95 protein-coding genes and 1 pseudogene (1 of these 96 running past the window's edge) are annotated in these 115,343 nt (G+C 37.4%); 26 read left to right on the forward strand and 70 right to left on the reverse strand.

Annotated features, from left to right (window positions below):
- The first annotated feature begins 915 nt into the window (after positions 1 to 915).
- From ACHRV0_RS12260 to ACHRV0_RS12295, 8 genes are all read left to right on the forward strand, one after another.
- The gene (locus ACHRV0_RS12260) at positions 916 to 3,654 is read left to right on the forward strand and encodes a substrate-binding domain-containing protein (RefSeq protein ID WP_395441030.1); all 2,739 of its coding nucleotides are present in this window, start codon (positions 916 to 918) and stop codon (positions 3,652 to 3,654) included.
- Positions 3,655 to 3,884: 230 nt separating this feature from the next.
- Positions 3,885 to 5,243 carry a sugar porter family MFS transporter gene (locus tag ACHRV0_RS12265; RefSeq protein ID WP_343697963.1) on the forward strand — a complete coding sequence of 453 codons (1,359 nt, stop codon included), beginning with the start codon at positions 3,885 to 3,887 and terminating at the stop codon, positions 5,241 to 5,243.
- Entirely contained in the window at positions 5,206 to 6,822 is a 1,617-nt protein-coding gene (locus ACHRV0_RS12270; RefSeq protein ID WP_395441031.1) for a glycoside hydrolase family 32 protein, read from the forward strand. The genes ACHRV0_RS12265 and ACHRV0_RS12270 overlap by 38 nt, the downstream gene beginning before the upstream one ends.
- 168 nt (positions 6,823 to 6,990) lie before the next feature.
- Entirely contained in the window at positions 6,991 to 10,092 is a 3,102-nt protein-coding gene (locus tag ACHRV0_RS12275; protein WP_395441032.1) for a SusC/RagA family TonB-linked outer membrane protein, read from the forward strand.
- A 14-nt stretch (positions 10,093 to 10,106) separates the two neighbouring features.
- Positions 10,107 to 11,798, forward strand: coding sequence for a RagB/SusD family nutrient uptake outer membrane protein (locus ACHRV0_RS12280; protein WP_395441033.1), 1,692 nt, complete (start codon positions 10,107 to 10,109; stop codon positions 11,796 to 11,798).
- A 19-nt stretch (positions 11,799 to 11,817) separates the two neighbouring features.
- On the forward strand, positions 11,818 to 13,215 hold the full coding sequence (locus ACHRV0_RS12285; protein WP_395441034.1) for a DUF4960 domain-containing protein: 1,398 nt from the start codon (positions 11,818 to 11,820) through the stop codon (positions 13,213 to 13,215).
- 21 nt (positions 13,216 to 13,236) lie between these two features.
- Positions 13,237 to 14,793, forward strand: coding sequence for a glycoside hydrolase domain-containing protein (locus tag ACHRV0_RS12290; RefSeq protein ID WP_395441035.1), 1,557 nt, complete (start codon positions 13,237 to 13,239; stop codon positions 14,791 to 14,793).
- Between the two features lie 23 nt (positions 14,794 to 14,816).
- A complete protein-coding gene (locus ACHRV0_RS12295) occupies positions 14,817 to 15,722 on the forward strand; it encodes a carbohydrate kinase (RefSeq protein ID WP_343697969.1) in 906 nt (301 codons plus the stop codon).
- 525 nt (positions 15,723 to 16,247) lie between these two features.
- On the opposite strand, the gene ACHRV0_RS12300 is transcribed toward ACHRV0_RS12295, so the two are convergent.
- The 3 genes from ACHRV0_RS12300 to ACHRV0_RS12310 all read right to left on the reverse strand — a co-directional run bounded on the left by ACHRV0_RS12300 (position 16,248) and on the right by ACHRV0_RS12310 (position 18,839).
- A complete protein-coding gene (locus tag ACHRV0_RS12300; RefSeq protein ID WP_395441036.1) occupies positions 16,248 to 16,709 on the reverse strand; it encodes a transposase in 462 nt (153 codons plus the stop codon).
- Positions 16,710 to 17,385: 676 nt separating this feature from the next.
- On the reverse strand, positions 17,386 to 17,856 hold the full coding sequence (locus ACHRV0_RS12305; RefSeq protein WP_395441037.1) for a cytochrome P460 family protein: 471 nt from the start codon (positions 17,854 to 17,856) through the stop codon (positions 17,386 to 17,388).
- A gap of 2 nt (positions 17,857 to 17,858) precedes the next feature.
- Positions 17,859 to 18,839: a heme-binding domain-containing protein gene (locus ACHRV0_RS12310; RefSeq protein WP_395441038.1), complete on the reverse strand. Its 981-nt coding sequence runs from the start codon at positions 18,837 to 18,839 to the stop codon at positions 17,859 to 17,861.
- A 296-nt stretch (positions 18,840 to 19,135) separates the two neighbouring features.
- Here ACHRV0_RS12310 and ACHRV0_RS12315 point away from each other — a divergent pair, with 296 nt between their 5' ends.
- On the forward strand, positions 19,136 to 20,152 hold the full coding sequence (locus ACHRV0_RS12315; protein ID WP_395441039.1) for a LytTR family transcriptional regulator DNA-binding domain-containing protein: 1,017 nt from the start codon (positions 19,136 to 19,138) through the stop codon (positions 20,150 to 20,152).
- Between the two features lie 916 nt (positions 20,153 to 21,068).
- Here the strand turns inward: ACHRV0_RS12315 and ACHRV0_RS12320 are convergent.
- The 6 genes from ACHRV0_RS12320 to ACHRV0_RS12345 all read right to left on the reverse strand — a co-directional run bounded on the left by ACHRV0_RS12320 (position 21,069) and on the right by ACHRV0_RS12345 (position 27,412).
- A complete protein-coding gene (locus ACHRV0_RS12320; RefSeq protein WP_167443817.1) occupies positions 21,069 to 21,857 on the reverse strand; it encodes a cation transporter in 789 nt (262 codons plus the stop codon).
- A gap of 1 nt (position 21,858) precedes the next feature.
- The gene (locus tag ACHRV0_RS12325; RefSeq protein WP_115887008.1) at positions 21,859 to 24,039 is read right to left on the reverse strand and encodes a TonB-dependent receptor plug domain-containing protein; all 2,181 of its coding nucleotides are present in this window, start codon (positions 24,037 to 24,039) and stop codon (positions 21,859 to 21,861) included.
- A gap of 73 nt (positions 24,040 to 24,112) precedes the next feature.
- Positions 24,113 to 24,436 carry a DUF6660 family protein gene (locus ACHRV0_RS12330; RefSeq protein WP_115887009.1) on the reverse strand — a complete coding sequence of 108 codons (324 nt, stop codon included), beginning with the start codon at positions 24,434 to 24,436 and terminating at the stop codon, positions 24,113 to 24,115.
- 99 nt (positions 24,437 to 24,535) lie between these two features.
- Entirely contained in the window at positions 24,536 to 25,771 is a 1,236-nt protein-coding gene (locus ACHRV0_RS12335) for a hypothetical protein (RefSeq protein WP_115887010.1), read from the reverse strand.
- Positions 25,768 to 26,205: a Rieske (2Fe-2S) protein gene (locus tag ACHRV0_RS12340; RefSeq protein ID WP_115887011.1), complete on the reverse strand. Its 438-nt coding sequence runs from the start codon at positions 26,203 to 26,205 to the stop codon at positions 25,768 to 25,770. Before ACHRV0_RS12340 ends, ACHRV0_RS12335 begins: the two co-directional genes overlap by 4 nt.
- Position 26,206: 1 nt before the next feature.
- Positions 26,207 to 27,412 (reverse strand): di-heme oxidoredictase family protein, encoded by a 1,206-nt coding sequence (locus ACHRV0_RS12345; RefSeq protein WP_115887012.1) that lies wholly within the window; start codon positions 27,410 to 27,412, stop codon positions 26,207 to 26,209.
- A 406-nt stretch (positions 27,413 to 27,818) separates the two neighbouring features.
- On the opposite strand from ACHRV0_RS12345, the gene ACHRV0_RS12350 reads away from it, so the two are divergent.
- The 9 genes from ACHRV0_RS12350 (at position 27,819) to ACHRV0_RS12390 (ending at position 39,125) form a co-directional block, all read left to right on the forward strand.
- A complete protein-coding gene (locus ACHRV0_RS12350) occupies positions 27,819 to 28,142 on the forward strand; it encodes a DUF6660 family protein (protein WP_115887013.1) in 324 nt (107 codons plus the stop codon).
- 174 nt (positions 28,143 to 28,316) lie between these two features.
- The gene (locus tag ACHRV0_RS12355; RefSeq protein ID WP_144213039.1) at positions 28,317 to 32,633 is read left to right on the forward strand and encodes a CusA/CzcA family heavy metal efflux RND transporter; all 4,317 of its coding nucleotides are present in this window, start codon (positions 28,317 to 28,319) and stop codon (positions 32,631 to 32,633) included.
- A gap of 60 nt (positions 32,634 to 32,693) precedes the next feature.
- Complete coding sequence (locus tag ACHRV0_RS12360; RefSeq protein ID WP_115887015.1) at positions 32,694 to 33,983, forward strand: efflux RND transporter periplasmic adaptor subunit; 1,290 nt, start codon at positions 32,694 to 32,696, stop codon at positions 33,981 to 33,983.
- A 261-nt stretch (positions 33,984 to 34,244) separates the two neighbouring features.
- Positions 34,245 to 34,661: a Fur family transcriptional regulator gene (locus ACHRV0_RS12365; protein WP_115887016.1), complete on the forward strand. Its 417-nt coding sequence runs from the start codon at positions 34,245 to 34,247 to the stop codon at positions 34,659 to 34,661.
- A gap of 64 nt (positions 34,662 to 34,725) precedes the next feature.
- Positions 34,726 to 35,607, forward strand: coding sequence for a bestrophin family protein (locus ACHRV0_RS12370; RefSeq protein ID WP_115887017.1), 882 nt, complete (start codon positions 34,726 to 34,728; stop codon positions 35,605 to 35,607).
- Between the two features lie 28 nt (positions 35,608 to 35,635).
- A complete protein-coding gene (locus ACHRV0_RS12375) occupies positions 35,636 to 36,091 on the forward strand; it encodes an MgtC/SapB family protein (RefSeq protein ID WP_115887018.1) in 456 nt (151 codons plus the stop codon).
- A gap of 80 nt (positions 36,092 to 36,171) precedes the next feature.
- Positions 36,172 to 38,235: a heavy metal translocating P-type ATPase gene (locus tag ACHRV0_RS12380; protein WP_395441040.1), complete on the forward strand. Its 2,064-nt coding sequence runs from the start codon at positions 36,172 to 36,174 to the stop codon at positions 38,233 to 38,235.
- Between the two features lie 263 nt (positions 38,236 to 38,498).
- Positions 38,499 to 38,777 carry a hypothetical protein gene (locus tag ACHRV0_RS12385; RefSeq protein WP_115887020.1) on the forward strand — a complete coding sequence of 93 codons (279 nt, stop codon included), beginning with the start codon at positions 38,499 to 38,501 and terminating at the stop codon, positions 38,775 to 38,777.
- Between the two features lie 123 nt (positions 38,778 to 38,900).
- Positions 38,901 to 39,125, forward strand: a complete 225-nt coding sequence (locus ACHRV0_RS12390; protein ID WP_115887021.1) for a hypothetical protein — start codon at positions 38,901 to 38,903, stop codon at positions 39,123 to 39,125.
- Between the two features lie 122 nt (positions 39,126 to 39,247).
- Here the strand turns inward: ACHRV0_RS12390 and ACHRV0_RS12395 are convergent, their stop codons facing one another.
- From ACHRV0_RS12395 to ACHRV0_RS12560, 34 genes are all read right to left on the reverse strand, one after another.
- Positions 39,248 to 40,177: a diacylglycerol kinase family protein gene (locus ACHRV0_RS12395; RefSeq protein WP_115887022.1), complete on the reverse strand. Its 930-nt coding sequence runs from the start codon at positions 40,175 to 40,177 to the stop codon at positions 39,248 to 39,250.
- The gene (locus tag ACHRV0_RS12400) at positions 40,129 to 42,087 is read right to left on the reverse strand and encodes an LTA synthase family protein (RefSeq protein ID WP_115887023.1); all 1,959 of its coding nucleotides are present in this window, start codon (positions 42,085 to 42,087) and stop codon (positions 40,129 to 40,131) included. Before ACHRV0_RS12400 ends, ACHRV0_RS12395 begins: the two co-directional genes overlap by 49 nt.
- A 160-nt stretch (positions 42,088 to 42,247) precedes the next feature.
- The gene (locus ACHRV0_RS12405) at positions 42,248 to 43,513 is read right to left on the reverse strand and encodes a HAMP domain-containing sensor histidine kinase (protein ID WP_223678184.1); all 1,266 of its coding nucleotides are present in this window, start codon (positions 43,511 to 43,513) and stop codon (positions 42,248 to 42,250) included.
- The gene (locus ACHRV0_RS12410; protein WP_115887025.1) at positions 43,510 to 44,184 is read right to left on the reverse strand and encodes a response regulator transcription factor; all 675 of its coding nucleotides are present in this window, start codon (positions 44,182 to 44,184) and stop codon (positions 43,510 to 43,512) included. The genes ACHRV0_RS12405 and ACHRV0_RS12410 overlap by 4 nt, the downstream gene beginning before the upstream one ends.
- Positions 44,185 to 44,576: 392 nt before the next feature.
- Positions 44,577 to 44,783 carry a GDCCVxC domain-containing (seleno)protein gene (locus tag ACHRV0_RS12415; RefSeq protein WP_115887026.1) on the reverse strand — a complete coding sequence of 69 codons (207 nt, stop codon included), beginning with the start codon at positions 44,781 to 44,783 and terminating at the stop codon, positions 44,577 to 44,579.
- A 1-nt stretch (position 44,784) separates the two neighbouring features.
- On the reverse strand, positions 44,785 to 45,378 hold the full coding sequence (gene merTP, locus ACHRV0_RS12420; protein ID WP_115887027.1) for a mercuric transport protein MerTP: 594 nt from the start codon (positions 45,376 to 45,378) through the stop codon (positions 44,785 to 44,787).
- On the reverse strand, positions 45,375 to 45,731 hold the full coding sequence (locus tag ACHRV0_RS12425; RefSeq protein WP_115887028.1) for a metalloregulator ArsR/SmtB family transcription factor: 357 nt from the start codon (positions 45,729 to 45,731) through the stop codon (positions 45,375 to 45,377). Before ACHRV0_RS12425 ends, merTP begins: the two co-directional genes overlap by 4 nt.
- 210 nt (positions 45,732 to 45,941) lie before the next feature.
- On the reverse strand, positions 45,942 to 47,027 hold the full coding sequence (gene arsB, locus ACHRV0_RS12430) for an ACR3 family arsenite efflux transporter (RefSeq protein WP_115887029.1): 1,086 nt from the start codon (positions 47,025 to 47,027) through the stop codon (positions 45,942 to 45,944).
- 1 nt (position 47,028) lies between these two features.
- Positions 47,029 to 47,643, reverse strand: a complete 615-nt coding sequence (locus ACHRV0_RS12435; RefSeq protein WP_115887030.1) for a low molecular weight phosphatase family protein — start codon at positions 47,641 to 47,643, stop codon at positions 47,029 to 47,031.
- 30 nt (positions 47,644 to 47,673) lie between these two features.
- Positions 47,674 to 48,147, reverse strand: a complete 474-nt coding sequence (locus ACHRV0_RS12440) for a DUF6428 family protein (RefSeq protein WP_115887031.1) — start codon at positions 48,145 to 48,147, stop codon at positions 47,674 to 47,676.
- Between the two features lie 32 nt (positions 48,148 to 48,179).
- Positions 48,180 to 48,665, reverse strand: coding sequence for a GNAT family N-acetyltransferase (locus ACHRV0_RS12445; RefSeq protein WP_115887032.1), 486 nt, complete (start codon positions 48,663 to 48,665; stop codon positions 48,180 to 48,182).
- 11 nt (positions 48,666 to 48,676) lie between these two features.
- Positions 48,677 to 49,009 carry a helix-turn-helix transcriptional regulator gene (locus ACHRV0_RS12450; RefSeq protein WP_115887033.1) on the reverse strand — a complete coding sequence of 111 codons (333 nt, stop codon included), beginning with the start codon at positions 49,007 to 49,009 and terminating at the stop codon, positions 48,677 to 48,679.
- A gap of 223 nt (positions 49,010 to 49,232) precedes the next feature.
- On the reverse strand, positions 49,233 to 51,410 hold the full coding sequence (locus tag ACHRV0_RS12455; protein ID WP_115887034.1) for a TonB-dependent receptor plug domain-containing protein: 2,178 nt from the start codon (positions 51,408 to 51,410) through the stop codon (positions 49,233 to 49,235).
- 78 nt (positions 51,411 to 51,488) lie between these two features.
- The gene (locus ACHRV0_RS12460) at positions 51,489 to 51,812 is read right to left on the reverse strand and encodes a DUF6660 family protein (protein ID WP_115887035.1); all 324 of its coding nucleotides are present in this window, start codon (positions 51,810 to 51,812) and stop codon (positions 51,489 to 51,491) included.
- Between the two features lie 81 nt (positions 51,813 to 51,893).
- Positions 51,894 to 53,102, reverse strand: coding sequence for a hypothetical protein (locus ACHRV0_RS12465; protein ID WP_144213033.1), 1,209 nt, complete (start codon positions 53,100 to 53,102; stop codon positions 51,894 to 51,896).
- Between the two features lie 455 nt (positions 53,103 to 53,557).
- A complete protein-coding gene (locus ACHRV0_RS12470) occupies positions 53,558 to 56,344 on the reverse strand; it encodes a multicopper oxidase domain-containing protein (protein ID WP_395441041.1) in 2,787 nt (928 codons plus the stop codon).
- Positions 56,345 to 56,372: 28 nt separating this feature from the next.
- Positions 56,373 to 56,867 carry a DUF305 domain-containing protein gene (locus tag ACHRV0_RS12475; protein WP_395441042.1) on the reverse strand — a complete coding sequence of 165 codons (495 nt, stop codon included), beginning with the start codon at positions 56,865 to 56,867 and terminating at the stop codon, positions 56,373 to 56,375.
- A 141-nt stretch (positions 56,868 to 57,008) separates the two neighbouring features.
- Positions 57,009 to 57,881 carry a DUF2911 domain-containing protein gene (locus tag ACHRV0_RS12480; protein WP_395441043.1) on the reverse strand — a complete coding sequence of 291 codons (873 nt, stop codon included), beginning with the start codon at positions 57,879 to 57,881 and terminating at the stop codon, positions 57,009 to 57,011.
- A gap of 12 nt (positions 57,882 to 57,893) precedes the next feature.
- The gene (locus ACHRV0_RS12485) at positions 57,894 to 59,138 is read right to left on the reverse strand and encodes a hypothetical protein (protein WP_395441044.1); all 1,245 of its coding nucleotides are present in this window, start codon (positions 59,136 to 59,138) and stop codon (positions 57,894 to 57,896) included.
- Positions 59,139 to 59,167: 29 nt separating this feature from the next.
- Positions 59,168 to 61,705: a heavy metal translocating P-type ATPase gene (locus ACHRV0_RS12490; protein WP_041515710.1), complete on the reverse strand. Its 2,538-nt coding sequence runs from the start codon at positions 61,703 to 61,705 to the stop codon at positions 59,168 to 59,170.
- A 178-nt stretch (positions 61,706 to 61,883) separates the two neighbouring features.
- Complete coding sequence (locus tag ACHRV0_RS12495) at positions 61,884 to 62,423, reverse strand: DUF3347 domain-containing protein (RefSeq protein WP_072953512.1); 540 nt, start codon at positions 62,421 to 62,423, stop codon at positions 61,884 to 61,886.
- Between the two features lie 18 nt (positions 62,424 to 62,441).
- Positions 62,442 to 63,614: an efflux RND transporter periplasmic adaptor subunit gene (locus tag ACHRV0_RS12500; RefSeq protein WP_395441045.1), complete on the reverse strand. Its 1,173-nt coding sequence runs from the start codon at positions 63,612 to 63,614 to the stop codon at positions 62,442 to 62,444.
- Between the two features lie 45 nt (positions 63,615 to 63,659).
- On the reverse strand, positions 63,660 to 65,000 hold the full coding sequence (locus ACHRV0_RS12505; protein ID WP_041515713.1) for an efflux RND transporter periplasmic adaptor subunit: 1,341 nt from the start codon (positions 64,998 to 65,000) through the stop codon (positions 63,660 to 63,662).
- Positions 64,978 to 66,261, reverse strand: a complete 1,284-nt coding sequence (locus ACHRV0_RS12510; protein ID WP_205625277.1) for a TolC family protein — start codon at positions 66,259 to 66,261, stop codon at positions 64,978 to 64,980. The genes ACHRV0_RS12505 and ACHRV0_RS12510 overlap by 23 nt, the downstream gene beginning before the upstream one ends.
- Positions 66,212 to 68,146, reverse strand: a complete 1,935-nt coding sequence (locus ACHRV0_RS12515; RefSeq protein ID WP_008463755.1) for an efflux RND transporter permease subunit — start codon at positions 68,144 to 68,146, stop codon at positions 66,212 to 66,214. Before ACHRV0_RS12515 ends, ACHRV0_RS12510 begins: the two co-directional genes overlap by 50 nt.
- Positions 68,133 to 69,443 carry an efflux RND transporter permease subunit gene (locus ACHRV0_RS12520; protein ID WP_008463756.1) on the reverse strand — a complete coding sequence of 437 codons (1,311 nt, stop codon included), beginning with the start codon at positions 69,441 to 69,443 and terminating at the stop codon, positions 68,133 to 68,135. Before ACHRV0_RS12520 ends, ACHRV0_RS12515 begins: the two co-directional genes overlap by 14 nt.
- 4 nt (positions 69,444 to 69,447) lie before the next feature.
- Positions 69,448 to 69,918, reverse strand: coding sequence for a heme-binding domain-containing protein (locus ACHRV0_RS12525; RefSeq protein WP_008463760.1), 471 nt, complete (start codon positions 69,916 to 69,918; stop codon positions 69,448 to 69,450).
- Between the two features lies 1 nt (position 69,919).
- A complete protein-coding gene (locus tag ACHRV0_RS12530) occupies positions 69,920 to 70,432 on the reverse strand; it encodes a DUF3347 domain-containing protein (RefSeq protein ID WP_008463761.1) in 513 nt (170 codons plus the stop codon).
- A gap of 239 nt (positions 70,433 to 70,671) precedes the next feature.
- On the reverse strand, positions 70,672 to 71,364 hold the full coding sequence (locus tag ACHRV0_RS12535; RefSeq protein ID WP_008463762.1) for a DUF3347 domain-containing protein: 693 nt from the start codon (positions 71,362 to 71,364) through the stop codon (positions 70,672 to 70,674).
- A 131-nt stretch (positions 71,365 to 71,495) separates the two neighbouring features.
- Positions 71,496 to 72,566 (reverse strand): hypothetical protein, encoded by a 1,071-nt coding sequence (locus ACHRV0_RS12540; protein ID WP_008463763.1) that lies wholly within the window; start codon positions 72,564 to 72,566, stop codon positions 71,496 to 71,498.
- A gap of 14 nt (positions 72,567 to 72,580) precedes the next feature.
- A complete protein-coding gene (locus ACHRV0_RS12545) occupies positions 72,581 to 73,432 on the reverse strand; it encodes a DUF3347 domain-containing protein (RefSeq protein ID WP_008463764.1) in 852 nt (283 codons plus the stop codon).
- A gap of 149 nt (positions 73,433 to 73,581) precedes the next feature.
- Complete coding sequence (locus ACHRV0_RS12550; protein WP_035690951.1) at positions 73,582 to 73,953, reverse strand: hypothetical protein; 372 nt, start codon at positions 73,951 to 73,953, stop codon at positions 73,582 to 73,584.
- 274 nt (positions 73,954 to 74,227) lie between these two features.
- On the reverse strand, positions 74,228 to 75,160 hold the full coding sequence (locus ACHRV0_RS12555) for a PcfJ domain-containing protein (RefSeq protein WP_395441046.1): 933 nt from the start codon (positions 75,158 to 75,160) through the stop codon (positions 74,228 to 74,230).
- On the reverse strand, positions 75,160 to 77,229 hold the full coding sequence (locus ACHRV0_RS12560; RefSeq protein ID WP_395441047.1) for a heavy metal translocating P-type ATPase: 2,070 nt from the start codon (positions 77,227 to 77,229) through the stop codon (positions 75,160 to 75,162). The genes ACHRV0_RS12555 and ACHRV0_RS12560 overlap by 1 nt, the downstream gene beginning before the upstream one ends.
- Here ACHRV0_RS12560 and ACHRV0_RS12565 point away from each other — a divergent pair.
- Positions 77,203 to 78,009 (forward strand): helix-turn-helix domain-containing protein, encoded by an 807-nt coding sequence (locus ACHRV0_RS12565; protein WP_395441048.1) that lies wholly within the window; start codon positions 77,203 to 77,205, stop codon positions 78,007 to 78,009. The genes ACHRV0_RS12560 and ACHRV0_RS12565 overlap by 27 nt on opposite strands.
- A 90-nt stretch (positions 78,010 to 78,099) precedes the next feature.
- Here the strand turns inward: ACHRV0_RS12565 and ACHRV0_RS12570 are convergent, their stop codons facing one another.
- From ACHRV0_RS12570 to ACHRV0_RS12620, 11 genes are all read right to left on the reverse strand, one after another.
- Positions 78,100 to 78,828 (reverse strand): superoxide dismutase, encoded by a 729-nt coding sequence (locus ACHRV0_RS12570; protein WP_395441049.1) that lies wholly within the window; start codon positions 78,826 to 78,828, stop codon positions 78,100 to 78,102.
- Positions 78,825 to 79,991 carry a chromate transporter gene (locus ACHRV0_RS12575; RefSeq protein ID WP_395441050.1) on the reverse strand — a complete coding sequence of 389 codons (1,167 nt, stop codon included), beginning with the start codon at positions 79,989 to 79,991 and terminating at the stop codon, positions 78,825 to 78,827. The genes ACHRV0_RS12570 and ACHRV0_RS12575 overlap by 4 nt, the downstream gene beginning before the upstream one ends.
- A 3-nt stretch (positions 79,992 to 79,994) precedes the next feature.
- Positions 79,995 to 80,675: a hypothetical protein gene (locus tag ACHRV0_RS12580; RefSeq protein WP_395441051.1), complete on the reverse strand. Its 681-nt coding sequence runs from the start codon at positions 80,673 to 80,675 to the stop codon at positions 79,995 to 79,997.
- Positions 80,676 to 80,777: 102 nt separating this feature from the next.
- Positions 80,778 to 81,911 (reverse strand): efflux RND transporter periplasmic adaptor subunit, encoded by a 1,134-nt coding sequence (locus ACHRV0_RS12585; RefSeq protein WP_395441052.1) that lies wholly within the window; start codon positions 81,909 to 81,911, stop codon positions 80,778 to 80,780.
- A complete protein-coding gene (locus ACHRV0_RS12590) occupies positions 81,895 to 85,041 on the reverse strand; it encodes an efflux RND transporter permease subunit (protein ID WP_395441053.1) in 3,147 nt (1,048 codons plus the stop codon). The genes ACHRV0_RS12585 and ACHRV0_RS12590 overlap by 17 nt, the downstream gene beginning before the upstream one ends.
- A gap of 5 nt (positions 85,042 to 85,046) precedes the next feature.
- Entirely contained in the window at positions 85,047 to 86,534 is a 1,488-nt protein-coding gene (locus ACHRV0_RS12595; protein ID WP_395441054.1) for a TolC family protein, read from the reverse strand.
- Entirely contained in the window at positions 86,534 to 87,796 is a 1,263-nt protein-coding gene (locus tag ACHRV0_RS12600; RefSeq protein WP_395441055.1) for a sensor histidine kinase, read from the reverse strand. Before ACHRV0_RS12600 ends, ACHRV0_RS12595 begins: the two co-directional genes overlap by 1 nt.
- Positions 87,793 to 88,467, reverse strand: a complete 675-nt coding sequence (locus ACHRV0_RS12605; RefSeq protein WP_395441056.1) for a response regulator transcription factor — start codon at positions 88,465 to 88,467, stop codon at positions 87,793 to 87,795. Before ACHRV0_RS12605 ends, ACHRV0_RS12600 begins: the two co-directional genes overlap by 4 nt.
- A 66-nt stretch (positions 88,468 to 88,533) precedes the next feature.
- Positions 88,534 to 89,739 (reverse strand): chromate transporter, encoded by a 1,206-nt coding sequence (locus ACHRV0_RS12610; protein ID WP_395441057.1) that lies wholly within the window; start codon positions 89,737 to 89,739, stop codon positions 88,534 to 88,536.
- Entirely contained in the window at positions 89,708 to 90,160 is a 453-nt protein-coding gene (locus tag ACHRV0_RS12615; protein ID WP_395441058.1) for a chromate resistance protein ChrB domain-containing protein, read from the reverse strand. The genes ACHRV0_RS12610 and ACHRV0_RS12615 overlap by 32 nt, the downstream gene beginning before the upstream one ends.
- A gap of 77 nt (positions 90,161 to 90,237) precedes the next feature.
- Positions 90,238 to 91,077 (reverse strand): chromate resistance protein ChrB domain-containing protein, encoded by an 840-nt coding sequence (locus ACHRV0_RS12620; RefSeq protein ID WP_395441059.1) that lies wholly within the window; start codon positions 91,075 to 91,077, stop codon positions 90,238 to 90,240.
- Between the two features lie 241 nt (positions 91,078 to 91,318).
- On the opposite strand from ACHRV0_RS12620, the pseudogene ACHRV0_RS12625 reads away from it, so the two are divergent.
- From ACHRV0_RS12625 to ACHRV0_RS12640, 4 genes and pseudogenes are all read left to right on the forward strand, one after another.
- Positions 91,319 to 91,984, forward strand: a pseudogene (locus ACHRV0_RS12625) (IS6 family transposase).
- 135 nt (positions 91,985 to 92,119) lie between these two features.
- Positions 92,120 to 92,584, forward strand: coding sequence for a hypothetical protein (locus ACHRV0_RS12630; RefSeq protein ID WP_395441060.1), 465 nt, complete (start codon positions 92,120 to 92,122; stop codon positions 92,582 to 92,584).
- A gap of 72 nt (positions 92,585 to 92,656) precedes the next feature.
- Entirely contained in the window at positions 92,657 to 93,049 is a 393-nt protein-coding gene (locus ACHRV0_RS12635; protein WP_395441061.1) for a hypothetical protein, read from the forward strand.
- 19 nt (positions 93,050 to 93,068) lie between these two features.
- Entirely contained in the window at positions 93,069 to 93,512 is a 444-nt protein-coding gene (locus ACHRV0_RS12640) for a DUF1810 domain-containing protein (RefSeq protein WP_395441062.1), read from the forward strand.
- Between the two features lie 226 nt (positions 93,513 to 93,738).
- Here ACHRV0_RS12640 and ACHRV0_RS12645 read toward each other — a convergent pair whose 3' ends face one another.
- From ACHRV0_RS12645 to dinB, 4 genes are all read right to left on the reverse strand, one after another.
- Complete coding sequence (locus ACHRV0_RS12645) at positions 93,739 to 94,185, reverse strand: hypothetical protein (protein WP_395441063.1); 447 nt, start codon at positions 94,183 to 94,185, stop codon at positions 93,739 to 93,741.
- Positions 94,186 to 94,196: 11 nt separating this feature from the next.
- A complete protein-coding gene (locus tag ACHRV0_RS12650) occupies positions 94,197 to 94,820 on the reverse strand; it encodes an SOS response-associated peptidase (protein ID WP_395441064.1) in 624 nt (207 codons plus the stop codon).
- Positions 94,821 to 94,923: 103 nt separating this feature from the next.
- Complete coding sequence (locus ACHRV0_RS12655) at positions 94,924 to 97,977, reverse strand: DNA polymerase III subunit alpha (protein WP_395441065.1); 3,054 nt, start codon at positions 97,975 to 97,977, stop codon at positions 94,924 to 94,926.
- 3 nt (positions 97,978 to 97,980) lie between these two features.
- Entirely contained in the window at positions 97,981 to 99,162 is a 1,182-nt protein-coding gene (gene dinB, locus ACHRV0_RS12660; protein ID WP_395441273.1) for a DNA polymerase IV, read from the reverse strand.
- A gap of 433 nt (positions 99,163 to 99,595) precedes the next feature.
- On the opposite strand from dinB, the gene ACHRV0_RS12665 reads away from it, so the two are divergent.
- Positions 99,596 to 100,069, forward strand: a complete 474-nt coding sequence (locus tag ACHRV0_RS12665) for a response regulator (RefSeq protein ID WP_276173341.1) — start codon at positions 99,596 to 99,598, stop codon at positions 100,067 to 100,069.
- Positions 100,070 to 100,298: 229 nt separating this feature from the next.
- Positions 100,299 to 100,442, forward strand: coding sequence for a hypothetical protein (locus ACHRV0_RS12670; protein ID WP_395441066.1), 144 nt, complete (start codon positions 100,299 to 100,301; stop codon positions 100,440 to 100,442).
- A 592-nt stretch (positions 100,443 to 101,034) separates the two neighbouring features.
- Here the strand turns inward: ACHRV0_RS12670 and ACHRV0_RS12675 are convergent.
- From ACHRV0_RS12675 to ACHRV0_RS12705, 7 genes are all read right to left on the reverse strand, one after another.
- The gene (locus ACHRV0_RS12675; RefSeq protein WP_276173342.1) at positions 101,035 to 101,286 is read right to left on the reverse strand and encodes a DUF6965 family protein; all 252 of its coding nucleotides are present in this window, start codon (positions 101,284 to 101,286) and stop codon (positions 101,035 to 101,037) included.
- Between the two features lie 451 nt (positions 101,287 to 101,737).
- Entirely contained in the window at positions 101,738 to 102,088 is a 351-nt protein-coding gene (locus ACHRV0_RS12680; protein ID WP_395441067.1) for a hypothetical protein, read from the reverse strand.
- A gap of 301 nt (positions 102,089 to 102,389) precedes the next feature.
- The gene (locus ACHRV0_RS12685) at positions 102,390 to 104,114 is read right to left on the reverse strand and encodes a hypothetical protein (protein ID WP_395441068.1); all 1,725 of its coding nucleotides are present in this window, start codon (positions 104,112 to 104,114) and stop codon (positions 102,390 to 102,392) included.
- Positions 104,115 to 104,286: 172 nt separating this feature from the next.
- Positions 104,287 to 107,772 (reverse strand): cold shock domain-containing protein, encoded by a 3,486-nt coding sequence (locus ACHRV0_RS12690; protein ID WP_395441069.1) that lies wholly within the window; start codon positions 107,770 to 107,772, stop codon positions 104,287 to 104,289.
- A 694-nt stretch (positions 107,773 to 108,466) separates the two neighbouring features.
- On the reverse strand, positions 108,467 to 109,477 hold the full coding sequence (locus ACHRV0_RS12695; protein WP_395441070.1) for a DNA/RNA non-specific endonuclease: 1,011 nt from the start codon (positions 109,475 to 109,477) through the stop codon (positions 108,467 to 108,469).
- Positions 109,478 to 109,480: 3 nt separating this feature from the next.
- Entirely contained in the window at positions 109,481 to 110,329 is an 849-nt protein-coding gene (locus ACHRV0_RS12700) for a hypothetical protein (RefSeq protein WP_395441071.1), read from the reverse strand.
- Positions 110,311 to 110,904 (reverse strand): hypothetical protein, encoded by a 594-nt coding sequence (locus ACHRV0_RS12705; protein WP_395441072.1) that lies wholly within the window; start codon positions 110,902 to 110,904, stop codon positions 110,311 to 110,313. Before ACHRV0_RS12705 ends, ACHRV0_RS12700 begins: the two co-directional genes overlap by 19 nt.
- A gap of 353 nt (positions 110,905 to 111,257) precedes the next feature.
- On the opposite strand from ACHRV0_RS12705, the gene ACHRV0_RS12710 reads away from it, so the two are divergent.
- Entirely contained in the window at positions 111,258 to 111,404 is a 147-nt protein-coding gene (locus ACHRV0_RS12710; protein ID WP_395441073.1) for a hypothetical protein, read from the forward strand.
- A 386-nt stretch (positions 111,405 to 111,790) separates the two neighbouring features.
- Here the strand turns inward: ACHRV0_RS12710 and ACHRV0_RS12715 are convergent, their stop codons facing one another.
- From ACHRV0_RS12715 to ACHRV0_RS12735, 5 genes are all read right to left on the reverse strand, one after another.
- The gene (locus ACHRV0_RS12715; protein ID WP_395441074.1) at positions 111,791 to 111,946 is read right to left on the reverse strand and encodes a hypothetical protein; all 156 of its coding nucleotides are present in this window, start codon (positions 111,944 to 111,946) and stop codon (positions 111,791 to 111,793) included.
- A gap of 324 nt (positions 111,947 to 112,270) precedes the next feature.
- A complete protein-coding gene (locus ACHRV0_RS12720; RefSeq protein WP_395441075.1) occupies positions 112,271 to 112,540 on the reverse strand; it encodes a hypothetical protein in 270 nt (89 codons plus the stop codon).
- Positions 112,541 to 112,650: 110 nt separating this feature from the next.
- Positions 112,651 to 113,352 carry a hypothetical protein gene (locus ACHRV0_RS12725; RefSeq protein ID WP_395441076.1) on the reverse strand — a complete coding sequence of 234 codons (702 nt, stop codon included), beginning with the start codon at positions 113,350 to 113,352 and terminating at the stop codon, positions 112,651 to 112,653.
- Between the two features lie 102 nt (positions 113,353 to 113,454).
- Positions 113,455 to 113,685, reverse strand: coding sequence for a hypothetical protein (locus ACHRV0_RS12730; protein WP_395441077.1), 231 nt, complete (start codon positions 113,683 to 113,685; stop codon positions 113,455 to 113,457).
- Between the two features lie 190 nt (positions 113,686 to 113,875).
- On the reverse strand, positions 113,876 to 115,343 hold the 3' portion of the coding sequence (locus ACHRV0_RS12735; RefSeq protein ID WP_395441078.1) for a DUF262 domain-containing protein. It continues 602 nt past the right edge of the window; the window shows 1,468 of its 2,070 coding nt (coding positions 603-2,070); its start codon lies beyond the right edge, outside the window; it ends in the stop codon at positions 113,876 to 113,878.

The raw sequence follows: 115,343 nt of genomic DNA on the forward strand, positions 1-115,343 counted from the left end.
TAGTTAGTTAGTTAGTTAGTTAGTTAGTTAGTTAGTTAGTTAGTTAGTTAGTTAGTTAGTTAGTTAGTTAGTTAGTTAGTTAGTTAGTTAGTTAGTTAGTTAGTTAGTTAGTTAGTTAGTTAGTTAGTTAGGATTGTCTTCTTTTTCTTAGGCTTCTTTATTTCTGGTTTTCGCGGGTGGGGAGTAGACCATTTTTTTTGCTTCAGTCTAGCAAGAATTACAATTGAAAAAAATGAGAGCGAGAAATTCAAATAATTTTGAAATATTGAGCCATTTTAGAATGAGATTTCATTTTCTGAAATTGAATACATCTAAAAAAAATAAGATATTATTAACTCATATTTTCGCTTCATTCTTGGTGTTGGATCCTGTTAACTTATCGAATGATAAATTAACTATCTGTGCTGTTTTTTATATAAATATATACACTGAAGCAATTTTGCTATTATTTTAAAGAAAGAAAATAAAATCAAAAATGATTAAAATTCAGCCGTGTTTACTAGCATAAATAAAAAAATGGCGCCAATTGTATTCAATTGGCGCCATTTGGCTTTGTGACCTCGACAGGACAAATTACAACATCATTTTTGGATGATTTGAAGAAATTGGCTTACTATATGTAGGATCTGTCTTCCATTGGCTTTGTAAATTTGGTTTAGATGCCCTGTCGAGGATTCAATCGAAAATTTATTTGATTCTAAATTGATTAAATGAATATAAGTATTTTTATTATATCGCATCAGATATATCGTTTGCTCATTTGTGTACATGAAATAAAAGTTTAATTTTACTTTTTAAACTATACACCTTTTCCAGTTTGTCATTTAAAAAATAATCCTTCCTAATTGTTTAGACAAACTAGATTAAAGAATGCATTTTAAATGCCTATTTTTTATTTACAAAACTCAAAATTTCATGTATCAATTTGTAAAATATATTTTGATGCTCTTTTTGGCATCTTTAAGTTTAATCTCCTGTAGACAAAAACAGGGTGACAAAATTAGAGTTGGTTTCTCACAGGCGATGACGACCGATGATTGGCGCAAGCAAATGAATAGTTCAATAAAAATTGAAGCTTCCTTGCATCCTGAAGTAGATTTAACAATCAAAGACGCCCATAATAACGTTGCGAAACAAATCGAAGATATCGAACGTTTTATTTCGAATAAAGTGGATGTTATTATTGTATCGCCAATTCAGTCCAAACCATTAACGGCAGTTGTAGAAAAATCGATGAAAGCGGGAATTCCTGTTCTTATTGTCGATCGCAAAATTGAAGGGGAAAGTTATACGGCTTATCTCGGAGCCGATAATATTGAAATTGGCCGAATCGCTGGTCGTTACATTATCTCGCACAGTAAAGGTTCCGGTAATATTATAGAAATCACTGGTGCCAGCGGATCATCTCCAGCTTATGAAAGAACACTTGGTTTCAATCAGATTATCAACGAGAATAAGCGTTTTAAGATTGTAAACACCATTCAGGGCGACTGGGAAAAAGAATCTGTTAAGGCGCCTTTGAAGGCAATTCTGCTGCAAAATCCAAATATTGAATATATTTTCGCTCATAACGACAGAATGGCTTTAAGCGCCTGGGAAACTGCCAAAACCCTCGGGCTTGAAAAGAAAATCAAGTTTATTGGCGTGGATGCCCTGAACTCCGTAAATGGCGGTATTGAGCTAGTAAAAAACGGTGTGCTTGACGGAACCATTTTATATCCGACAGGAGGAAACGAAGCGCTGAAGCTGGCGCTGAAAATGTACAACAAGGAGTCAATCCCAAGAAACAACATTCTAAATACGATTGTTATTGACAAAAACAATGCTGAAATTATCGAAAACCAAATGGATAAAGTCGATCAGCAACAGTTGGTTATCGAATCGCAGCAAGGAGCAATCAAAGTGCAGGAAAGAGAATATGCTTCGCAGAATAATTTGGTAAGACTGCTTAGTTTTTTTCTTGTAATTATTTTGAGCTTAACGATTTACAGTATTTATTCTACAATTTCGATTTCAAAAAAGAAGAAACAATTAGAAAGAATCAATCAAACGGTAATTGACCAAAACAATGAAATTCAGGAAATGGCTCAGATTGCAACTAAAAGCAACGAAGCAAAACTGAATTTCTTCACTGGACTTTCGCATGAATTTAAAACGCCTATTACACTAATAATGAGTTATGTGGAATCGTTAATCGAAAATGAGAAAATTAAAGGTACCGCATTGATAGATGAAGTAAAACTGATTCACAAGAACTCAAACAGATTGCTTCGATTGATCAATCAATTACTGGATTTTAGGAAAATTGAAGAGCAAAAATTCACGCTGAGAGCTTCCAATACAAAGATTTACGATTTCACAAATGAAGTCATGGCAAACTTTAAAGGCGAAGCGGCCCGAAGAAATATTGATTTTCAATTGGTTTGTAAAAACAAAAATTTGGAACTGTTTATTGATCGCGGTTTAATGGATAAAGTGTATTTCAATTTATTGTCAAATGCCTTTAAATTTACGCCTGACAATGGTAAAATTAGTATTTCAATTGTCGAAAATCAGGATAATACAGTCAAAATACATTTTAAAGATTCCGGAATTGGAATTCCTGATGATGAACTTTCAAATGTGTTTGATCCCTTTTTCAGGGCTTCAAATAACAATAAGAATAGTTCAGGAATTGGGCTTCATCTCTCAAAAGAGTTTGTGCTTTTGCATCAGGGAACGATTGAATTGAAATCAAAACAAGGCAGTGAATTTGTGATTACCTTATTAAAAGGAAGCAGTCATTTGCAACCAGCAGAGATTACTCAGAAAGTGGAAAATCTAACCAGTATTCCAAGTTTAATAACCGATAATTTAAACATAGAACCCGATTTAAAAAATTCAAACCTAATTTCTGATGCTGAAAAACATTCGCTATTAATTATAGAAGACAATGTAGATCTGGTTAACTTTTTGAAAGCCAAACTTTCCAATGAATATGTAGTTTATAATTCGGACGGAAGCGATGCGATTGAAAAGGCTTTAGAAATTATTCCAGACATTATTATCTGTGATATTAATTTAGTAGATAAAGATGGTTACGAAATTAGCAAAGAACTAAAGAAAGATCTCCGTTCTTCACATATTCCTATTATAATTCTAACGGCTCAAAGCAATAAAGAATCGGTTCTAAAAGGGCTGCAGAGTGGAGTAGATCAATATTTGACAAAACCTTTTAGTCTTTCAATTCTAAAACAATCGCTATCGAGTTTGCTTTTCAACAGAGAAAAACTACGTTATTATTACACCAATAATATTTACAGAGTTGAACCTGAATCTAAGTTTGGAAATCAGGAACAGTCATTTATTACCAAAATGAATGACATCATTAAAAAGAATGTCGAAAATCCAAAGTTTTCAGTTGAAGATTTGGCGGACAAATTGGGCGTTTCGAGAGTTCAGCTGTATAGAAAGGTGAAAGCAATTATTGGAATTAATATTAGCGATCATATTAATAATGTCAAATTAGAGAAAGCCGCAGAACTTTTGAAGGCAAATGAGATGAATATTTCTGAAATTGCGTACTCATTAGGTTTCTCTTCTCCAAACTATTTTTCTACAGCCTTTAAGAATAAATTTGGAATTTCTCCTAAAGAATATAAAACGTCAAGCTAATTTGTCTTTAAAATTGTTTCATTTAAAGTATCAATTTTGAAGGTTATGTAACATAATTGAAACTACATGGTTTTCGTAAAAGTTTTTTAATTTACGTAAAATCTTGTAAATAAAGGCTTTGGGTTTAAAATGCTAAACTATCAATATTTATAGAAATAAATTGTAACATCATTAAAAATAAGTTGTTTTTTTTGCAGATATCTTAGCAACAAGTTTTTAATACATGTACAATGAATAAGATATTGATTTGGTCTGTTACTGCTGCACTGGCAGGTTTTCTTTTCGGTTTTGATACCGTAGTTATTTCTGGAGCTGATAAACAATTACAGCTTCTGTGGCACTCGTCAGATGCCTTTCATGGTTCAGTTGTTATGGCAATGGCATTATGGGGAACTGTAGTTGGTGCAATCTTTGGAGGAATCCCAACTAATAAAATAGGACGTAAAAAAACGTTGTTCTGGATTGGAATTTTATATTTCGCTTCAGCAATCGGTGCCGCTTTCGCTAATGACCCGTTTGTTTTTGCTGCCTTTAGATTTATTGGTGGTTTAGGAGTTGGTGCTTCTACTATTGCTGCTCCGGCTTACGTATCAGAAATTGCTCCGGCAGACAAACGCGGAAGATTGGTAGCCTTGTATCAGTTTAATATTGTATTAGGAATTTTAATTGCTTTTATATCTAATTACCTTCTAAAAGATATTGGCGAAAATGCCTGGAGATGGATGATTGGCGTTCAGGCAATTCCTTCTCTAATTTATATTCTTTTTATTTTGACTATTCCCGAAAGTCCAAGATGGCTTTTGTCTAAAAACCGTGACGAAGAAGCTCGTAAAGTTTTATATACGATTGATCCGTCTGCAAATATTACTGACTTAATAGACGATTCCCGTGAAAACGGTGTTGCCAAACACGAAAACATTTTCATGAAGAAATATCGTTTCCCTTTAATTCTGGCTTTTTTAATTGCCTTTTTCAATCAGTTTTCAGGAATTAATGCATTTCTTTATTATGCGCCAAGAATTTTTGAAGAAGCTGGTTTAGGACAAAATACAGCATTGCTAAGCAGTATCGGAATTGGAGTTACAAATCTTATTTTCACCTTAATTGGTGTGGCATTAATCGACAAATTAGGAAGAAAGTTGTTAATGTACATTGGTTCTGTTGGATATATTATCTCACTCGGATTAGTATCGGCTTCTTTTTATTACAATTGGGGAGGTTTATCGGTTCCTATTTTTCTTTTCCTTTTTATTGCTTCACATGCAATTGGTCAGGGCGCTGTAATTTGGGTTTTTATTTCCGAAATATTCCCAAATCATATTCGCGCATCCGGACAAGCGTTTGGAAGTTCCGTACATTGGGTTTTGGCAGCTATTATTCCGTCTTTAATTCCGATGTTGTTCTCAGAAATCGGCCCCGAAGTTGTATTCCTTATTTTTACATTGATGATGGTATTGCAATTATTATTTGTAATGTTTTTAATGCCGGAAACAAAAGGACTCTCTTTAGAAGCTTTAAGCGAAACACTAACTAACAAAAACAACCACAAAAATGAAATCAAAGAAACATCTGCCGTTAGCTCTTTATAGTGCTGCCTTACTGTCGATAATAGGATTAAAACCGTCTTTTGCAATTGCACAAACTGTTGCCACAACTGTATCGAACACAGCGGAAGAACAAATGTATCGCCCACATTTTCATTTTACTCCAAAAAAAGGCTGGATGAACGATCCTAATGGAATGTTCTTTGCCAACGGATATTATCATTTGTTTTACCAGTATTATCCTGATGGAAACACATGGGGACCAATGCATTGGGGACATGCGATTTCTAAAGATTTAATTAAATGGGAAGAACAGCCAATTGCGCTTTACCCAGATAAGGACAAATATATATTTTCAGGAAGTGCTGTTGTCGATACGGAAAACACATCTGGCTTAGGAACAGGAAAAACAGCTCCGATTGTTGCCATTTATACGTTGCATGATATGACAAAGGAAAAAGCAGGCAAAATGGATGTGGAACAGCAGGATATTGCTTTTTCTAACGATAATGGTTTTACATGGCAGAAATTTGAGGAAGGAAATCCTGTCGTGAAAAACCCTGGAATTAGAGATTTTAGAGATCCAAAAGTATCCTGGGACAAGACACACAAACAATGGATCATGGCTTTGGCCGCACAGGATCGAATACAGTTTTACAAATCGTCAAATCTGAAAAATTGGGAATTTGCATCTGAATTCGGAAAAAATATCGGTGCTCATGGCGGCGTTTGGGAATGTCCTGATTTCTTCGAAATAAAAGTGGAAGGAACAAAGGAAACCAAATGGGTTTTAATAGTAAATCTGAATCCCGGCGGGCCAAATGGAGGTTCCGGAGTTCAATATTTTGTTGGCGATTTTAATGGAAAAACATTTACTATGGACGCCGGTTTTGCTGAAAGAGTACAGAACGAAAAAGCAGTTTGGGCAGATTATGGAAAAGATAATTATGCAGGAGTGACATGGAATAATATTCCATCTTCAGACGGAAGAAGATTATTTATCGGATGGATGTCAAACTGGGAATATGCACAGCAGGTTCCAACAACGACTTGGAGAAGCAGCACCACAATTCCGCGCGAACTGCAATTGGTAAAAAAAGGAAACCACTATAACTTGGAGAGTAAACCAGTAAGAGAATTAAATAATTATGTTGCTAAAACTCTTAAAGTGCAAAGTTTGAACGGAAAAGGAACTTTAAAAGTAATCGAAAGCGGAAAAGTTGATTTAACACAGGCAATTGTTAGCTTAGACTTAAAAAACTTAAAACAGGAAGATTATACTTTTACACTTTCAAATGCAAATGGAGAATCTTTAAGTTTTGGTTTAAACAACAAAGAAAATTATTTATTTGTTGATCGTTCTAAAGCCGGAAAAATTGATTTCTCGGATAAGTTTGCGACACCAGTAAGTAAAGCATTTTTGAAAGGAAGCCAAAAAAATGTCGCTTTTAAAATTATTCTGGATAAAACTTCAATTGAAATTTTTTATAACAATGGCGAGAAAGTGATGACGGAAATCTTTTTCCTGAACAAACCATTTTCAGCCCTTACTATTTCTTCAAAGCAGAAAATAGAACTAAAAAATGGGATTATTCAAGTATTGGACATTAATAAAAAGCAATAAGAAAATCGAATAGAATTTTTCTAATTCAATCCAAAAACAAATCGTACAACCGTAAGAAGGATAATCTCTTTCAGGCTCGTTGCATCTATTTGCAAAATAAAAAAACTGCTAGGGAATGGCAGTAAAACATCACTAACTATTAAAATAACCTTAACCAAACCAAAATTTATGAGAAATAAGATTTTTTATTTTCTATTTTTCTTTTTTCCAATGCTCATGATGGCACAGGAAAACGGAATAAAAGGAACGGTAATTTCATCTGATGACGGAATGCCGCTTCCAGGTGCCACAGTAATGATTTCGGGAACCAATACCAGTTCGGTTACCGATTTTGACGGGAATTTTTCTTTTCCCAGCGTTGCTTCAGATGCTGTACTTGTAGTTTCTTTTGTAGGTTACAGTCCGCAATCCATTTCAGTTAAAGGGCAAAAAACAATCAACATAACGCTGAAAGTTGATAACAATCAACTGAATGAAGTTGTGGTAACAGGATATTCTAAACAAAAGAAAACGGATATTACAGGGGCAGTTGCCATCGTGAACATGAAAGAGGTTATGAAACAGCCGGAGCCAAACCCAATCAAAGCTTTGCAGGGAAGAATTGCTGGAGTAAAAGTGTCGTCTGATGGCTCGCCAAGCGGAGGAAATACAAAAGTGGTGATTCGCGGTGTTGGAACTTTGAACAATACAGATCCGCTTTATGTAATTGACGGAATGCCAACCAAATCGGGAATGCACGAATTGAATCCTAATGATATTGAGACTATTCAGGTTCTAAAAGATGCTTCGTCTGCAAGTATTTACGGTTCTAGAGCTTCAAACGGTGTAATTATCATTACAACCAAAAAAGGAAAAGAAGGAAAAATGAGAATCAATTTCAGTACGTATGCCTCATTTTCTGATTATTCAAGAAAGTTGGATGTGCTAAATGCAAACCAGTTTGGACAAGCACTTTGGCAGGCAAATATTAACGACGGATTGAATCCGAATAATAACAATTTGCGTTATCAGTTTGACTGGTCAGTAAACAACAATAAACCGCAATTGAACAAAGTTTTGGTTCCGGAATATTTAGATGCTCAGCAAACGCTAAAATCTTCAAATACCGATTGGTACGATGCGATTTCTCAAACCGGAGTTGCCAATTCTTATGATTTATCGGTTTCAAATGCTTCTGAGAAAGGGAATTATGTTTTCTCTTTAGGATATTACGGAAATGAAGGGGTGGTAAAAACGACTGATTTCGAAAGAATTTCTGCCAGAATCAACAGTTCATACAAGTACTTTGACGGAAAATTAGTTATTGGCGAAAATTTCAGTTTAAACCGTACAAACGAAGTTACAGATCCAGGTGTTTTAGATCCTGCACTTAGAGCTTTACCAATTATTCCAGTACACACTGTAGATGGAATAGGTTGGGGAGGACCTGTTGGGGGAATGAACGACAGACAAAATCCGGTTCGTCTTTTAGAATATAATAAAGACAACAAATACGATTATTTGCGCCTTTTTGGTAACGCTTACGCGGATTTGGAAATCATTAAAAACCTGCACATCAAAACCAGTTTCGGAATGGATTATGGTTTTTATAAAAAACGTACGCTGCAAAGAAGTTACAAATCGGGTTATCTCCAAAATGATCAGACTTCTGTTACAATTGATCAGTCAATCAGTGACAAATGGACTTGGACGAATACAGCAATTTATAGCTTAAATTTTGGAAAAAGCAATCTTAATTTGATGGCGGGAACGGAGATGTACAAAGATACTTATGACACAAACACGTTGCGTAAAAATGACTTTTTGATCGAAACGCCGGATTATATGTATCCAGATGCAGGAACAGGAGAATCTTTTACCAGCGGAACTTCAACCGTATATTCTTTGCTTTCATATTTTGGAAAAGCAGATTATGAGTTTGATAATCGTTATTTGGTTTCGGCTACAATTCGTCGTGATGGTTCTTCTCGTTTTGGTAAAAACAATCAGTTTGGGACATTTCCAGCAGTTTCTGCAGGATGGAGAATCAGTAATGAGAATTTCATAAAAGATAAAATAACTGCTATTTCTGATTTAAAATTAAGAGCAGGATGGGGGCAAACGGGTAATCAGGAAATCAGTAATACAGCGGTTTACTCGTTATATCTGGCAAGTTACGCAGGCGGAAGCCCGACTTGGGCAACTTCTTTTGGAACGGCTTATGATATTGCAGGAAACGGAAACGGATTGCTTCCGTCTGGTTTTATCGCAACGCAGTCAGGAAATGATGATTTAAAATGGGAAACTACGACACAGACCAACGTTGGTTTGGACTTTGGTTTATTCAAGCAAAAACTAAGCGGTTCTGTAGATTATTATATCAAAAAAACAGATGATATTTTGGTATTGCCACCGTATTTAGGAGTTATAGGAGAAGGTGGAAACCGTTGGGTAAACGGAGCTTCTATGGAAAATAAAGGTTGGGAATTTTCTTTGGGGTATCATGACGAAACTTCATTTGGATTGAAATATGATATTTCAGGAAACATTTCAGCAAACAAAAATAAAATCACAAAACTGCCGGATGAAGTAAAAAACAATTATGGAGGAAACGGACTGGATGATAATATTTTAGGACGACCAATTAATTCGATGTACGGATATGTTACTGATGGATTGTTTACAAGTCAGGATCAGGTTGATAATTCGCCAATTCAGGAAGGAAAAGGACTTGGCAGAATTCGCTATAAAGACTTAAATGGAGATGGCGTAATTACAGACAAAGACCGCACATGGATTGGAAACCCAAACCCAGGATTGCTGTACGGCATCAATTTGAATTTGTCTTATAAAAACTTTGATTTCACTACCTTTTGGGAAGGTGCCACAGATGTTGATGTCATCAATAACACAAAGTATCAAACTGATTTCTGGAGTGTCGATGATGTTGGATCAAATAAAGGAACCCGTCTGCTGAATGCTTGGTCTTTGGATAATCCAAATTCAACTATTCCGGCATTGACAACAGTAGATAGAAATGCGGAGTCAAGATTCTCGACTTATTATGTAGAAAACGGAAGTTACCTTAAACTTAGAGTTTTACAGTTTGGCTACAGTCTACCAAAAGATTTACTGAAAAAATTAAGCATGGAAAGTTTCAGGTTTTATATCAGTGGTCAGAATCTATTGATTCTTGATGCGAAAAGCTTCACGGGAGTAGATCCTGAAAATGCAGGTTTTGGATATCCGCAACCAACAACTTTTACTGCTGGTCTTAATTTTACTTTATAATAAAAGATTTAAAAATGAAAAAAATACTATATATAGCAGGATTTGCAGTGTTGGGTTTCTTTGCTTCCTGTTCCGATTTTTTAGAGAATGATCCACGTGGCGTGTTGTCAGAAAAAGATATTGTTACGCCTGAGAATGTTGAAGGATTTATGAACGCAGCTTACGCGCAGTTAGGAAATGACCATTACGATTCTCCATACAGTTTATGGCCGTTTGGGAATGTTCGTTCAGATGATGCCTACAAAGGCGGAAGCGGTACTAATGATATTCAGGATTTTCACTTTTTTGAAGTATCCAATAATATCCGTCCAGATTTTGGCGAATTGGATAGTTTCTGGTACATCAGTTATGTTGGTGTTTCAAGAGCCAATAAAGCATTGAAAGCTTTGGAACAAATCTCAGAAGCCGATTATCCCTTGAAGAAAACACGAATGGCTGAAATGCGTTTTTTGAGAGGACATTTTTACTTCATGCTGAAAATCATGTTCAGAAATGTACCCTATATTACCGAAGATATTCCGGTTGAAGATTATAAAACGATTTCAAACAAAGCGCTTTCAAACGAAGATCTTTGGAGTAAAATTGCTGAAGATTTTCAGGCAGCAGCCGATAACTTGCCAGATACGCAACCAGAAGTTGGACGCGCCAATAAAAAAGCAGCTTATGCATATTTGGCAAAAACAAGATTGTATCAGGCGTATACGCAGGATGAAACATTTAAAGTTACAGGAATCAATCAGCAGCATTTGCAGGAAGTAATTGCAGCAACGGATAAAGTAATTGGAAAAGCGTCTTTAGAACCGGATTTTGCCAACAACTTCTTGCCGGGAACTTATGAAAACGGGCCGGAATCTATTTTCTCGATTCAGTTTTCAGACAACGATGGAACTTTATATGGAAGATTGAATTTTTCTGACGTTCTTTCCACACCACAAGGTTTAGGCTGTTGTGATTTTCATAAACCAAGCCAAAATTTAGTGAATGCTTTTAAAACAGGAGCAAACGGTCTGCCTGAGTTTGATACGTACAACAACGAAGATTTTGATTATAAAAATATAGATGCAAATACAGTTGATCCAAGATTATATCATACCGTTGCAATGCCTGGTTTGCCTTATAAATATGATCCAGAATTTTTATATGTTGAAGCTTGGGTACGATCTCCAGGAACGTATGGTTATTATGCTTCATTAAAAGAAAACGTTGCCCCAAATTGCAGCTGTGTTGTAAATATTGATCCATTTTACGGAAATTCTAAAAACAGAATTCAGATTCGTTATGCCGATGTGATTTTGATGCGTGCCGAAGCTTTGATTGAGTTAGGAAGACAATCTGAAGCTTTGCCGTTGATTAATGAAATCAGAAAAAGAGCGGCGCAGAGTACAGGAAGACTTCCGTATGTAAGCAACTTCAAAATTAGTACTTATGTTGACGGAAGCAATTGCAACTGGACACAGGATTTTGCCCGTAAAGCTTTGCGTTGGGAACGTCGTTTGGAATTGGCCATGGAAGGAAGCCGATTCTTTGACCTTGTTCGTTGGGGAATTACAGATCAGGTCATGAATGATTTTTATGCAAAAGAAAAAACAAAACGTACCTATTATCAGGATGCTTTTTTTGATGCACATAAAGAAGAATATTGTCCAATTCCGTTGAAGCAAATTAATTTCAGTCAGGGATTGTACAAACAAAATCCAGGTTATTAATCTTTAAAGAATCAGCAATATGAAAAAAGCTTTAAATAAATATTGGATCAAAGTGTCTATAGTATTCGCAATGATTTTTATGATTACTGCCTGCGAAAATAGTTTTGAAACTGGCGGATTTGATGTGAGTTCGCCATCAAATGTGCTTTCATTTAAATTAAATGGAGTTTCAGGGAACATTGATCAGGCGACAGGTAAAATTACGGTTATAATGCCTTACGGATCTGATATAACAGCCATAAAACCGGAAGTTGTTTTTGTCGATGGCGCAACTTCAAATCCGGAATTAAATTCGGCTATGAATTTTACAAATCCGGTAAAGTTTAGAGTGGTTAATGGTAATTTATATAAAGATTATACAGTAACGACAACCGTTTTAAGTCCGATTAAGAGTTTTACAATTAATGGCGTTGCAGCAACAGTAAACGACATTAGCAAAACGATTACCATGACGCTTCCAGAAAGTACCGATTTAACAGTGCTAAAACCAGTAATTGAAACAACAGATGGAGTTACGATTTCACCAGCATCAGGAGCAACAATTGATTTTACTAATGCTGTGACTTTTGTAATAACATCAAAGGGGAAAAGCGTTAATTATACGGCAAACGTTGGAGTTCCAGTTACAGGATTAACGGTTGCATTTTTAGGAACTGCGGCTACAAGATCCGGAATTACAAATATGGATGAAGTTACGGCTTCAAACTGGTTGTTTGATAATTTCCCGGGAGCGAAATACATTTCTTTTGAAAGTATTCAAAACGGTGCCGATTTAAGTGATATTGATGTGATTTGGTGGCATTTTGATTCGGCTACAAATTTACCTTCTGTGGCTTATAATCCTAACGTTACTAATGCATTGAAAAATTTCAGAACAAATGGAGGAAACTTGCTTTTGACTTCTTTTGCTTCTCAATATGTTGATGCTTTAGGAATTGTTCCGTCAGGAAAAGGACCGAATAATGTTTTTGGAGATTTTCTTCCAAACGGTTTTGTAGACGGAAATTCATGGGGAATGTCATTCGTTGGTCATGAAGGCCATCCAATATTTCAAGGTTTAATAACTTTTGAAGCGGGAAAAGCCAATTTATTGCAAAGCGGCACTTTCAGATTAAACCATACAGCGTGGTGGTTTTTACCGGAATGGGGCGGATACAATAATGGAGAAGGTTGGAGAAACCAGACCGGAGGAACCAATCTGGCAAGTGAAGCTTGGGATAATGAACTGAACGGAAGAGTTACCATTGCGGAATTTCCAAATACAAGCAACAACAAAAATGTAATAGTTATTTCTATGGGAGCTTACGATTGGTACAATGAAACGAATAGTAGCGGAGTGCCAAGTCAGGCAAACGAGTTTATTACAAATATCAAACTACTGACACAAAACAGTATCAATTACTTAGCAGCAAAATAACCCACTTTGAATTTAATTAAAATGAAATATAGAAATATAATCACAATCGCCTCGGTTTTCTTTTCACTTGTTTCTTGCAGTCAGGATGAAAATTATATTGGAGGTTCTATTTCAGGAGGGAATTCTGAAATTACAAGTGTTTTCCCTGTTCCGCCAGCGCAATGGATGGGTACAACCGATCCCTATTATAGTGCAGGTTATACCGGAGATATTATGCCTTTTTTCGATAACGGAAAATTTCATATTTATTTTTTGCATGACGCACAGAATAAGCCTGCTGGAAAAGGATTTCACGATATTCATGAATACCAGAGCACAGATTTATCGCACTTTACCTATGAAGGTCAAACTATTCCGTATGGTACAGCTCTAGAACCAGATTTTGCAATAGGTACAGGATCGGTTCTCAAAGTGGGTAATGTTTATTACTTTTATTATACAGGGCACAATGAAAATCCGGCTTTTGTCCAGTCGAATGCAAGAGAAAGTGTTTTATGTGCAACCAGCAGCGATTTGAAAAAATGGACAAAAGTGCAGTCTTTTAAGATTACTGCGCCAGCGGGGTATTACAATTATGATTTCAGAGATCCGCATGTGTTTTATAATGATGAATTGAAAAAATATTCAATGCTGGTAAGTACGCAGACAGAACCGGGAAGAAAAGCTGTTTTGTTGCATTTTACAAGCGCAGATCCTGCATCAGGAAAATGGGATGTTCAAGCTCCAATTTATACCACAACGCCTGAAGATAATTATCTGATGATGGAATGTGCGGATATTTTCAAAATGGGAAGCAATTGGTATTTGATTTTTTCTGAGAATTGGAGTGGCAATAAAGGAACGCACTACAGAATTTCATCATCTATAAACGGTCCGTGGACAAAACCGGAAAATGACAGAATTGACGGAGAATATTTTTATGCTGGAAAAACAGCTTCTGACGGAAATAAAAGATATGTTTTTGGTTGGAATGCGAGAAAAACGCCTGAGAATGATTTAGGAAACAAGGATTGGGCAGGAAATATGGTTATTCATGAATTGATTCAAAATTCAGATGGAACTTTGGGAGCGCAATCGCCGAAATCGGTTAAGGATTTATTTTCGAAAAAGAATGCTACTGTAGAGGTAGATGCAATTTCATCAAATGCAACAGCTAATAATGGAACTTATTCTTTATCAGGAGAGGCAGAAAAAGCAATGGTTACTTTTAAAAGCGTTGGAAAGAAAGTCAAAATAAAAGCCGAAGTCACTTTAGCGAAAGCTAGCGGAACAACCGGATTTGTTTTTCATACCAATGATACAGGAAGCTATTATAAAGTAGTTTTAGATATTGCTAATGCTAAAATAAGCGGTTATAATTCGGCTTCACAGGAAATGACACGCTTGCCATTTGCTTTTCAAATCAATACAAAATACACTATTGAAATAATTGCTGAAGGAAGTGTTGTCGTAGTTTATATTGACGGAAAAGTAGCACTCACCAACCGCATTTATGGAAGAGACAAAAACAAATGGGGTTTAATTGCTGAAGGACAAACGAGTACAATCTCAAATCTTCAGATAACCCAGCCTGAATAAGAACAATAATAAAATATTTTAGAATGAATAACGGAAAAAACCTTAAGGCGGTGGCATACGGAGAGGTACTTTGGGATGTTTTTGCCAATGAAAAAAAGATTGGCGGAGCTCCATTGAATGTAGCCTTGCGCATGAAAACGTTAGGTTGCGAAGTGGCCATGATAAGCTGTGTAGGAAATGATGAAGACGGGAGAGCAATAAAAGAGCAAGTGAAACAACTGGGACTTGAAACGGATACAATCGTAGTTTCTGAAGATTTTCCAACTGGTTTGGTTAATGTTACCTTGAATGAGCGTGGATCGGCAACTTATGAAATCAGTTATCCGTCTGCCTGGGATAAAATTGAATTGAATGAATTGGCAAAAGCAACGGTAAAAGCGGCTGATGTTTTGATTTATGGAAGTTTGGTTTGTCGCGACGATGTTTCAAGAAAAGCTTTGGAAGAACTGCTTGACAATGATGTTTATAAGGTGTTTGATGTGAATCTAAGAAAACCTCATTATACCTATGAAATTCTGAACCAGCTTATGCTATCGGCTGATTTTATAAAATTTAATGATGAAGAATTGCTCGAAATTGCAAAAGCCATGAAATCTCCTTTTGAAAGTCTGGAAGAAAACATGACTTTCATTGAAGAAAAAACGAAAGCGACTGCAATGTGTGTAACAAAAGGAAAACATGGAGCATTGTTATTGTGGAAAGGAAAAATTTATGAAAACGGCGGTTACCCAATCGAGGTTGCCGATACGGTAGGTGCCGGTGATTCTTTCTTGGCTGCTTTAATCACTTCATTGTTAACCGAGAAAGATCCTCAGAATTCAATTGATTTTGCCTGCGCTGTAGGTGCGCTTGTTGCTGAAGCGCCTGGCGCAAATCCGGAAGTTCCAAATTCTAAGATTGAAAATTTAATGGCTGCAACTAAAATTTAAGTTATTTACAAAAAGACTCATGGTATTTGATTAATTGCCATACTTGTTTTTTTGAAGTTAAGCCTGATATCAAAATGAACATGCCCCAAAAAGTTAGGCAATATTTGGGGCATTTTTTAGAAAAGAATCCGATTTTCCAAATAGAGAAATTATTTTGGTTAGTGTTTAATAAAACGCTGATTCTAAATTTGCCTAGCTTTTTATATAAACACTTCTTTTATTAATGGGGTATTTAGTGTCTGTCTTTCATTGGCTTTGTTAATTTGGTTTGGATGTCCTTTTGGGGATTGTTACAAAAAAATATAAAAACTCAGTTGGTTTATGGTATTAAAATAATATGCAATTCTAGAGCTATTATCTATGATTTGAAAAGATTGTTATGATTAAGGCAGAATTGTCTTTCTTTAGCTCTATGATTTTACTTTCTGTGATTTATACTTTTTATAAAATATTAGTGTAATGATAAAAAAGGAACCGAAATTGGCATAAAACAAAAGGCAGTGTAAATTTACACTGCCTTTTGTTTTATGCTTTTAAACTGAATAATTTAATGCACAAGGGAATTAATGCGCAGGAAATAACAAGAAATATAATGACCCTGATATAATTGAGCGTCTGCCAAAGGGAAGTTCGTTTTGCAAGATCCTTTGCAAGTGAAGGATTTTCTGCTATTTTTTGAAAATCAATGATATTTGGTGCAAAATAGGAGAGTGTCCATGCTCTAACTGCAAAATGTGCAGCAAATAGAACTAAAAGCCAGTTTCGTACGGGGTCAATTTTCCGGCAGAAAATAATGGCAAGGATAAAGGCGATTTCATGCAGAGAATGAAATATAATACAGAAAACTTTCAGGCTAGCGCCTTTTCCATCCAGTAAAAGCTTAAAATTTTCAGGTGCCGATTCGGTCCATTTAGGCACAAAAACCAGAGTTTCGAAAATCTGTGCGCCATTCATTACAAGTAGATAAGTGTGGTGATGCAGAGCCATATTTCAGCTCTGGTCAGGTAATTTGCAGTAAGACCTTCCATGTTATTTTTTGTTTAAATTATCTTTTGTTTCTTCCATTATGGCTGTGGCGGCGCCTCCTGGAGCAAAACAGGGCGAAAAGTGGTTGATGATGGAGCAGATATATAAACTGCCATAAGTTTTATTTTGTTGATAAAAATTAAAATTGAGGACTTTAAGGCCCTTATAAAACTAAACCATTCTGTATTTCCAATGCAGAGTCGTATACAGCTTCGAACCTAAAGCCAGAAAATATTGATTTTGCTAGATTTATTGTTTTCGAAAATACCATGTGCCTTGATTTTGCCACAAACTTAGGGAGAGAGCTTTCAGAATCTTTTTTTTTTGCCTCAGTTTTGGCTTTTTTGCAGGCATGAAAATTCTGTATTTAATCTATTAGCGGAGAAAGAGGCTCCACTAACCCTATATAGATTCCCGTAATTGCTGGTGTTTTCAGCATTTTTTTAACTTGGTACACCCATAGGTACAGTACAATTTAAACTCTTAGAGTTAGTCTCAGAGATATAAATTTCAGGGATTTTTAATGTGTTTAATAATAATATTTTTATCGTAATTGCTTAATAATTAAAAGACTAAAAATTTTGTACCAAGTTATTTTAGAATGCGAATTATTAATAATTCTTGCAATTGAGTTTTTTTAAGGCATTTCTGCGATGCGTTTAGATAATATTAAATCTATTCTTCGGTTTTCATCATTAGAAGAAACTTTTTTTAGCGGATGTCCAGCATACAATTCGTATTTGGGAACAGCATTTCCGGTAAATTGTACTTTTTCGACACTAATAATCTGATCAGGAATATTAGCGCCATACCATAGCGAATCTGCTTTTTGTTTCCATGTCACCTCATATAAAACGGCTCCTTCAGGATAGGTACCGTCTGCTTTTTCTTTTGCATGCTGAAAAGCAATTTTATTTCCGTATAAGGTGGACATAGCGTTTTGATTCGGATCAATGGAAAATGTGATAGGCGACAATAATAAAGGGTTTTCAGGCAACGCATCTAATGCAGATACAGAAGCTTTTTCATTGAGATTATCTTTATTATTTCCTTTACATCCAGAAAGTATAATGATAAGCGCGATTATGATAGAGTGAAGTGGTTTCATAATTATTTGTTTTTGTTGTAGATGTTAAACTTATTGATATCAAGATGCAGGGGAGTAGTAAAAACGTAATCATTGTTTTTAACAGGATTATGACAGGAAATGCATTCCTGATCAAAGTTGGCGCTATCACCATACGGTTTCAAGTCATTCCCTTTCCATCTTGTCCATCCCCATCCTTTTGTAGCTTCATATTTTTTTGCATCTTTTATCATAAATTCAACCTGAATGAATGCCCCGGCAGGTACAGTTCCATCAGCTTCTGTTTTTTGTTTCCAGGCTGTTTTGGCAAAAATTGCACCATCAGGCCAAGGATTGGTTTGGTGTTCTGCTATAGCCTTTACGGCAATTTCGTTTCCATAAATGATACGCATACTGCCGTTGTCAAAACGGTCTGATGTACTGACAGCTTTCCAGTTTCTAAAATCGGGTATGTATGAAATATTATTTAGTGTTGGTTTAACTTTAGAGTGATTTGTTATTTTTTTATTCAGAATTACTTTTTCAACGTCCTTTAAATCAGCAACAGGCAGTATTTCCAGATTTGGTTTTCGGGCTGCTATCGTTGTTAAATAATTCTTCAAAACTTCAATGGAACTATCGTCTAATTTGGCAGAAGGATGAAGAGCCGTATAACTTTTAAGAGGCATTTCACCTGATAGTATTTTATTGAAAGCGTAATAAAGTGTAGCACTTTGCTTTGGCTTTTCTAATTTATCCCAATCCGAAAAATTCAGCGCTTTTCGACCATCTTCAATATGAGAAGCTACTATAAAATTTGCAGGCGTAATTTTATCAAACCATGCAAGATTTACAGTGTTAGAATGGCAGTCAAAACAAGAGTTTCTTAAAATAGTATTTACTTCTGCAGGAACGTTAGTTAAGTCCTTTGTAGGGGTGCTATATTCAATTTCTTCAGGTTTCCAAAATTGTAAAGCAATAAATACTAGCAGTAAAATTGCGAAGATTTTAAGTCCTTTTTTCATTTGTTTTATTTTTTAGATGAATAGATAATCAATTCAAAATTAGTTCTAATGCATGTGATTAAAAGATTTAATTGGTCCAAAGGGGATTTTTTAGCCTTGAAGCCGAAATATCAAAAGCTAAATAAATTGCTTATTTTAGCCTAAGTAAAATTTTCGAAACAGTTTTCATTTTAAGGACTATAAATTTACATGAAAAAAGCGCGTCTTTACACTTTGACACTTGCAGGCATTAGTATTGTTGTTCTAATTATTACATTAATATCCTCGAGTTATTTGTATCAGTCAGCTAAAGAAAAATGTGCAATAGTAAATTGGAATCGGGAGAGAGGGAAGTTCGGGAAATTTCCAGACTTTTGGAGCAGCAGCTCAGAAGCGGATTGTCAAAAGATCAGGTAATTCGCAATCTTCAGATAAGCATTGAAAATACAGATATAAAAAGTGATTTTATTTGCATGTACAATCAAAAAGGAATTGAACTCTGCCATCCTAATCCAGCGTTAATTGGGGTTAAAATCCAAGAAAATAATTCTCAGGTAAATGGAATAAGCAATCAAGAGTTTAAGCCGTTAAGCACCGTTTTGGAGCAAGGAGAAAAAATAGGAGGGATACGTACATTTCCTAATGATCCAAAAAGAAAATCGGAAATAATAAATATAAATCCCGTTGCAGGAACAGACTGGATGGTGGCTTCGCATGCTAACTTGGCCGTTTTAGAAGAAGAATTATCAGATTTGTATCTTCAGTTTGTGGTGAGTTTGTTTTTAAGTACAGTTTTCATAAGTGTCTGCTGCTACTTAATGATACGGCTTATTTATCGAAAATATGAAAGGGTTTTTGATCTTGAAAAAGAGGATTTAAATTATAAGGTAAATGAGCTTCAGATCTTGAATTTGCAATTGAATTCGAATCAGCAGAAATTACAAAATCTCGCAGATAAAAATATTCAAAATGATACATCAAAAGAGTCAGAAATTCCAAAGAAAAGAATACTTACGTATCATAAAGATGAACTGATAAAATTAGATATTCAAGAGATTGCTTATATTTTACTGGATACCGGAATTACTTATATTTATACTTTTGATCATCGACAATATAACAGCAATAACAGCCTTGATGAGGTTATGAAATGGCTAGATCCTACTATTTTTTACAGAGCAAACAGACAGTTTATTATTAACATAAATTCTATCAGCAGTATATTGCTTTATGGAAAAAAACAGTTGAAACTAATTATAAAACCTGATCCCAAAATCGATATTATTATCAGTAAAAATAAAGTAGCAGAATTTAAGAATTGGCTTGATCAGTAAAAAAAAGAGACAAATAAATTGAAATAAAGGTGTGTGAGGTTCTGTCGCATCTAAAGCTAAGTTTTATCGTTGCCTTTTTAAACTCGTAAACTAATGAATACTAAAGACCATTGCTATCCGAAGTCTATTATTTTGGCAGGCCGTATATTTTATTATGTACATTAAGCTATCGGCATGTTGAAGAGATCATGAATATGCGATGAGTTCTGTTGATCATGACGTTGTTCAGCGTTGGATTTATAAATTTACGCCTTTCATTGAATCAGAAATGAAGAAGAGAAAGATCAAAGGTGGAGCAAGCTGGAGATTGTATGAAACCCATATAAAGTAAAGGACATTTGGTGCGAATACTATTTTTAAGTAATATTATTTCTTAGAAGCTTTTCCTCTATACGTTTCAACCTAGCGCTAGCGAACTGGCGAAGCAATCTTTTGTGCCTAGCCTCAGCGAAAAAGGATTTCCATTGCTATTGGAGTTAGGGTTGCTAAATAGCCTGGCTCTATAGACAAATAAGAAATAAGCAAGATTATAAAAAAATGGCGCCAATTGTCTTCAATTGGCGCCATTTGGCTTTGTGACGTTTAGTTCACAATTTACAAATCATTTTATGAACGATTTAAAGAAATTAGCTTATTTTAAAGTGAATTTGTAAGATAATTATATGAAATATTACTTTTGAGGCGGATTGTATGTATCGTAAGGGTTAAATGTTAAAAAATGTTAATTCATTCCCGTGATTTATAGTAAGAAACAAATTTTGAATCACCTGTTATTTTAAATCTAAAGATTAAAGACTGTCTCACAACATGTGAGGCAGAGCCTCTTTTTCTTTTATTATTTTCGGATTGCTTTATTGGGCAACGATATCAAAAGAACAATTTTGAAAGGCTTGCTATTTTTTTTAAATTACCATTATCATAACTGTAAAATTTTTAATGCTCCTCTTGCGACTATGAAAAATACACAAACTCCAATAATAAGATCGGGTACCATTGAATTAGTAAAGTATACTAATATGCCAGCAATTATGACTCCCATATTAATTACAACATCATTTGAGGTAAAAATCATACTTGCTTCCATATGTGCCTCTTTGCTTTTAGATTTTTGAAGCAGGTAAAGGCATAACGAATTGCCTACAAGGGCAAATAATGAAACTACTATCATAGTTCCGTATGCAGGAATATGGTCAAACTCTACAAATCTTCTTATAACTTCAATAAGTCCTAAAATTGCAAGACCAATCTGAAAATAACCACTTATCTTTGCTACACTTCCTTTTCTTGTTGTTGTACTACCGACAGCGAACAGAGCTAAGCCATATACAATACTATCGGCGAACATATCCAAACTGTCTGCAACCAATCCCATCGAATTGGATATAAAACCTGTAATAACTTCAATTATAAAGAATGAAAAGTTTACAATGAGAACCTGCCATAATAACTTACTTTGCTGAGAGTCATTATTTTGCTCTACATAATCAGATGTATGTTCTGTTGCCATCAGAGTGCTATCCAGATTAAGAGTATTAATTGCATTTGTAATAAGAGTGTTGTCGTCCGTATGATAGACGTTTAGTTTTCTGCCTGCAATGTCAAAATCAAGCTGTTTAATTTGTTCTAAACCTGTGAGTTTCATTCTTATTAATTGTTCCTCACTAGGACAATCCATCTTTTTTATATTATAAATACTTTTTTTCATATCACTGTATTTTAATCTTAAAACCCGCATTTACAACAAATCCATCTAATGGAGCATATATATCTTTGAAAACGGGATTTGAAATAGTTCCTGTGTATATGCTTCCAAATTTTGTCTGTCTGGTATCTGTAAAATTTTCAAAATTAGCGTAAACCGAAAAGTTCTCCCAAAGCCTCTCTACCATAAAACCAAAAATCCAGTAGTCTTTTCCAGTTGTACCATCACTTAATTTTTGCGGACTGTAATAATATGCTTCTAAACCTGCTTTCCATTTTTCTTCAACTTCATACATCAAAACATTGTTTAATCGGTGTTTTGCCGTTAAAGGATTTTCAGATTTTATTCCGTTAGTATCTATGGAAGCATCCGTATAGGTATAACCCAGAAATAACTTAAAATCTTTGTATCCTAATTTCACATTTGTTTCAGTTCCTTTTGTGTCCAAATATCCGTTGACGTTTACAAACTGATAAATATTATCTGGAAGGGAATTTAATATCAGCGGATTATCAATATTGGTATAGAAAAATAACTGATTCCACGATAAAGAAAGATCTTCTGTAATTTTAGTTTTATAATTTAAATCAAAGTTAAAACCGTAACTTTTTTCAAGTTTATTGAAATCGCTGCTAATTGGCAGTACATTTCGATACTGGATACGCTCGCTTTCTTCAGTAAAAATAGTCGGCGTTTTATAGCCAAGACCTCCACCGATTCGGGATGTTAGTTTAGGATTAATTTTAAATAGAGCGGAAACTCTTGGTAGCAGAGAAAAACCATAGTCAACAACATAATCGCCTCTCAGACCAGTTTCTATCTGTAGCCATTCTTTGGCTTTAACTGTGTTTTGAAGAAAAGCTCCATAAGTAATCTGATTATAGTTTCTTAATGGGAAAGATGTATGGCTGTTTTCAGTAAAATTGTCGGTATATAAGTTTGCACCGGCAACCCATTCTGCAATTTCGCCGTTTTTAGAATAGCTTATTTCAGAAAAAGTACTGTTCTGCAAACCGTCAAAAATATAATCAGGAATTGTGATAACACGACTGAAATTATTAAAACTGTTTTTAACCGTTATCGATTCCTGCTCATTAAATTTATGCGTGAGAGCGAATTGAGTATTTATTCTCTGAGTTTTATTTTTTTCGAAATAACTATCAGGATATTTACTTTGATCTTTGATATAATCAATATTTCCACCTAAGCGGTTTTCAAAAACGGTATTGACGCCAAAATTAAGTTTGGTGTTTTCATTAAAATTGACAAAAAGTTTAGGATTAAAATTAAAACGCTCAAATTTTGGTATAGCTGTAAGCTTTATATCTGCTGGATCATAAGGAGCGTTACGATCGTGAGAAGCAAAAACAGTTACACCAATTTTGTTAAACTGTTGGGAATAAAATCCATTTATATCCAATCCAAGAGCCGAAGTTCCATTAATTAAAAATCGCAACTCCTTTTCTTTGGTTGGGATTTTAGAAACAAGATTTACTAATCCGGCTATTGCTCCTCCGCCGTAAAGGGTAGAGGCAGAACCTTTGATTATTTCAACCTGCTTTAAATCTAATGGAGGGGTCTGCAGTAATCCAAGCCCGCTTGACGCGCCAGAATATAAAGGAAAACCGTCTTTTAGAATCTGGGTATATCTTCCGTCCAACCCTTGAATCCTAATAGAAGAATTTCCTGAAGTTGCAGAAGTCTGCTGGGTCTGGATTCCTGTACTTTCGTTAAGCATCATGCGAATGTCACCCGGTTTCATATTAGCTTTTTCTTCAAGTTCTTCTCCGGCAATAAATTCTACCCTGGTTGGAATATTGCTGATCGTTCTGGTGCCTCTGGTGGAAGTAACAATTATTTCTTCCATTTCTTCAGCTTCGTGATCTTCGCTCTGCAATGCAATTTCTATAAAATTTAAGCTGGAAGGCACTTTAAAAACTGTTTTATTTGGAGTGTAGCCTTCATCAGAAATTGATAAGGTATAATTTCCATCTTTTAGATTTTCTACACTGATATTTCCATCATTATCTGATTTGAAAACCGAATTTGTTTCTTCAATTTTTGCAGAAACTCCTTTTACAGGTTCGTTAGTTTCAGCATTCTTGAGACGAAATTTGATAGTATTCTGTGCTTGTGCAGTGCCAATAAATGCCATTGTCACAATCAATAAAATATATTTAAACATTTATGATTTCTTAATATTAATAATAAATAATAGACCCGCATAATGAGATGAATGCAGGGATAAACTTTTTATATTAAGAAATTTTAGGAGGCTGCCAGATTTTGCAGATGAATGAAGAGTTGACAAATTTGTTGTATGATGGTGTTTGTGAGACTTCATCAAGGTTAAATTCTAATTTTTCATTTAGAATTATTGAATCAAAGTTTATCGTAAAGCCTATACAGATTCCACAGGAGTAGAATGGAGAACATTTTCCGTTACATTCATTACCGCAGTCATGTGAATCATTTTCACAATTTTTCTCTACACCGCATTCTGAGTGTTTAGCAAATGCGGAGCATGGAACTGTAGAAAGAAACAGTACGATGAATGAAAGTATAGTTACGAAAGTTTTCACATCGCAAATTTATCCTTTATTTATTAATAAGCCTTATAGGGGTACAAGTTTTATTTTGTAATACTGGTATATGCAGGGTTATTATAGCTGTCAAAATATTTAAAAGTAAGTTGAAATTCCTAAGTTAAACCCGTCAGTAATAGTAGGTGGGTTGGAAAAAATATCCCGTTGTTTCAAATATCGATAATTAAGGCGGATCACTGTTTGGGAGGTCGGCCTAAAACTAACAGCAGGCATTATGCTCCATAAATCTTCCCCAATATTACCACCGGTTTCTTTAAAGCTTCCAACATTCCAATCTACATATTCCAATCTACATGCAACATTTATCGCAGCTTTCTGCCAGCCTAAAATTGTTTTTGTCAATATAGGTTGCACAATATCTATAAATCCCCCTTTCTGTTTTTTGCCAAATTGTTGCGAATAAGTATCAGGTACATCAACATAAACCCATGCAAATTCAGAAGTGATAAAAGTTTTTATTCTTGGAAGCGTTGTATTAAAATCTAAAGCAAAAACAGATACACGTCTCTTCTTATCTATTGTAATGCCATCATCCTCAAATTTATTATAGATACCGCCCATATAAGAAATTCCAAGTTCTCCGACTTTAGTATTCCGCAGAGCAATTTTTCCCGTAAACAAGGGTTCTCCACTATTAATTTCTTCAAATCTTTCAGGGTTTTCTTTTGCCGCGGGTAAGAAAGTTTTGTTTTCTGTATTTTCAATTATTGAGTTATCAAAATTTCCGGAGAGATAGGCCTCATAACCAAACATCCATTTCTCAGAGTATTTTTTTCCAAAAATGCCAACCCCGGCGTTACTGAAAGTTGCTGGCAACATTTGAGTGGAAGAAATAGGTCTATCTGTAAAATCCCATTTTGGGCCATCATGATTTTGATTGAAAGACCCAATAGGATTTAAAATGATACCTGCGCGAAGATTTATCAACGGGTCAAACTCTACATCGACGGAAGCGAATTCAATAGAGATTTCTTTGCCACCGTCTTCAAACTCAATCTCGCTCAAAAATTTAATTTTTCTGCTAATGGAAGATGATATAAAAATAGATAGTCTTCTAGCTTGAAATTGATTGCCTTCGGAAATTCCGTCAGTTGTCATTTTTTGCCAGTTCATTTCAAGATAACCTCCTATTGATATGGGAGTCTTATTTATCTTCAAAGCCGGTCTGTTGTAAAGAGCATCCATGTTTAAGATATTTTTTACAGTATCTTTAGGTACTCTTTTTAATAAACTAGGATCGATCTGTGAATAGCAATATGTAGAAAAGAGTAAAATTAACAATGCGGGTATTACTTTTATTTTCAATCTCATTTTAAAGATATTTTTAAAATATTGTTTTCTATTGTGACCGGGAATTTTCTTAAGTCTGTATCTGCGGGACCGGTCTCGATGTTCCCGCGATTGCTGAATTCGCTTCCATGAGCCGGGCATTGAAGTTTATCTCCAAAAACTTGTAATTCAGCACCCTGATGCGTACATAACATAAACATGGCACAATAATCACTCTCACTAAATCTAAATACACATATTGGGGCTTTTAATATGTCATTTTGAATTACTATATACTTTTTAAATGCAGATTTTGTCCCTTTTTGAATTATAAAATCAGAAATTGGGACTAAGAGATCAGATTCCTTTATTTCTCTTGAAATTTGGGAAGAAGAGCAGCCTTGCAGTATTGTCGTTCCTGATATTGCAGCAAGACAGCCGAAACCGCATGCTTTTAGAAATTGTTTTCTGTCCATACTATAATGATTTTATAAATTTCAGCAAAGCCTGTTTATCTTCTTTAGAAAGCTTTTCAAATGCATATTTACTTTTCTGTCCCTCGCCGCCATGCATTAGTATCGCCTGCTCTATGCTTTTTGCACGGCCATCATGCATTAAAAACAAATTACCTCCCTGCGAGTTCTCGGAAAGGCCAATGCCCCAGAGGGGAGGGGTTCTCCACTCAGAAGTTTTTGCGCTGCCTTCTGTATAGCCATCATCCAATCCTGGACCCATATCGTGTAGGAGCAGATCAGTATAAGGTGCAAAAGTTTTATTTGAAAGCGAGTTAATTGGAGAATAACTTGTTTTTAATTCTGATCTGTGGCAGCCTGTACAACTTATTTGATTAAAAATAACTTTGCCTCGGATAACGGCAGGATCGTTTTGGCTTCTTTGGATGGGAGCCTTTAATGTTTTCAGATAAAACACAACATCATTTACTTTTGAAGTAGCGATTTCAGGGTCAATTTCTAAAGCAGAGTAGTGGTCAATAGGATTAAATATAGAAGTAATGCCCATATCTTGGTTGTATGCATTAACTGTTTGATGAAGTAGATCGAATGCTGAAGCTTTCTTGCCATATCTTCCAATATATTTGCCATTTTTTGATATGGCATTAGAACTTACAATAGCATAATCAGGTATGTTAATCCAGTTTACATTCCCTGAAATTCCGTCATCATCAACATCTTCAGGGTCAGTCATTGCAATTAGATCGGCATCTGAGACATACTGTAATAATCCTAATCCTGTGATAGATGGAGGCATAAAGGTGGAGAATGATGTGCCTGAAGGGATTTCTTCTGGAATAAAACCAGGTAGTGCACGGTTTTGAAGCTGCGGTCCTCCTAGTTTAATGAAATGATTGCCTGTTTCGTCAATTTGTCCAAAGCGAACTAAGCTGGTAAAAGGATGCCCTTTTCCGTCTCCTGCATGGCAGCTGATACAACTGGTACTTACAAAGGTTGGACCAAGGCCGGATGCCCTGTTAAAAACTTCATTAACTGCCTGGTCGCCTTTTAAAAATTGAGTTGATTCAGAAGCCGATAACCCTTCGATTGAGCCGTCTAAAAGTTTATCATCTTGCGGTAAATCTACAAAGCTGGTTTCACAGGAAACAAGCCCTATGTTTAAGACTACTAGTATGAAAGATGTCTTTAAAAATATATTTATATTTGCCATTATTTATTTTTTAGACAAAGCTAAAAATATTTTTAAAACAATTATGATTTATATTTGAATATTTTTTTTAATATTTCGATACTCTATGGCAGATGCTACTGCGTAAATAATAATTAATTTGAGTAAATTAGGTTTACCAATAGAAATTCAGAATTAATACAAAATTGTAAGTTTCCTTTGCATTAGCAGACGATATATAAAAACATACAATTATTTAAAACAATATTTTTTAATAAATGATTAAGTTTAAAATACCAGTGATCAATCAAATCAGGGTTTAGTTTTAACCGTTTAAAAATAATTTATAAATTTATATAAATGTAAAATATTGTTTTTTAGGTGTTTAGGTTGATTAAAGTAAATTTGCAATCCAATTGCAGAAACTATTTTGTAAATTTGTCTTAATATGAGATGGAAAACAACAATATTATTAGTATACATTCTTGGACTGCTTGCAGTTCCATGCAGTGACGTCTATAATACATGTCTTGAAGCGAAGTCTCAGAAGAAAGAACTGGCTCATAATCACAATCAGGATCACGATGACCATTGTACACCTTTCTGTCAATGTTCATGCTGCAGTGTTTCGGCTGTAAAATTTAATTTTAAGATGCCGGAATTTAATTTTCCCCAAAATATAATCAATGTTAAACATGCGGTTATAAAAGACTGTCAGGTAATTTCCAGCTATTTTGGAAGCATATGGCAGCCTCCCAAATTTTTCGTTTAAGTTTTTTGAATTGTGCAATTGATGCATAGTAATTATTGGTATTCAATAATGGCTTGCGAGACGCTACGTTTTCGATTCCTGAATGTTTTCAGTGATTGATCTTGCACATTCTAATTTTTCTCCAGTATTTGCTGGCGATCACATTATTTTCTAAACGTTAAAATTAATTACATTGTGTTAGATAGTATAATTAAATTCAGTATTAAAAACAAAATCATTATTGGTTTAATGACTTTGGTCCTAATAATATGGGGCGCCTGGAGCGCAACTAAACTGCCCATAGATGCCGTACCTGACATCACCAACAATCAGGTTCAGATTATAACAGCATGTCCAACTCTTGCCGGTCAGGAAGTGGAGCAGTTGGTTACCTTTCCAATTGAACAGAGCATTGCCACTGTTCCGAAAATCGAGGAAATCAGAAGTATTTCCCGCTTTGGGCTTTCGGTTATTACTGTGGTTTTTGACGATGAGACCGATATTTACTTTGCCAGACAGCTTATAAGCGAGAGGCTGAAAGAAGCGGTAGACAGAATACCGCAGGGAATCGGAACACCGGAAATGGCTCCTGTGAGCACGGGTCTAGGGGAGGTTTACCAATATATCATCCATCCTAAAAAAGGAAGCAAAAATAAATATAATGCCAAAGATCTGCGTACCATGCAAGATTGGATTGTGGCTAGACAATTATACGGAACCCCTGGAATTGCGGAGGTAAACAGCTTTGGAGGGGAGCTGAAGCAGTATGAGGTCGCGGTAAATCCCGATAGGCTCCGCGCAATGGGAGTAAGCATACCGGATATTTTTACGGCGCTGGAGAAAAACAACCAAAATACCGGCGGCGCATATATCGATAAAAAGCCAAATGCATATTTTATAAGGGGCATTGGTCTGGTAACTTCTCTTGACGATGTCAAAAAGATCGTGGTTAAAAATACTGGCGCAGCTCCTGTTTATGTAAGCGATGTAGCCGAAGTGAGATTTGGCAATGCAGTGAGATACGGTGCCTTGACATTCAATGGAGAAGTTGATGCAGTGGGCGGTGTCGTGATGATGCTTAAAGGAGAGAACAGCAACGAGGTTGTCAAACGCATTAAGGAAAAACTGCCAACTATCCAGAAATCGCTGCCTGACGATATTGTTATTGAGCCATACCTTGACCGTACAGACCTTGTGGGCCGTGCTATCAGCACCGTTGAAAAGAACCTTGTTGAAGGTGCATTGATCGTAATATTTGTACTGGTATTATTCTTAGGGAATTTCCGTGCAGGACTTATAGTTGCCTCTGCTATTCCTTTGGCTATGCTTTTTGCCCTTGGACTTATGAACGTTTTTGGGGTAAGTGCCAATCTAATGTCACTTGGAGCCATTGATTTCGGTTTAATTGTTGATGGAGCGGTAATTGTGGTTGAGGCTACGCTTCATCATCTGGCTATGCGCAAGTCGCTCAAAAATCTTACCCAGGATGAAATGGATGATGAAGTTTTCGAGTCTGCTTCTAAGATCCGTACCAGTGCTGCCTTTGGAGAAATTATCATTTTAATTGTATATATCCCGATCCTGACCCTTGTCGGCGTTGAAGGAAAAATGTTTCGCCCGATGGCGCAGACAGTGGGGTTTGCAATATTTGGAGCATTAATATTATCTCTTACCTATATCCCGATGATGTGTGCTTTGTTTTTATCTAAAAAGCCGCAGCACAAAGAAACATTCAGCGATAAGATGATGAATAGAATCCAGAGCGTATATCAGCCTCTTCTCCAGAAGGTGATTGACTTTAAATATGCTGTGGTGGGTGCTACCGTTTTAATTTTCTTTGCGGCTGTCTTTTTCTTCACAAGAATGGGAGGGGAATTTATTCCGCAGCTGCAGGAAGGGGATTTTGCGTTCCACTGCATCCTTCCGCAGGGAAGTTCGCTGAACCAGAGCATTGAGACTTCGATGCAGGCATCCAGAATAATCAAAAAGTTTGATGAGGTCAAGATGGTCGTTGGTAAAACAGGTGCGGCAGAAGTTCCAACTGATCCGATGCCTCCTGAGGCCAGTGATTTGATGGTGGTGCTGAAACCGCAGAAAGAATGGAAATCAGGAAGAACCTATGATGAACTTGCTGAAGCTATCAGTGAGGAGCTCGAAGTGATACCCGGCGTTTTTTTTGAAAAGAACCAGCCGATCCAGATGCGTTTCAATGAGCTTATGACCGGTATCAGACAGGACGTTGCCGTTAAGATATTTGGCGAGAACCTGGATACTCTTTCACAGTACGCCAAAGAAGTGGGTGCAGTGATCCAGAGCATTCCGGGGGCTACTTCGCCGCAGATTGAAAGAGTGAGCGGCCTTCCACAGATCAATATTGAATATGACAGGACCAGAATTGCCAACTACGGACTTACGATCGAAGATGTGAATGGCGTTGTCAGCACTGCATTTGCGGGAAAAAGCACAGGACAGGTATATGAAAACGAACGACGTTTTGACCTTGTTGTGCGTCTTGACAGCGTCCACAGAACCAGCATAGACGATGTGAGCAACCTGATGATCCCTACCAATACAGGAATACAGGTGCCTTTATCTCAGGTAGCTAAAATCGACTATAAATTAGGTCCGGCACAGATCAGCAGGGAAGCGGGCAAAAGAAGAATTGTAATTGGATTTAATGTGGCTGGCCGTGATGTACAGAGTGTGGTGCAGGACATCCAGAAAAAGCTGGCTGAAAAAGTGAAGCTTCCTCCAGGATATTATTTCACTTATGGTGGACAGTTCGAAAACCTGCAGGCGGCAAGTGCAAGACTTATGATTGCAGTGCCGGTTTCGCTTCTTTTGATCTTCGGGCTGCTTTATTTCACATTCCGTTCTTTCAAACAGGCTATGCTTATCTTTACCGCTATACCAATGAGCGCCATTGGGGGAATTTTTGCCCTTATGCTTAGAGGGATGCCTTTCAGCATCAGTGCCGGAATTGGATTCATTGCATTATTTGGAGTAGCGGTGCTGAATGGTATCGTGCTTATCGGAACTTTCAACCAGCTTGAAAAGGAAGATATGGATAACATTTTTGAGAGAGTCAAAGAGGGGACAATCACAAGGCTTCGCCCCGTTCTTATGACGGCAATGGTGGCATCACTGGGATTCCTGCCGATGGCGATGAGCAGCAGCGCAGGTGCGGAGGTTCAGAAACCGCTTGCAACAGTTGTAATCGGAGGTCTTGTTACAGCGACATTCCTTACATTGTTTGTGCTCCCATTACTCTATATAATCTTTAACACTAAATTTGATTTTAAAGAACGATTTAAAATGAGAAATGCAACAGCCGTACTTATACTGCTGCTTGCAGGTCTAGGATCTGCAAATGCGCAGCAGAGGATTCCAATTGACAAAGCTGTTGAAACCGCCTTACAAAGCAATCAGCAGCTGGATATTAATAAAACTGAAATCCAAGCAGCTGGACTGAATGTAAAAACTGCCGTTGACATGCCTAAAACAGGTATCTTTGCAGAGAATGAAGATTTAAGACCTTCAGATAAGACAGGGATTTTAAAAATAGGAATTTCTCAAAGTTTTGCATGGCCGGGTCTTTATGCCGCTAGAAAAAGCTATTTCAAGGATCAGTTGAAGTACACCCAGCTTAATACAGCTCTACTTAACGCAACGATCAAAAGAGATGTACGTACGGCATATTATAAACTTTGGTACCTTCAGGATAAACAGCTTTTATATCAGCGTCTGGACAGTATTTACACGCTCCTTTCAAAGACTGCAGAAGTGCGTTTAAAAGCCGGGGATGTCGCACAGCTGGATAAAATTGCGGCAGATGCAAAACTTCAGGAATTAAAAGCCTTTTCGGAACAGAACAAGAAAGACATGACCGTTCAGCAGCAACAGCTTATGATGCTTCTGAACCTGAATGAATGGCTGCTTCCTTTGGAAGCACCTCTTGGTAAAGCAGAGGTAAATTTTTCTGAAAGCAACGGTATGCATCCGTTGCTAACACTGCAGGAACAGAATGTAAAGATAGCATCTTCAAATGTTTCGATTATGAAAAACAGCAATATGCCGGAGCTTTCAGGAAGGGTTTTCAGCCAGAGGCTCTATGGGCTGGATGATCCTTATACAGGTTTTTCAGCAACTGCATCATTTCCTCTTTTCGGTGCCGTATCAGCGCATAACAAGGTAAAAGCGGCAAAAGCGGAGAAAGAAGTGCAGGAGAAAAATCTTGTATATCAGACTCAGCTTCTCCAGACCCAGAAGGCTTCTTCTGCAGCGGAAATTGAAAAGAACCTTTCGCTTCTGAATTTTTATGAGACCTCTGGACTTAAGCAGTCGGAAGATATTATAAAAGCTTCAACTCTAAGCTACCGCTCGGGTGAAATCAGTTTTGCGGAACTTGGACAATTTTTAAGCCAGGCTGTTGGGATCCGCCAGAACTATCTTGATGTTTTAAATCAATTTAACCTTTCAGCGGTGCAGTTTGATTATTTCAATAATAAATAAATAATGTAAAACCTGTGGGAGATACATAATCTCACAGGGTAATTTTAAAATAGAGTATAAATGAAAGTCAAAATTCAATTATTAATCGCGGTTGCGGCGATATTCTCACTTGTAAGCTGTGGGCAAAAAAGCAATGCAAGCGAAAACGGAGCCAAAACTGAACAGGCAGAAGGAGCAAAAGAAGAAGGACATGGTGAGGAAGAAGCTGCGGTAATTGCCGTATTAACCCAGGATCAGATTAAAGCTGTTGGGATAACACTGGGAACTATTGAGAGCAAAAATCTAACTGCTGCAATAAAAGCCAACGGGGCTTTGAGAGTTCCTAATAATAATAAAGCAAATGCTACATCATTATATGGTGGAGTAATTAAAACCCTAAAGGTACAGCTGGGAGACCATGTACGCAAAGGGCAGGTTATAGCAACTATTGAGAATCCGCAGTTTATCCAGCAGCAGGAAGAATACATTACAATCAACAGCAGAATTATCAACGCAGAGCAGGAACTGCAGCGCCAGCGAGATCTTCAGGCAGGAAATGCAGGAGCACTAAAAAACCTGCAAAATGCAACTGCAGAAGTAAATGCGCTTCGTGCACGCAAAGCGTCACTGCAGAAACAGATCCAGCTTATGGGAATCAATCCGGCGACTGTATCTGCGTCGAATTTAAGGTCGGCATTAACAGTTACAAGTCCGGTTACTGGTACAGTAAGTGCCGAATTTGCTAAAATTGGAAGCTACGTGGATGTTTCTTCTCCTGTTGTGGAGATTGTTGACAATCAGCTGATCCACTTAGACCTTCAGGTGTTTGAGAAAGATCTGCCTATGATAAAGGTAGGGCAGATCGTAAACTTTACACTGACTAACAATCCTACTGCTTCTTATACGGCAAAGGTTTTTAATATTGGTTCTTCTTTTGAAAATGAAAGCAAGACTGTGGCAGTTCACTGTACTGTTACAGGGAACAAAACAGGACTTATTGATGGAATGAATATTACAGCAATGGTTAGTGTTGGTACAGCTCTTACAACTGCAGTTCCAAATGATGCCATTGCAGAGGCAGACGGTAAATTCTACATCTTTGTTAAAACAGATAAAAAACCTGAAGAGCACGAAGAAGCAGAAGGCGGGGAAGGAGCCGAAGCTGGCGAAAAGCATAGCCCGGAAGAGGAAAAGAAAATTGCTGCAACAAGCATGAACTTCGAAAAAGTCGAGGTTAATAAGGGTGTTTCAGAGGTTGGATACACTGCGGTGACCCCTGTTAAGGAAATACCTGCAGGAACGCCAATTGTGACCAAGGGCACTTTTTTCGTCAATGCCAAACTAAGTAATTCGGGAGAGCACGAACACTAGAAATATCAAGAATTTATTGCAGGCTCCTGTTTGACATTGATTAACTATGAATGTAAAGAATTACCCCCTTACTTCTTTAATTCCTAGTTCTCGATTCAGGGCCTGCATCAATTTAAAGTACTTTTTATAATAGCAATACGTACGTATTTAATTGTTAAAAATTAAACCAATTAGCTGAGGTTAAAAATAAGCTTCGTAAATTTACTAGAGTAGGTGCCGAATGCAAATATTTCCGGTTTTCTTTTTAAAGTGAAAATTTATATGAAAAAAGTAACAGAAGCCGTCTTTGAAAGTAAAAAGATACGTCTCACAACGATGCGTATCCTAATCTATGAATATCTGGAAACCGTTACGGCTGCGCTATCTCTGGCAGAAATTGAGAAATTTTTTCATAAGGCAGATAAAGTAACAATTTACAGGACTCTTCAGACATTTCAGGAGAAAGGCTTGGTTCATAAAATCCTTGACGAAAATGTCGTTAAGTACAAACTTTGCGCGGACTCTTGCGGTGAAGATTACCACAATGACAGACACCTTCACTTTTACTGTAAAAAGTGCAATGAGACAACCTGCAGAGATGAAATTATTCTGCCCAAAAGCTTGGAAGAAAGTTTTCAAATTGATGAGGTGCAGATATTAGTAAAAGGAATATGTGAGAAATGCCTAAAATCAGTTTAGATAAAAGAATAATTAGGAGTAGAGAATTTAAAGAGAAATTGTTGAATTTTTATTACCAAATTAAATGTTGTTAGATAAAAAAATATCAGTTATATATTTTCTTAAACAGATTAAGTCTCAGATAATTCTCATTGTGGTATTTGCAGTGGCAATAGGCCTTCTGGATATGATGCCTGTATTCAAGGAGATAGCCCTCCCCCTTAGTATTCCTGCTTTGGTGGGAACTGTAGTTTCACTGCTGCTTGCCTTTAGGACAGCCCAATCCTATGAGAGATGGTGGGAAGCAAGAACGGTGTGGGGAGCGATAGTGAATGATTCCCGCACTTTGATCAGACAGGTAACGCAGTTCACTTCAAAAGATAATAAACAAATTGCAGATCAATTTACGGAAAGACAGATTATCTGGGTTTATGCCCTTGGTGAAGCGCTTCGCAGAAAGCCTTTTTCCCCAAAGGTTTTGACCTATCTTAATTTTCATAAGATAAATGGAGGCAATATTCCAAATGCACTTCTTGACAAACATTCCGATGATATTGCCCTTCTGGAACAGAAGGGAATCATTTCAGATTTTAAACAGGTGCAGTTAAATGAGACGCTTGCCAGATTATGTGACAGCATGGGTAAATGTGAGCGAATTAAAAACACCGTTTTTCCTAAATCTTACAGTCTTCTGGTACATACCCTGATATATGTTTTTGCTGCCATACTTCCTTTCGGGCTTGAAGATTCCCAACTGGCAGTAGAAGTCCTTATCACAATCCTGATTCCCCTGTTGTTCATTTCAATTGAGAAAACTGCAATTATCATGCAGGATCCATTTGAAAATACACCAGTCGACACGCCGATGACTTCACTTGCCCAGACCATTGAGATCAATCTTCTTGAAATGACAGGTGCGCAGGAAATTCCTGTAAAACCTAAGAATAATGAGTATTTCGAGATGTAAATTATTATTAATCTAAAATTAGCCTGCTATGGATATCGAGTTTGAACTGCTGCTTTCTGCCAAATTACTGCTTGCTGTTATTCTTGGGGGAATTATTGGTCTTGAAAGGGAACGCGAGCAACAGAATTCGGGAGTAAGAACCTTTGCCTGCATATGTGTCGCGTCGTGCCTTTTCGTCTCGATTTCGGCGCATTTGACCGCCGATAAATCGGCAATTGCCAGAATGCTGGCTGCAATTGCGACAGGACTTGGATTCATAGGTGCAGGACTAATTTTCAGGGATGATAAAAATCTGCCTAAAGGACTCACTACCGCATCTGGTCTGTGGACCACATCGGCAGTGGGAATGGCTATTGCACTTAACATGTTTGTCATTGCTGTGGCGGCGACCCTTATAATACTGCTTATTTTCACCATAAATCAGTTTCCATGGTACAGAAGATTAGTAGACAGATTGATTAAGAGTAAAAAGAGGACTAACTGAACCAATGTATTTCCTTTTATAGGTATCACAATCTTATGGACAACGATACCGTATTTTTTAACCTTATAAATTAAAATAACATGGAACACAAACATAAATATGATAAAGACGGAAAGCAAATCTGCTGTACTCAGACAGAGAAAGTGTATGTTAAGGCAGGTGCAAAGGAATTGCTGAAGGACCATAGTGAAAATGACGGCCATAATCACGCGCACACTAAAGACGACGGACACAACCATGCCCATAGTGATGATGACGGACACGACCACAGCAATGTAGAAGGAGGTCCTTTCAAAATGTTCCTTCCTTCCATCATTTCGCTGGTTATGCTGCTTCTGGCGATTGCTTTTGACAACTGGATAAAACTGCCTTGGTTTTCGGGTGCGGTCAGGTTTGTATGGTATCTTGTTGCCTACCTTATTGTCGGTTTTCCGGTAATCAAGGATGCTTTTAAAAGTATCACAAAAGGCGAAGTATTCTCAGAATTCCTGCTTATGAGTATAGCTACAGTAGGAGCATTCATTATTAAAGAATACCCCGAAGGTGTCGCCGTTATGCTTTTTTATGCAGTAGGAGAGGTATTCCAGACACTTGCCGTTTCCAGAGCGCAGAGAAATATCAAAAGCCTTTTGGACCAGAGGCCTGATGAAGTGACTATACTTGTTGACGGAAAGCCTAAAACGGTAAAAGCGGAAGAAGCTGGCATTGGTGATATTATCCAATTAAAACCAGGTGAAAAATTAGGGCTTGACGGAGAACTGTTAACAGACGGTGCATCTTTTAATACTGCTGCACTTACCGGAGAGAGCAAGCCTGATACCAAATCAAAAGGAGAGACGGTTCTGGCAGGAATGATCAATTTAAATGTTGCGGCACAGGTAAAAGTCACTGCAGCTTATACAGAAAGCAAACTGAGCCGAATACTGGAGCTTGTTCAGAATGCGACAGCCCAAAAAGCGCCTACAGAGCTTTTTATAAGACGATTTGCAAAAGTTTATACGCCGATTGTTGTTTTTCTGGCTATAGGCATCTGTCTGCTGCCTTACTTCTTTGTAGACAATTATGACTTTAACAGCTGGCTTTACAGAGCCCTTGTATTTCTTGTTATTTCCTGTCCTTGTGCACTGGTGATTTCAATACCCCTTGGTTATTTTGGTGGAATCGGTGCAGCAAGCCGAAACGGCATATTATTCAAGGGAAGTAATTTCCTGGATGTAATGGCTTCGATCCAGAACGTGGTCATGGATAAAACAGGTACTATGACCGAGGGGGTCTTTAAGGTTCAGGAAACGGTTTTCAAACCGGAGTTTGATAAGGACGAAATTTTAAGAATGGTCAATGCTGTGGAGAGCCAGAGCTCTCATCCTGTTGCCACTGCAATCCATGAATTTGTTGGTGAAGTTGACAGTTCCATTAAGCTGGAAAGCACCGAAGAGATTGCAGGCCACGGACTGAAAGCTGTAATCAACGGCAAAGAACTGCTTGCAGGTAATTTCAAGCTTATGGATAAGTTCTCCATCAGTTATGATGTTGATCCCGCTTCTATAGTTTATACTACAATTGCAGTAAGCTACGACAAAAAATATGTCGGTTATATAACAATAGCCGATAGTATTAAGGAAGACTCACAGCTGACAATCGATCTTCTTCATAAGCTGAACATTAAAGCAACAATGCTGAGCGGTGATAAGGGCAGTGTCGTAAAATTTGTTGCTGATAAATTGGGAATCGACAATGCTTACGGAGACCTATTGCCTGAAGATAAGGTAAACAAAGTCAAGGAAATCAAGGCGCAGTATGGAACTGTAGCCTTTGTCGGCGACGGAGTGAATGATGCCCCTGTTGTTGCTTTGAGTGATGCCGGAATCGCGATGGGGGGACTTGGAAGTGATGCGACTATTGAAACGGCAGATGTTGTTATTCAGGATGATAAACCGTCCAAAATACCAATGGCAATAAATATTGGCAAGCAGACAAAGAAAATCGTCTGGCAGAATATTACACTTGCATTTGTTGTCAAAGGTATAGTCCTCATTCTGGGAGCCGGCGGACTTGCCACGATGTGGGAAGCGGTATTTGCCGATGTTGGTGTATCGCTTATTGCGATCTTAAACGCGGTACGCATTCAGAAAATGAAATTCTAAGAAAAGAAAGGCAAGAGTTTCTAAATTCTACATTTTAAAAATCCTAATTTTTTTGCTGCCGGCCAAATGAAATCCTTAACCGGATATTCAGTTGGTCAGGACAGCAAGGTCTAGGCTTGCCTAATTTCAATGGGTCTAATCTTTTAAAAAGCAACCTGCAGACGTAAAATGCTACATATTAAACAGACAGTTTTACCGGTAGCTGCCATTGCACGATAGCTAATGCTACAGGTTTAAAACTCTCATTTTGAATTTTACTGGAAATGAAAAAAAGGAATAAAAAATATTATCCAAATGTGCAGAAAACAGGAAGAATGCAGAAGGGAAAGCCTGTAAAAAAGAAAAATAAATTTTCCGTTGTAAATATTGGAAAGACTATTATTCTTGTAATTCTGGGACTTGCTATGGTTGTTGGAATTATCATCAGAGCCCGGCATTTTATTTTGTATCACCTGATGAGTAAGCCAGAGGAGAAAACTATCAAAACGATACCCGCCAAAGAGGGCAAACCCAATACTTTGAAAAAAAATGGAAGCGACTAAAATTAAAGCAGAAAAGGTTAAATAGTTAATTCCCGGCCGCAGTTTCTACAGGACTGTGACAATTTTTATTTTAGAATATCATTTACAAAACTGTCTGTTTTATTGACCTAAGACAAATTGAATATGAAAAGAAATGTAAATATTTCGGGTCTGGTTCTTCAAATTCTTCAGGATAACAGAGGAAGATTATTTAAGCTTGATGAGCTGGTCCAGATTATTTATCCCTCAGACGGAAAAGGGCAGGAGAAGGAAAATCAAGCAATTATCCTAGATATCCTTATATTTTTGGACGATCAGAAAATGCTTGTATTGGATTTTGAAACCGATGAAAGTTCAATACCTTTATAATTGTCCATTACACAAATACGGGAGGCAGGAATTGTATTTTCAATTCTGGCTGTTTGAGAAAAATATTTCCTAGATAACCTTCCCCGTAGGGAAGGAAAATCTGAAAAATCCAAACTAAATCTTTATACGAGCACATTGAGCGCTCCTGGAATTACTGAAATTTTGCAGAAATTGGTTTTAAGGTTATAGTGTTCCCCGTCTATCTGTGCATCGGTATAGATTTTCAGGGGCATTTCTATCCTTAGGTTCTGCACCTGATGGTGCTGGGCTTTTGCAAATCTACCGACAGTTCCCTGCAGGACATGAAATCCTAAAGCGATTTTCTCTGTAAAGGATAATTCCGGAATTAAAATCAGATCCAGTAATCCGTCCGTCAGCATTGCATTAGGTGTAAGACTCATACCGTATCCCATTTCATTTGAGTTGGAAATAAATATCATGAACGTTTTTAGGTTGATGATTTTATCATCAAATGAAATTACAGCCGGCTGCGTCCTGTACTCAAAACTGGAAAGAATCGCGGCCTTAATGTAAGAATAGAGTTTTCGGCCCGAAGAATGTTCATATTTCTTTATAATCATTGCATCAATGCCGATTCCGGTATTGCTGAAAAAGTAATTCTGATTGATCTTTCCTGCGTCAATGAGTATTTTGTTTCCGTTTTTAATAATTTCCAGAGATTTCTTAAGATCCCGAGGTATGTTCAGGTGCGAGGCCAGGCCATTTCCTGAGCCCACCGGTATGATTCCAAGTTTTATATTGGTTCCCAAAAGGCAGGAGGCTACTTCATTGATCGTACCGTCCCCTCCGCAGGCCACAATAATGTCCGGGTGCTTCGATGCTGCTTTTTTGGCAAGTTCAATAGCATGTTTCTTGTTTAAGGTATAGTCTGCCTTTATTTTATATTTTTCAGGCTCGAAGAACTGCTTGATGAAAAACTCGGAAAGATGATGTTTTCCTCCGCCTGAAACGGGATTGATTATGAAATGTATATAGATCATTATTACTTCAAAAGTTTGTTTGTAAATAGATAATCTGCCGACTGATACCATGCAATGGTCTCCTGTAGAAAAGATTTATCCATAGGAATTTTGACAAGGCTGTTGTCAGTTTTGTTCCAGTCATAGAAGGCCTGTTTTTTCTGATCGGAAAGAATCATTACTTTTTCTTTTTTCATCAGCGCCAGCTTGCGGTATGTTCCCAAAAACGCGCGCTGTTCAAAGTCTGAAGCAAGGACGTCCTTTCCAAAGAAATCAGATTCGTAATGCCAGTTGAATAATGAAAACACCGTCGGCCAGAGGTCGATCTGAGAACATTGTTTCTGAATTTTTTGATTGTGCTTTTCAGGCATATTGACAATAAATGCGGGAATATGATAGTTGGCGACATCTATTTCGTCTTTACCGGCACTGCTTGCGCAATGATCTGCGATGATTATAAAAACGGTGTTTTTGTACCAAGGCTTGGTACGTGCCTTGTCAAAAAGCTGCTTCAATGCGTAATCGGTATATTTTACGGCCCCTTCGCGGCTTGTGCCTGAGGGAATGTCGATTTTTCCTGACGGATAGGTAAAAGGCCTGTGATTGGAGGTGGTCATGACAAAATTGAAGAAAGGTTTCCCATCCTTATACTGCTTGTCGGCAACGGTGATCATTTTATTGAAAATATCTTCATCGCAGATTCCCCATGCATTTTCAAACGTTACTTCCTTATCGGGAATATTGTTACGGACTGTTTTGATCTTATCGCTGAGAACGCTTCCGCGCCCCCTGTCATATATCGTGAATCCATTGCCCCCGAAATATGAATTCATATTATCAAAATACCCGTCCCCGCCATAAAAAAAGTTGCAGTCATAAGACTTTGATTTAAAAACATTACTGACTGTATACAGGTTCTGGTTATCTGGTCTTTTTACTATTGACTGTCCCGGTGTTGGGGGAATGCACAGCGTAACAGCTTCCATTCCTCTTACGGTTCTGGTTCCTGTGGCATATAAATCATTAAAGAAGATGCTTTTCTGAGCCAGACTGTCCAAAAAGGGAGTTATGTTTTCTTTATTTCCAAACTCCTTGAGGAAGCTTCCGCTGAAACTCTCCATCAGGACAAAGACAACATTTTTACGCTGCAGTGCAGACTGGCTGTCCCTGATGCTTCTGTGAATAGAGTAGCCCGTAGTAGTGAAAGTTGTAGTCGAATCTTTTAATTTATTTTTGACTATCCCAAAGGCATTGTCATTGTCAATCGAGGTATAGAAATCAGGGTATTTCATCTGATTATTTCTAAATGCCGCAAAAAAGGAGTAGATGCCTGATTTGGATATTTCCGAATTATATCTGTTGGAAGACCATTCCGCATGGTTGTTTGAAATAAAAGAAGTAAAAAACAAGGCAGCCGCCAGGGATATTCCCAGTACTGCCAGCCTAAGCCTTATATCAGAAGTAGATGAGAAAGTCTGCTTGAAGGCACCGCTTCTAAAAAATAAGTACAATACCATCAGCGAGAAAAAAAGTACCCCTGTAATAAGTGCGGGAAGAGGGTAGGACTGCTGGATATTGGCAACTACCTCATGGGTGTATATGAGATAATCGACAGCAATAAAATTAAAACGTGTCTTGAACTCATCCCAGAATGTCAGCTCGGCAAAAAAGGTAAATACCAAGATGAATATATTTAAGGATGTAAAAAAAGTAATTACTATTCGATCAGCAATAGAACCGGCCCATTTATCAGGCATAAATGTATAAAAAAGTATTCCAGGCAGTGATATGAAAATAATGGTGCCGGTATCAAAAAATAGACCTGTTAAAAGTGTTCTCAGCACATCTGTAATATTCCATGAAACTTGATCATACTGCCAGATAAAAAAAACAATTCTCAAGATTTGTGAAACGATTAAAAACCAGATCATAAAATGAACCAGCAGTGCGTACCTGCCGGTTCTCAAAGACAATTTACTCATAAACTTATTAATAACGCAACAAAGTTTACAACCCAATTTTGTAGTAATCCTGAATTTTGGTTTTTATTAAGAAATTCTGTAATTATTTGTAATAAAATTCATCTTTTTTGATGTAGTCCGGATATATGTTTTATCCTGTCTATGGATATGAAACTGATTTTCAGAAATGAATGCTGAATGAATGAAAATTATTGTAAAAGGAATAATTGACTTTCCAGCCGTTAAGTTCAGTAATCTTTTTTATGATCGAAAGTCCAAGTCCGTTTCCATTCGAAGAGGATCCGCTGTTAAAAAAACGATTAAAAAGTTTGTCGATAGGAAGTGGCTTATCGTCTCCTGTATTCAATACCTGCAGTTCGTTTTCCATTATCCTTATGATGATGTTGCCTTCACTGCGATTATGTCTTATGGCATTAAGCAGAAGGTTGTTAATTAAAATTTCAGTAAGGATAAGATTTCCGCTAATCTGCAGCTTTTCAGGAGCCTGAACATTTATTGCTATATTTTTAAGTTCAGCCTGTTCGGTAAAAAAATTAAGGTGTTTTTCAATATGATTGTTAATCGATATTGTATTTTTTTCCAGATAAATTTCGTGTTCAATTTTGGAGAGAAGCAGTAGGTTTTTGTTCAATCGGTTTAACTTGACCACATCCCTGCTTAATGATCCCAAAACCTGTGTTTGTTCCTTGTTGAGTTTCATCTGAAACAAAACATCGATTTTGTTCTGAAACAAAGCAAGTGGTGTCTGGAGTTCATGCGCAGCATTCTCAACAAATTCACGCTGGCTCTTATAAATAGCCGTATTCTTCTCAATGAGTGCCTCCAAGCTTTTATTTAGGCGGTCAAACTCATCGATGTCAGTTTCCACAAAATGCGGAGGTTTGTTTTTATCGATTTCAAATTCATGAATCTGATCCAGTGTGTTATAGAAGGGCCTCCAGCGTTTGGATGCCGTCTTCTTTGAAAGCCATACAATGCCAATAAAAAGTATTATAATTATGAAAGTAAACATGCCGGCAATACTGTACACAAGACGTTCCATTTCCAGAAGATGTATTTTTTCTGTGTATGTGTATTTCCTGCCTGCAATTTCTACAGGCGCGTAAATAATTCGGAACGGTTCTTTTTCTTCTGCAATCGGGTCCTCGATTGTTGTCCCTACAATAGAGTCCTTAGTAAGTCCCATGTCCGGCAGAATGGTAAAGTGCAGATTGAATCTGTTCCAGGTTTTGATATCGTCGGATGTGAAGTTCTTACTGCTCTGGTTAACAAAGGCATTTTTGTGCTGCTGGAGCACTTCTTCTGTTTCATAAATATACAGCCACTGGCTTACATAATAGAAAATGGGCGCACATATGAAAAGGATAACGGCTGCCAAGGCAAGGAAATCGCGTGTTGTTTTATGCAGTAATTTATTTTTGTTCATTTTTCCCATTTATATCCTTCACCGTAGATTGTTTTAATGTAGTCTCCAGATCCGGCTTTAGCCAATTTCTTTTTTAGATTCTTGATATGCGCGTATATAAAATCGTGGCTGTCCAGCATATCGGCCATATCTCCTGAAAGATGTTCTGCGATCGCCGCCTTGGAGAGTACTTTATCGGTATTACCTATTAGAAACAAAAGCAAGTTGAGTTCTTTTCTGGTGAGATCGAGTTTTTTACCTTTTACCACTACAGTTTTGGTAAAAACCTCAATTACAATCTCATTGAAAACAATAGAGTTGCTTCCTTTAAAATTTCTTCGTCTTACAAGTGCCTGCATTCGGACAAGCAGTTCAGCTAGATGGAAAGGTTTGGTAAGGTAATCGTCAGCACCAAGGCTGAAGCCTTCGATACGTGTTTCCAGATTTTCTTTCGCTGAGATTATAATAACACCATCAGTTTTATCTTTTTTTCGAAGTTCTTTTAGAATATCAAAACCATTGCCGTCAGGAAGTGTCAAGTCCAGAAGAATACAATCATAATCATAATTGTCAATTTTGTAAGCGGCCTCGATGTAATTATGTACAGTTTCACACTGGACTCCATTTTCCTTGAAATAACTTTTTATGCTTTCAGCAATCTGTTGCTCATCCTCGATAATTAAAATTTTCATGCTGGAAATTAAATTAACTTAATGACTTATGCGTCTATAAATTTAAGAAATTAAGCCCAGAGATTCTGTGTAAAAACTAAATTTAAAAAATTGGCACGTCATTTTTTATTAACTTGTAAAATTACAATTCGATTTTGAATTAATTCTGAATTTTCAAAATGTATTATTTCTGTGGACTATAGTATCGAATCAGTTTATATAAATTATGCTTTACCACTGGAAAATTTAAAATTGTTAAGTCCCCAGAATGATAGAATTGAAGAAAAATAAAAGATTAACCTATACTAAAGTCATGCGAAGGATTGTTTTTTGAGTTGTCTCTGTTTTGATCAAAAGGAAATTGGCTTTTAGAAAGATTTAGTTAAAAAGATTACTGTTTAACCAGATTCACTTTAGCAGCATTTTTTGTTCTGTTGGATTGGTGGACACGGCACACTTCCAAAACTACAATAAACACAGCAGTCTCCTTGATTTGGCTTAAGAGTTTGTTTGCAGTTTTCACATTCGTAGAAAAATTGGCATGCATCTGTCGGCATTGTTTCTTCTTTGCTGTGGGAGCAAAGAGGGCAGGTTATTATAGATTGTAGAACGATTTTCATTTTATTTTTTGTTAGTTACTGTATAGCCTGTTGAATTAATTGCTTTTTCAATTTCGGCAATTGTGATTTTGGAATTATCAAATTCTACAACAGCATTACCATTGGTATAATTTGCATCTGAATTTATTATTCCTTCTAATTTGTTTACTTCATGATTCACATGTTTTTCACAGCTGGCACAAGTCATTCCGCTGATTCTAAACTCAGCTTTTTGAGTGCTGGTTTCTTTCGCGACCAAGATTTTCTTTTCTGTATTTGGATAAAAAATGTTTGAGTAGTATGGAAACGAAAGCATAAGGAATGTAAATACTGTAATAATTCCTAGAAACATTTTTGAATTAACGAATTTCGGCTTTTCTTCTAAATCGCAGTTACAGTCTATCGGCTTTTTAGTTTTCAGCTTTTGATACCAAGCAAAACCAATAATTAAAACCGTCAGGCCGATGAAATAAGGCCTCATTGGTTCAAGCCATGAAAAAGCAGAAGCAATCCCGCTTGTTCCGGCAACTAATGCTAATATGGGCGTAATGCAGCACAATGAAGCAGCTACTGCTGTGAAAAATCCAGCTCCGATCATTTTATTCTCTGTTTTCATATTTTCTCTAAAATTTCGAAGAAAGGTCTTAGCATTTTTTCATACTCCTTTGTTAATGAATAGAAAATGGTCTGCGCTTCCCGTTTAGTTTCAATAAGTTTTCTGTCTTTTAGTTTCCGTAAGTGCTGTGAAATTGCAGAAATACTCATGTCAAGAATATCACTTATGTCACAAACACAGAGCTGTTTTTCTTCATAAAGCAAAAAAAGAATTCTTAATCTCACATTGTTGCCAGCCAATTCAAGCCCACTTGATAAATAGTCAAATGAGGCATTGAGTTCTGATACTCTGTCTTTACAGCGGATTATTTGTTTTATATCTGCCTGTTGCCGTATACAAGTTATATCTTCCATAATGCAAATTTATACTTTTTGCTTATTTAAGCAAATGCTAAAATACAAAACATTTGAATTAAATTTATGAATATTCCTGCGCATAAAAAAAGGCAACTTTTTGAGTTGTCTTTTAAGCATTAGGGTGAAAAAAAACTTTTTGCAATCCTTCAGAGCACAAGTTCCAGAATCGTCATGACAGCAATGCGTTGAACATTTCTCATATTTCTACTAAGCAGCTTTTGCAGATACCTGCTTTGTAAAATGCTTCTTTCTGAACCAGAATGCAAGATTTACCAGTGCAATAAGAGCAGGCACTTCTACCAGAGGACCTATAACACCTGCGAAAGCCTGGCCGCTGTTTATTCCAAACACTCCGATTGCCACAGCAATGGCAAGTTCAAAATTATTCCCAGTTGCTGTAAATGCTATAGATGTTGCTTTTGAATAGTCTGCCCCAAAATATTTACCAGTGAAAAAGCTGATGACAAACATCAAAGTAAAATAAATCACAAGCGGTATTGCAATACGCACAACATCCATAGGGATCTGAACAATAAGTTCCCCTTTCAGGCTGAACATTACAATGATCGTAAAGAGAAGTGAAATAAGAGTAATCGGCGAGATAAAAGGCACATACTTAGTTTCGAACCATTCAGAACCTTTTAAAGCTATCAAAGTGTAACGGCTTATGATTCCCAATGCAAAAGGAATACCTAGATAGATACCGACACTCTCAGCAATCTGTGCTATGCTGATGTTCACCTCAAAACCATCATATCCAAAATAGGGAGGGAGAATGGTTATAAAAATATAAGCGTACACACTGTAAAGCAGCACCTGAAAAATACTGTTAAGGGCAATAAGTCCTGCTGCATATTCACGGTTTCCGTCTGCCAGATCGTTCCATACCACAACCATTGCGATACAGCGTGCCAGACCGATCAGGATCACCCCGATCATGTATTCAGGATATCCGCTTAAAAACAGGAGCGCCAATAAAAACATCAAAACAGGGCCTACAATCCAGTTCAGAAATAAAGAGGCACCTAAGACTTTTGTGTTTTTGAAAACCTGTCCCATCTGCTCGTATTTTACTTTTGCCAGAGGCGGGTACATCATCAGGATAAGTCCTATTGCCAATGGAATGTTTGTTGTTCCGCTGGAGAAAGAATTGATGAAATCTCCGCTGGAAGGAATAAAGTATCCTATTGCCACACCTATAGCCATAGAAAGGAAAATCCAAAGGGTCAAGAAGCGGTCAAGGAAGCCTAGTTTTTTGCGTCCGACGGCTGGTGCACAGTTATTTGCTGACATTTTATTTTTTTATTTGTGAGAATACGTAAAACATTTCAGTTCCTATCTGCAGGCTTCGCTCCAGATAAGTTTCCTTCTGCTGGGGCGTTCCGTCGGAAATTTTTGGATCTACAAAAGTAATTGGGATCCTTTTCTCTGCGCCAGCTATAAACGGGCATCCGCCGTCAGCCTGCGAGCAGGTCATTATTGCGGCGAATCCGCTTTCAGGATTGAAATCATCATCATAGGTTTTAGAAAAACCTATAACGGGAAGTTCATCAGCTGAATATTTTATTGAATAAACAGGGTTTGATCCCTTTGAAAGCGTTTTGATATTGAATCCTGAATCCTTCAAAGTCTCCGCTGCCATCGGGAAAAGGGCAGTAGCCTCGGTTCCTCCTGAATAGCATGAAACGTTTCTGATGCCGTAATAGGCAGCGGCAGTCTGCGCCCAAACCTGCGATAAGTGGCTTCTTCTGGAATTGTGCGTGCAGATTAGGTTCAGTCTGGTTTCCAGCTTACTGTCCACTTTGGTCTGAATGAAGTCGATTAATGGCTGCAGGACTGCTTTGCGCTCTTCTGAAATCTGCTTAAAATCAAATGATTTAACTGTATTCTCAATTTGTGGATATAACATAGTTTTTGGCTAATAGTTTATGGTTAATGATTAGCAGCATCCTCCGCCTGGAGTGCATGAAGAACCGCTATCAGAATTTAACTGAGATAATTTTACTTTAGGCTTGTCTGAAGGAATACCGCACTGCTCCTGAGCAAGGCAGGCTGTCTGCTTGTTAAGCAGAGTGAAATTTTTACCGTTAAAATCCAAATCGTATTTGCCGATAGTGGTGTTCTGGTATTCCACTTCAATTTCATTGTCTTCAATTCCCAATACTTTTTCTGAAAGCTCAATGATGTGGATCAGCTTCTGAGGCTTAAGCCTGTGCTCGTAGTCGTTGGCATCCCAAAGCTGGAAGTTTACAACAGTCTCTTTTCTTACTGTTCCTCCGCAGTCGATGAAGTTTTTGGTAACAAGACCCACTTCTGTTACGTGGAAATATTCCGGTACAAATGTTCCGTCCGGCAGTTCAAAATTTACAGCTTCTACTGTTTTAAGCACTTCTTTAATTTCTGAAAGTTTCATAATTTCTTATATTTAGTTATACTATATTTTTATTAAATAATAAGGGAGCTTCTTCTTTCAAGAAGCGCAGTATCTCTCCAGGTACCATTTTGTTTTCCGATTTTCTCCCTTGTTCCAAGTATCCTGAAACCTGCTTTTTCATGAATGCGGAGACTTGCCGTGTTCTCAGGAAAGATCCCTGCCTGAAGCGTCCAGATTCCTTCTGCTTCGCTTTGTCTGACAAGTTCATTTAAAAGGGTTAGCCCGATTCCTTTTCCTGAATGTGCGGGATCCACATATACGCTTACTTCTGCTACCCCTGCATAAACGCAGCGGGAAGAAACAGGGGTAAGGGCAGCCCAGCCAATCACCTTGCCATCTTCCTGCATTGTAATTCTGCAGGATGCCAGATGTGAATTGTCCCAGTCTTCCCATGAAGGGGCGCTGGTCTGGAAAGTGGCATTGCCGGTATCTATCCCTTTTTGGTAAATTATTTTTACCTGATCCCAATCTTTGGCCGAAAGTTTTCTGATTTCCATATCCTTTTAAATTAACAGCATTCGCTTTTCTTTTTGGCAAGATGATCTGATATGTGCTGAAAGAAACCTTTTATTTTTTCAAGTCCAGGTTCATTGATGCAGTAGCAGATAGAATTTCCTTCGATGCTCCCTTTAATCAAGCCTGCATTTTTCAATTCTTTCAAATGCTGTGAAACCGTCGGCTGTGAAAGGGGAAGTTCATTTACAATATCCCCGCAGATGCAGGCATCTACTTTTAATAAATATTCCATAATTGCAATACGCGCAGGATGGCCTAGTGCTTTGGCTAAAACAGCCAGCTCGTTCTGGCTTTCTGTAAAGTGATCTGTTTTTGTTGCTCCCATCGTTTTATATTTATATTGCAATATTACGATATAAAATTTAATTATCATGCAGTTGAATAAGAAAATTTTCTAAAAGTGCGTTTGTGTGTTTTGCAACATATTGTATATCATATATATATGAAATAAAAAAGACCTTGGAATACCACTCCAAGGTCTCTGAAAATATGGCAATCTTTAGGCGTAATTCCGTAGTCCGAAAAATTGACTGCCACTGTATTTCGCTTTAAATTTTTATCTTTATTCCTGCATTCACAACAAATCCGTCCAGAGGAGCATAGATATCTTTGAAAACAGGATTTGAAATAGGACCTGTATATATGCTTCCAAATTTAGTTTGCCGGGTATCAGTAAAATTTTCAAAATTGGCATAAAGGGAAAAATTTTCCCAAAGCCTTTCTGCCATAAAGCCAAAAATCCAGTAAGCTGTTCCGGTCGTGCCATCACTTAATTTTTGATTGCTGTAATAGTAAGCTTCTAAACCAACTTTCCATTTATCTTCAACTTCATACATTAAAACATTATTTAATCTGTGTTTTGCGGTAAGAGGATTTTCGGATTTTACTCCATTTGCATTTATAGAAGCATCAGTGAAGGTATACCCCAGAAATAATTTAAAATCTTTATATCCTAATTTCACATTTGTTTCAGTTCCTTTAGTATCCAAATATCCATTAACATTTGCAAACTGATAAAGGTCATCAGGAAGAGAATTTAATATAAGAGGATTATCAACATTCGTGTAGAAAAATAACTGATTCCATGATAAGGAAAGGTCATTGGTAATTTTAGTTTTATAGTTTATATCAAAGTTAACACCGTAGCTTTTTTCAAGTTTATTGAAATCGCTGTTAATAGGCAATACATTTCGATATTGGATGCGTTCGCTTTCTTCTGTAAAAATCGTTGGTGTTTTGTAGCCTAGGCCTCCTCCAATTCTGGATGTAAGCTTAGAATTGAATTTAAATAATGCCGAAATTCTCGGAAGGAGAGAATATCCGTAATCAATTACATAATCACTTCTGAGGCCTGTTTCAATTTCCAGCCATTCTTTTGCTTTTATGGTGTTCTGAAGGAAAGCCCCATATGTTATCTGATTATAATTTCTTAACGGAAAAGCGGTTGGACTGTTTTCAGTAAAGCTGTCCGTATATAAATTTACACCAGCAGCCCATTGAGCAATTTTGCCGTTTTTAGAATAACTGATTTCAGAAAAGGTACTATTCTGCAGACCATCAAATACATAATCAGGAATGGTGATGACACGGCTGAAATTATTAAAACTGTTTTTAATTGTAACCGATTCCTGCTCATTAAATTTATGTGTCAGGGAAAATTGCGTGCTTATTCTCTGTGTTTTATTCTTTTCGAAATAACTGTCAGGATATTTACTTTGATCTTTGATGTACTCAATATTTCCGCCTAAACGGTTTTCAAAAACGGTATTGATGCCGAAATTAAGTTTGGTATTTTCATTAAAATTGACAAAAAGTTTAGGGTTAAAATTAAAACGCTCAAATTTAGGAATAGCTGTAAGCTGTATATGAGCGGGATCATAAGGAGCGTTGCGATCGTGGGAAGCAAAGACAGTTAATCCAATTTTATCAAACTGCTGAGAATAAAATCCATTTATATCCAGTCCAAGAGCTGAAGTTCCATTAATTAAAAATCGCAGCTCCCTTTCTTCGGTCGGGGTTTTAGAAACAAGATTTACTAAACCAGCGATTGCTCCTCCACCGTAAAGAGTAGAGGCGGAACCTTTGATTATTTCAACCTGCTTTAAATCTAATGGAGGAGTCTGCAGTAACCCAAGTCCGCTTGACGCGCCAGAGTATAAAGGAAAACCGTCTTTTAGAATCTGGGTATATCTTCCGTCTAAGCCTTGAATCCTGATGGAAGAATTTCCTGAAGTTGCAGAAGTCTGCTGGGTCTGAATTCCGGTACTTTCATTAAGCATCATACGAATGTCTCCGGGTTTCATATTGGCTTTTTCTTCCAGCTCTTCTCCGGCAATGAATTCAACTCTGGTTGGAATATTGCTGATGGTTCTGGTACCTCTTGTTGAAGTAACAATAATTTCTTCCATTTCTTCAGCCTCTTCTTCCTCGCTCTGCAATTTTATTTCTATAAGACTGACAGTTGAAGGTACTTTAAAAAGCGTTTTATTTGGGGCAAATCCTTCTATTGAAATGGATAATGTGTAATCTCCATCTTTTAAATTTTCAATAATGATGTTGCCATCATTACCAGATGAGATAACGGAATTGGTTTCTTCAATTTTTGCTGAAGCACCTTTTACAGCTTCATTATTATCAGCATTCTTTATATGAAAAGTAATTTTATTCTGTGCCTGCGCAGTGCCAATAGATGTTATTGCCACAATCAGTAAAATATATTTGAGCATTTAGATTTTTCTTAATGGTTAATAGACATAATAGCCTTACATGATTAAAGAATCATGCAAAATAACACTGTTTTTAGACTAAGAAATTTTGGGAGGCTGCCAGATTTTGCAGATGAATGAAGAATCAACAAATTTATTGTAAGTTGGTGTTGGCGAAACATCGTGCAGAATAAATTCTAATTTTTCAGTAATAACTGCAGAGTTAAAATTTATTGTAAACCCCACACAAGTCCCGCAGGAATAAAAGGGGGAGCATTTTCCATTGCAGTCATTACCGCAGTCATGTGAATCATTACCGCAGTTTTTCTCTACTGCGCATTTTGAGTGTTTCACTAATGCAGAGCATGGTACTGTTGAAAGGAACAGTACTATAAACGATATTATTGTTGCCAATGCTTTCACACTGCGAATTTAAATATAAATTATGATTAAAAATGTATTTTTATTATAGTCATTCTCCAAGCAAATGCATTAAAAAATACTTTAATTTAAGTGCTTTTTTTTAAGTGTCTTTAAATTTAGGGCATTAAAATTATACGAGACCATAAGATAGCTCCAAAGAGCCAGCTTATTTTCATCTTGTATTTTTGGCAGGTACTGCATAGCCCCTGATGACTTATAAAATGAAAAGGCATAATTTATTTCTATTTCTCTGACAGGCATGTATTTTATTGAAAAATCATTTTCAAACCCAAGAAACTTTGACATTTCCTGACCTGAATTATTTAAAAGGGGATATTGGGTGTAAAATAAGTGAAAATCGGAGCGAAGTGTTAATTTATTGTTTAGCGGAATTGTTGTAAACAAATAAGGATTTACCAACCCTTTTCCATTAACATCATTTGGAAAACGTGTAAATACATTCATGTTTCCATTGAATTTCCATGTAACCCCATACAATACATCAAAATCCCCAGACCTGCTGCTAGACAATTTAGATTTGCTTCCGCTAATTATTTCAGCACCTAAACGCCAGGTAGATTTTAACAGCGACAATTTAATCTCAGGCTGAAAATAGTACGCCAATAATTTTTGACCTTTAACATTACGGCCAAACTGCAGATAGGAATTTAGGGTATAATACCATTGCTTATTTCTAAAATCTATCCGGCCACCCATCGTTGCACGAGTATATAGTTGCTGCGAATTTGCGTTCTCTAAAAAATCAACTGCATTTAATGAGTTAAATGAAAATCCTTTACTAGTATTGTAAATAAGGCTATTTGCCAGCAGATATTTATATTTATTGGAAGCTACAGGTGAATAGGCCGGCTCAAATCCAGTATTGTAATCTCTGGTAAATAAAAAGAAAAAGTCATTAGAGAGATGTTTTGAATATTTCATTATTCGGATTCCTTCATGAGCTCTTCCTTGCTGTGCCCAGGGCGCATCAGAGAACAGTCTGCCATTATCTAATAAAATGCTTTGCCTTCCTAATCGTACATTTAACGATTTAAATTTAGTTTCAAAATACAACTGAGAAAAATTGATGCTTTCTACTTTGGAGGCCCTGTTGTTTTGGTCCCAAAGATGAATTTCCTGCAAATCAGATTTTATTAGCCATTTTTCTCTTGCATACTGCATAGAAAACCTATTTCTCTGCGTGATGTAAAAATAAGGATCGGCAGAGTCGTTTGGAGGCAGTACATAGTTTGAAGTGTACTCGGCTCGTGGCCTTATTTCTATGTTCATTAAAAACTGCTGAGATATGGTGTCTTTTTCCTGAGCACTTAATTGAATGATAAATAAAAAGAGAAAAAACAGTAGGTGTTTTTTTTTGCTGCCGTTTTAATTATCATACTTCTTATATCCTATAGAATTAGTATGTAAAAGTAATAATTGTAATTTTATTTCCAATATTCTTTCTCAATGTCTTATTGTTAATTTACTAAGTATTTTGTTAAAATAATTTTTAAAGATTGTTTTAATTCTTGAAGCGGCATATTTAAAGCATACTATCACAAATCCTCATCTTACTATAAAAAGAAGGATCTGTTTTATAGTCTAATAAAAGAATGCCAATCTTTAATTTAAGATTGGCATTCTTTAATTGATAAATAAAGTTGTGATATCAGCGGCACCTTCTAATGATCGAGTGTCGGTTTAATCCATTGTAATGTATATTTTTATATTCTAATCAGACAACATTAATAATTTAAAATAAAACCGGCGCCAAAGCCCATATCGCTGTCATAGTGGGAAGAAAGAGAACCCCATCTGGTGATTATATACCGTAGTCCTGCCATATATTCCTTGTCGGTGTTCCACATCAAATTCATTCTTAGCCTTTTGGAAACTGGAATGTCCTTACGTTCAAACTGTAATCTGACTTTACCGTCCGTAAAAACTTCAGCCTGTGCAACTATTAGCATGGGAAGGGTGTAATTGACCCCTAAACTTGCTACGGCACGTTTATCTTTAGTATTGTTTTGACCAAAAAGGTTTCTTTCTTGTACATCTTCTCCCATTTTTCGATATCTCCAGTCAAATCCGACAAATGGCATTAACCATTGCATTTTTCCTATATATCGACCAATATGTGTTTCAGTTTCATAACCATGCATGTCATTGTATCCTAATCTCCATTCAGTTCCAATACTCCAGCGCGTACTTTGATACATTGCTTCACCATCATTTCCATTGGTTGCAAAATCATTCTCTGCCATAAAATGGAATTTCCTGTCGTCTGCAAAAAGTTTTCGCTGGGCTAATTTTGGGTTAGGTATTTCCGGATTTGTAGGTGAATTTTCATAACTAAAAACTCTCCCCATTCCGCTCATCATATGATATAAAATATGACAGTGAAAGAACCAGTCGCCACCGTCTTCACTTGCAGCGAATTCAATGGTATCTGTCTCCATAGGCATGATGTCAATAATATTTTTTAAAGGGGCGAAATCACCTTGTCCATTAATAACCCTAAAATCGTGGCCATGCAGGTGCATTGGGTGGCGCATCATGGAATTGTTATGCAGAACAATGCGTAAAATTTCTCCTTTTTTGATCAGGATTTTGTCTGATTCCGAAACGACTCTGTTATCCAGACTCCAGACATAGCGATTCATATTGCCGGTAAGCTCGAATTTAAGTTCCCTTACCGAAGCATCTTTTGACAGTGCCGTGCTTGTAGGTGATTTTAGCATCGCATAATTTAATGTGACAATATCGGCAAGCGCATTAGCATTGTACTTATTTTCCATATTGTTCATGTCGTGCGTTTTATCAGCGGCACCCCCTTTTGTTTCCTCTTTGTTCATATCCATTGGCATGTCAGTGCCACCACTTTTTTGCGGGCCAGTAATTTCGGGGTACATTACGGTGTTCATGTCCATCTGGTTCAAAGACATCTTCATCCCCATATCATTCAGGTCTCCATTCATTTTCATCATATCGTTCATCATCTGCATGCCTTCAAAGTATTTCAGTTTCGGTAAAGGCGATATAAGCTGCTTGACGCCATTCCCGATATAAAGGGAAGTCGATTTTGTCCTATCCTCTGGCGTGGCTAAAAATTCATAGGAGGTGTTTTCTGCTGGAATGGCTAAGATAACATCATAGGTTTCAGAAACGGCAATTAGCAAACGATCTACCTCAACCGGCTCAACATCATTTCCATCACTAGCAACAACGGTAATTCTGCCTCCGGCATAGGTAAGCCAAAAATTACTGGAAGCTCCGCCGTTTGAAACACGTAATCGTACTCTATCACCTGCTTTAAACTGCGAAAGCTGGTTCTCATTTTTTCCATTGATTAAAAACTTCTCATAATAGACATCGCTAACATCCATGGCATTCATGCGCTTCCATTCATTAATAACCTTGGTTTTGAAATAGCCTTGTTGAATTGCTTCTCCATAACTTTGGGTTGTGCCCTTTTTAATTGCAAACCAATCTGAGGCATTGTGCAACATCCTATGAACATTCTCGGGCTTAATATCCGTCCATTCGCTTAATACAATTGGAATCGTTGGCAGATCATCTATTCCTTCTCTAAAGTTTGGATCGGAATTTCTCTTGTTCATCACAAACGAACCATACATCCCGATTTGTTCCTGCAATCCGGAGTGACTATGATACCAGTGAGTGCCATGCTGCCTGATTGGAAAAGAATATTTATATGTACTGTGTGGTTTTATTGGCATTTGGGTAAGATTAGGCACGCCGTCTTCCTTATTGGGCAAAAACAAACCATGCCAGTGTAAGGAGGTTTCTTCATCCAGCTCATTATGGACATAAATCTCTGCAGTATCACCTTCAGTAAAGGTTAAAGTTGGCATGGGTATCTGCCCATTCACCGCTATCGCCCTTTTTGATTTTCCAGAAAAATTCACCACTGTATCGCGAACATATAAATCGTATCGGACCACTTTTGGTGGCTCATCTTTTATCACTCTCTTTTTTACAGGTGGATTAGCTATTATCTTTTCCATGTTTTTCATATCATGGCTTTTATTCGTTTTGTCATTTTCTGCAGCAGGTTTTTCAGCGGCTGGCTTTTTAACAGTTGTTGTAGTTTTAGTTTTTTCTTTTACTAATCCCATACCACATTTTGGACATTTTCCTGGCTTTGGGGAATGAATTTCGAGATGCATTACACAAGTATAAAAAATCTGTGAATTAATCTTTTCAGTATTTTTCACACCTTGGGTCTTATCAGTTTCTACTTTTTGTATAGCTGAAGATTTAGCTTTCTCAGCAGTTGCTTTTTTTACTGGAGCTGAAGCTTTTGGTTTTTCTTTTACCAATGCCATTCCGCATTTTGGGCATTTCCCTGGCTTGGGTAAATGGATTTCGGGATGCATCGTACAGGTGTAGGTAATGTCTTCTTCCGCTTCTTTCACCGGCTTTTTATCCATATCCATTGTTTTCATATCTTGAGCCTGAATTAGTACAGGAAGCATGATAAATACTACTATTCTAAGTATATTTTTCATATTACTATTTTTATAGAAGATTGTTCTGTTATTTTTTTTTCATTTCATTCAACTTGGCTTTCATAAGTGCAATTTCAGCTTGCTGTGCTTTTATAATTTCCTGGGCAAGCTGGCTTATTTCAGGATCGTGGAGGGAAGCTTCTTTAGCCATGAGGATTGCCGCTGCATGGTGTGGAATCATTGATTTTAAGAATTGTTTATCCTCAACGGCCGATTGCTGTCGGATACAGGAAAAAAAAATGATCCCAGCAAGGCTGCCTGTGATTAGTAATACTTTGTTCCACTTTTTATTCATATACATACTACCCATTACAATAATCTCTATTATGAGCATCGGCATGGTCATTAGTCCAGCCATGTAAAATTGGTTTACATTAGGAATGATATTAGCAAAAACATCGACCATTGAATACATTAGTATATACATAGAAAAAAATGACAATATTATCATAATAGCTAGTTTTTTATACATTTTGGAGTTAACCTCTTTTGAATGCTGCTGTGTTGTGTGTTCCATTTTCATGATTTTTTGTTTTAAAAGTTATTTTGATTAATCTATTTCCCAACAAAACAAGTCTAATTTTACTATAACACTGTATTAGCTTAGATGCCAAGGTTTTTTTTATATGTTTATACTTTTCATTGTAATATTTTATCTTATTATTTATTTGCTTTTAAATAATAATTGTAATTCTTCAATCTGGTTTTTTAATTTTTCTGTCCCCTTCATTTTTTTCTTTTCTGCAATTGCTAGGGCTTTCTTTGCTGCTTCAATGGCATTGGGATAATCCTTTAGTTCCGTAGCTATTTTTTGTCTCAAGGCTGGATAATAAAAATTTTCGGAATCCAATTTTTCAGCCTCAGTTAACCAGGCTACTGTTTGGCTATCTGCTCTGCCAGTGGCTGAATAATAATTTGCTGCCTGAAATAATAAAGTTGCATTTTCACTTTTCTCATTTATAATATATTTGTCAATTAAAGCTAAAATTTCTTTGTCAGCTTTGCTCTTCATTGGTATTTTAACCATGGTATTTTCCCATTCTATTTTAAGGAAACCTTCTCCTTTACTATTGATGTCATTTAATTCGATGGTAAAAGTTTCATAGAAATTAGTCGTTTTTTCAGTGGGAATGGTAAAACGCATAACGTCTTTTTTCTCATCATATCCAGTTTCGCCATGTAAAGAAATATCACTATTTATAATAATAGTCCACTCATTTTCTAAAGGAATTGTAAATATGGAGTAAGTTCCTGCTTTTAAGATATTACTTCCAAAGGTGATATCTTCATTGGTATTAATGGTGGTGCAGTCGCTGGCACCTGTTCGCCAGAGTTTGCCAAAGGGTACTAATTCTCCAAATATTTTTCGCCCTCTAGCTAAGGGTCTGCTAAAAGTCATCTTGATTGTTGCGCTTCCAATTTCTTGTTGAAATGATGCAGAGGGACTGGCAGGGGTAAGCTTAATTTGAACTTTTTCTTGTGCAGAAATTGATATCGATTGAATAATAATGAAGCTTAGTAGAATTATGTTTTTCATAGTTTTTTAATTTTAAATTGATTTTGATATTTTTTCCATTATCGAATGGTCGGAGCCAAATTTGCATATGGCATCACAATTAGCTCTCAGCTCAGAAAACAGTATATATTTTATATTCATTTTAGAGTTTTTTATAACGGGCCTATTTAGCTGAAGAACGACATCCTTTTCGCGGTTGTTTGGAATAATGATATAGAAAACTTCCTGTCCGTTTGAAATGGTAAAGTATAGGTCTGACAACCGCAGTATGCCGGAGTAGATACTAGTGCTCTTTTCTACTTCAAAGGCTCCAATAATTTTGTTTGTGCCTTTTTCGAACCACAGCACATCAATTAGCCTGATGGTATTTTGAGTGTCTTTGTCGGTAGGCAACTCAGGGAATTTCCCAAGTGAAATAAAGGAAAAATTTTGTCCATTAAACGATTTGCTTTTATCATTACTCGCCGGAGTAACATCGAAACCCAGGGAACTGCCTATTTTTAGCAGATGGTACTGCATTTCGCTATGCAGATTTTCTTCGAGTTTTTCGTCAAGTATTTCTTTCTGGCGCTTGTGCACGTTTTTTTCAAATCTTGAACGTTCCGCTTCGCTTAAATATTCATCACTGCCGATTAGCATTTTCTGAGTTCCAATTTCAAAACACAATCCCGCAATGGCACCCAAATCATTTGAGAGCTGAGATTTATGCAAACTGTTAGTTTCCAATAAAGTCTCTCGAATTTTAAGATATTCTGTCCAGCTTCCTAATTTTTTTTTGTCTTTAAAAAGAAAATTAAAACCATTGAGAATAGCAGTATTGAATGGTGGGAACCAGGTTGGGTGTATGAAATACAAAATACTGGCAACCGCAGGTCCTAAGCCTTTAATTTTTAATTCATCAAGTCTTATGATTTCTTTTACAACCTGTTCTTCAGACTTGGCATTGATACAATTTTCAAGAAACTGACCAAAAGCCAATTTATTGTTTTGATTTTCATAGATATCTGGAATGCGTAATTTGGGTTTCCAGTAAAACGGATGCGAAACTCCGGCAAAGACTTGTTTTTGTTCGGCAATGCAGCTCAGCACAAATTCTAGGCTGCTTTCTTTGAAATCATTAGGAAAGGTTTTGCTTTTAATATCCTCAATGACTTGCAGAACACCGCGTCTTATAGTGCGAAATGCCTTTAATCGTTGATCGTTATATATAAACCAGGTATTGTAGACACTTTCGTTATCAATTTTATACTGCAGAATAATTTGTCCTAGATTGGTCATCTTTGTTTGTATAGTAAATTATTTATTCTTTAGAGTTTTAAACTTCTTAATCGCAATGCATTGACAATAACAGATACAGAACTAAAGCTCATTGCCAGGGCAGCAATCATAGGAGAAAGTAATATTCCGAAAAACGGATATAAAACTCCAGCTGCAACAGGAACCCCTAATACGTTGTATATAAAAGCAAAGAAGAGATTTTGTTTTATATTGCTCATTACAGCATGGCTCAGGTTTTTAGCTTTTACAATTCCTTGCAAATCTCCTTTTACCAATGTAATCTTGGCACTTTCTATTGCAACATCTGTTCCTGTTCCCATCGCAATTCCGATATCCGATTGTGCCAAAGCCGGCGCATCATTTATACCGTCACCCGCCATAGCAACAATTTTTCCTTCAGCTTGTAATTTCTCGATTACTTTTAATTTATCCTCTGGTAAACAGCCTGCTTGAAAAGAAGTCAAATGCAATTCGTCGGCAACAGCCTTGGCAGTATTTATATTATCTCCCGTAAGCATGATTACTTCAACTCCTTGACGCATTAATTCTTTTATAGCAGCAGCACTGGTTTCTTTTATGGCATCGGTTATCGTTACAAATCCCACCACGTTTTTATCTACAGCGATGTAAGAAACCGTCTTTCCTAATTTTTGCTCGGCAATAATTTTCTCTTCTATGACAGCAGAAACAATTGCCCCTGCTTGCTCCATTAATTTTTTATTGCCTAATGCCGTCTTCTTACCAATAGCAGTTCCAATCACTCCTTTACCTGCGATGTTTTCAAAATCATTGACTTTTGTCAAAGAGACATTTTTCGCTTTTGCAAATTTCACTACGGCCTGTGCCAAAGGGTGTTCGCTATATTGATTTAAAGAAGCAATAAATTGTAACAGTTCCTCTTCTGAATACTCGAAAGCAACAATTTTCTCTACAGAAGGTTTTCCTTCGGTAATTGTCCCCGTTTTATCAGTAATCAGAACATTTACTTTGTTCATATTTTCTAAGGCTTCGGCATTTTTTATGAGAATTCCCGATTGTGCTCCTTTACCAACCCCTACCATTACAGACATCGGTGTTGCTAAACCCAGTGCACATGGACAAGCAATTATCAATACGGCAATGGCGTTGATAAATCCGTAAACCATTGCCGGTTCCGGGCCAAATTTTGCCCAAATGAAAAAAGTAAGAACAGAGATAACAACAACAATCGGCACAAAATATTTGGCGATACTATCTGCTAGTTTCTGTATTGGTGCTCTGGAACGGCTTGCATTATTGACCATTTGTATAATTTGCGAAAGCAAAGTTTCCGAACCTACTTTTTCGGCAATCATAACAAATGATCTGTTTCCATTGATGGTTCCTGATGATACCGCATCTCCCATTTTTTTATCCACAGGAATTGGTTCGCCGGTAATCATCGATTCGTCTATTGTGCTTTCACCATCGGTTATCTTCCCATCCACAGGAATTTTGTCTCCGGGTTTTACCCGTAATAAATCACCTTTTTTGATATCATGGATTGAGATTATTTTATCGACTCCTTCAAGAACCAAAGTAGCTTCGGTAGGTGCTAATTTCAATAATTCTTTTATGGCACCACTGGTTTGACTGTGCGCTCTTGCTTCAAGCAATTGTCCTAGTAATACCAGTGTAAGAATTACCGTTGCCGCTTCAAAATAAAGATGAATTGTTCCGTGTTCCGATTTAAACTCCTCCGGAAATACATCCGGAAAAAACATTCCAACAATACTAAACAAAAATGCTACCCCAGTACCAATTGCGATAAGGGTAAACATATTTAAATTCCAAGTTACAATTGATTTCCATCCGCGAACGAAAAACATCCAACCGGCATAAAACATCACGGGGAGTGAGAAAATCAGCTGAACCCAATTCCATTTTTGAACGTCCATTATTTTCAATAATGGATTGTCATGCATCATCTCTATCATAGCAATAAAAAAGATAGGCACCGTAAAGAGTATTGCTATTTTCATTTTTTGCAGCAACTCCTTATATACTTTGTTCTCCTCTGTATCCGTTGGCTCCATAGGCACTAAGTCCATTCCACAAATTGGGCATGAACCAGGCGCATTGGTAATAACTTCCGAATGCATCGGACAGGTATATTGCTGTACTTGAATAGCTGCTGGCTCTTGTATCAAATCCATTCCGCACACAGGACAATCTCCGGCTTTATCATACATTTTATCACCTTCACAATGCATTGGGCAATAGTATTTTCCACCGGCATGATTATGAGGTACCGCTATTTTTTTATGATCCTTGTTGTGTTGATGATCATTAGCAGTACTACAGCATGATTTCTCAGCTGTTTTTTCGTGGGAATGAGTAGCATGAGTCATTTCAATGGTGTACTTTCCAACGGCAGTTAATGCGGCTTGAAGTTCTTCGGTGGCAATATGTTTTTCCATCGTAATGGTTGCCATCGGTGGATCTAATGTGACATTTGCCTTTATTCCTTCGACTGCATTTAATGTTTTTTCTACTTTGGTGCGGCATCCATCGCAAGTCATTCCTGATATTGTATAGGTATGTGTCATAAGGTTGTTTTTTTAGATACGATGTGTTATTTGTTTAGTATATAGAAAGTTAGTGTTTTTTTTTGAAGCTAATATGTATTTTAAACTTGTTTCAAATGGCTTGTTTCTCATCAGCTGTTTCAACCAATTGTTTAACACTAAAAAATAATTACAAACCGTCTTCAATCTTAGATTCTGATTATTTAATTGTTTCTTTCACCTCACCACATTTAAGCATTTTTTCTCCAAAGTAAGGGTTACGCACTTCTTTGGTAGTACTAATCCATACTGCCCCTTTATTATCAAAAGCCATTGGACAATAGTGCACATACAGCTCAGCGTCAGCCATTCCTGCTTTCTTCAGCAAGCCAACCATTTCATTACTTAGTTGAGAATAAGCTACTCGCTGCTTTTCAATATCCGGAGCTGAAACGATTGCCCCAGCACTTGTAACAAGATTACTGTTGGCGCTGATTTTTTGCGCTCCCGCCTCAATCGCATTAGCTGCCAGTTTTGCCTCTGCGATATTACCTTGAGTAAGGGCAACTGTTAAATGAGTATACTGGCTGTAAATTGCGTTTAAAAGATCATCATTTATCTTTACTTCGGATTCCTTAGTAATTGCGACTGACGTTTTCTTATTCTGTGGAATCTCTTTCTTTTTGTTTTCATTATTACCACAGGCAATAAGCAACAAGATTGATAATATGGAGATTCCTGATTTGATTAATTCTTTCATTATTTGCTTGATTAATTATTACATTTTCATTCCTGACATTGGGTTTTTGCCTTTTTTTAATATAAATTCACTGTACAAGAGATAGGCGCCAGTTGCAACCACAATATCACCTTTTGTTAAGCCACTGGTAATTTCGACTTCATCGAAGGTTTCAGAACCAATAGCCACCATTCTAGGCTGATATTTGCCTTTTTCAATTTCAATCCACACATGTGTACCGCTGCCGTCTCTTATTACGGCATCTACAGGTATGGTTAATTTCATTTTTTGTTCTGATGAAGGCAGTAAAACAATTGCCTGTTGACCTGCCTGCCATTGCTTGTTTGGATTGGCAATAGCACCTCGCAGCTGTATGAGCTGTTTGCTTGTCTGCAGGGCAGGATTTATAAAATCTACTGTCATTGTTTGGGGCTGATCTTCATAACCCGAGACTATAACTTTTACTTTTTGGCCTATTTTAACTTTACCAGCATCTGCGGGATAGACATCAGCTTCGACCCATAAACGGGTATAATCTTCCAGTTTCATAATAGAGCCTCCTTCTGCTACATATTGGCCTTCTGTTATGGAAAGTTCTGCAACTATTCCTGAATCCGGGGCATAATAAACAACATAAGGAGAAGCTTTTTGTTTTTTTAATAATTCATTAAGCTGTGCTTCAGATTGTCCATATAATAATAGTTTTTGTTTTGCAGCATTTTTTATTTGGGCAAATCGTTTATCCTCAGTAAAGCTTGCAGCCTGTGCCGTAGCTAGAAGGTACTCCTGCTGCAGGGCTGAAAGCTGCTCTGAATATATTTTGTACAAAGGCTGGCCTTTTCGAACGGGAACACCAGTTTCTTTTACATACAACTCTTCAATCCTTCCTGCCACACGACTTGAAATGTAAATAGTTTGCTCAGGGTCAGTAACCAAACGTCCGTTAAGATGAGAAGAATTTGAAAATTCATTTTCCCCAGCAGTTATTGTAGTCAGATTAGCTAGTGCCTGCTGGCTGGGTCCCAAGGTTAGAAAGTCCTGTGCGTTGTTTTTTTCGAAAGGCACTAAATCCATTCCACAGATCGGGCATGAGCCGGGGCCATCTTTTACAATTTGCGGATGCATGGGGCAGGTATAGGTTTGAGCTTTTTCCTGACTGGTTTTTTTTTCTTCTTTTTGGGCACATGCTGTAAATAGAAGTGGAAAAACCATTGCAATGAGCAAAATAGTACGAATTATTAGTTTATTGTTCATGGCTTAATTTTTTAATTTATTTTCTGAAGCTGTCTTGATAAAACTCTCACTGTCTATCATATAAGCCGCATTACTGGCGATATTCCAATTATTGATGTCTTGGTCTATTAGCACCATTCCATCACCATTATTTTTCGTTTTAACTTCTCTGGGAACAAACACGTCCTGCTCTTTTTTGAAAACGATGGATTTATTTCCTAAATTAAGAACGGCGCTTTGTGGAAGCCACCAGCCTTTACTGACAATAGGAATGGCTGCAGTTACTAATTTTCCGGTCTGAAATTTATTATCCTGCAAATAAATTCGGGCTATGGTAAAGTTGCTTCCCTCTTTAAAGACGGGTTGAATGAGTCCGATAGTACCAGTATACACGGTTTGCTTATCTGAGGGTTCATAAAACACCAACTTTTGTCCTTTTTTAATCTGGGATGATACCGATGGATCAAAAGCAAACTCAGCGATAAGGTTTTTGTTGGTATATATTGTAAAAAGAGATTGTCCTGCACCAACATATTGTCCTTCTCTTAGCATAATAGCAGAGGAAGCAGGGGCAGATGCGCTGCTATTTGATGCTGCACTGCTACTTGAACCCATTGCGCCCATACCATCATCTGACGGTGCGCTTTGAGGCGAAGCCGCAGGAGCTGTTGCAGAAGCATTTGCCGCTCCCGTGTTGTCTAAGATGTACCCGGTGGCATTACTGTAAACAGGAATGCGATAGGAGATTTTACCTGTTTTTAATACCTGTTGAATTTGCCCCTGTTGCATACCCAGCAGAGAGAGTCTGTCTTTTGCTTTTTGAAGCATCGGATTGTTTGGGTCAGATTGATAAATAAATAACAACTCTCTTTGCGCGGCAGCCAGATCAGGGGAATAGATTTCCATGATTAACTGTCCTTTTTTTACGGGCTGATAATTGTACTTAATCAGCAGACGCTCAATCCTTCCGCTTACCCTGCTGGAGATACTGGTCTGCTCGCGGGTATCGTAGGTAATAATTCCCTGTACCTGCATAGAGAATATTTTAGTACCCTCGTCAGGTTTTATGACAGATATGTTTGAAACAACTTGTTCGTTAACTGGTTTTAAAAGGTGTTTCAGGCTGCTGTCTATAGCTGTTTCCGTTCCAGGAGTGTGTCTTGCAACCAATTCCATCCCGCATATTGGGCAGCTGCCGGGCTTATCCTGAATAACTTCGGGATGCATTGGACAAGTATATTCCTGATTTGTACTATGCTGATGTGCGGGCTTACTGTTATGCTCTGTTTTCTTGTTACAGGCTGTCAATACTAATATCGAAACGAATAACAATCCGACTAACTTAGCGATAGAGTTCTTTTTCATAATCGACAATCATTTGATATAGTTTTAATTTTTCATCTAATAAGTTATTCTGCAGCATATTTAAAGCTTCCCAGGAGTCAATTACTACAGGAATCTGCAGTTTGTTTTCCTGATAGTTCAGAAAGTTTACATCCAGCGATTTTTGCATTGAAGGGATTATTTTTGTTTCGAGTCCCTGGATTCTTTTTTGCATGGTCAGTATTTCATATTGCATACCATATAACATACCCTGGGTTTCCTGCAGCATGGCGGATTTCTCTTTCTCCATTGCCTGTACATTATATTGCATTGCTTTAACATCTGATTTATACATTTTTGATGACCATGGAGCAATAGGAATAGACATCATTGCCATTACCGAATAGGCTTTGGGCATCATTTTATCGAAAGAATTCATGTGGTCAAACTGGATTTTAAAAGAGGGATTTTTCTCCGCTTTCATCGCCTGAATACTGAGCTGCATCGATTCAATTCCCGCATCCATCTTTTTAATATCTCCCCGCACAGCAGCAAGACTTGTGGTGTCGTGCAAAGCAGGGTTGAAGACAGGAATAATACTTGTGTCGATTGAAAAATCAGCATTGCCAGGCTGGTTCATCAAGCTGTTGAGCCATGCTCTTGCTTTTGCGATTTCACCTTCCTGCATGCGGATCATATTTTTGTTCTCTTCAATCCTTGCGTCAATCTTGTATACATTACCCAATTGCGACTGATTGTAAGGATAGCGTACTTCCTCAATCTTTTTCATGGTCAACATTATCTTTTCGTTCTGATCCAAAACTTTCATTCGCTCTTCGGCTACCATCCAGCTGTAGTAGAGCTGTTTGGCCTGCGCTTTATAGTCGTTAAGGGTAACGGTCCGCGTAGCGTTCTCAATATTTCCTTGGGACTGGATAAATTTTTTCTTCTTGTTTAGCTTTCCTATATTGGGGATATCTTGTTCAACTCTGAACATTAAAGATCCTTTGTCGCGGTCATCCATAACTTCCTGAAAAGGATAGGGTGTCATAAATGTCCCAACACCCACCATTGGTGCCATCCATGCCGTTGCGGCATCAGCACTATATTTGTACCCTTCAGCCTTTAGGCTATAGCTTTGCAGGAGCACGTTTTTTTTATCAATCCTGTGAAGGATTGTATCAAGAGACAAGACCTGTTGGGTCTGGCTCAATAGCTGTAATGGCAGTAAAAGCAATAGTACTGCCAGTATTTTAATGTTTGACATCATGTACTTCAAGTTTGCCATATTTTCGTAATTCATATTCTTTAGACATTAGGAAAATAAGCGGGGTTACTAATAAGATATGTACGGCAGAGGTAAATACGCCGCCAATCATAGGCAATACGATTGGTTTCATTACATCCATTCCGACACCATTGGACCAAAGGACAGGCACTAATCCAAATAATGAGACACAGACGGTCATTAGTTTTGGGCGTAATCTCTTTGCGGCGCCGTGTACCACATATTCTCTGAGATCGTCTTTAGTAATGGTTTCTCTTGAATTACCTTTGGCCTTGATAAGCTGCTCCATTGCATCATTGAGATAGATAACCATCACAATTCCGGTTTCCACGGCAATACCAAACAAGGCTATAAAACCTACAGCTACTGCCACTGATAGATTGACATCCCAGAAAAAAATTATATAGGCACCTCCAATCAAAGCAAAAGGCACTGTTATAAGACTTAAGAAGGCTTCTCTAAGGGAATTAAAGGCAAAATAGAGGGAGAAGAAAATAATAAGCAATACTATCGGTGCAATGATTTTAAGGGTCTTTTCTCCGCTGATCAGGTTCTCATATTGTCCGCTCCATTCTATAAAGTACCCTTCGGGAAGTATATTTTTGGCACTTTCTAATTTTTTCATAGCTTCTTGTACGGTTCCCCCCATATCACGATCACGTATGTTGAACATGACTGCCCCGCGAAGGAGTGCATTTTCTGAACTAATCATTGGAGGGCCATCTACGAATTTAATATCGGCAACAGAAGATAGGGGCACCTCTCCAAAGGTTGGAGACTGCAGGGGAATGCGTTTAATGCGTTCTACGCTATTTCTATAGTCCTGTGCCATACGAACGCTTATTGAAAATCGTCTTCGTCCTTCAACGGTATTGCCGATGGACGCTCCTCCTAAGGCAAATTCCACGGTTTGGTTTACGTCATCTACAGTGAGTCCATAACGGGCCAGTTCGGAACGATTGACATCAACATCCAGGTATTTGCCACCAGTAATAGGATCCACAAATAAGTCAGACACTCCAGGGGTTCCCTCTAAAGCCATTTTTACTCTTTCTGATACTCGCGCAATGGTATCGAGATTTTGACCGTAGACTTTAATACCCACGTCGGTACGAATTCCTGTAGCGAGCATATTGATACGGTTGATGATAGGCTGTGTCCAACCGTTTACCACACCCGGGATCTGCAGTTTGGTATCGAGTTCCTTAATAATGTCTTTTTTGTCTATTCCTTTACGCCATTCTGATTTTGGTTTTAGCATGATAATGGTCTCAATCATGCTCATTGGGGAATTATCGGTAGCTGTATTAGCCCGTCCGGCTTTGCCTAAAACACTTTCTACTTCGGGAACTGATTTTATTATTTTATCCTGTACCTGCAAGATGCGTTTGATTTCTCCATTGGATACATCAGGCAGGGTAACAGGCATAAATAAAATGCTCTGCTCATCCAGTGGGGGCATGAACTCTGTTCCCAGCCGCATCAATAATGGAATGGAAATCAATAACGCCAAAATATTAACCGTAAGGGTTGTTTTTCTCCATTTTAGGACCCAGCGTATGATAGGCTCATAACCTTTTTCCAAAAAACGATTTACGGGATGTGCATCAGTTGGACGGAATTTCCCTTTCATAAAAAAAGAGATCAGTACCGGAGCTAATGTAAGTACCAACAAGGCATCCACAATCAGTATGAAAGTTTTTGTATAAGCCAAGGGATGGAATAGCTTTCCTTCCTGTCCGGTAAGCATAAATACAGGCAGGAAAGAAGTAATTATAATTATGGTGGCAAAGAATACCCCGCGAGAAACCTGCTTGCTGCTTTTCTCAATTACTTTAAGCCTTTCCTCTTCGGATATCCACTGTGTTTTTTTGCGAAATATATTTTTAATTCTTTTCATCAGAGTTTGTTTCAGTTTTTTGTTCGGATTCCCATTGTGCATACCGTTGTGAGAGATGCTGGTAGGCATTTTCACTCATAATAATACCGTTGTCAACTATTACCCCAATGGCAAGTGCGATACCGGTAAGGGACATGATATTGGAGGATATTCCAAAGGCATTTAGAAGTATGAAACTCGCGGCAATTGTAATTGGGATCTGGATTATGATACTTAATGCGCTGCGCCAATGGAAAAGAAAAATAATAACGATAAGCGAAACCACAATCATCTCTTCAATTAAGGTGCGCTTAACCGAATCAATAGACTCTTTGATCAGATGCCCTCGGTCATATACAATATTGAATTTTACCCCTTTAGGAAGCCCTTTTGCGACTTCTTTCATCTTTTCTTTCACATTATCAATAACGGCATCGGCGTTTTCACCGTAACGCATCACGACGATGCCTCCAACAGCTTCGCCTGTACCATTATGATCAAAGATTCCCAATCGGGTTTCTCCGCTCATCTGGACTGTTCCTATATCGCTGACTTTTATAGGGATACCATTCTGGTTTTTCAGTGGAATATCCTCAATTTCTTTTATGGATTTCAGATAACCGGATGTCTTAATGATATAGCCAATATCACTCATGTCGAATTTTCTTCCGCCGCTTTCGTTATTATTGGCTCGTACGGCGCTTATAACCTCAGGGACAGACAGCTTATAATATAGCAGTTTGTTTGGATCAATGGTAACCTGGTATTCTTTTTGAAATCCTCCAAAAGAAGCAATTTCACTTACTCCGGGGACATTTTGCAAAGCAAATTTGACATACCAGTCCTGCAGTGCCCTTTGTTCGCCAAGGTCAATGCCGGGAGCGTCCAAAGTATACCAGAGTATATGGCCAACTCCGGTTCCATCGGGTCCCAATTGCGGTGCAACTCCTTTGGGCAGGGTGCTGCTAATTGTACTGAGCCTTTCCAGTACTCTTGATCTTGCCCAGTATACATCAACATCATCCTCAAAAATGACATAGATAAAACTCATTCCAAACATGGAAGCAGCCCTTACATATTTAATTTTAGGCAATCCCTGAAGGTTGGTAACCAAGGGATAGGTGATCTGGTCTTCAACGAGCTGTGGAGCACGTCCCATCCATTCTGTAAAAACGATTACCTGATTTTCAGATAGATCTGGAATAGCATCAATAGGATTTTTTTGAATAGAGATAATACCCCAAACAAATATTCCTGCTGATAATAGTAATATGATGAAACGGTTGCGCAGGGACCATTCTATTAATTTGTGTACCATAGATTTAATTTATTTTTGAAAGACTATCACTTACTTTTTCAATCCAATTGAGTAGCTGTTCTTTCTGAACAGTATTCAGTACTGCATCTTTATGGATCAGCGTATAGGAAGCCAAAGGCATTTGATTGGCTTTTATCTGCTTGGCAATTCGGTCTAATTTATTTTCCTGTTTTCGTTTCGAATAACTTCCCCATTGGCTGAAATTCAAATTTTCTTTTCCTTCCTTGATATGTCCTTCCATAAAGGTACGTGCCGGCTGGATGTAGGAGTACCATGGATATTGCGTGTTGCTGCTGTGACAATCGTAACAAGAAGTCTTAAGAATCGTTTGTATATTTTTGGGAATGGGATAGACTTTTGAAATGTGAATTGGTAAAACCTGCCCGTAATCGGAATTGCGGGCAGGCTGATACAATTGCATCAGTAGAAAAATAATTAACCCAATAAAAAGAATCTTTCTGATGAACCGTTTCATTTTACAATTGTTTTTTCATTGAACCGCAGGTAAGCATTTTAGAACCATAGTAAGGGTTTTTTATCTCTTTTGTTTCACTGATCCAGATAGCTCCTTTTCCACCATCATACATAGGGCAAGAATCCTGATATAGTGTTTTTGCAGCTCCAAAAGTTTTGATCAAATCATTTATGTCTTTACTCAATAGAGCGAAATGCTCTCTTTGATGCTCAATATTACCGCCATTGGCCCCAATATGTTCTGCATGCTCTTTGGCATCGTCAGCTATATCAAGATATTCAGCTTTGGATTTTGGATTTATCGATTTTACATTTGTGGTTTTGAAAGCCGAATACAGTGCCTTGCCAGCTTTAGCGGCCCCGTTGCTGTCATCTTTTGCGAGTGCATTTTTTAACGCTAAATAATCTGCAACAATTTGCTGAGTTGAAAATTTTGCTTCTGTTTTTTTGCTTTGCGCATTGCCAGAAACCATTACGCATACCATTAATATGGCTGAAAGAATTGTATTTTTCATTTTAATTATATTTTAAATTGTTTAAAAAATAGGTTGCTATTGATTTTTTTTCTAAATATCTATTGGACTGTCTACACAATAAACACATGGGAAATAAGTGAATATTCAGCAAAGAGTATCGCACGGCGTAGTCTAAAAAAATTAGATACATTTCAATAAATTATGAACATCATTAGTCACGAGAAAATTGAGTGGTCATTATGTAAACAGCCCGATAAATTTATTAGTACTTAGCTGTACTATAGTTCTTTTTTCATAGAACCACAGGTTAACATTTTTTTTCCTTGATATGGGTTTTTGATCTCCTTGGTTTCGCTTATCCAAATAGCTCCTTTTCCGCCATCATACATAGGACAAAAGTCCTGATACAATTTTTGTTCTGATTTGAAAGATTTTATCAAATCATTCATGTCTTTACTTAACACGGCAAAATGCTCTCTCTGGTGTTCAATATTTCCGCCGTTAGCTCCAATATGTTCTGCGTGTTCTTTGGCATCATCAGCAATATCAAGATATTCTGCTTTTAATTTCGCATCTATCGAATTGGGATTTACACTGTTAAAAACTGCATATAATGCCTTGCCTGCATCTGCAGCTCCTTTTGTATCATCTTTGGTTAATGCATTTTTTAGGGACAGATAATTACTCACGATTTCGTTTATAGAAAATGTTCCTTGAGCAGTCTGGGCTGTTTCTACTTCTGCACTTTTTCCGGCCGTTTCCTTTACTGGCTCGGTTAATTCCATTCCGCATTTGGAACATTTGTCTCCTTTTTTTCCTGTAATTTCAGGATGCATGGAACAGGCATACAATTGCGAGTCATTCTGAGCTGTCCCGGAAGCCGCTTCAGGAGCTGCAGTTTCTTTGTTTTTTGAATTACAAGCTGTAAGTACAATTGCCATTACAAGGGTTGAGAAAATTAGTTTTTTCATTTTTTTTAGTTTTTATCTCTAATGAATGTTTTTTTGTCTAACATTCCTTTGTTTGAGTGTTATAAGAATTATTCTTTTTTTGATTGCAAATCCAATCTCTATTTTGCCTTTTAAATGCCTTTATATCAGATTTATATTTTCAGCACCAATCCGTTGGGTTTTCTACCGACATTAATCGTTTTAGAGACCGTATGGTTTGATACATTAACAACAGAGACCGTATTGGCGGTCTGATTGGTCACATAGGCAGTATTTCCATCTGCTGTAAATGTTATAGCATGTGCACCGGCACCAGTAGTGAATACACCTCCATGAACCCACATCATCTTAGTCTGGTCCCAGGTCCAATAATGGACTTTTGCATTGACAGGATCACTTACCCAAAGTTCTTTCTTATTTCCATTGTGAGACGCTATTCCAGGCATAAATCCTAGATCAATGGTTTGGCCTACGGCATCGGTTGCCACATTGATTACCGAGATAGATTGCCCGTCTTCATTATCAACATACATTCTGGCGTCAGTTCCTGTCCAGGCACCCACAGGGTTTTTTCCCACAGCAACTGTGGCTGTAACCTGCTTGGTTGCGGTATTTATAACTGACACAGTATTGTCATCTCCATTAGCAATATAAGCCTTAGTCCCATCAGAAGAAAAGGTAAGCTCAGCGGGCATCATGCCAACTGCAATGGTGCTTTTCAATGCGTATGTTAAGGCGTCATAAACCAGAACTTTTCCATTGATGTCCATTTGCGGCACCCAGATTTCTGAACCATTTGGGCTGTATATTGTGTTGTGGTTCATCATTGGCAGGCTGATATTTTTTACTGTTGCCCCACTGGCTGGGTCAATTACAAGGAGTTTACCTGTCATTCCTCCCATACCTGCGGTATGGCCTGCAGAGAAGTCCATTCCGGGTACACCGATAGCCAGATGATTGGAATGTAAAGAAATGTGGTGCGGCCACATGATCATATCGTTGCCGCTGCCCATTAGGCTTAAGGTTTCTGTAACTTCATTAGTTTCCAATTTGATTACTGAAATTGTGCCGTCCTGACCATTGACCACATAAGCGGCAGGATAGTTTATATTCAGTTTTGGATCGGACATATTCATATCATCCATTTTACTGCAAGAAAACAGCGAAACGGTCCCTAAAATTAAAACTCCAAGCATTGAACTAACGGTTATTATATTTTTCATTTTTTGATTTGGGATTATTTGATTGTTTCTATAGTTGATCCACAGCTTAACATCTGTGAACCGTAATACGGATTCTTGATGCCGCTTTCTTTGCTGAGCCAATTCGCATCAACCATTGGACAATGATTATAATAAACCGGCTGCGGCTGATCAGCAGTTTTTATAAGATCGTACGTGTTTTTGGAAAGGCTTTTAAAGGATTCCCTTTGCTTTTTTACATCTTGGTTTTCAGAAATATTTGTGGCATCTGAAGCTAAACTTTTCATTGCATTCATCCATGCAGTATGTTCTTTTGGCTTTAGGTTCTCCATTTTAATAGCATTGATTGCAGTAAGGAGCTCTTTAGATTTCAATGCGGCAGTTTTAGCATCTGTTTTCACCAAAGCATCTTTTACATCAAAGTAGCTGTCGAAAATTGCTTTAAAAGGACTGTTTTCTTGTGCATCTGCAGGAACTGCGGCTGTATGCTGTGAATGATCCATTTTACCCATATCCATTTCGGATTTTTTTATTGGAGCCGCCATATTTGTTCTTTCATATTGGCAGCATTGTGGAAGTTTTGCATAGGCGTCACCAGGAGCTAAGAACTGGTCGCTGTCATATCCTGCTAAGGCAATTCTTTTCAGGACTTCATCCTGATTTGTTTTCTTCTCATCATAGGTAATAGCCGCTATTTTGGTGTTTTCATTCCAGTTTACCGAAGCGATATTTTTGATGTTTCCTGCTTTTTCAATAGCAGTTTTGCACATTAAACAATTACCATAAATTTTTGCATTTATGTTTTTTGCATTTTTTATAGGTGCGCCAAACACTATGACTGACAGCAATAGAGTGATTGCCATCAATCCTTTTTGAATTGATTTCATTTTAAAATGTATTTGAAGTGAATATTGCTTTTGAGAAATAATTGCATACAAGAACTGTATAGAGAATTATTCTACAAAAAGCGAAAAATAAAAAAATGAAGCAGTTAGGCTTCCTTTTTTGACACACGTATGGCTGTCAAAAAAGGTATTTAGCTTATTTTAGGGATAAGCCAGATAGTATAGAAACCAGAGAGAATGGAGGTTTCTGAACTGTGGAATTTTTGTTTTTTAGAAAAAACACTTATAGTGATGTTTTTAAAGTCAAGTTGGTTAAAGAAAGTAATTCCTCCGTTACAGATTGAGACACAACCGCATGACTTGTGCCCACATTTATGACCGCAGCAGCCATCATTATTTTTTTTGGAATGACTGCCATCTTTCGAGCAGCAATCATTGTCATGATTTTTGGAAGCTTCTTTAGTATAAGAAATCTTTCCAGAAAGTTTTCCACAAGCAAAAGTAGCCATTGGCATCAAGAAGAAACCTAAGGTAATAATTACTATGATGTGGAATCTTTTCATAAGACATGTAAAATCGTAAACAAAGATAATTATAAAAATATCTCTGTTTATAAATGAAATGTTAAAATTGTTATTTTTTCATAGTTTATTTAGAAATGGATTTTTCTTCCCCTGTTTAATAGTCTGCATTGAAGGCAGTACGCTATTGAACAGTAATTATTTTTTTTTGATTTGAACAATCTAAGAGGAAGATTGCTATAAATCAGCAAGGAAAATTTCAGTGTCTGAAATGTTATAAAGCGGAAAAACCGAAAGTTCTTCGGTTTTTCCGCTTTTAGCATTGTTCTGCTTTCTTCTTTTTCATTCGGGAGCGAATCTGATAAAGGTTTTTTTTCATCAAACTGAAAATAGCTTTATGATGTTTTGAATTGTGATTCCTCAAACCACGGCACTGTGCTATTTCCATTTTAGAAAGAGAAACCTCTATAGTTTCGATTGGTTTGTTGTCAATGCGTGCAGAGAAGAGCAGGGAATCTATCTTTTTGAAATACTCATTGGTAAAAACACAGTGTCTCAGGCTGTCGCCTTCGGTCATAAATTCAGAAACATTCTCCAATACTGAAATAGTAATTCCTGCCCCTGAAAAGCATAACCCGAAAAACTGTTTTTTCTCCTCAGCATACAGACCTTGCGCTTTTTCTATTTCCGCACGCATTTTCACAAGATATTTTTTTCTCAGCAACTGCTGTTTTTTCTCCACCAATCTGTCATGCTCCAAGTGTAAATCAGCAGGACAGACGAGCAGGGCGGAGGTTATGTCTTTTTTAAACCAACGCAAAAGTTCGATATAATCCTCCCAAATTCCAAAATCGGAAACTGTATAATTCTTTTTAAGACATATTTTTACGGCCTGCCAGTTACGCAGGACATGCTGATGGGGAGATTCAAGGTAATAGCGGAGCCATGAAATCTGCCTAGTTTTCAGCAGAGTTTCAGCACAGTGGTCTTTTAATAATGATGAAAGCAACACCTGAGGTGCTACCTCATAAAAACTTGTCTTAAAGCCATTTCGTTTCAATACGGGAAGCACTTTCAAGCGTGGATAAAACCTGTAGGGGTTGATTCGATACTTGGGAGAGTTCTGAAAATCCTTTGGGCGGATTTCAAGGGGCGAATAGTACTGCCATGCATCGTATGCGTGCGAAAAAACATTTGTACTGCGTGACATGGTGCGCACTTCGCCTTTTGGGTTTATCCAATGCTGCATCACTTCGGTATGGGAATAGTAAGTAGTCTTAAACCGCTTAGAATTACCAAAACTGTACTTCCTTCATGTCCAATAACACCTTCAGGTAGATTTATGCCTCCAATAAAATTAACTGTAATTAGAGATAAAGCTACTCCGATTGCGAAGACAATGTTCTGTTTAATTATTTTGTTGGTTCTTTTTCCAAGTTTAATAGCAAAAGGAATACTTTCGACAGCATCAGACATCAAGATCACGTCAGCAGTTTCAATTGCAATATCTGTTCCTCCGTCGCCCATTGCGATTCCAACAGATGCAGCGGCTAAGGCTGGAGCATCATTGATACCATCTCCAACCATTGAAACTTTACCATATTTTGCTGATAGTTCTTCGATTATCCTTGTTTTATCTTCGGGCATTAGATTTGAATAGATTTCATCAATCTGGGTTTCAGAAGCTATTGCCTCGGCTGCTATTGTGCTGTCTCCAGTAAGCATAACAGTTCTAATCCCCATTTCTTTTAAATCTGTTATTACGCGTGGAGAGCGCGGGCGTACTTTATCACGAAGGGCCAGGATGCCAATCAGTGCATTATTCTCTGCTATGTATATAACGGTCTTTCCCTGAGCCTCCAAATTTTGGATCATATCTTTTTTTGATTTATCCAAAGAAGAGTTATCAATGATATTGCTTTTTCCCGCCTTATATATTTTTCCTTTTAAAACAGCTTCAATCCCAATACCTGGTTTAGCTTGAAACTGTTCAGGACGATGTAAAACAATATTCTGTTCGGCTGCTTTAACCATTATAGATTTTGCTATAGGGTGCTCGGAAAGCATTTCTATGGATGCGGCAATAGTAAGAAGTTCGTTTTGTTCAACACCGTCGAAGGAATTGATATCAGTTACTTCCGGTTTTCCAAAAGTGAGCGTTCCGGTCTTATCGAACGCTACTACTTTTACAGAAGCTATATTTTCAAGATGTGCGCCTCCCTTGAACAGCACTTTATTTCGGGATGCGTTTGAAATTGCGGATAGTATAGCCGGCATAGTGGAAGATACGAGTGCGCAAGGCGATGCTACAACAAGGAAAACCATTGCTTTGTATATAGTGTCAGACCATGTCCAGCCTAAGATATAGTGTGGCAGAAACATTAAAAGCGCAGCTGCAGCCAGAACTACTTTGGAATATACTCCCTCGAAGCGTTCAATAAACTGCTGCACTGGAGGTTTTTCAGTCTGTGCTTCCTGTACCAAGTGTATAATTTTTGCCAGAACAGTATCTTCATGGAGTTTTGTTACTTTAACCTGAACTGCGCCTTGTCCATTAATGGTACCGGCAAATATCGGATCGCCCATTACTTTATCGACAGCTAGGCTTTCACCGGTTATCGCTGCCTGATTTACCGCAGTGCTACCATTGATAATTTGGCCATCAACAGGAATTCTTTCTCCGGGTCTGATAACTACAATATCTTCTGGTTTAAGGCTGTCTATCGAAACCAGTTTTTCCTGTCCGTCTTGAAGAAGTGTCGCACTTTCCGGACGAAGCTCCATAACTGAGCTGAGATCCTTATTTGTTTTTGCCATTGTATAGCCTTCCAGCACGCCGCTCAATGAAAATATGAAAATTAAAAGTGCTCCATCCATCCAATATCCGATTGCGGCTGCGCCGATTGCGGCTATAACCATAAGAAGATCAACATCCAGATCTTTTTCTTTGAATAATGTTATAAGGCCCTCAATGGCTTTTTGATGTCCGCCTGCAATAAAGGCGGCTATAAACAGTGATATTGATAACCACTTGTTTCCGTTTCCTGCGTACCAGCCTATAATAATCAGCAGCAGGCAGATCAAAGTAGAAACGGCTGCACCATGTTTTTCGTACCAGTTAATAGAGGCCGTTGCAGGTTTCTGAGCGTTTACTTTTTCCATAAATTTATTTTTAGACAAAACTATTTTATATACGGAAGTGCAAACAGGTAAAAAAACGATAATATTTAGTAAATTTGCTCTATGAAAATATTTCACCTCCAAAATGATATTGCCATTTCCATAAAAGAAATGCAAAGCAATACATCGGACCTGCATAAGCACCATTATTTTGAGCTGATTTATATTATGGAAGGGGAAGGGATCCATAATATAAACGGAAACCACTATGATTTTAAAAAAGGAGAGGCTTTCCTGCTGACACCTGAAGATGCACATACTTTTATAATATCGAGTCCTGTCAAATCCTGCATAATTGATTTCACCCAAAATTTTTTCAGTGCAAAGGGCAAAGGTGATCTGATTGATTCGGATGGCGAGTTATTCAAAAGACTGGAGTATATTTTTCACAATCATAACAAGATAAAAGGAAACCTTCTTCAGGGAAATGATGCCGATTTCATAGAAAAACTCATTGAGCAGCTGCTTAATGAGAAAGAAAATCCTTCTTTGATTGGTGAAAGTATTATCAAAAATATAGTTTTTTTACTGCTTCAATTTGTTACCCGAAACATACAGGTTCAGAATACATTAAACAGAGCGTATGGAAGCAGCGGCAGAGCCTACGATATCATCAATTACATCCAGCAGTTTATTTATGATAAGGAATCGCTCAGACTCGAGGTAATGGCAGGTTACTTTAAGACCTCGCCTGATCATCTTACCAGAATTTTTAAAAGCGATATCGGCAAGACGATAAAAGAATATGTTATCGATTATAAAATTGAACTTATTAAAACCAGGCTTAAGTTCAGCACGCTCAGTGTTTCAGAAATTGCATATGAACTTAATTTTACCGATGAGAGCCATCTGAACAAGCTTTTTAAGAATAAATTTGGCGTTAGTGTTGCCGAATTCAAAAAGAGCTTAAAGATTTAGCAACCACCCGATGTGTATTTTGTGAAGTCACTTTGTTTGCAAGTGATTAAAAAAACGTTCAAGACGGCAGGGTCTTGAACGTTTTTTTTTCTATAGCATTAATTTCTCTGCATCATTAAGCCTCTGTGCTACATTGTCCCAGTTTATAATATTGAAGAGCGCGTCCACAAAATCAGTCCTCTTGTTTTTGTATTTTAAATAGTAAGCGTGCTCCCAGACATCGATTACCAAAATAGGAACAGCTCCCCATTGGGTAAGTTTTTCATGATTTTCACACTGAAGCACTACAAGGCTGTCACTATAAGGCTGATAAGCAAGAATGCCCCATCCGTTTCCATCTACATTCTTTGAAGTGGCAGCGATAAGAACTTTTAATTTATCAAAACTTCCAAAGCTTTTCTCGATACGCTTAAGCAGATTGCCTGTAGGCAAATTGGCTTTATTGGTTAGATTGGTCCAAAAGATAGAATGCAGGATGTGGGAAGAAAAGTGATAGGAAAGCTTTTTAGTCCAAAAATCAACTGTTTCCAGATTGTTTTCTTCCAGTGCCTTTTTTATCATCTGAAGGTCTTTGTTTGCGCCTTTTACAGCGCCGCCGTGATGAAAGGTGTAGTGCAGGTGAAGCGTTTCCGCATCCATATAGGGTTCGAGAAAATTTTCATTGTATGGAAGTGTCTGCTGGATATAATTTCCGTTTGCATCCACCAGCTTGTCAATGGAATTATCTGCCAGATTATTTGAAAACGCATTAGATGACGGCAGTACTAATGCTGCTGCGCCAAACAGGGTGCTTGATTTTAAAAAGTCTTTTCTGTTCATATTACTATTAATTTAATGATGAGACCTAAAACTGCTGCGATAACGATAATGTAAGGTTCCTGAATTTTCTTTATATAAAGTAACGCAAAAATTGTGACAACAGCGATAAGAGCAGTCGGAATATCTATTATGCTCCTTTTGGCGATTACTATTACAGATCCTACAAGCGCGCCTACAACGGCTGCGGTGATACCTTCTACAAATGCTTTTACAGGTCTGTTTTGAGCAATTTTCTTGAAGGACGGCGCCATTGCGATTGTAAAAAAGTAACAAGGCAGAAAGGTGGCTAGTGCAGCTACCAGTGCTCCCAAAAATCCGTTGACCAGATAACCTATAAATCCTACGGTTATTACTACAGGACCGGGAGTAATCATCGCAACAGCAACAGAATCCAAAAACTGCTGCTCGGTGAGCCATTGATTCTCGATTACCACACCTGAATGCAGAAAAGGCACTATTGCAAGACCGCTTCCAAAGACAAAAGTGCCTGCTTCTGCAAAAAACACCGCTATTTTAGTTAGGGTAGAACTTTCATAGCTCCAGAATACCGCCAGTAAAGCAAACAAAGAAAAGGAGTTTACGGTCTTTATGCTTAGCCACTTTGGGGGCGCATAAACAATCATGTATAAAAGTCCTGCTGCTATAAAAAGCAATACCTGTTCCTGTTCTGTCAGGTAAGTTATAAGGACGGCAAGGATGAAAAATAGCCACAAAAGCCATTTTGATTTCATAGCATCCCAATTAAGCTGCCCAATGGACTTTAAAGTAAGTTTATAGGAACTCAAGGCTATAATTCCAATCACGGCTGCACCCACGCCATAAAAAACGGCCTGAATCCATGAAAGCCCGCCATACAGCTGATAGATAATCCCCAGTAACAATACCATTAAGAAAGACGGCAGCACAAAGGCAAACCCGATTAATGTAGCTCCTAAGAAACGATAATGTACAAAGCCAAGGTAGATTCCAAGCTGCGCTGCCAGTGGTCCGGGAGCAAGCTGAGCCAGAGCGAGTCCTTCACGATACTCGTCCTCTGTAATCCATTTTCGATTTTCCACCAGATCTTTGTGCATATAACCCACCAAGGCGACAGGACCGCCAAATCCAATGGTGCCCAGCTTTAAAAAATAAAGCACCAATTCTTTTAAACTATAGTTTTGCATTTTTTATTTACAGGGATTTTTATTTATTTGATCTCTTTGATTCTTAAAGTTTTGTTTTTCAATATTATTTAAATCTAACAGTATCATTCTATAATCGCTATTCTGATTGTCAAGCTTCTGCTTTAAGCCATCAAAAATGATATTGTAGTTTTCTTGTATTTTTTGAGTAATCTTTAGAGTCTTGTCTTTGATTTGATTTTGTCTGAAAATTAGTTTTTGATAGGTTTTATTGTCGTTTAATTTCGATTGAAGAATCTTTTTTTTATTCTCGAGAATCTGGACTTCGCCGATATTGTTATCATCATTTTCTTTGAGCTTCATCTCAAATTCAGGAGTGGATATATGGCCGTAGGCAGCTTCCTGCCGATCAGATATTTCACGATTTTTTTTAAGGTATTTTATGTTAGTTTTGCTTATCTGGCTATCGAGTTCTTTAATTTGATATTGGATAGGTATGGTCAATCGCGCAATTTCATTTTTTACTGAAATTAATTCTGCATTTACACCTGCCGTTCTCTCAATGCTGTCTAGTTTAAATTCTTTCTCTTTTTTGTCCCATTCACATTTTGTTTTTTGATATTCTTTCAGCCATGTATCGGAAATGTTTCTGCAAGAAGCCGTTAGGGCTAAAAGAAGTGCAATTGACAGAGTTTTTTTTGTTTTTATTGCTATTGGCTTAATCATGTCAAAGTTAATCTTGTTAGAGGTTCTGAATAGAATGCAATTATTACAAGAAATGAATAAAATGCAGGCAATTTTAAAAGATCTACCAACTTTTTCATGATTTTATTTATTTAATAATAAATAATTGATTGGAATTATTTCCATATCCGTTTTTAACTCTTCTGTTCCTTTTAAAACCAAAGTATCTCCTTGTTTAACATCACCAAAAATTTCAATTTTTTCGCCCATATTAAATCCTGGACGTACATCTGTCCACTGTGTTTTTCCGTTTGAGACCTTAATTACGAATTTCTTTTCGAGTGTGGTGACTACTGCTGAGGCTGGTACAACCATTCCTTCTTTCTGACGCATAAACATAAGTTTTGCATCTGCATAACTGCCAGGTTTCAGCTCATTGTTTTTATTAGGAATCTGAAATTCCCAAATCTCACTGCGACTTTGTTCATCAATTCTGCCTGTTTTCCGCACTAATTTAGCTTCAAATTTTTTATCTGGCAATGCACGTGTTGTCAATTCTGCCTTTCCATTCAGCAGGACAGAACTAGTATACACTTCTGGTACTGACACATGCAATCTTAGAATGCTATTATCCGATAATTCAAATAATGGCTTTTCATTTAAAGTTCCTACGAAAGAACCGGTTACAATATTTCTTTTTGTAATAACGCCATTATATGGAGCTACAATGGCAAGATATTTGCCGATCTGTTTTGCTGAAATTGCAGATGATTGATTCGCTTTATACTCAAGACTGTCCGCGATCATTTGATTTTTAACACGCTGCAACTCTCCTGCGGCAATAACGCCTTCAGTTCTTGAAGCGGTCTTGATGCGAACAAAGTAATCCCTACTAGACAAATAGCGAGCCTGTGATGCATTTGCTTTTTCTTTTAGTTCTTGAATACGGGTATTTATTTCCGGAGCTTCAATAAGAGCTAAAACCTGACCTTTATTAACTTTAGTGCCTATATCCACGAGCATTTTTCGCACATATCCTTGTATCTTTGCTCGGATTTCGGCATTTTCATTTGGAATGAGTTCACTGGGAAGAATAAGCATTTTTTTAACCGTATCGTTTTTTATCGTGAAAACGCTCACGGAATCAATTTTATTTTCGATTTTGGTATCGCTTTCTTTTACCGTTTTATTTTGGGAGCAGGCAACTATCGATAATAAAAATAATAGATAGATGGCGGTATAAACTATTGAACGTTTATGCTTAAATATTGTTGTCATAATAAATTGAATTTTTATCGTTTGGATCAAGTGATACTGATGCTTGTTTCTTTTTTCTCAATTGTTCATATACTAATGGGACTAACCATAGGCTGAGTGCCGTACTAAAGAATAATCCTCCAATCACAGCGATACCTAATGGAGCAGTTTGCTGGCCACCTTCCCCAAAACCTAGGGACATTGGTATCATTCCCGCAATCATAGCTGTACTTGTCATAATAATAGGACGAAAACGGCTAAGTACAGCTTGTATTCCAATAGGAACTGTATTTTCTCGACTTTTTCGGATAGTTTCAGCATTTGCAACAATTAAAATGGAATTAGAAACAGCTACACCGACTGCCATAATACATCCCATAAAAGACTGAATGTTTATTGTATTGCCAGTAAACCACAGAAAAAGCATAGAACCAGCCAGTACTCCGGGAAGGACAGCTAATATAGTAATACTTAAACGGATGGACTGGAAATAAGCCGTCAACATCAGCCCTATAACAACGATGGCAAGCAAAAGCCCTGTGGACAACTCTTTGACCGTTTGATCAAGCATTTCCGATTGCCCACGCAAATATACTTTTACTCCTTGTGGCTGTTCTCCTAATTTCTTTATAGCTGTATTAATATCCTTGACTATACTCCCAAGATCTTCTTTGTAAATATTAGCAGTTAGTGTTATGTAGCGTTGTTGATTGATCCGATCATATTCCCCAACCGTATTTCCTGTTTTCCAATCTGCAACATCTCGCAGGTAAATCGTATTATTGTTCACTTTTCCTACTGGTATTTGATTTACTTGCTCGGGCTTATTCATCACAAATTGTGGATACTCTACCTGAACCTGATATGCGTTTCCTGACGCCTTATCAAGCCAATAGACTGGCTGAGTATAGCGACTGGAAGAAGTTCCTTCTGCAACGGATCTTCCGACTTGCTCAACATTTAGTCCCATTTGGCCTAATCGAAGCCGATCATAATTAATTTGCATGGTCGGGTATTCCAAAGGTTGGGCTAACTGCAGATCACGCAAATATGAAATAGAAACCATGTTTTTTTTTAATTTATCAGCCAGTTCTTTGCTTTGAGTTAGATTTTTCCCTTGTATGACGATTTCAATAGGATTATTTGCACCCATGCTCATAACCTGATCTACTAAGTCTGCTGGCTCAAATGACAGTTGAGCGCCCTGTATATTCTTAGTGACCGATGCACGAAGTTTTTCTTTCAATTCTTCAATTTCTACACCTGAGCCCTTTTTTAAATTTACTTTTATGACTGCTTCATGAGGCCCACTTGTATATAAAAAGATTGGATTAATAGCAAATGTTGGCGGTTGCAGACCTATAAATGAAGATGTGATTTCGATATTGTTTTTTCCTGCTTCATCAGCTAGTAATTGTAATGTTTTTTTTGTTGCATTTTCTGTACGTTCAATTCTTGTACCTGTAGGCATTCTTAATCTCAACTGAAGTTGACCAGCATCTACTTTGGGAAATATTTCTGTTCCTGCTTGTTTATAAGCAATGAATGCAGTAAATAAAAGTATAACCAGTATAAGGGGTATTGCTAATCTGCTGACTGGGAATGTCTTTTCAATTGCTTTTGACAAACCTTGTTTTACTTTATCCAATCTTGGCTCATTATGGCTTTTATATGTCGCTTTCAACATCCAATTGGACAAAACAGGAACAAGTGTCTGTGACAATAAGAAAGATGATATCATTGCAAAGCCTACAGCTAACGAAAGTGGGAGAAACATAGATCTAGGCACGCCAGACATGAGGACAGATGGTACGAACACGGCAAGGATACTCAATAAGATAAGTATTTTGGGAGTGGCTATTTCTACGCATGCATCCCATATTGCCCTTGATTTAGATTTTCCTAACTCCAAATGATGGTGTATATTTTCGATAGTTACAGTTGATTCATCCACCAATATACCAACGGCCAAAGCTAGACCGCCTAAGGTCATTATATTAAGAGTTTGTCCAGTAAGATAAAGAAACAGTACGGAAGTAAGCAAAGATAATGGAATTGTAATGATCACAATCGCTGCACTGCGCAGGTCACGTAGAAACAACAATACCATAAGCCCTGTTAACAACGCTCCAAGTGCTCCTTCAAGAAGTAAACTTTTTAGTGAATTGACAACGTATCCTGACTGGTCAAATTCGTATGAAACTTTTATATCATCAGGAATAGCGGATTGCATATCCGGTAAGGCCTTCTTTATGGCTTGTACCACATCCCATGTAGAAGCATCTGCTCTTTTGGTTACTGGGATATATACCGATCGCTTACCGTTAATTAACGCATATCCAGTTGTAACATCAGCACCATTATCAACAGAAGCGACATCTCTCACTAATACTGATGTACCGCCTATTGTCTTAATCGTTACATTTTCTAGTTCTTTAAAATTATCTACTATGCTGTTGGTTGCTGTAATTACTGCCTTATTACCTGTACGTATTGTTCCAGATGGCAATATGGAATTGTTTTTTGCAATGGCAACAGCTATTTCATCTGGTGTCAGATTATAACTTCTTACACGCTCAGGATCTGCTTTGATAACAACAGTTCGCTGATTTCCTCCAAATGGAGGTGGAGCAGATACACCCTGCAATGCTGCAAACATAGGGCGTACTTTGAATAATGCAAGATCTTGAATTTCATTGAGTGACCGCGTTTCACTTCTGAATACCAACTGGCCAATGGGAACAGACCCAGCATCATATCTCATAACAAATGGAGGCAATGTACCAGGAGGCATAAAAGATCGGGATCTGTTTACGTAAGAAATAACTTCCGCCATAGCATTAGCCATGTTCGTGCCTTCATAAAATTGTAGCTTAATCAAACTCAATCCTTGTATGGATTTACTTTCTACGGCCTTGATTCCTGTGACATATAAAAAATGGTATTCATAGTAAGATGTAATATATCCTTCCATTTGTTGTGGTGAAAGCCCCCCATAAGTTTGGGCAACATAAATAGTAGGTGCATTAACTGTCGGGAAAATATCAATCGGTGTCTTTTTAATTGACAGTATAGAGAAAATAACGATACCTATAACAAACACCATAATTGCAATTGGTTTGCGAAGTGCGAGTTGAATTAATTTTATCATATCCTTTATTTAATTTCGTTTATAAAAAATTTAATTTCGTTTATAAAAATATTCATATCACCCTTCACAGCGGCTTCCAATAATAAGGCTTTCCACGTATCCCAATAAGCTTGCTTTACGTCAAGTTCAGATTTCAGTAAAGTATATTGTATCTGGATTAAATCTGAGAAATTTACCAATCCAGTATTGTATCTTATCTGCATTGCATTGAATGCTGACTGTGCTGACTTTAACTGTTCTTTTGTTTGGGCTACTACTTCTATGCTGTGGTTATATGTAGTATTCGCTATTTTTTGTTGTGTCGAAAGATCTGAAAGCACATCTTTCAAATTCTCTTCTGTTGCTTGTGATAAAAATGACTGCTGTTTAAGCTGACGTTTGGTTTCTCCATATTTCATTATAGGAAATGTAAGTTGCAGCCCTAAGCTGTAATTGAATCGGTTAAGATTCAATCCGTCCCAAGTATCCAGAGATCCATCGGTCTTGAACGCGGAGCCTCTGGCAAAACCAGCTCCCCAAATATTTAATTTTGGGAAGTACGATTTTTTTATTTGCTTCTCTTTTGATTGACTTAATGTATATTGGCTTTGTGCATATTTAATATATGGATGCAAGCTAATGTCATTGTCCGGTAAAAGTCTGCTTACAGGTAATGTGAACAGAAAACTAGAGTCTTTTGGAATAGGCAAATTATCTATGACAATTAAACGAGCTAATTTCCATTGTAAAACCTCAAGTTGCTTATGGGCATTTATATATTCTACTTTTGCTTTTGATAATTCAGACTGAAACAATGCCGTATCCACGCCAGCTTTAATTCCGCTATTTGCTAATACACGACTCTGTTGTAAATTAGTTTCGACTCGTTTAATATTATATTGATGTATATCTAAATTAGCATTAGCAAGCAAAACATCAAGATAGCTGCTAATTATACTGATAGCATGCTGAAAACGCTCTTTTTGTAAAGCATTATTTTGCACATCTGCCTCCGAAATTGTTGTATTTATTCTGGCGTTTCTTTCTCCAAATGTAACAGCTTGCCAGTTTAATAATATTCCGGCAGCACTTCCTGTGCCGGGTTCAAATCTATTTTCCGATGATGGAGGACCTGAAATAGGTAATATTCCAGATGGATTAAAAACTCCAATCAGATTATTCGCTGTTGAAATACCCGCCTGATAGTTAGCATCAATAGTGGGCATCCTGCTATATTTTGCCACATTTATATTTTGGTCTGCAGCCATTGACTCAAGTTTCCTGCCTTTTAGCAAATAATAATTTTGATCACCCAACGTTAAAGCCTCATTTATGCTTAATGGTATATTTTTCTGCTGTGCTGGAGCTTGGTTTATAGAAATAATCCCTATTAAAATGGGCAAAAATTTCCTTTTAAAAATAGTATATCGCATGATACTTTTTAGTTTTTGATAGTTTTGATTTCTTGACAAAGCTATAAGTTGATTTTGGAGATATTTTGGAAATACAATCATCAAAAATATATTTGTACTGTATGCCAGTTATTTTTATAACTATATTCTATATTGTATCCATATAATTGGCAGATTTGTTTTATCAAAGCCAATCCTAAACCAGTGGTTTGTTTTTGATAAGTACTCTTCCGGAACCTTTCAAATAACGTTTCTGGATTTACTAGTAATGGATCTCCTGTATTCTTAATTTCGAGTTTGCTCCCTTCAATTGTTATGATTATTTTTTTCTTATCATTATTGTGGACAATGGCATTGTTAACAAGATTGTTAATCAAAATTTCAATTAATGAAAGATTAGCAGCTACCGTAATCTCATTCTCAATGTTGCTAGTTATTAAAGGGCAGCTATCAATATACTCTATGCAGTCTCTCGTTATTTCATTAATCACATTGTTTATGCTTACATTGGCTATCTCAGGAAATTGGTTGTTTTCAATTTTTGCTAGCAAGAGCAGTGTTTTATTCATTTCACTTAGGCGATTTGTCGCATTGGCTATATCACCCAATAGAGATGCTTCTTTTTCTTGAATATTTGGTTGATTGATCAACAATTCAAGTTTAGCGCGAATTATAGCAAGTGGAGTTTGAATTTCATGCGATGCGTTTTCTACGAATTGCTTTTGGCTATTATAGGCTCTCTTTACATTTTTTACTAACTTATTGATTGTATTGTTAAGCTGGTCAAATTCAATTGTTCCAGTCTTTTCTGAAAGCTGTAGATTGTTATTCCTAATAATGTCAAACTTTTCAGTTGCGTTTATGCTTAAAAGAAAAGGGTGCCATAGCCAAACGGAACTTTTTCTATTTAAAACTACAATTGTTATTAAAAGTATTAAAAGAATAATAGCTTCAGAAATAAATACCTTTATAATAAGATGATTAGTTTCAGTCGAGGAAATATAAGTTGTGACAATATATGGCCGGCTATTCCATTGATATTGTCTAGCTAAAAATTTAAAGGGGAGTTTTTTTCCCTCGGCTGCATAAAAAATGGTGGTATCTCTAGTAGAATTTAATATTGTTCGATTTGTCGCACTGCTTTCTTCTATTTTGTATTCTCCTGCGATGTGTTTTTCTATGGCTCCTGAAGTTGTGATAAACCCATTCCACACATTCTGTTGTTTTAACAAAAGATACTTCTCCTCGGCATGATGCGTATGCTTTTTCAAAATATAGTAAAATACTCCTGAGCTTAACAATAGGATAATAGGAAGCCATACTAGCAGTATATTGGTGTTTCGCTGTAAAAGGGGTTTACTCATATCGAAATCTTATATCCTAATCCATAAACAGTTTGTAACATTTCATCGCAACCACATTCTTTTAATTTACGTTTTAGGTTCTTTATTTGAGAATAAACAAAGTCAAAAGAAGGCATGTTATCCGTTCGATCTCCATACAAATGCTCTGCCATGGCTTGCTTACTGACTACTCGGTTTGAGTTATTTAGTAAATATGCCAGTAAGTCAAATTCACTCTTGGTAAATTGCAACTGTACTCCATTGCAGCTGACTTGTCTAGACAAAAGATCAAGCTGTAAATCACCAATTTCAAACACAGAGGTTCCTTGATTATACTTTCTTCTGATTAGCGCCTTTACTCTGGCATTAAGTTCCGAAAGATGGAAAGGTTTGGTGACATAATCATCGGCTCCTGATGAGAGTCCTTCAATTTTATCATCTAAAGAATTACGCGCTGATATAATGATTACTCCATCTTGCTTTTTATCTTCCCTAAGATGCTTTAAAAGTTTAATGCCACTGCCATCTGGCAAATTAATATCCAAAATGATACAGTCATAATCAAAATTTTCCACCTTTTCGATGCCTTCAAAAAATGTAGAAACTCCCTCACAGCGGAAATCCTCAAGCTTGAAATATTCCAGAATACTTTTCAGTAAATCTGGCTCATCTTCAATGATAAGCAGTTTCATAAAATTTATTTTTAGCAAAATTAAACATCAATTTTGGAGAAATTTTGGATATGGTGCCAAATTAAACTAAAATGAACTTTTAAAAATTAGTCCTAACAACGCTGCTGCCAAAATGATAATTGGTTCAGGTAATTTTTTAAACCGAATTAGTAAAAGAATAGTAATGAATGCAATGGCGATTGAAAATATGTCAGTTATCTGTCTTTTACCCAAAACTACAGCTGCACCAGCGATAGCCCCAATAGCCGCTGCTGTCACTCCATCTATAAAGGCTTTTATTCCAGGATGTTGTCCATATTTTTTAAAATATGGCGCAGGTAAAACAGTAAAGAGATAACAAGGCAAAAAAGTAGCCAATGCCGCCACAGACGCTCCTTGAAAACCAGCAGTAAGATAGCCTATAAAACCAACTGTTATCACAACGGGTCCGGGAGAAACCATAGCAACCGCAACCGCATCCATGAATTGATGATCATTAAGCCAATGATATTCTTTCACAACACCACCATATAAGAAAGGAACAATTGCCAAACCGCTTCCGAAAACAAAAGCTCCAGCTTTTAGAAAAAACATTCCTATGGTAGTTAATTTGTTATCAATCTCAGGTGGACTAGCTGTCTGTAAAAACAGTGGGACAAAAAAAGCTTTTTGTGTTGCGATGAAAAGTTTTGGGGGCTTTTTTCTTAACCAAACAATAATGCCTGAAGCCATTATTAAACAAAGGTTTTCTTCCTCATACATAAAGGTTACGATGCCCGATAACGTAACAATTCCCCACATTAGCCAATCCTTTTTTACGGTTTTTTTGACCAGCTTATAACTACTCATCGTAATAATACCTATTACTGCTGAGCCTACGCCAAAAAAAATGGCTTGCATCCACGGTAAACCGCCAGATTGAACATAGAGTAGTCCTAAAAGACAGACTATTAGAAAAGAGGGCAATACAAAAGCTAGTCCTGCAAGTGTTGCCCCCACTAATCTGTAATGTACATATCCCAAATAGATGCCAAGTTGTGCCGCCAAAGGTCCCGGTGCCAATTGTGCCAAGGCCATTCCTTCTTTATAATCGTCTTCTGAAATCCATCCGCGCTTTTCGACCAGATCTCGGTGCATATATTCAACTAAAGCAACTGGTCCGCCAAACCCAATTGTGCCTAACTTGAGAAAATATGTAACTATCTGAGATAGGGAATAAATGGGTTTTGCATTCATATTATTTTTTCCAATCATTATAATATTAGGATTTGGTATTCCAATTATGTTTTTCATCTTGCAAAAATCTTACCCAACTATAAAGGGCATCGTAGATTTTCATACCCATTTCAAGCATATCTAGATCATTTGTATAATTTAAGGATAAACCAGCTGATATTGCCCATAAACCGGCAGCTTGTGGTGCTAAATCAAAGCAATCTGTATCAGCACCTCTTACAATTGTTGCTATTTGCAATATAGAGGGGTCGGTAAGCTGGTGTTTTTTTATAATGTAGTCAAATGTGCAATTGTCGCCTTCATGAGAATATTCCGCACCAGGAATATCATAGGGAATTGCATTAAGTTCTTTTGCCTTTATAAAAACCAGCTCTTTGGGAACATAGATGAATTCAGCTTCTTCATCTACAAATCGTTTGATCAGCCAAGGACAGGCTATTCGATCTATTTTCGGACGTTCACGAGTAATCCATTTCATAGGTTATAATATTTTCAACAATATTACAATTTAGAAATTTGGCGAAATAGAATAGAAATGATCTATTTGTACAGAATTTACCTTTTTGGAGTTTTTTTTCTGTAATCTGATGGACTTAATCCAGTTTCCCTTTTAAATATGCGAGAAAAGTGACTTTGATCAGAGAAGCCACTAAGAATAGCTATCTCAGTAAGGGGAAGGTTTTTTGGGGAATGCATAAGTTTTTTAGCTTTTTCAATGCGTTGTTTGCGAACATATTCGCCAAAGGACATATTATCAAAATATTTACTAAAAATTCGAGACAGATAAGAGGGGCTTATGCCAAGATTTTTGGATAATTCTCGTAAACTCAAATTTGTGTCAATATGATCTTGAATGATTTCTTTCAATTCTCTTACCCAATCTGGAATCTTTTGATTATTCTTTTCATGCTCTTTAAACTTCTTTAAGATTTCAATGAGTTTATTTTCAAAAGGCTGTTGTCCATGTTTTATATGCTGCAAATGTCTTGCCCAGCTATAAATACCGTCATATATTACCATCCCTTTCTCGAGCAGTATTTGATCGTCGGGCTCATTATATGCAATACCTGCTGAAATAGCCCACAATCCTGATGCTTGTGGAGCTAAATCATGGCGGTCTGTGTCTGCAGCTCTAACAATCGATGCCATAATTATTAAGCTTGGATCTTCTATTTTATGCTTTTTAAGAATATAATCAAAAGTACATAAGTCTTCGTAATGCGTATATTCTGCTCCCGTTATGTCAAATGGAATGGCTCCTAAACTTTCGGCCAGAGAAAGAACCTGATCATATTGCGCATAAATAAATTCTGCATTTTTATCGACAAAACGCTTAATTAGCCAAGGACAAGCTAATCGGTCTATTTTTGGACGTTCACGGGTTATCCATTTCATAAAGGAGGATATTAATATTAAAAAAAAGTATTTCCAAAAGTAACTATTTTATATAATTCAACAACTTAAAGCAGTTAAATTACTTTTTTAAAATAATCATACTTATCCTGAGACAGCAAATTGAATTAAAATGCATTTATCCTTTTATTTTTGAGTCTTTTAAAAAGAAGATAAAGGGTTCTGTCGCATCTAAAGCTAAGTTTTATCTTTGCCTTTTTTAAATTCTTAAACTCTTAAACTCATGAATACTAAAGGTCATTGCTATCCGAAGTCTATTATACTGCAGGCAGTATATTTTAAGCTTAGGTTTACATTAAGCTATCGGGATGTTGAAGAGATCATGAAAATGCGAGGAGTTTCTGTTGATCATGCTACTATTCAGCGCTGGGTTTATAAGTTTACACCTTTGCTTGAGTCAGAGATGAAGAAGAGAAAAGTCAGAGTAGGGGCGAGTTGGAGATTGGATGAAACCTATATCAAAGTAAAAGGTATTTGGTGTTATTTATATCGAGCGGTAGATAAATTAGGAAAAACAGTAGACTTTCTTTTGACCAGAAAAAGACAGAGAATGAGTGCTCAGTCATTTCTAATTAAAGCAATTAGTAATAACTACAAGCCAAGAGTAATAAATATTGATAAAAGTGGATCTAATACTGCCGCTATCAAAGTCTATAACAAGCGTTCATTCTCAAAGGTTAAAATTCGGCAGTGTAAATATCTCAACAATATTGTAGAAAAGGACCATCGATTTATAAAATGGAGGATATAAAATGGGTTAGGCTTTAAAAGCTTTGAATCGGCAAGACGAACATTGAGTGGAATTGAAGTTGTGCATATGCTGAGAAAGAATCAGATGATTGGACATGGTACAACTATGTTTAAATCATTCTGTAAATTGGCGGGCTAACTTTTAAATTACTTCAATTCTTATATTTGCTTCTGGCATATGCGACAGAACCCAATATCTGTATCTTAGCTAAACTCATGAGAGTGTGATGGATAGTTTTAGGAATTGCATTCAACTTTTAAAAGGACACCTGTTATGAATATTGATTATCAAGACCGTAATTTTTTTGAGACGGATTATGTGCATCGAATCCAGGCTTTTGAAAAGTATCTGGAGAATCCGATTGCATCGGAAGAGCATTTTGCTAACTATAAAATAGGACTGATACCCAATATTCTATTCAGGCATAATATCCCAGCCATCTTAAAAATATTCCGCAAGGAGTTCCGTGACGTAAAATCAGGGCTGCAGCGGTATGAACTGGATCATAATAATGATTTTCCCATGCTCAAATCATTTGTAAACACAGAGCGGGATTTGCGCAAAGAACTGGATCAGACACAGTTGCAGGACTATGCATCAAAGCTGGAATGGTCATTTGACAATCAGAAAACAGATGCAGGAGCTGCAGCGGCCAGCCGATTTTTCCTAGCCACACTAATACTGGAGAGCTACGTATTTCAAGTTGAGAAAATATTTGGAAAAGGGATACTGGACTGATTTCATTCCTTTTAGGAAGACTTTCGATGCAGCGATGCTGCCATTTACAGGAATCCCAATATCTAATTAAGCATGGAGCCAGGTTATGAAGATTTTGCCCTCACGATTAAGGCCGAGGAATTGGAGGTTCCCTGCAATCTGACGGACGAAATTCTGTTTCTGGCCGTCCGCTGGGATCTGCTTGAATTATTAGCGAATCCTAAAACGGAAATTGTCAGCTTTGGAGCCGCTCCCGATAATACGGCAGACGGACAGGATGAGCTTTTGGAGAATGGTTTCTTCTACCGCATTATTGCCTATGAGAAGAATTTAGGAATCGGTCTGGAAAGTCCTTCGGAGGAGATTTTGAATGCTTTCCATCAATTAGTTTCCAGTTTCCAGCCAAGATGGGCAACGGTATTTACGGAGGAAGGATCATCAAAAAGAGAGGTCACAATTGAACTTATGTACCAAGAAGTTTTTTAAGAAGGTTAATTTAGAATTTGTGAATCAAGAAGACGGCATTGAAAGATATAAATCGGCGCACGAGAATGCGTATGGTCATGCTTTGGAAGAAATCAAAAACGGAAAGAAGCAAAGCCACTGGATGTGGTATATTTTTCCCCAGATAAGAGGTCTTGGATTTACGGAATATAACATATATTACGGGATAAAGGACCTCAACGAAGCCAGAGAATATCTGCATGACCCGATACTTGGAGCGCATCTGATTGAAATTTCAGAAGCACTTCTCAGCCAGAAGGGAAAGACGGCATTGGAAATTTTTGGAAGACCTGACGAGAGAAAACTTAAATCCTGCATGACCCTGTTCAACAAGATATGCAACACAAATCCGATATTCCAAAAAGTATTGGATAAGTATTGCCTTGGACTGGAGGACGATAAAACGATAGCAATACTTGAAGCCCAGGGAAATAAGCAGCAATAAAAAATAGTCAGGCAGATTCTAAATTATCTGCAATCTATTGCTGATGCCTATTCAAAGGAAAAGGGCATCATAATAGTGCAGTCCCAATCCTTACCAAACATTATGCTGAGCGGAATTTGTACAGTAAAAAAGGCGCACCGACAAAGAATTTAATGAACCCATCAGTTTTACCGGAGCCAAACCTTTGTTTGTGCATACAAAATACTTTGAATGCCTAGAAAGACGGCTATAAATCTTCATATTTAAGCTTTACTTTGGTTAGGTAATCATCAGTTACAACATTTAGCCGCGGGATCAGCTGCTGCATCTTAGCCGCGACAATTTCATTTCGCAGTTTCTGCAAATGCGCATATCTTTCTGCTTTCTGCTGGGGCGCCAGCTCAATTTCTATCTGTGGAGCATCATTTTCTAGCACCTCTGTTTCCTGCTTTTGCGACTGCCCGGCTTTCTTTTCAAGCCTTCTCTCGAAATCTGCATTTTCGTAGGTATTGTAGAGGTATTCATATAAAATTGCTTCGCACCTGTTCAGATGCTCCCATGGACGCGGGTCTTCCTCGGTGAACTCATGCGGGTAGGTGTAGATGGTGATTTCCATGCGGGAGAACAGATCGACCTTGTAGTAGTCGATAAATTCCTGATCGGTAACCCCTTTGAAATAATCAATTTCTTCCATAGCTTATATTTTTATACTTGAAATGCAATGAGGTTTCCATCATATGGATAAGCAAAATCTTCGATCTTTACCGACTGGTCCAGCCATGCGGATTCATCCTGTTTTCGGAGCATGATCGGCATCCGCATTTTATGGTTGTGCACAAAACGCATCGTTTCATTGGCTTTGGTAGTGACCATGGTGTAGGTGTTTTTAACCTGCCCAGTCAACGGATCGGTCCAAGAAGAATGCAATCCTGCAAATGTGAAGATTTCATCATCCTGCGAATTGATCTGGTATTTATCCTTGTTTTTACCTTTATCATCATTCCAATGCCATTCGTAATAGGCTGTGGCTATTATCAGGCAGCGGTTATGCGTTATATTTTTGAAGGATGCTTTTTCATCAATGGACTCTATTCTGGCATTGAGCGTGTTTTTCCTGAAGTCCATATCCTTTGCCCAAGACGGCAGCAGCCCCCAGCTGTAATCCGTAGTGATCAGATGGGGTGACGAGTTGAGAATAATTGGGATGTTCGGATGCGTGAATCCGTTAATAAAGTCGGACTGCAGATAGGCTTCTTCATTATCCACCTCTGCATTAAAACGCCTTTTCAGATTTTCAATCGATGCCGACTGCTGGGTGTAGTAACACATATTTTCTGTCTGTTTGGTTAAAAGACGGCTTCACTTCAGCGGTCTTCTGTTTTTGCTATCTATCAAATTTAATTCATTATTAGGACATTGCATGAATAAAACATCAGAATTTCATACGGTGGCGCGGCAGGTTGATTTCATGATCCTGCGGGTAGGGCTGGCGGTGGGTGCTGCTGACATCCTGCTTGATATTGTGCTGGGTGGTATATCTCTTGTCCGAGTCCGAATATCTTGGATCAGGGATAAAGGGCATTTTCGCCATTCTGGAAATGGTGATCGTCGGAAAATGATAGTCAATCTCCACGGTTCCCAATAGCAGGTAGCAGCCTCCTCCCTGAAAGGGATTGTTTACAAGGCTGTCCGGGAAATGCGCCGTATCAAAATAAGCCCCCTCATGATCGATCCATGTCCCGAAATACATATTGCCCCTTTTGGTCGGCACCTGTTTGGTAGAAATAAGATAAGCCAGCATGCGGACCTGTTTTTTATGGTATTTTAATAAATCTCTTACCATCACATCACCTCGGTGTCTGGTCTTGAGCAGATCAAACACGGTGCAGGAAACCGGAAAATTCAAAAGCTCGATCTCGTCAAATGCATCCTCAAATACCGAGCGCTCCAAAGCAGGCAGCTTAAATTCCTTGGCAGGCTGTTCGATGAGCATAAGCCCGCGGTTTTCAGGCCTGAAATTATTCATCAGAAGGCTCACCTGCACCAGGAGCTGGTTTTTGGTTTTTCCCGTAAAGCGGAATGCGCCTATAAAAATAAGGGTCTTCACATTCTCAATTCCCATGGACACCCTGTTTATGAAATCCTCCAGCGATTTATAGGTGCCGTTTCTCTCCCGTTCAGTAGCGATGAACTGGGAGAGTTTGGAATCCAGGCCCTGCAGGTGCATAAAGCCCAGATAGATATCGCTGCCGTAAAGCGCGGTTTCATATCCGCTCTTGTTCACGCAGGGGTTATGGATAACGGCGCCGGCCATCCGCGCTTCGTGCACATAGATTTCAGTGCGGTAGAATCCTCCCTGATTATTGATCACAGCCACCATGAATTCAATAGGGTAGTGGACCTTGAGATAAAGGCTCTGGTAGCTCTCCACGGCATAGGAAGCGGAATGCGCCTTGCAGAACGAGTAGCCTGCAAAGGATTCGATCTGGCGGTAGATTTCTTGGCTCAGCGCTTCGGGATGCCCTTTTGCGGCGGCTGCAATAAAGAAGTCGTCCTTTACTTTCTGCAAAGCGGCTTTCGAGCGTCCTTTGCCTGACATGGCGCGCCTTAGGATATCGCCGTCCGCGGCCGACAGACCGCCGTAATGCAGGGCAATTTTGATCACATCTTCCTGATAGACCATAATGCCGTAGGTTTCCCCGAGCTCGTGCTCGAAAACCGGATGGAAGTATTCAAATTTTGATGGGTTGTTATGGCGGAAGATGTATTCCTTCATCATTCCAGACTGCGCCACGCCGGGACGGATAATCGATGATGCCGCTACGAGCGTTTTATAGTTATCGCATTTCAGGCGGCGCAATAGTCCCCGCATCGCCGGGCTCTCGATGTAGAAGCATCCGATGGTCCTCCCTTGGGCAAGATACGTGTTTGCGGAGGGTTCGTTTTTTGATATTCCCGTGTCTCGGATATTGATGCGGATTCCCCTGTTCTGCTCAATTATTTTCACGGTGTCATCAATATGCCCGATGCCTCTCTGGCTGAGGATGTCAAACTTGTCAAAACCGATATCCTCAGCCGTATGCATATCAAAAAGCACAATAGGGAAGCCCTTGGGAGGCATTTCCAGCGGCGTGTAATTGGTTAGCGGTTCTTCCGATATCAGGATCCCGCAGGAATGCATGCTTCGCATGTTGGGGTATTTCTCGAGCATCATCCCGTATTCCTGCACCAGCTTGACTATGGAATTGGTCTGGTGGAGCTTCATTGGATTTTTGGCCAGCTGGTCCAGCTCGTCCTTTGGAAGCCCGAAAACCTTGCCGACCTCGCGGAAAATCGAGCGGTATTTGAATTCCACATTCGTGCCGCAGAAAGCCACGTTCTCATAGCCGTAGCGGTCAAAGATGTATTTCAGGATCACATCACGCTCTTTCCACGACCAGTCGATATCGAAATCGGGAGGGCTCTTGCGGTTTTCATTCAGAAAGCGCTCAAAATACAGGTCAAGCTCCAGGGGGCAGATGTCGGTTATCCCAAGGCAGTAGGCAATAATGCTGTTGGCGCCCGAGCCCCTTCCGATATGCAGGAAACCCCGGCTGCTGCTGTAGCGTATGATATCCCAGGTAATGAGGAAATAGCCGCTGAATTCAAGATCATTGATGACTTTGAGCTCTTTCTCCACGCGCGCTTTTGCTTCGGCGTTATGCCGTCCGTAGCGCCATACAAGGCCTTCCTGGGCAAGGGTGGTCAGAAGGGCAATGTCGCCTGCTTTATTTTTGGTATAGTGCTTTTTGTTTTTAGGGCTTTGGAAATCATACTTGAAATTGCAGTTCTCAATGATGCGCCGGGTATTCTCGATAATCTCAGGGTAGTCTTTATACAGGGCGATAAGCTCTGCTTCAGGAATCATCATATCGGATTTCTTGCAGCAGTCCTCAGGTGTGAGTTTGGAGAGAAGCTCATTGAGGTCGACAGCGCGCAGGATCCTATGCAGGTTGTATTCCCTCTTGCTGCGGAATACCACAGGCTGCAGGATAACCATTCTGGAAATCTTCTTTTTATGTTCAGCCGTAAAAAGCCTGCCGAGCTGGTCAGGCTGGATGCCGATATATTCATTTTTATCGAGCTCTGCGGGTGCATTGTCCAGCGCATAGATGAAATAAACCGATTCTAAAGCCGGAGCCTTTTCAGGAAGCGGAGCGCCTGAGAAATTATGGTCGGTCAGAAAACGGTTCATCTGGGCAAGTCCTGCATCGTTTTGGGCAAGACCGATATAGCGGAATTTATGCCTGCAGCGGAATTCTATCCCGACAAGCGGTTTTATGCCTAGAGCCTGGCAGCCTTTTATAAAATCATAAATCCCCGTAACGGTATTGATGTCCGTGAGGGCCACCGCCGTGGCGCCGCAGTCCGCTGCCTGCCGTGTCAGATCATCCAGCGGAATGGTGCCGTAGCGGAGCGAATGAAAAGAGTGGCAGTTGAGAAACATGTTTTATTTTTTGCGTTTTAGAATTTCGTCTTTATTGTTGGGTTTGAACGATGCGCTGGCGCATCGCATCACGGCATCAAAGCCGTAACGGGTCTTCATCCGGTCCATGGCCTGATACAGGGCAAGCATTTCCTGGGTATCATTGAAAAGGTCGATCTGGTAGGTTCCCCTGACAAGGCCGCTGAAACGCACTCCGATGAGGCGCAGCCTCATTCTTCGCTGGTAGAGCTTGGCAAAGAGATCCGTCACCGTCTGGGTCAGGATGTGATCCGCGGAGGTGTACTGGACTCTTGACTGCCTCGTTTCGCTATCGAAATTGGCGTACCTTATCTTGACGGTCACCGTTGAGGCGAGCCACTGCTCGGCCCGCAGCTGGTAGGCCAGTTTCTCCACCATGCCCTGCAGGATCCTGTTTAGTTTCAATACATCGATGGTGTCCTGGGAGAAGGTATGCTCGGTTGAAATGGATTTTCTTTCCGTGTAGGGCTCTACAGGGGTATTGTCAATACCATTGGCTTTTTTCCAGAGCTCTGTGCCGTTTTTGCCGATCATCTGCTGCAGGGATTCGGCTGGCATTTCAGAGAGTGTCTGGATGGTGCGGATGCCGATTCTCGAAAGAAGCTCAAAGGTTTTCTGTCCGACCATCGGGATTTTTCTAATGGAGAGCGGATTCAAAAAGGACTGCACCAGATGCTCGGGGATCTCAAGGTTCTGCTTCTGCTTGCCTTCTCCTGTTCCGATCTTCGATACGGTCTTGTTGACCGAAAGGGCAAAGGTAAGAGGCAGACCCGTTTGCTTTGTGATGCGCTGAGCCAGCTCATCGGTCCATTTGTAGCTTCCGTAGAATTTGTCCATTCCGGTGATGTCCAGATAGAACTCATCGATTGATGCTTTTTCTACGACGGGAGCTTTTTCCTGAATGATTTCTGTAATATCATGAGAGAGTCTGGAATACAATTCCATGTCGCCTTTCATGATTTTGGCCTGCGGGCAGAGTTTCATTGCCATATGAATTGGCATTGCCGAGCGCACCCCGAAACGGCGTGCCTCGTAGGAACAGGAAGCCACAACCCCTCTGTCACCGCCGCCGATAATAAGCGGTATTCCGTTAAGTTCAGAATTAATCAGTCTTTCGCAGGAGACGAAAAACGTGTTCATGTCGATGTGTACAATTGCCCGGTTCATAATCTTGATCATTTTATGCTTATCAAAATTAGTACAGTTAGTAACAATTTTTAAAAATTTAATGTTCCAAATAATAACAAAATTCAAGAATCCTTATTTTTCAGGGCATACGAAAAACCGCTTTTTTATTGATAAGATGCTTTATTCAGAATTTTCAGCGAGGATGCTTTTTGTAAACCAGTCACAGCTAATTTTAGAAATACTGCTGTTGGTTTTTGAATTTTTCCTATTGAAATGTACAAATCGTTTAATTATAGTCAATTGTAAAGCGCTGTTTACTGTTTTATTTGGGTAAAATTTGTATATTTGAGAGGTATTAACCGCTTCACGGTTATAATTCAATCGTTTATCGATTTACAAAGATTTATATGGCTATATAGACTTTTGCAGATTCTTAGATTCTTGTCTTCTGTACTGCAAAAAAATATAGTCCATGTCCAAACTACATAAATCCCAGAAAGTTATATTTATAGCTGATGACGACGAAGACGACAGAATGCTGTTTTTAGATGCCCTCGAGGATTTAAACCTGCCGGCTGCCGTAAAGGCCGCCTGTGACGGACAGGAACTGCTCAATACCCTTGAGAAGACCGCAGACCGCCTGCCTGATATGATTTTTCTGGATATCAATATGCCCATCAAAAATGGATTTGACTGCCTTGCGGAAATCCGCAGCAGGGAAGATGCCCTGAAAGAAGTGAAGATCATCATGCTTTCCACAAGCAAAAGCCCTGACAATATCGAGCTCTGCCATAAACTCGGCGCTGATTTGTACGCTGTGGAACCCAGCAGTTTTCAGGGGCTGAACGACCTGCTGCAGAAAGTATTTGAAATGGACTGGAGCAGTTTTAAAAAAAGCAGCAATAAATTCCTGCTTGCCTCAGCAGGATATCCGAATTACGCTTAGGGAACGATAATTGTATATGATAATATTTTTTTGGAGCTTTTTCCCGCTATCCGCTCCACCCGAGCGCTAGCGAACTGGCGAAGCAATCTTTTGCGCCGGACCCCGGCGCGGAAGGATTTCCGCTTCTATCGGGGCTAGGGTCTCGGATTCAATAGGTTTTGCTAAAACAGGTATGGGAATTGGCGCTGCAATCGGTGGAGCCGAAAGGTTGTCTCTGTATTAGAGGCAGTTGCAGTCGGATCCATGGACTGATGCCGATACGCTGAATGCTGCAGGTTTAGGTGCTGCGGCGCAGGTGCCTGGACCGCATTCCCCTTCATTTGGACCATTATCAATCATGTCCGGCTTGGCAGGAGCCGCCTATTGTAATTAATCAATATAAAGCGTTGCTGCCATTTGCTTTTTTGGGCAGATGCCAGTAATTTTAACCAATTAAAATTATATTAGGGAATGAAGCCTAAATTGCTTTTTTTTTTACGAAAAACTGCTTAATAACTATTATTATCATCTTCACTATGATGAAGAGACTTCCAAAAGATATGCCTATGCGGCAGTCAGGAATATTCTGGGCATAGCGGCCTTTATGTTCAGCATGCTGTTTTTTGTGGTCATTACCTGTCTTTTCAGCATAAATGTAAATATTAAGGGAAACAGGCTCTCGGCTTACCTTATCATGGCCGTCTTAATGGTGTGGTTTGTCTATTTCTGCAAAAAGTCCCTCAAACCCTTGTTTGATGGCATAGGGCTTAAGAGCGAAAAACCGCCAAAGGATAATTTCTTTGCGATATTGCTGCTTTGTGTCGGATTATTTGCAGGAGGCATGTTTGCGATTGCCAGGCTCGCTGCCATTTATTTGTGCGGATGATATCTCAGATCCGATTGTAAAATCCCGTATTGCTTTTTTTTGAAAGCTGTTTTTAAGTATGTTTCTTTTAGCTTTCTGGAATTCCGGCCGGTTATGATTTTCAGTCGGCAGTCTGCTCTTCCCCTTGCGGATCTGCAGCATCTGCCTGCTGGGTCTTCTTCACCAGCAGGTAGAAATCCCTCAGGTGCCACCACGCGGGGCACATGTCCAAGGTACCGCTGAAGGTGCGTATGCCTGTATAGCAGCTCTTTAAAAACAGCTGCGAGTCGGTGATTCTTGCCCAGGGCTTCCAGTCCACCGTCTGCGGCGGGGGATTGGCGTCAAAATATCTTTTTATCTCTTCGGGGTTCATGGGGCAAATTTAGGCAAAAATCCGTGTGCTGTCAAGGGATGCAGGGGAGCGGGGGCGGATTTTTTGCAGGTGCCGCTGCGCTTTTTTCAGCGGGCCTGGCAATCACCGGACTGGATGTCTGTTTGTTTGTTTGTTTGTTTGTTTGTTTGTTTGTTGAAGTGTTTATATAGTATTGTTTTTGGGTTTGGTTTTAGGTTTTGGTATTTGGTTTTGGTATTTGGTTTTGGTTCTTAGATTTATTTTTTGGATTTATTTTTTTTGGAGCTTTTCCCGCTATCCGCTCCAATCTTCAGCTCCGAACCCCGGCACAAAAGGATTTCCACTTCTATCGGGGCTAGGGATTGACAGCAATATTCCGTTAAAGTGTCCAATATGAATACTGGTTTTTTCGCACTCTCTGTTTTTGACAGGATGGATGCAATTTCCAATCCACGCTTAACATGCGTGCATTTTAATAGGTGGCGTTGAACTCATTGATTATCAATTCCGGTTTTTTAGCGGAATATTTGATTGTTATGCTGTCGCCCTCATTAAAGGCGTCCTGATATTTATCATCAAAACTGTCCTTTGCCTCGTAGAAAATTCCATTTACATAATATTCCACGCTGAGAGAGTTTCCTCTGTAGGTCTTCTTTGCGGTAACCACTGCTTTTGCGGTTCCAAAATCGCTTTTGATATAGGCAATCTCCCTTAATCTGTTGTTTGATGATTTTAGCGCCATCAGATACAGGACTCCGATCATGGTTCCCATAGCCAGAAAAAGCCTTATCCCTTTAAATATGTTCTTAAGCATTGGTTGCATTTGCTGTTTTTTAGCTGGAAGGGTTGATTATAGTGTGCCGAAGTTACGTTGTTAATTATTGATTATATATGCCGCTCTAAATTTATTTGTTTGGAGCTGTTCCCGCTATCCGCTCCAATCTTTTGCGCCGAACCCCGGCGCAGAAGGATTTCCGCTGCTATCGGGGCTATTTAAAAAATGTATAAGGTTGGTTAATGAAGATTCTAACCTAAGCTTCTTAGGCATTGTTTTTCCAGATTTCTGTTTTTCATAAACATCATGCGCCACGATTTTGCCACAAATATAAAAGTTATTAATATTATTATCTAGATTTTCGCATTCTCTGTGGTGTATGGAGTTTCAGCTTTTCAATCAATCCTGCTGCAATCGGCAGATTCCGAAAAGGCTTTTCTGTGATGTTTATCTCATCTTTGAAACCAAAGCCGGCACTGTAAAGGTCGTCAAAGAAAAAATTTAGATCACCTTGGGTAATTACCGGCAGTGTGAGATTGCAATATTGCTTAAATTTGTGAGGTTGCATAATAAAATCTGCACACAATTCAAGCTCGTCAAAGCAGTATAGCCTTCCGTGGAGTTTTTCCCTATGATTAAGGAAGGCTATGAATTCTTGGATATGGCAGGTTTTACGGTTTAGGGTTAAGAGAAAGGTTTCAAGGTCGTCAAGCGAAACAGCCCAGGGAAAGCTTTCTCCTTTTTCAATTTCGAGGAGATGCCCTAGGTTGCATTGAATTTGTCCAAATCTTTCCTGTGTTACAATAATGCTAAAAACCTGCTGATAGTTTTGCGGATTTATTGTTTCGACCCGGTTGCCTTTTTGATCAGATATTTCAAATTTCCGGCCTTCTAGGAAATATTGCTTTACTTCATGAGCCTGCAAATGTGCTTTGCCAATTGATTTCTTGAAGTCATCTTTAATGCGCTCGTATGCTTTAATGGGATCACGGAAGGGGATTCTGTATTTATTTGCTTTGCATTCGACAATAAAAGCACATGTGGGCAATAGAATAATCAGGTCTTTTTCCGAATTGTTTATGAGATAATTTGTGTGTATCCTGGCTTCCGGTCCAAGAAAATTCCTGAAAATTTCTTCAGTTTTATACTCCAGGTAGTTTTCACGCTGCCAGAGAACCCTTCTTCCAGTGCCGTCTATTTCCGAACATAACTCAAAAAGGAAATCATAAACTGCATTTATTAGCTGTTTGGAATAGACAAAAGCGATATGCCCACTATTTACAAGAAGTACCGGTTTAGTTAGGTAAGGACAGGTATCGGTATAGTATAGGTACTTTTCGTCATTATCACGAAGCATGGTAAAATAACTCAGCAGCAGTTCAATTTTTTTGGATTCTATGGATTCTTTTAGCCTTGCGATTGGTATTGCCAGTCCCATAACTCCCTTGTCAGCAAGGTCTATAAGACGCAGTTTTTCCTCTTCGGTCAGTGCAGCCCCAGTCTGAAGTGCCTTAATTATTAATTCCTTTTCAGCCATTGTATGGTCATAATAATTATTGTACTGCTGTATTTCCAGATCACTAATGAGGATATAAAAATCAATAAAATCTTCAATGCCTAGCCCGCACTGTTCAATGATATAGGGCTCGAAATGAATGAAGGTCTGCCTTATCCGTTCAATGTCCTGCTCCATGTAGCTCAAAGGGGCATTTAGGTAATAGTTCAGGAAAGTGCTGCTGCTTATAAACAGTTTTTCCCCAGTTTCACGATCCTCGTCATATCCAGTTTCAGAAGGAGCGCTGTAGGTCTTTTCAATCTTATTGAGAAGGGAAACAATCATTTCATATTCTTTACCCACTGCTTCGAAATGTTTTCTTCCTCCAAAGCCTGTGCTGTGGTACAGCGAAATAATATACATTATCTGCCTTACAGGGGAAAGCAGCTGAGATTCGCCTTCCCGCTTGTTGCGGTAATGCATGTTTGCAAAAAAACTCCAGTGTGCCAAAAAACTGCTGTGTTCGTATCTGGAGATAAGTTTTTTAAGTTTTTTTGATAGAGAAGTGACGTCGTTCATTTAATTAAGTTAATGTTCCTGTCGGGCTATTATATTTTTTTCCAGCAAAGAGATTTGCCAGAATCATTTCCATTCTGCACTGAATCTGTAGCTGCTGTAAAAAAAGACCGCACATTTTGTTTTGCAGGTTCGCCAGATGTATTTTTAATAGGGAAATTGAAATTTGTAATCCCTATAAAATCATGCCTGGGTCGTCATTGTTTTCAAAGTTGTTTTTGTCTGGATTTATTTCAGTTTTAGGCGCTTTTAAATGCATATGCGGTCTTTGGATATTATAAACAGCAGTTTCATAAGTCACCCTGCAGTCTGTGCAGTGAAATACCTGATTGCCAACTTGTGCCATGTCGGTTCCGCATTTGTAACAGAAATAGTCCGCTCTTTCCAGATGTCCAAGTTTTTCGTTTACAGATTTTACTAAATTATGATGTATATAGCCTCCCGTCAATTCTAAGGCTGATAATCTTCTTTGAAGCATTGCATGAGAGCAGCAGCTCCCGCAGTTGCTGCAGATAAAAAGACCATTACTGCATTTTTTAGATATCCTGCTGTCAATTATGCAGTTGCATTTTCCGTTTAGGCAGTGATTCAGGTAAATTTCTTTCTTATTAGAGCAATTTTCATTTCTGCATGTAAATCTTACCAGAGTATGGGCAGCGAAGTGGCTGGTGCCAAAATCGGATGGATACAGGATATGGCTGCAGTCTTTGCAGTATAAATGGTCAAGCAATCTATTGAAGCGGTTTATCAAAGAATTAAATTGATAAAGACGTCCTTTAGGAATAATGTCACCCATTTTATTTACTTCATCGGTGTTTAATTGTAATATTTCACAAAAATCGAGCAACGTGTATTTTTCCCATTCTGCAGCAATATGGATTGTTTCGCATTTATTGAAACAAGGCTGTCCGGCGCACCACCAGAAATTCTTTTTAAACATTTCATGAGGCTTATTTGCCGCTCTGCCTTCGCAGAATGAGATTCCATTGGGAATACCTGTTCTTTTAAATTCTGCCAAGTGAATATTATTGGAATAGGTACTGCCATGAAAATTTAGAAAAAATCGATGCTGTTTTGCAAATTCCAGCAATTCTGTTTCATATTGTGCAGGTATGCCCCAATGTTTTGCCGATGGGTTCCATTTTGCACCGGAGACCTTTTTGACAGCTAGTTTTAGATTTTCAAAATTTGCATTAGGATAATACACTTCCCTGCCGCCGTAGCGGTTGTTTTCCCATTTTGTTTCACCAGGAGAAAAATTTACAGCAAAATAATGTTTGTTATCTCCAAAAGATACTTTCCTTATTTCACCTTCTCTTGACCAGTTAAATTCTGCAGTCTCTCTTCCTTTACACTTTTCAAAATATTCCGTGAACTTGAAACGTCTGGTCTGATCAAATTTCAAATCTTCCAAGAGCAGTGCCATCAGTTCGCTTTCAGCAATAAAACGTTCCTTTTCGCTGTACATGGACAAAGCTTTGATGACTGCATCTGTTGATAAATCTATTGGAATGGCATTGCTGGAATTTGTAGCGGTTCTGTAAAGATCGGAATCAAATCTTGTGAGCGAATTTAATTTCTCGATTGTTAAATCAAATTTTTCCTGAGTTTTAAGAAAAAATAATTTTCTCAATATCCTAACCTGTGTATCTGGAGCAAAATAGATGAATTTTTGTCTCAGCTGCTCAAAATCCAGTCCCTCTATTTTGTCGATAACCCATAAAAGCATATTGTAAAACTCGCTGCCAATTAACCGGATATTCTCTAAATTTGATTGGTTCGCCGTTGCGAGATATTTGATATGGTTGAGCTGTCTTAAGAATATCTTATGGTTGGTTACAGGCTCCTGGCTGTCTAAATACAATAAAAGGTAATCTTCTATTTCTTTGGATGATATGGCATTGTCCGCAATCCAGGTATCTATCAGGGAATAATTCTTAAATTGGTCGTTAAGTATTTCATTGATGCTCTCTGCAGGAAAATTTTTTGCCAGTCCTTTTTCCCAGACTTTGAAATAATCAGGCTGCGGGGCAGCTTTAAATATTGCACTGTCAAAAAAAGAAAAGTCCTCACTGCCTAAATATTGTAAAGCGAGATCGTAAAGCCAGTGCAAATTGAGATATTCCTCAGTGGAAGCCTTTAGTATTAGAATTTCGCTTATAAAAATTTTATTTGAAGAATTGCTCTGGAGTATCTTTTCCAGCTTGTCCTTTTCAATGCCGGCAATATTGCTGTAAACTGCTTCCAGAGGGACATGCTGGCAAAAGCCTTTAAAAAACATTTCGTATCGCTGTTCTTCATTGCTTTCACTTTCAAAATATGAGTTAAAAAGAGTGATCAGTTCCTGTCCTTTTTTGTCGTTCCAGAATGTGCTGTCAAAAAGAACTGGAGAAAGCTCAAAATAATAGCCAAGTTTGTTTTCCTGCCTGATGAATTCCTGAATTAATATGAAAGTTTTTTCAAAATCGCAATTGCGGGCATAAAGCTGAAGAAGTTCGAACTGTTTTTCAAGGGGCAGTCTGGATAAAATTCTAATGCGTTTTTCTGTCAGGGTATCACCGCTTATAAAAATTCCGGCAATCGATTCCATTGACGGTTCTGTCCCAAATCCCTTAATCCACAGTTCGGGTTTGTATTCTTCCGAACATTTCTCCAGGATGACGCTTTCAATAGCAGACTTTATTTTTGTTTTTTCTTCATCATTTAGTTCATTAGGAATAAAATCTAAAAGCAGGCTATAGGATTTAAAATCCTCAGCGTTTCTGATCGTTTCCAGTTTTTCTGCCTTCAAAACCAGTTCCCCTGCATATTTTTCAATATAAAGAGCATCAAGCCGCAGTTTTAGTTCCTCCTGCTGCTCCTTCGCCAGAAAATCCAGATAATTATAGATCTCTTTTATTTGAGAAGAGGAAAGATCTTTAATTGTGCTAAACTTATCATTTATAAAATCAGAACAAAATGCTATGCCGTAGCTGTAGTTGCGAATACGGTTGAGCTCCGGAATCCCAATCTGTGCGATATTTGATATAAGCAAATCTTGTGGGATTTCGTAGTCCTCATTATCAGTTCGTGCTATGTATTTGAATTTTTTTTGTTTCCAGACTCTTAAAAGTATTTCCTCATTGAGATTTTTTCCAAAATAATCACATACAGTGTTTAAAACAGCGGCAGCATTTTGAGCGGGAAGATTTTGAGCCGTTTTGTTTTCAATAAGTTCGCAGTAAGCAATGAAGTTTTCTACTGGCAATTCATTCTGAAAAAAGGAAGTAATCTGACTTATAATTTCAAGATCAGTCTTATCTCTGAAAAAATATTTTAAAGAAAGACCGACCAGACTCGTTCCCTGCATTTCTTTTCTGATATAAGGGTTTCCCCATTTGCTGCTGCCTGTGATTTTTATCTCAAGATTAATGGTGTCATTTTTTCCTAAGTAATGCATAATGGTTTTCCAATCCTCAGCTGATCCGGCCAATCGGACCTTATGGGCAGTTTTTTTGGTTCTATCCCCCTTTGGCAGGAAGGCCAGCGGCATCCCGATAAGGATTTTTTCAGGCTGATTTTCAAAATCATTGCCATGCAGAAAAAATTCTCCTTTATCAGGTGTTGCAATTACTCCAAAACCTTTGTGGCTGTCAAACCATTTTACAAGACCTATTAACATGCTGCAAGTAAATTTTATCACATAAGAAACAAACCGGACCTGCTTAACTGAGGGCAGATCAAAACCTCATTATAGTATAGAAAAATAGTAATAAGTCCCGCCAGCGTTAAGATGAATTATTTACTGAGGTCTCGGGAAGCCTGAACGTTTTCTTTTTTTTACAATAATATTGCTATTATGCTTAATAAAAAAGGTAATTATACCTAAATTTGTGTGTTGGGTATGATTTTATTAATCTGAAGATTCAAATTTGAGTAATGGCGTAATGAATAACATTCGTTATTATGCAATTTTTCTCTGGATATGTGTTTTCTCTCTGCAACTTAATTATGGGTTAAACGTAAATGTGAATATTTTTTAAACAGTTAAAAATATTCATGCCTTAAATCTTAAATAGTCTTTAGGTCTAGGGCAATATCTGCCATGAACTTTGTTGAAAGGGCCTTTTAAACATTTTATTGCTATCAGTATAATTCCCGACCAAATTCCTCTTTATATCATCATCGATAATTCCTAATTTTTTCCGTTCATCTTTATAGGAATTGCTGTTGGTCAAAAAAATTGCCACAAGTTCTTCAGTTATATACTGATGGACATCATAGATTTACTTTAAATGAAATTTAGTTATCCAAACCCTTATTAAATATATTAACAGCATACTAATGCTTACATTTGTAATTCTTTGTTTCTTTCTTTAGTTATTAATAATTTGCTTGGAAAAGTATTCATTGTCAATACGGTAAGAAACATAAAATTTATCAGGCCGCCCGCTTTTTCCGGTATACTTGGGAAAAACTGTATAATCTTTTACTGTTTTGCCTTCTAAAATTGCCTTAGAAATTTTATTTTCAATTTCTCTGAACTTAACCTTATTGGCATTGCTAGTCATCGGCAGGACATTAATCTGTTCTGAAATTCCACCGTGAATATTGGCTAAAAGATGTCCTCCATCATCACTATATTTGTAATAGCCAGCTTTTACCCTAATTGGATTTCCCAGTTCATCCGTTACTATTTTACCGTCTTTTAGTTTTTTGGAAAGGCCTTGTTGAATTGGACTTCTTTCCGCTTTTGTTAATTTTGACACTAAAGGGCATGTCATTTTTTCAATTCTTCCAAAATTATCACTATAGGTTGAATTAATACCTATTTTGTATTGGGTATTGGGGATTAAAGGGTGAATATTTAACAACGGATTTAATTTTTTTCCACCTTCTCCAGCAAAAGCAGTGATCTTATCGTTCTCAAATATGCCAAGTAATTTATTGGTTTTTGTATCTAAAATATTCACGTTTCCATTGACGTTCTTTAAAATGAATTTTTCATTTTCTAGCATTCTGTGTATCCAACTTAATTGGTTAGGATTTGATCCAAACTGAGTTTCCGAAAATATTTTCCAAGTCTTCAGGAATTTTGGGTTTCTTTTTACCGTATTTATAAAATTCTTGTTTTCGGAGGCAACTTTTAAAAATTGTGTAGCTAAATCGTCATCAAAATTATTGGCGATAAATTTAGAAGCTTCCTTAGATAATCCTAATTCAGCTATTTCTTTTGCTGAATTTTTAGTTATTTTTTCTAGAACTTCAGTTCCGGCTTCTTTTAAAACAGTCTTTTCAATAAAATCTGTCGAAGTTTTTCTACATGATGAAACTAAAAACAAAAGCGATAATACAAAAAAAGAGAAAGTATTATTAGATAATGTCATCATTTATTTTTTTAATTGTGAATAATAATCAAAAGTATTTTTGTTTAAGAGATCTAAATAATCAATTCTGGTGCTGCTTATAACTTTATTGCATTCCAATTTTAAAATTTCTCTAATTTCGTTTTGACGAATATGGGATCTCCAAAAGAAGATACCAGCAATAATAATAAAGACAACTGTGGATATTGGCCAGGGTAATTTTGCACCGATCACACCTATTAGTCCTAATAGTCCTATTATTATTTCTGGTGTAAATCCCAAGACTGCATCGGATAACTGATCAATTATTTCCGTATTAATTTTATTAATGATTACTTTAACTGTTTTGTCTTTACTATGGAAAGAATCTATTGATGCAATAGGCAATCTTAAAAAGGAAGGATTTTTTACACCTAATATTTTTGAGATACCGTTGTTACGCTGATTATTAACTCCGTCTGTATAAATTTCAACTTCGTTTCTGATATAGGTTAAATATGATGTACTTCTAAAATGGCGATCAATTTTTAGTTTCCAAATTACTTTTCTTGTGTTCTCGGATTTGAATGGAATGTCCCACAATTCACCAAATAACCTTAGAAAACTTGTCTCATTTTCAATAAATTTTTCAATAGTATTTTTATAATATTGTTTAGATTTTATTTGTAGCTCCTCTTGAAAAAGTTCGTTATGCTTCAATTCAAACTCTTCGGATTTTTCAATTAAATATAGTGATTCTTCTTTATTTATTGGTTTTCGGATAAGATTGAATTCTTGTTTTGATTGTGCTGATTCAGTTTTGTTTTTATTGCAAGAAGGGAGAATTGCAACAATAATAACACAAAAGAACAATTTTACTTTAAAATTTCCCATATAGGATCATATGTGTTTTTGAATTTATCAACCAGTAGAGGTGGATCAGTAAACCATATAAAAGCCATGTCAATAATATAGATTAAAATGGCCAATAGGATTGCTATGGAAAATGCAATAGCAATAATTGAGAAAAAATTAATTTCTACCAATTCAATAGATACCAAAAGAAAGATAATGCATAGCATTATAATCAACCAGATATAGTGGTTTTCAATAAAAAATCTACTTTTAAAGATCCAGGATTGTTTTGACGGATCTATTTCATCTAACGTTTTTTCTTTTGCAATCAAAGTCAGGTTTAATACATTTTTAAATTCTTTCTCTGCCTGGGGGGTGTTAATTGTTTCACCTTTTAATATTCTCATTAAAGAACTTGGCGAACAATCAAAAATTCTTGCTAACTGATTTATGTCATTATCATTTTTAATTAGTAATTCCCTTATAATTTCCTTTCCAGTCATTGAGTCCAGTTTTTCTTCGATCAAGGAATCTGTGCCATTGTCTTTTGAGCAGGAAATTGATATTAAGCAAGATAAAATTGTAAAAAGTAATAAATATAGTTTTTTAGTCATGTTTGATTTTTAAAGTTCAAATATAACGCTTTAGAACAATCTTTTTTTTGATGAGATTCAGTTTTTCTGCTATTCTTAATTAAAAGTATTTTGCCCCTTTATAATCATATTTTTATTTCTTCTTCAAATTTAAATTGTCGAACTGCCATTTAGTGTCGGTATTGTTTGTTTTACAATTTTATTTTAGACCGACACAAAATGACAGGTTTACGTGCTACAATTGCATCATAACTAAAAAAATCAAACATATGTTATTTCAATTTTTATTAAACATTGTAGCATTTGTTATAAAATGTATAGCTTGGATAGTTGTAGCATTTTTGGCAATCCCATTCGGAGTTTATTATTTTCTCATGAGCTATTTTCCAGAGTTTACACTAGCTTATGACTTTTCTTTTTGGGTAGTATTTTCAATATTATCCATTATTGGTTTTGTTATATTATGGAAGCCTATAGTCTGGACAGTAGGAATCATCCAAACGCTGGGAGCAGGTGCATAATTTTTAGAAAAGGTTTCAGTGTAAGCTGAAACCTTTTATTTTTGAATTTAAGTTATTTTGTGGCTAATATTTCATCGTGTTTGTTTATTAATGGATCTAGCCAATCGGCTTTGTCATTTGCCCATTTAAATCATTCTAGCTTTTCAGCTGTCAAATTGTTATTAGAAATTGCATTTTGATGTTCCGCTTTGATGTAATCTCTAATTAATAATGACTGATTATACTATTTGGAGAGTTCAATAAGTTTGTTGAATCTTTGGATTTCTTCCTATTTTCTTTTTTGATTTGATTTATTCGCTCCTCTTCCTCTTCATATTTAAGCCAGTATATTTGAGATTTTTCTTTTTGAATTAGTTATTTTTCGGCTTCAATTTCAAGTTTTGCCACTATTTTGCAAGCTGATTCTCTAGCTTTACAGTTCCATCTTTCCATTCTAAAGCCTTGAAGTTTGGTCCAATCTTTAATACTGAAATTCCAGTAGGGAGATAAGTTGAGCCGTACAATCCCTTTTCAGCCTGAATTCTCTTTTGCGCTTCCCGCATGCTAAAAGGGAAGGAAATTTCTTTGATCATAATATCGGGGCCATCAACGTTGATATCCCGCTGGAATGAATGCCCTCTATATCGAAGCAGTTTTACGAACATATCCATAATTATCAAGGCATGATTAAAATTTTCTTTTTCAACTCCGTAAATGGTTAATCTTTCTATTTTGCTTTTTCTGTAGTCGTAATGATTGTAATTTCCGTTTGATTTATAATCTTTTGTTTGTGTTATTTATATATCTGGATTGGTTAATTTTTCAGGAATCTGTAAAGGCGATTTCTTGTCGCTTAATATTTGTTTGGTTAAAATGGTAAGTGGACTTTAGTCGATATTTACATTACTGCCATCTGCGCGGACTGTAAATTCAATTTCATTGCTGCCTATGAAATCTAGATTTAGGCTTTTTTTTATAAAAGGTTTATTGTGCTTCCACTTTGACCAATATCCATTTGACGGCAGGGGAATTTCATGTTCTTTGCATATTTTCTTGAAGCCATCATGTGATAAAGCAAATCGCTCTAGTATTTTTGAAATTGAGGTTGACCAAACTAAATCATATATTTCTTCTCTTGTCAATATAGTAGTTTCCATATTTCATGCTTTCCATTAAAATTAGTAATAAATTTAATGATTAAGGAATGGACTAGTTCAACCCCTTAAATTTAAAATAGATATTAAAATAAATTTTAAAATAAATATGTTTAGGTAATAATATATTCCCATTTGATTTGATCTATAAATTTTAAATTGTTTTTGGTACAATGAATTGCTTCAAGTTCACTTTGAATGGTTTTTATTTCTTTTCTAATTGATTTTGCTAGCTTAAAGTTGAGAAATACCTTAAGTGATTTTAATTCCATTTGTTTTGAGTGCAATTCTTTTTCGAGATTGAGTAGTTTTGAATTATAATATTCTTGAAAAAAGAGGGTGTACGAATTAAAATCCTTAATTTGATTGTCGTCAATGTTTGAGTGTGGAAGAAGGATTATTCGAGATAATTGCAGAAAAATTTCTTCAATACGCGAAGTCTGATTTTTTATTTTTTCCTTTATAGCATCTACATCCTTTAGTCTATTTAATTTATAAAAAAGCTTTAGGTCTTTTAGTAGATCATTGTATTCCGCGGCCAATTCTTTCAAACAGACAAAAAAATCATTAGCGTTTGTTTTTGGCTGATAGTTTTCTTTTAAGTCACGTAGTTTATTACTGTAAATTTTGCTTTCTAAGTGGTTGCCTTTTATTTTCTCCTGATAATAAGTGATATAATTTAGAATTTGAAGTTCCAGAAGCTGTTGTTGGGCAAATATTTGCCTTGTCTTAGAAAAGTTAAGATTATAAATATGGTTATGTTGTTCAAATTTAAGATTAGAGATTTGTTTTTCTATCCTTTTTACACAAATCAATAGTTCATTATAATTCAGAATCATGATAGCTATTTTTTACTGAGTAAAAATAAAACGACACACTGTCAAAGTCTGTCGTTTATAATAATTAGATGATATATTTTAATTTCGTTTATGCCAGCTTCTTCCATTTGTAGTCGAGTAGTAAAGACCTTTTGATGTGTTTGCTAGTATTTCTTTGCCATTGTCTGTCAAATCCTGAAAACTCCCGTAAGAAGATCCCGAATATCTAACATGCCATGACCTGCCGGAAGTTGTTGAGTATTCAATCTTATTAGTGTTGCTAGGATTAATTCTAATCAATTCGTTGTCTTTGGTAATCATTTGTGACATAGTTTTTCTGTTTTAGATGATGCCTACTCTAGATTTGGTTTTCGGCTTTCCCATAAGGCAAAGAAATTAGGCCAGTGTGTCAAAACGTGACGGTAAGAAAAAAATAGCTACAAAAAAAGAGGCTTATCGCCTCTTTTTAATTTGAACGTTATACAGTGATGCTACATTTTCCCTTTTTAGGATATTACGGCTATTCAATTTTTTTGCAATCTTGACGGCTATTTGGTCGCTTTCTATTGTAAAAAAGAAAGGCCTTGTTGTCGTTTGAAATACCAAAGTAACTCGATTGAGCATACTTTTCTTGTAGGACAGGTTCCTTAATTAATCTGCGCTTCCAATTAGGCATCTGTTCAGGAAACGAATATTCATTTATAATTTCATCTAAAGATCTGTCAATCAATTTTAATAATAATTCTTTTAAATAGTCGCCATAATAACCATGTGTAAAATTCCATTTTAAATCTGAAGTGTTTTCAATTAAACACCTTTTATGAGTATCTGTTCCATAACTCCAACTGCGCCAATATTCATAAAAATCGTTGTTTTTTACTGTAAACATAGCAGACCTGAATTTTGCTGATAAATCATCAGAATTTAAATGTTCAGTAATTACACGGTGCAGTGCATTTAATTTATTTTCGTCAAAAGCGCTTTGACTGTTTTCAAAATCGACACAATGTAAAGCAAATTTGATTTTTCCTCTAAAGAACTTAGTGTCCTCAATTGAAAAAATAGAAACTTTATTATTTAAAGGATTTGTAATAATTGAAGATTTCAAAATTTCTTCAGCAGTTTCTGTTCTTGCAAAAGAGGATTCTATTTTATTTTGAATAAAATATTCATATATATTTAAGCATCCTTTTGATAATTCATTCACAAGATTTACAGCACCTACAAAACCAGAAGCACTGTCAATTGTTGCGTTGTGCGTTATATTTCGTACTACTCTCATCCAATGAGAGAAAAACTCTTGATTAATTGTATCTGCATTTAATAAATATGCTGTTTGTGCAAAGAATAAAACCCTTTGTTTATAAGTTGTTTCACCATCCTTAACAAACTCTATGAATAAAGTATTTTCTGTTTTGGTGTCGCTACTTATATCAACAGTTCCTTTTTTGCAATAATCCCAAAGGTTAAGATTCGAAGGAAAAATTTCATCGTTCTTATTTTTAGAATAGATATCTAAACAGTCTTTTAAGTATTCAAAAGCATTTTTTGTTGGGAAATCTTTTGGGCTTACGGTATTTGGATTATTAAAAAGACGCTGAATGCTGCGTTCTATTATTTCAGCTTTTACAGCTTCATCCGTTGTGTTTTTGTTTTTCTCAAGCAATATTTTTTTTACCTCGCTAAATTCTTTTTCATTTTCTAAAAACTCTTTGTTTTTGGCGTAGTTTATAATTGCTATACCAGCTATGAATTTAATATATTCATCATCAATTAAATTATCAGTGCCTCTATGTTTCCAAAATAAGTCAGTCCAAGAAGTGTCTATCTTGTGCGAAGTTTTTTCGAGAAGATTGGATTCTTCTAATTCCCATTTATTATCGTCTATATGTTTTTCAAAACGTGCTTTAAAATTTTCAAAATCAGTTAAAGGCACACCTCGAGCATTCATTTTAATATAAAGGTCATCTGTTAAGCCAATATCTTTA

Origin of the sequence: Flavobacterium sp. FlaQc-30 (assembly GCF_044005885.1) — a bacterium.
Classification (GTDB): Bacteria; Bacteroidota; Bacteroidia; order Flavobacteriales; family Flavobacteriaceae; genus Flavobacterium.

Excerpts from the sequence above, each read along its gene's own strand:
- ACHRV0_RS12615 (WP_395441058.1), bottom strand. The coding sequence starts at position 90,160 with ATGAAATGGATTACTCGTGAACGTCCGAAAATAGATCGAATAGCCTGT.
- ACHRV0_RS12425 (WP_115887028.1), bottom strand. The coding sequence starts at position 45,731 with ATGGAAGATATAACTTGTATACGGCAACAGGCAGATATAAAACAAATA.
- ACHRV0_RS12655 (WP_395441065.1), bottom strand. The coding sequence starts at position 97,977 with ATGTTTCTCAACTGCCACTCTTTTCATTCGCTCCGCTACGGCACCATT.
- ACHRV0_RS12595 (WP_395441054.1), bottom strand. The coding sequence starts at position 86,534 with ATGATTGTATTTCCAAAATATCTCCAAAATCAACTTATAGCTTTGTCA.
- ACHRV0_RS12390 (WP_115887021.1), top strand. The coding sequence starts at position 38,901 with ATGAAAAGAAATGTAAATATTTCGGGTCTGGTTCTTCAAATTCTTCAG.
- ACHRV0_RS12410 (WP_115887025.1), bottom strand. The coding sequence starts at position 44,184 with ATGAAAATTTTAATTATCGAGGATGAGCAACAGATTGCTGAAAGCATA.
- ACHRV0_RS12545 (WP_008463764.1), bottom strand. The coding sequence starts at position 73,432 with ATGAAATCAATTCAAAAAGGATTGATGGCAATCACTCTATTGCTGTCA.
- ACHRV0_RS12720 (WP_395441075.1), bottom strand. The coding sequence starts at position 112,540 with ATGGAAACTACTATATTGACAAGAGAAGAAATATATGATTTAGTTTGG.
- ACHRV0_RS12485 (WP_395441044.1), bottom strand. The coding sequence starts at position 59,138 with ATGACCAATCTAGGACAAATTATTCTGCAGTATAAAATTGATAACGAA.
- ACHRV0_RS12715 (WP_395441074.1), bottom strand. The coding sequence starts at position 111,946 with ATGCGGGAAGCGCAAAAGAGAATTCAGGCTGAAAAGGGATTGTACGGC.
- ACHRV0_RS12310 (WP_395441038.1), bottom strand. The coding sequence starts at position 18,839 with ATGAAAAAAGGACTTAAAATCTTCGCAATTTTACTGCTAGTATTTATT.
- ACHRV0_RS12475 (WP_395441042.1), bottom strand. The coding sequence starts at position 56,867 with ATGAAAATGGAACACACAACACAGCAGCATTCAAAAGAGGTTAACTCC.
- ACHRV0_RS12620 (WP_395441059.1), bottom strand. The coding sequence starts at position 91,077 with ATGAAATGGATAACCCGTGAACGTCCAAAAATAGACCGATTAGCTTGT.
- ACHRV0_RS12505 (WP_041515713.1), bottom strand. The coding sequence starts at position 65,000 with ATGAAAAAGAACTCTATCGCTAAGTTAGTCGGATTGTTATTCGTTTCG.
- ACHRV0_RS12690 (WP_395441069.1), bottom strand. The coding sequence starts at position 107,772 with ATGTTAATAGGTCTTGTAAAATGGTTTGACAGCCACAAAGGTTTTGGA.
- ACHRV0_RS12580 (WP_395441051.1), bottom strand. The coding sequence starts at position 80,675 with ATGATTAAGCCAATAGCAATAAAAACAAAAAAAACTCTGTCAATTGCA.
- dinB (WP_395441273.1), bottom strand. The coding sequence starts at position 99,162 with ATGAACCGGGCAATTGTACACATCGACATGAACACGTTTTTCGTCTCC.
- ACHRV0_RS12590 (WP_395441053.1), bottom strand. The coding sequence starts at position 85,041 with ATGATAAAATTAATTCAACTCGCACTTCGCAAACCAATTGCAATTATG.
- ACHRV0_RS12315 (WP_395441039.1), top strand. The coding sequence starts at position 19,136 with ATGTGCAATAGTAAATTGGAATCGGGAGAGAGGGAAGTTCGGGAAATT.
- ACHRV0_RS12685 (WP_395441068.1), bottom strand. The coding sequence starts at position 104,114 with ATGAACGACGTCACTTCTCTATCAAAAAAACTTAAAAAACTTATCTCC.
- ACHRV0_RS12605 (WP_395441056.1), bottom strand. The coding sequence starts at position 88,467 with ATGAAACTGCTTATCATTGAAGATGAGCCAGATTTACTGAAAAGTATT.
- ACHRV0_RS12480 (WP_395441043.1), bottom strand. The coding sequence starts at position 57,881 with ATGAAAAACATAATTCTACTAAGCTTCATTATTATTCAATCGATATCA.
- ACHRV0_RS12570 (WP_395441049.1), bottom strand. The coding sequence starts at position 78,828 with ATGAACAGAAAAGACTTTTTAAAATCAAGCACCCTGTTTGGCGCAGCA.
- ACHRV0_RS12510 (WP_205625277.1), bottom strand. The coding sequence starts at position 66,261 with ATGAATTACGAAAATATGGCAAACTTGAAGTACATGATGTCAAACATT.
- ACHRV0_RS12285 (WP_395441034.1), top strand. The coding sequence starts at position 11,818 with ATGAAAAAAGCTTTAAATAAATATTGGATCAAAGTGTCTATAGTATTC.
- ACHRV0_RS12525 (WP_008463760.1), bottom strand. The coding sequence starts at position 69,918 with ATGAAACGGTTCATCAGAAAGATTCTTTTTATTGGGTTAATTATTTTT.
- ACHRV0_RS12630 (WP_395441060.1), top strand. The coding sequence starts at position 92,120 with ATGAATATTGATTATCAAGACCGTAATTTTTTTGAGACGGATTATGTG.
- ACHRV0_RS12340 (WP_115887011.1), bottom strand. The coding sequence starts at position 26,205 with ATGGACAGAAAACAATTTCTAAAAGCATGCGGTTTCGGCTGTCTTGCT.
- ACHRV0_RS12345 (WP_115887012.1), bottom strand. The coding sequence starts at position 27,412 with ATGGCAAATATAAATATATTTTTAAAGACATCTTTCATACTAGTAGTC.
- ACHRV0_RS12705 (WP_395441072.1), bottom strand. The coding sequence starts at position 110,904 with ATGACTAAAAAACTATATTTATTACTTTTTACAATTTTATCTTGCTTA.
- ACHRV0_RS12645 (WP_395441063.1), bottom strand. The coding sequence starts at position 94,185 with ATGGAAGAAATTGATTATTTCAAAGGGGTTACCGATCAGGAATTTATC.
- arsB (WP_115887029.1), bottom strand. The coding sequence starts at position 47,027 with ATGTCAGCAAATAACTGTGCACCAGCCGTCGGACGCAAAAAACTAGGC.
- ACHRV0_RS12730 (WP_395441077.1), bottom strand. The coding sequence starts at position 113,685 with ATGTCACAAATGATTACCAAAGACAACGAATTGATTAGAATTAATCCT.
- ACHRV0_RS12440 (WP_115887031.1), bottom strand. The coding sequence starts at position 48,147 with ATGAAACTTTCAGAAATTAAAGAAGTGCTTAAAACAGTAGAAGCTGTA.
- ACHRV0_RS12585 (WP_395441052.1), bottom strand. The coding sequence starts at position 81,911 with ATGACAACAATATTTAAGCATAAACGTTCAATAGTTTATACCGCCATC.
- merTP (WP_115887027.1), bottom strand. The coding sequence starts at position 45,378 with ATGAAAACAGAGAATAAAATGATCGGAGCTGGATTTTTCACAGCAGTA.
- ACHRV0_RS12700 (WP_395441071.1), bottom strand. The coding sequence starts at position 110,329 with ATGGGAAATTTTAAAGTAAAATTGTTCTTTTGTGTTATTATTGTTGCA.
- ACHRV0_RS12535 (WP_008463762.1), bottom strand. The coding sequence starts at position 71,364 with ATGAAAAAACTAATTTTCTCAACCCTTGTAATGGCAATTGTACTTACA.
- ACHRV0_RS12500 (WP_395441045.1), bottom strand. The coding sequence starts at position 63,614 with ATGGTTTTTCCACTTCTATTTACAGCATGTGCCCAAAAAGAAGAAAAA.
- ACHRV0_RS12565 (WP_395441048.1), top strand. The coding sequence starts at position 77,203 with ATGCAAAGCAATACATCGGACCTGCATAAGCACCATTATTTTGAGCTG.
- ACHRV0_RS12515 (WP_008463755.1), bottom strand. The coding sequence starts at position 68,146 with ATGAAAAGAATTAAAAATATATTTCGCAAAAAAACACAGTGGATATCC.
- ACHRV0_RS12465 (WP_144213033.1), bottom strand. The coding sequence starts at position 53,102 with ATGAACATAGAAATAAGGCCACGAGCCGAGTACACTTCAAACTATGTA.
- ACHRV0_RS12375 (WP_115887018.1), top strand. The coding sequence starts at position 35,636 with ATGGATATCGAGTTTGAACTGCTGCTTTCTGCCAAATTACTGCTTGCT.
- ACHRV0_RS12360 (WP_115887015.1), top strand. The coding sequence starts at position 32,694 with ATGAAAGTCAAAATTCAATTATTAATCGCGGTTGCGGCGATATTCTCA.
- ACHRV0_RS12695 (WP_395441070.1), bottom strand. The coding sequence starts at position 109,477 with ATGACATTATCTAATAATACTTTCTCTTTTTTTGTATTATCGCTTTTG.
- ACHRV0_RS12305 (WP_395441037.1), bottom strand. The coding sequence starts at position 17,856 with ATGAAACCACTTCACTCTATCATAATCGCGCTTATCATTATACTTTCT.
- ACHRV0_RS12405 (WP_223678184.1), bottom strand. The coding sequence starts at position 43,513 with ATGAACAAAAATAAATTACTGCATAAAACAACACGCGATTTCCTTGCC.
- ACHRV0_RS12365 (WP_115887016.1), top strand. The coding sequence starts at position 34,245 with ATGAAAAAAGTAACAGAAGCCGTCTTTGAAAGTAAAAAGATACGTCTC.
- ACHRV0_RS12650 (WP_395441064.1), bottom strand. The coding sequence starts at position 94,820 with ATGTGTTACTACACCCAGCAGTCGGCATCGATTGAAAATCTGAAAAGG.
- ACHRV0_RS12290 (WP_395441035.1), top strand. The coding sequence starts at position 13,237 with ATGAAATATAGAAATATAATCACAATCGCCTCGGTTTTCTTTTCACTT.
- ACHRV0_RS12435 (WP_115887030.1), bottom strand. The coding sequence starts at position 47,643 with ATGTTATATCCACAAATTGAGAATACAGTTAAATCATTTGATTTTAAG.
- ACHRV0_RS12275 (WP_395441032.1), top strand. The coding sequence starts at position 6,991 with ATGAGAAATAAGATTTTTTATTTTCTATTTTTCTTTTTTCCAATGCTC.
- ACHRV0_RS12350 (WP_115887013.1), top strand. The coding sequence starts at position 27,819 with ATGAGATGGAAAACAACAATATTATTAGTATACATTCTTGGACTGCTT.
- ACHRV0_RS12385 (WP_115887020.1), top strand. The coding sequence starts at position 38,499 with ATGAAAAAAAGGAATAAAAAATATTATCCAAATGTGCAGAAAACAGGA.
- ACHRV0_RS12450 (WP_115887033.1), bottom strand. The coding sequence starts at position 49,009 with ATGGGAGCAACAAAAACAGATCACTTTACAGAAAGCCAGAACGAGCTG.
- ACHRV0_RS12575 (WP_395441050.1), bottom strand. The coding sequence starts at position 79,991 with ATGCAAAACTATAGTTTAAAAGAATTGGTGCTTTATTTTTTAAAGCTG.
- ACHRV0_RS12550 (WP_035690951.1), bottom strand. The coding sequence starts at position 73,953 with ATGAAAAGATTCCACATCATAGTAATTATTACCTTAGGTTTCTTCTTG.
- ACHRV0_RS12665 (WP_276173341.1), top strand. The coding sequence starts at position 99,596 with ATGTCCAAACTACATAAATCCCAGAAAGTTATATTTATAGCTGATGAC.
- ACHRV0_RS12400 (WP_115887023.1), bottom strand. The coding sequence starts at position 42,087 with ATGAGTAAATTGTCTTTGAGAACCGGCAGGTACGCACTGCTGGTTCAT.
- ACHRV0_RS12380 (WP_395441040.1), top strand. The coding sequence starts at position 36,172 with ATGGAACACAAACATAAATATGATAAAGACGGAAAGCAAATCTGCTGT.
- ACHRV0_RS12610 (WP_395441057.1), bottom strand. The coding sequence starts at position 89,739 with ATGAAAAACATAATTGGAATACCAAATCCTAATATTATAATGATTGGA.
- ACHRV0_RS12335 (WP_115887010.1), bottom strand. The coding sequence starts at position 25,771 with ATGAGATTGAAAATAAAAGTAATACCCGCATTGTTAATTTTACTCTTT.
- ACHRV0_RS12555 (WP_395441046.1), bottom strand. The coding sequence starts at position 75,160 with ATGCAGCATTGGATAAACCCAAAAGGCGAAGTGCGCACCATGTCACGC.
- ACHRV0_RS12325 (WP_115887008.1), bottom strand. The coding sequence starts at position 24,039 with ATGTTTAAATATATTTTATTGATTGTGACAATGGCATTTATTGGCACT.
- ACHRV0_RS12540 (WP_008463763.1), bottom strand. The coding sequence starts at position 72,566 with ATGAAAAATATAATAACCGTTAGTTCAATGCTTGGAGTTTTAATTTTA.
- ACHRV0_RS12470 (WP_395441041.1), bottom strand. The coding sequence starts at position 56,344 with ATGAAAAATATACTTAGAATAGTAGTATTTATCATGCTTCCTGTACTA.
- ACHRV0_RS12300 (WP_395441036.1), bottom strand. The coding sequence starts at position 16,709 with ATGGCTCTGCATCACCACACTTATCTACTTGTAATGAATGGCGCACAG.
- ACHRV0_RS12490 (WP_041515710.1), bottom strand. The coding sequence starts at position 61,705 with ATGACACATACCTATACAATATCAGGAATGACTTGCGATGGATGCCGC.
- ACHRV0_RS12600 (WP_395441055.1), bottom strand. The coding sequence starts at position 87,796 with ATGAGTAAACCCCTTTTACAGCGAAACACCAATATACTGCTAGTATGG.
- ACHRV0_RS12280 (WP_395441033.1), top strand. The coding sequence starts at position 10,107 with ATGAAAAAAATACTATATATAGCAGGATTTGCAGTGTTGGGTTTCTTT.
- ACHRV0_RS12530 (WP_008463761.1), bottom strand. The coding sequence starts at position 70,432 with ATGAAAAATACAATTCTTTCAGCCATATTAATGGTATGCGTAATGGTT.
- ACHRV0_RS12675 (WP_276173342.1), bottom strand. The coding sequence starts at position 101,286 with ATGAACCCCGAAGAGATAAAAAGATATTTTGACGCCAATCCCCCGCCG.
- ACHRV0_RS12520 (WP_008463756.1), bottom strand. The coding sequence starts at position 69,443 with ATGGTACACAAATTAATAGAATGGTCCCTGCGCAACCGTTTCATCATA.
- ACHRV0_RS12635 (WP_395441061.1), top strand. The coding sequence starts at position 92,657 with ATGGAGCCAGGTTATGAAGATTTTGCCCTCACGATTAAGGCCGAGGAA.
- ACHRV0_RS12320 (WP_167443817.1), bottom strand. The coding sequence starts at position 21,857 with ATGAAAAAAAGTATTTATAATATAAAAAAGATGGATTGTCCTAGTGAG.
- ACHRV0_RS12260 (WP_395441030.1), top strand. The coding sequence starts at position 916 with ATGTATCAATTTGTAAAATATATTTTGATGCTCTTTTTGGCATCTTTA.
- ACHRV0_RS12265 (WP_343697963.1), top strand. The coding sequence starts at position 3,885 with ATGAATAAGATATTGATTTGGTCTGTTACTGCTGCACTGGCAGGTTTT.
- ACHRV0_RS12370 (WP_115887017.1), top strand. The coding sequence starts at position 34,726 with ATGTTGTTAGATAAAAAAATATCAGTTATATATTTTCTTAAACAGATT.
- ACHRV0_RS12295 (WP_343697969.1), top strand. The coding sequence starts at position 14,817 with ATGAATAACGGAAAAAACCTTAAGGCGGTGGCATACGGAGAGGTACTT.
- ACHRV0_RS12455 (WP_115887034.1), bottom strand. The coding sequence starts at position 51,410 with ATGCTCAAATATATTTTACTGATTGTGGCAATAACATCTATTGGCACT.
- ACHRV0_RS12680 (WP_395441067.1), bottom strand. The coding sequence starts at position 102,088 with ATGCAACCAATGCTTAAGAACATATTTAAAGGGATAAGGCTTTTTCTG.
- ACHRV0_RS12270 (WP_395441031.1), top strand. The coding sequence starts at position 5,206 with ATGAAATCAAAGAAACATCTGCCGTTAGCTCTTTATAGTGCTGCCTTA.
- ACHRV0_RS12445 (WP_115887032.1), bottom strand. The coding sequence starts at position 48,665 with ATGGAAATCAGAAAACTTTCGGCCAAAGATTGGGATCAGGTAAAAATA.
- ACHRV0_RS12710 (WP_395441073.1), top strand. The coding sequence starts at position 111,258 with ATGAGCTATTTTCCAGAGTTTACACTAGCTTATGACTTTTCTTTTTGG.
- ACHRV0_RS12415 (WP_115887026.1), bottom strand. The coding sequence starts at position 44,783 with ATGAAAATCGTTCTACAATCTATAATAACCTGCCCTCTTTGCTCCCAC.
- ACHRV0_RS12560 (WP_395441047.1), bottom strand. The coding sequence starts at position 77,229 with ATGCAGGTCCGATGTATTGCTTTGCATTTCTTTTATGGAAATGGCAAT.
- ACHRV0_RS12395 (WP_115887022.1), bottom strand. The coding sequence starts at position 40,177 with ATGGTATCAGTCGGCAGATTATCTATTTACAAACAAACTTTTGAAGTA.
- ACHRV0_RS12495 (WP_072953512.1), bottom strand. The coding sequence starts at position 62,423 with ATGAAAGAATTAATCAAATCAGGAATCTCCATATTATCAATCTTGTTG.